This is a genomic window from Haladaptatus pallidirubidus, assembly GCF_020700235.1.
Lineage (GTDB): Archaea > Halobacteriota > Halobacteria > Halobacteriales > Haladaptataceae > Haladaptatus > Haladaptatus pallidirubidus.
On sequence record NZ_CP085301.1, the window covers coordinates 1 to 106737 of the forward strand.

The following is a 106737-nucleotide window of genomic DNA, read 5'->3' on the forward strand; positions in this document are numbered from 1 at the left end:
CGGGAAACCCTGAAGACGGTCGGGCGACGAGTACGCGATATGACCGAAAAACCGACGGTTTCCCTCACCGTCAAGGGCGCGGAAAAGCGAGACGGCGGGCGGGGAATCGCCCGGATTCCGGATACGGCGCGACAGCAACTCGGCGTTCTCAGCGGCGACACAATCGCCCTCGATGGCACCCAGACGACGGTCGTCAAGGTGTGGCCCGCCGCGAGTACGGTTCCCGAAAACACGGTACAAATCGACGCCGAAACCCGCGCCAACGCGGGCGTCAAAATAGGCGACAAAGTATCGGTTCGACCCATCGCCGTCTCCGACGCCGATTCGATTACCGTCGTTCCGAAGGCGAACTTCTCGCTGGACGACGTAGATACGCTCGAATCCGCGACAAAACGTGAACTACTCGACAGACCGGTGAGCGCCGGAGAGCGCGCACGAATCGAACGCTTGGGTGATGCGGGTCTTTTCGTCGTCTCGAAAACCGATCCCGACGGAACCGTCCGCGTGACGACCGACACCGAGGTGAAAGTCTCCCTATCGAAACTCGCGGACTCCGCGATACCGACCACCTCCGGAAAAACGAGCGAAGTGACGGACGCGACGGAGGTGACCGGCGCGACCTACGAGGACATCGGCGGCATGGACGAGGAACTGCGCCGTGTCCGCGAGATGGTCGAACTGCCGCTGTCCAACCCCGCGCTGTTCCGCCGACTGGGTATCGACCCGCCGAAAGGCGTCCTACTCTACGGCCCGCCCGGCACCGGGAAAACCCTTATCGCGAAGGCGGTGGCGAACGAGGTCAACGCGCACTTCGTTTCCGTCTCCGGTCCGGAGGTGATGAGCAAGTACAAGGGCGAGAGCGAAGAACGCCTCCGCGAGATATTCAACGAGGCGAGCGAGAACGCTCCGTCCATCATCTTCTTCGACGAGGTGGACAGCCTCGGCGGAAAGCGAGACGACGAAAGCGACATGGAAAATCGATTGGTCGCCCAGATGCTTTCGCTGATGGACGGCCTCGAATCCCGCGGCGAAATCGTCGTCATCGGCGCGACGAACCGCGTTGACGCCATCGACCCCGCGCTCCGGCGCGGCGGTCGCTTCGACCGCGAAATCGAAATCGGCGCTCCGGACGCGGCGGGCCGCCGCGAAATCCTCGAAGTCCACACTCGCGGGATGCCGCTCACGGACGACGTCTCTATCGACCGACTCGCAGCGACGACCCACGGGTTCGTCGGGGCCGACCTCCACGCGCTCGTTACGGAGGCCGCGATGGCCGCGCTCCGCCGGGCGAGAGACGCGGGTTCGAACGACGAGGAACTCCTCTCGGTCGAAGTCACCCGTGAGGACTTCAACACCGCAATGGCGAGCGTCGAACCCTCGGCGATGCGGGAGTTCGTCGCCGAAGCGCCCGAGATTTCGTTCGAGGACGTGGGAGGATTGGACGACGCGAAACAGACGCTCATCGAAGCGGTCGAATGGCCGCTCTCCTACACCAACCTCTTCGAGGCGACGAAGACGGAACCGCCGAGCGGCGTCCTGCTCTACGGCCCGCCCGGAACCGGGAAAACGCTTCTCGCACGGGCCTTGGCGGGCCAAAGCGACGTAAACTTCGTCTCGGTCGCCGGGCCAGAACTGCTCGATAGATACGTCGGCGAGAGCGAGAAGTCGGTTCGGGAACTGTTCGACCGGGCGAGACAGGCATCTCCGGCTATCGTATTCTTCGACGAAATCGACGCTCTCGCCAGTCAACGCGACGACTCGCACGAAGTCACCGAGCGCGTCGTCTCGCAGTTGCTGACCGAACTCGACGGCCTGACCGATAACCCGAATCTCGTCGTTCTCGCAGCGACCAATCGCCGGGACGCCATCGACCCCGCGCTCCTCCGCCCCGGGCGAATCGAATCACACATCGAAGTTCCCGCGCCGGACGAGGCGGGTCGGCGCAAAATTCTCTCGGTACACGCGGACGACAAACCACTCGGCGACGACGTGGATTTAGACTCTCTCGCCGAAGAATTGGAGGGCTACACGGGTGCAGACCTCGAAGCACTCGTCCGCAGCGCCTCGATGCGCGCCATCCGAGAGGCCGCAGACGAGTGGAGTCCGGAGGAAGCCAACGAGCGGGCGGAGGAAATCGTCATCGAAGCGCGCCACTTCGACGTGGCGCGGGAGTTCGTCCAACCGACGATAATGTGAGGCGTTCTCGTTGGTTTCAACGTCTTCGACGATTACGGTTGCCAGTAGATGTCGGTTGCGCGGTGGCGTTTGTCGTATCCCTCCAGTCCCTCTCCGAGCAACCACCTGAGCCGCAAATCGTCGTACAGCGTGCTGTGCGTGTAGTCCACGAACGTCATCGGGATAACTAACTCACCATCTCGTTTGACCGCGCTAGCGACGCCGGTGTAGACGTGTTTGTGGCGTTCGTCGTACACCTTCGCACCCATCACCGGAACGTCCTGTTCGTGTGCGGGAACCGAATGGAGTGCTTCGACCGACCGCCACGTAAATTCGTAGCAGAACATCCCCGCCGTTTCTCCGGCTTTCATCGCGGAGTATTCCGTCGGTGTTCGAAAATGTTCTCGAAGGTCAACCGACCCGAAGAGGATGTTGTCCTCAACTGATCCCGCGAGATAGCGCGGAATGTCGTAGTACGTGTCGTCCCGAAAGCCGTCCACGAGACCTTCGAGAACCGCTTTCGGTTGTTTCGGGGACTTTCCAGTGAACGATTCGATCACCGACGGTTTGACGTGCTGATACCTATTTCCGCGAAGCGCTTCGACCGTGAACGGCCGTGTTTCTGCGCCGCGAACGCTACGGAAAAATCCTCGTATCCGAGAAATTCGAATCGGTACTCATCGGCCTCAATCGCCGAAAGATCGCCAACTATCTGACCGAGTGGTTGTCCACCGAGTTCCAGTTCGGCATCCAACTGGTCGGCATCCTCCGCGGATGCTGATACTGGAATAGCTTCCCAACCGTCTCCGTCTTTAACCTCGATTTCATCTTCGTCGAAGTGAATTCGATGACCTGAAACGGTCGTTTCGAACGGCGACGGTTCGAGTCGCTCGCCTGCAACCGCCGAAAGGTCTTGGTCGTGTAGGTTCGTGCCGACGAGGACGCCGTAACCAATCAGAACGTTATCCGCCGCTTTCGCACCGCCGAGTACGACGCTACCCCCACCGAATGCGGCAAGTACCTGTCGTCGGGACAGATTTTTCTCGGTAATTGCAGAGAGCGTACTCGTCCAGTCCATACCCCTCGCGTCACGACGAACCGGAATAAGTCTTCTATCTTCGACTAGCTACGGAGAAACATTCCGCCGCAAAAACTACCGTTCTCGTCGTGGTACGACACAAGATACCATAACTGACGAATTCGTTCACATTCGCGCCGAATCGACGTCCGTACTGCACGCCGCGCGCGAAGTCGCCGAAATCGAGGAGGTAACCTCGGCGCACGTCGTCACGGGCGACTACGACGTTATCGCACAAATCGAACTCGACGACCCGGACGACCTGCCCCACGTCGTCGCCGAGAAGGTTCAGAACGCGCCACCCGTCGAACGAACGATGACGAGCGTGGCGTACGAAGCGGAGTAGTCGCTCGTCTGCGATACTCACTCGCCCGCGAGCGTCACTTCGAACGTCCGCCGAATCGCTTCGGTTTGCATCGACAGGGACAGACTCGGTTTCACGGATGCACCCCTGGTTCCATCTCCCTCGCGGGCCTGCTTCGCAGCCATGCCGGGCGTGCAGGGAAGGTGAACGAACCCCATCGGAACGTCTCGTTTTTCGCTCTCTAGATACGCCCGCGTCGAGTAGAGGACGTTGTTGCAGAGGTGGGTTCCGGCGGTGTTCGAGACGCGCGCCGGAATCCCGTTTTCGAGCAGTTCCTCGACCACCGAAACGACGGGGAGCGTGGCGAAGTAGCCCGCGCGGTCGTCGGGGCGGATGCGCTCGTTTCGCGGTTCCGCGTCGGCGTTGTCGGACGTACTCCCGCAGTCGTTGACGTTGATGCCGACGCGCTCGACGCTGATGCCCGCGCGTCCCGCTGCGAGTCCAGTGGCGGCGATTGCGGTCGGGTCGTGCGTTTCGACGAGTGTTTGCATTTCGCCCGCTGTTCGCTCGAACTCGACGGGAAGGACGTGGCCCGTGATTTCGTGCCCGGCGATTTCCTCGCCGTCGAGTCCGCGGGCGACCACCGCGCTCGGGTTTTCGTCGTGGTCGCCGAACGGTTCGTAGCCCGTCAGAAGCAGTGTCATGGGGATTTATTTTTGAGAGGAAGGCTTAGTTGGTTGCATCGCGGAAGAATGGATTTTGTCGTTTAGCGTCGTTCGGGGAAAACGGTGACACAGCAGGCGGTTTCGCTGCTTCGAAAGCCCTCACACGCTCCAGTCCCGCGAACCGCGCTGCGCGCTTCAGTCGCTCCCTACGGTCGCTCTTTGCAGTGCTTGCGGGTTCGGGGTTCCCGGAGCGCGTTCGCCCTTTCAGTCCACCAGGCTCACGAAAGTCCGTCGGCGCGGTTCCGGGCGGTTGGTCGGCCTGCCTAAATCGTTGGTTGGTCGGTCTGCCGAAACCGTCGGATGGGAAATCGTCCCGAGAAAGTTGATAGAAGAACAGAGTGATATCTCGGCTATGCAACCCCTCGTCGGCCCCGGTGGTTCCGAATTTCTGGGCGCGGAAATCGCCCTCGTCGTCGGAATCTGGTTCTGCTGGCGTGTGGTTCGATGGGTGAACAACCGCGTCGGAGACCGAATCTAATCCCAAAACGCCTGCGTTCGGGCGTACTGGCGCTCCTTCGAGAGGATATCCCGATAAAAGTCGTCTTCGTCTTCGCGCAGTTTGGCGATAATTCGCGCGGCGTTCTGCGGGCCGACGCCGCGCGCCGCGAGCGCGATGATTGCCCGCTTACCGTGGCTCTGCACGAGGTTCGCGGACTTGTACGCCCGTCTGGTCATCTTCTCCTGTTCGTCGTCCTTCTCCTCGGCCCGAACCGCTTTGAGCACCTCGTCGGCCCACGGGTTGAGCGCGGCGATTCGCGTCGAACCGCAGTGGATGCATTTGGGTTGGTCGTCGATTTTCTTCACCGTCGTCTTTCGCCGCCAGTCCTGACAGTGCAGGCAGAACAGCAGCATCTCGTCGTTGCGGATTCGCTCCCGCACGGTTTCGATGACGCTGGCGTCGGCGTTTTCGGGTGCGAGCAGTTCCCGGCCGGACGAGCGTCCGCCGCTTCCCACGGGGGTTCGGCCACCCGTGGTGACGACTTCAATGTCTCCCGCCCGAATCTTCCGGAGAATCCTCTGCGCCTGCTCGACTTCGAGGTCGTCGTGGAACACCTCGCGGACCGCTTCGTCGTACATCGGCGTGTCCTCCAGCGCGCCGAGCAAACGGCCCATCGAGAACTGTCCCTGTCCCTCCCAGCGATTTAGGGAGCCGAACTTCGCGGCCACCTGCGCGAGGGTGAACTTCAACGTGTCCGAGCGTTTGAGCGACAGTTCGATGAGCGGGCCGACGTGTTCCGGGTTGGTTTCCTCGAACACCGCGGTGACTTCCCGGCCATCGACGTTGGCCGGAACGTCCAACTCGATTCGGTAGGGGTCGATTTCCATCCCGACCGACGACCCGGTTCGCTGGCCGACGAGGGACGAGAGGACGCGCCCGAGCGTCTCGTTCACTTTGTGGCCGAAGCAGGCGTTGACGACGATTTTTCCGGCGGCGTACTCCACCACGAGCCGGTCGCGCGTCGGTATCGGCGTCTCAGCTTCCGCCTGTCTGTCAATTCCTTCGAGGGCGGATTCGGCGGTGTACAGGTCGGTCGGATAGCGGTTCGTGAACTCCTTCGCGACGCCTTCTCGGGGTGCACCGCGCTCGAACTGCGGGCCGGCGACGGCCCGCAGTTCGCCGACCTCTTGGGCCACCTCGTAGGGTACCGGAATCTCCTCGCCGACCCACGACGGCACTTCCCCGCCGGGGTCTTCGATAGGCGAGACGTTGACGCGACTCTCCTCCTCGTCGATTTCGGCGATACGCCACATCTCGCCGCGCTGGATGAACACCTCTCCCGGCTCGGCGAAGTTGAGAACGAATCGCTCGTCTAAGGTACCGACCTGCGTCCCGCTCGCCATGTCGTACACCTCGAACGTTTCCTCGTCGGGAATCATCGAGAGGTTGGCGTAGAAGTACTGCCAGGTCTTGCCCGATTTCTCGATTCGGTCTTGTTCCTCGTCTAGCCACACCAACCGATTTCCTTTCAGTTCCCGAACCACGTCCTTGAACTCGCCTTCGGAGAGGTTGCGGAACGGATACGCCTGGGTGACGATTTCGTAGGCGCGCCGGGCGTCTATTTCGCCGAAATCCATCACCAGTCCCACGATTTGGTTCGCCACTGTGTCGAGACTCGCGTGGTGGATGTGCGCCGGTTCCACTTCCCCCTCCACGGCTCGCCGTGCAATGGCCATCGACTCCAGCGCGTCGTCGGAGTGCGACGTGATGATGGTGCCTTCTGACACCTCGTCCATTCGGTGTCCTGCACGCCCCACGCGCTGGAGCAGTCGGGCGACTTCGCGCGGACTCTGGTACTGTACGACGTGGTCGATTCGACCTACGTCGATGCCGAGTTCCATAGAGGACGTGCAGAGAAGAGCATCAATCTTGCCAGCTTTGAACCGGTCTTCCACGTCGATTCTGGCCTCCTTCGAAAGGCTCCCGTGGTGTACTTCGATGTTCGCACCCAGTTCTTTGAACCGCGACCCCAACGCCTCTGCGGTCTGGCGCGTGTTGACGAAGACGAGCGTCGAATCGTGTTCGTCTACGATGTCCCGAATCGCCCGAACGTGGCTGGCGATGTCTGGATTGGTCATCAGCTCCCCGGCCAATTTTTCGTCCTCCTCTCGAATCTCGGGTTCGTGGACGCGAAAATCGACCTTGCTCCCCACGTCCACCTCAATTATCTCACAGCCCCGATTTCCGGTGAGGAACTTCCCGACCTCCCTCGGGTCGCCGACGGTCGCCGACAGTCCGATTCGCTGGAAATCACCCGACAACTCTCGCAGGCGCTCTAACCCGATGGTCAACTGCGCGCCGCGTTTCGCACTAGCGAGTTCGTGAACTTCGTCCACGACGACGTGGTGAACGTCTTCCAGCGCGATTCGCAGCTTCGACCCGGTGAGCATCGCTTGAAGGGTTTCGGGCGTCGTCACCAGCACGTCCGGCGGATTGTTCGCCTGTTTCTGGCGCTGATAGTCCGTCGTGTCGCCGTGGCGCACGTCGATGTCGATATCCAGCGTCTGTCCCCACCACTCCAGTCGCTCGCGCATGTCGCGGTTCAGCGCCCGAAGCGGCGTGATGTAGAGCGCGGAGATGCCGAACCGCGGCTCCGCCTGCGCGATGGAATCCAGAACGGGGAGCATCGCCGTTTCGGTCTTGCCAGTTCCGGTCGGTGCGATAACCAATCCATGATTGCCGTCTGCGAGGGGCGGAATCGCGCGCTTTTGCGGTTCGGTGGGCGTCGAAAAGCCGCGTTCCGAGAGCGCCGACCGAACCTCGCTTCCGAGTCGCGCGAAGGCCGCAGAACCCGCGGCCTGCTGGTCGCTCATTCGTGGTTTCGGGGTAGGGGTTCAGACGAATTAAGCGCGTTGCCCACACCAGCGCGTTTGGTTTGGTTCGGTTTCGGTGAAGCTGCTGGCAGACGAGTATTTTCGTAAAATGTGTGGTGTGACTTTGTGGAGGTATTGCTAGCTACTTCCGACTCCAATCAAACCGCAACCGCCCACATCCTCCCCAACCGACTCCCTCGCTACGCTCGTTCGTCCCTCGTGCGGGCGAACCGGAGGTTCGCCGTCACGCACCACCGCGACAGTAAATTCGACCAACCCAGCACATCTACGCCGTCTCAAATTCTGTCGTACCGTCCCAACCGCGCACCATCAAGCAGATACGCTTCCCCGTCCGCCAACCCGTCCGGCAAAAACGGCGCGAGAAATTCCTGTCCTTCGACGTTCACCCACGTCCCGCCAGTCAAGTCGTTGAACGCAGGAAAGACGATCAACTCGCCATCCACGGCCAACTCCCCCACCTGCTCCGCAAAGGGTTCCGGATTCAGTTCCCCGCGCAACCAAATACGCTCCACGCGACTCCCGCCGACGGAATCCTCCAACCGAACGCAGGGATGTTCGTGCCCCACGCAAACCACGTCCGCCGAAAGCGCGTCCCGCGAGGGCCACGTGTGGCCGTGGACGAATCCAACGTTCCCCAACCGCACACCATCGCTCGGCGTCACCTCGCACTCTATCCACGATTCGATAGTCCCGTCGTGGTTGCCCTTGACGAGTGTCACCGGCACGTCGATGGATTCTAGCAGAACCTCGATTTCGCCGCGTTCGGCGCCGCCCGGCCCGGCGATGGATTGCATCAAATCGCCGAGAAAGACGACTCTGTCCGGGTCGGTGCGGTCGAGGAGAGCGTCCATCTGCTCGCGCCGCTCGCTCGCTCTACTGTCGAGGTTGACGCCCTGCTCGTACCGGAGATGGTCTCCGATTCCGGCGTGGAAGTCCGCCACGACGAGTGCTCTCTCCCTACCGAGGTCGGCGGTCGCGGCGGGTTCCCCCGGAATCGGTTCGACCAGCGCCATCAGATGGGTTTCAGGGTGTCGTCGCCGGATTCGTAACAGCGTCCGGCCATCAGCGCGTCCTGTAGGGCGTCTTCAACCTCTGCGGGCGTCACGTCGTAGGCGTTAACCACCGCAGCCAGCAGTCGTTCGCGCTCGACGCCGTCGCCTTCGTTCAACTCCTTCATCTGCTCCATCACTGTGTTTTCGAGGTTTCCGGGCACTTCGGTATCGGAATCAGACTCCTCCGTCGAATCTGACGCGCCGGATTCGGCCTCGGATGCGGCCTCGGCTTCCGGTTCCTCGATTTCGTCCGGCCCCGCTTCGGATTCGGTCGCCTCGGTCTGTTCCGGCTGAGCTGCGTCAGCATCCGGCCCGACCGCTTCCGCGGATTCGGCGGTGTCGAGGTCAGATTCGGATTCCTGCTCTGGCTCAGTTTCCGATTCCGGCGTTGGCGTCTCGATGCCCGCTTCGCCGGACGGCTCGACTTCAGAGCCGGTAGAAAAGTCGGTGCCGAACTCCTCCTCGATTCGTTCGCGTTCGCCCTCTTCGAACTCGTACATCTCGCCGCTCACGTCCTCGCCCATGGGTCGACTGTCGAAGTCGTCGAGTTCGTCGGCTTCGCTGGATTCGGCGGGTTCGTCCGCGGTTTCGGACGTGTCAGAGTCGAAATCGCCGAGACCGTCATCCGATTCGGAATCCGACTCGATCGCACCGAACTCGCCGAGTTCGTCATCCGATTCGAAATCGTCCCGTTCGTCGCTCGCGCTGGTCGATTCGCGCTTCGTTTCATCTTCGGCTGAACCGGTTTCCGATTCCGAGACGGCGGAATCGGTTGCTTCGGGATTGGATGACTCGGAATCGATCGGCTCACCACCCGATTCGGGTTTGCGCGCCTCCGCCGGAGGCGTCGTCGTTTCGGGGTCGGAATCCGGCCCTATTTCCGATTCGGATTCGGTCGCCGATTCAGTTTCTGACCCCATCTCGGATGTCGACTCCGGTTTCGAAACGGGCGCAGCGTCCGTTTTAGGTTCCAATCCGGGCGCGTCGAGCGACGTATCGAGGTCGATAACTGCCTCGCCCGGTTCGTCGGGTTCCGCGTCGAGTGCGCGCACCTCGTCCTTCTCTCCGGCGACGATTTTGGCCGCGTCGAGCGCCACGTCCTGCAACCCCGCGAGGTACGGGGTTGACGTATGATAATGGTCGAGCGCCAGCGGAACGCCCGTCGCGAGGCCGTCATCGACGCCGTTTGCTTCGAGTGCCTGCTGAAGTGCATCTCCTCGTTCGCCGGAATCCAACGCCTGCGCAAACGTTCGAACGCGGGCGAGGGTTTGCTCCGCGGTCTGCACCGACCAACGGTCGCGAGTTTCCGCATCGACCGTGTTGATACTCTCCGGGCGGATGGAGGTGTATACCACGTCCGAATCGTCCGGTTGGAACGTTCGGGCTTTGCCCGTCACGGCGACGAACATCGGCGGAGACGCGCGTTCGAGGAACGCGAGCGCGTCCGGTTGGTACTGTCCCGCGTAGACGACGAACCCGCCGGTCGGGTCGACGATTCGGGCGCGGAGCACTTCGTCGCCAACCTGTTCGATTTCGGTCAGCACGCCGATGACGAACAGCCGATTGATTCGCGCACCGGTCGGCGTGACGACGTAGTTCGGTGCGCGCTCTTCGTCGCTGTCGGAGTGTTCTAACGACGAATCGTTGTACTCCGCCGCGAAGACGCGCCACGCGACTTCGCGTCGTCCCGCGCCGCCTTGGGAACTCATGTGTCCACCTCCGAGAGGAGGGTTTTCGCACGAATTGCCGGATCGTCGTCTGTTTCGGCGAACTCGCTCGCTTCGAGGTTCGCACCGTAGTCGTCCACCGAGAGATTGCCCCGCACCCGGTACTCGTGGCCGACGATTTTCTCGCGGATGGTGTCCGCGACGACTTCTTGGTCCATCGCGTCACGGGCCTGTTCGCGGGCCCGTTCGAGGCCGCCGCCGTACACCTCTGCGGTGAGTTCGTCGTCTAAAATCGCGGTGACGGTTCCGGTTCCGTCGTCCACGATCGCCTTCACGCGCAGGTCGTCTTCACCGTCCACTTGGCCGTGGCTTCGGCACTGACCCTTCTGAACCACGCGACCGCACTCGGGGCAGCGCTGGATGAGTCCCGACCCGTCGCGTACGGCGACGATGTTTCCGACGACCTCCACGTCGAACGCACCGCCGGTTTCGACCGCCTCTCGGACGGACAGTTTGGTCGCAGAGTCGTTCACGTCCACGTCGCGGGCGAGCGGTTCGACCGTCGTGAACTCCGAGAAGTTGATGGATGGAACGCCCCGGAACTCGCGGACGTAGATGTTGCCAGCGCGAATCGTCGCACCCTCCGCGAGTTCGACGCGCGCCTCCCAGTCGGTGAATGGGAGGCGCGCCGTCTCGTCGGCGACGACGCCGCTTTTGATTTCGGTTTCGCCGTCGCGTCCGTCGATGACTTTGTCCTCGACTTCGAGCACTGTCAGTTCGAGCGAGACGCCGCGGTCGCCGGGGCGCACGTCGGCGAGCGACGAGTCGCCGCCGACTTCGTAGGGAACGTCGATGTCGGTTCCCTCTCGCGCGACGTTGGTACTTTCCCCGAGGTTGAGCTCGGGGTTGCCTTCCCACTCGCGCACACCCGCGTTGCCCGCGGTGATGACTTCGCCGGGCGAGAGGCTGAAGTCGGTCCACGCCGTGTAGGAGATTTTTTCGGTTTCGTCGGCGAGTTCGCCCTCGAAGATGACCTGTTCGTTGCCCTGATACCGAATCGAGCGTTTGCCGACGGTGAGCACTTTCGCGGTCACCGTGACGTTGCCCATGTCGGTTGTCACCTCCGCGATGTCGGCGGAGGACGGCTCGGAACTCTCCGTGCTCCCGTCGCCGTACTTCCGGCGAAGGCTCTGTTTCGCTTCGTTTACCGGCACACTGTACTCGATGAGGTTCTGCAGGTCTGCTTTGACCTCCTCTTTATCGACGCCGAGGTCGGAGGCAAGCGCCTCGGCATGTTCGTCCACGTTCATCACTCGAAGTTCGGTCGGGATGGATTAAAAGTGTTCGTCGTCGTTCGTTTCCCGCGACACTCGAATGGGTAGTTTCGTCTCGATTTTCAGGTTCAGCTCTCGGAGTTCGAAGACGCCCCAGACGAGCAGTGCGAGAACCCCGAGAACCGCCGCGACCAGTTCTCCCAGTCCAGCCCACATCGGCAGGACGAACCACATGCCGCTCACGGTCTTTTTCGAAAAGATCGCGTGGACCGAGCGCTCGTAGATGCCGCGGTCGGCGATGGGTTCGGTTGCCGAGCGAAGTTCGGCCTGCGTCGCGCTCGGCCCTCTCGCGCTCTCGTCCCCGGCTCCGAGTCGTTCGACATCGTAGGGGGAGTAAATCGGCAGTTCCCAGATTATCTGCCCCTGGCGATTTACTTCCACCACGCGATTCGCGTTGGTGTCCGCGATGAGCGTGTGACCGTTCGGCAGTCGGTCGGCGTCGCGCGTCCAGACGGTGTCCGAGTCGCTCCACTCCCACGACTGCTTCCACTCGCCGTCTTCGCGCTGGAACTCGACCACGCGGTCGTTCACGGAGTCGGCGACGACGACCGCCGGGCCGCCGCGCGATTCGGGGATGTAATCCGGATTGTGCTGTTCGTACAGCACGCTGAAGTTGTCCTCCCCGCCGAGCGTCCACGACTCCATCAAACCGCTCTCGTTCAAGAAGACGACTTGGTCTTGATTCCGGAGGCTGACCATGTAGCGACCGTCCGGCAGGCGCTCCACGTCGTTCAGGTGCGCCCAATCGACCGGGTACGGCCCGCCCTCCGTTATCGGGAAGTCGTCCTGCGCGTCCCAGCGCCACGACGTGATGTTCGTGGTGGTGTTGACGACGTACACCTGGTCTTGGTGGATGTCGCCGACGAGCAGGTTCTCGTCGTCGATTCTGTCCACGTCGTGCCAGTTTGCGCCCCTGTCCTGCGGGATGACCCGCGAGAAAACGCGCGTTTTTTCGCCGGTCGTGAAGTTCACCCGTTCTACGAACGATAGGGTGCATTTCGCGTCGCACGCCTTTGCTCGGGGGCCGGAAAGCGGCTTTTCCGCGGTGTACTCCACGGTCATCGACTCGTTCGGAATCGGGTCTACGTCGAAATAACCCGTGTAGGCGTCGTCGTGATATAGTACGGTTCCGTTCCGCGCAAAGGCGACGAGGGCGGATTCTTCTCCGTCCATTCCGTGCCCCGCGACGACGGTGATACCCGAGGTTTGCGGTGCGACCGATTCGCGCTGGTCGAGCGGCACGTTCGACTGGTCGTGATACTCGCCGACCGAATTTCGAACCGGGGAAGTGGCGTAGGCGTACCCCACCGTCGCCGAACAGAGGAGGATGAGCGCGGCGAAAAACGCTCGATACATTTTCGGGGAAACCATTATTCCATTCGTTCGAGGGAAAGTGCATAAAGTTCCTGATAGCATCGAAAGTCGTTTTCGCGCGGGCCGCCAATTCGGAGATATGCACGTGGTCGTCAACGCCGCGATGAGCGCCGACGGAAAACTTTCCTCGCGACGACGCGAACAGGTCGCAATCAGCGGGGCAGACGATTTCGACCGGATGGACGACCTTCGAATCGAAAGCGACGCGATCGCCGTCGGCGTCGGAACCGTCCTCGCGGACGACCCATCGCTCACCGCCGACGGCGGGGCGAATCCGCTCCGAATCGTCGCGGATTCACGCGCCCGGACGCCGACGGACGCCCGAGTACTGGACGACCGTGCCGAAACCCTCATCTTCGTTTCTGAGGGGGCACCAAATGAGCGAGTCGAAAATCTCGGAAATGCGGGTGCAGACGTGGTCGTCGCGGGCGACGACCGCGTCTCGCTCGAAGTCGCCTTCTCGGAGCTCGAAAAACGAGGAATCGAACGGGTGATGGTCGAGGGCGGCGGCGAACTCATCTTCTCTCTGTTCGCTGCCGGACTGGTGGACGAACTGCGACTGTACGTCGGGTCGATGATAATCGGCGGGCGCGATGCGCCGACACTGGCGGACGGCGAGGGATTCGTCGCGCGCGAGCAATTTTCAAATCTCGAACTAACGGGCGTTGAGCGAATCGACGACGGAGTTTTGCTCCGCTACTCGGTGTCGTAGTTCGAAAAATGTGAAATTCGGTTTGTTCAGTAGTCGGTATCGATTGGAGTGTCGTTGCCGCCGCGAACGCGGTATGCGATTGCCAGTATCGAAGCGAGGACGAGAACTGTGAGTATTCGTTTCATACGTTTTCCCGGTAAATCCCGGTAGAAAACTCTATTTCCCGGAAATATATAAATCTTCTACTGTTCTGTCACTACCGCCTTCAGACCCACCCCTCGCGAACGAGTAGTTCGCCGTTCAGGAGGCTCGCCCCGGCGGCCCCGCGAATCGTATTGTGAGCCAGACAGTTGTACTGCAGTCCGCTCGGTGTATTCTGTAGACCGCCGACCGCGATTTGCATGCCGCCGCCGAGCGTTCGGTCGAGTCGCGGTTGCGGACGGTCGGGATTCTCGAACACTTCGATGAGGGGGTCGGGCGCGCTCGGAAGGTCGAGCGTCGGCGCGTCCGCGAACGCGCCGCGCGCGTCATCCGTGTCGATATCCTTCCTCGTCTCTGCCCAGACGTTCTCTAAGTGACCGTCGAGGGTAGGTACGCGGTTGCAGGAGGCCGAGACATTCACGTCGTGGTGGTCGATTTCGGTTCCGTCGAACGAGCCGAGGAGTTTCCGCGATTCGGTTTCCATCTTCAACTCCTCCCCGCCGATGTGCGGGATGACGTTGTCGATGATTTCCATCGAGGTGACGCCGTCGTAGCCCGCGCCGGAGACGGCCTGCAGGGTGGAGACGTGAACCGTCTCCAATCCGAATCGGTCGAGCGCGGCCAGCGTCGGTACCATCGTGATGGTCGAACAGTTCGGATTTTTCACGAGCGCGCCGTCCCAGCCTCGTTCGTCCTGCTGAACTTCGAGGAGGTCTAAATGCTCGCCGTTGACCTCCGGGATGACCAGCGGAACGTCGTCCGCCATTCGGGAGTTCGAGGAGTTCGAGGAGACGACGTACCCCGCCTCGGTGAATCGCGGTTCGACGACCTCCGCGACGCCCGACGGAAGCGACGAGAACAGTAAATCCACGTCGTCCGGCACCGCTTGCGGGTCGGTTTCGCGCACTTCGATGTCGCCGACCCAGTCCGGAATCGGAGAATCGACGCGCCACTTCGCGGCTTCGCGGTATGATTTCCCCGCGCTGTCGTCGCTCGCCGTAATCGCTACCAGTTCGAAATCGGAGTGGCCGTCCAGGAGTTGAATGAACCGCTGTCCGACCGCTCCGGTGCCGCCGAGAATTCCAACGTTGACACTCATGTGCGAGTGGGTTGCAAGAGGATTCGCAAGTAGCTTTCGACGGCGTCGGTGCTTGCCGCGGAAACGATTATTCTTTCTTCCGGGTGACGTAGCCAGCGATTCGGTTCCGGACGCCTTTCGAACCGATGTTGGTCAGCTTTTCGACGCTGTCCTTGTTCTGGTCGAAATCCTTCGTGAACGCGTTCGGGTATCGCTCCAACAGGATGGTTCCCGTCTTCTTGACGTAGTCGGGTTTGATTGCCATGCCGAACTGTTGCCGAGGGCGGGTCTTAAAAGCATTCGTTCGCGCCCGCCGAACGTGAATTTCCGTCCGGCGAGCGCATCCCGACTTACCGCCGAATTCGAAAGCCGTCTTCACCTTCCGGGTCGCCGTACTCCACTTCCACGTCGTCCACGTCGGCGGCGGGGCTTCCCGTGTGGCACCATTTCACCATCTCGTTTACGGCCGATTCCGGCCCTTCGAAAACGGCCTCGACGCGCCCGTCCGAGAGGTTTTGTACCCAGCCATCGACGCCCTGCTCCTGTGCCGTGTCGCGGGTGTTCGCTCGGTAGTAGACGCCCTGTACGGTTCCGGAGACGAAGACGTGCGCGCGAGTTCGGTCTGTCATGTGAGTATCCGGTTGTTCTCCTTCACGCGACAAAATTTGTGGGGCCGGTTTTCGGGTCGTTACTCCCCGTCACTGCGTTCGTAGGTTAGATGCGTGACTGCGGTTCGAACTTCGTTTTTCGACAGTCCGAGTTCCCAGTAAACGAACGTTCGGAGGGCGAGTAGCGCGCCGATACTTGACGCGAGGACGAGAGCGAGAAAGCCGAGTCCGAACGCGAGGAGGCCAGTAGCCATGCGTCCCTTCCGGAAGGTGAACGAATATATCTTTCGACAATCTGGCATCTCCGCGAAGATGAACGTTCAGCTTCGCAAGTGATGAAACACGTAGGTTTGTGCGTAGCCCGCGTACTCGCCGCCGAACTGCTCCCGAATCGCACGCGAGGTTTTCGCGTACGACCCTCGCTCGCAGTGCGGATAATGTTCCTCGATGGCGCTCTGAATCCACGTATCGAGCGGAACCGCCTCCAGATAATCCAGCGAAAAGAGCAGAACGCAGTCCGCCACCTTATCGCCGACGCCGACGAACACCTGCACGGCGTCGCGGGCGTCCTCGTACTCTTTCCCTCGAACGTCCTCCGCGGAGGCCGCACCCGAGGCGATGAGTTCCGCCGTCTTTCGGACGTAGGGTGCGCGATAGCCCAAATTCAACCCGCGCAGATCGTCCTCCGTCGCGGTCGCTAACTGCTCGGGCGTCGGGAATTGGTGATAGATTCTTCCGTCGAACTCGATTTCGTCGCCGAACTCGCGCGCGAGCGCGGTCTGCATCCCGTAAATCCGCCCGACGCGCATCTGCGCCGAACAGATGAACGAGATGAGACAGGGAAAAAACGGGTCGCGGACGATTCGCATTCCGCGGTACTCCTCGTAGGCCGATTCGACGAGCGGGTCGTCCGGGGTCGATTCCACGATGGCGTCCAAATCGTCGTCGAGGCGGAGCAGGTCGAACAGCAGCGGTTCGGCGTCGGTCGTCGCCTGCCATTCGATTTGTCCATCCCGTTGGCGGGCGCGGACGACTTCTTCCTCGACGACGGTGTAGTACCACGCCGACTCGCCGTAGGCGTGCGTCGTCTCGTACATTTTTCCATCCTCGCGCCGCCAGAGGTAGCTCTGACCGCTTTCGACGGTCGATTGCAGGTCGAACCCACCCGGCAAGGACGCGACGGGTATCGAACCGGTTTCCATTGCCGAGGGATTAGAGCGAGCAAGAGCAAATCTTTCGATTCGCGGATTGGGTTTTGATGCTGTCTCACCATGTCTCGGCGAGGACACGCCGCCAGTTCTCGCGCGCGACGTTTTCGATATCGCTGTCGCTAAATCCGCGCTCTCGAAGTCGCGTCAAAATTTCGGTGAGCCCGGTTACGTTGCCGATTTCATCCGGAATCCTCGCGCCGTCGAAATCCGAGCCAAACACGACGTGTTCGACGCCGACGAACTCCGCGACGTGTTCGACGTGGTCAACGACGGTTTCCACGGCGACTTCGGCGTTCGGGTCGGGGTCGTCGGCCAGTCCCGGTTCGTGGAACGAGATTCCGACGACACCCCCGGAGTCGGCGACTGCGGCGAGTTGCTCGTCAGTCAGATTCCGCGAATGGGGACAGAGTTCGTGAGCGCCGGAGTGCGAAACGACGAGGGGCGCGTCGGTCGAATCAGCAACGTCCCAGAAGCCCTGTTCGGTCATGTGCGCACAATCAATCACGATTCCCCGCTCTTCACAGGCTCGGACGAGGTCGCGTCCCTCGTCCGTGAGTCCGGAGCCGGTGTCCGGACTCCCGGGATAGCGCGACTGTACGCCCTCACCGAAGGCGTTCGGGCGACTCCAGACCAGGCCGATTGATCGAACCCCCGCAGAGTAGAGAAAATCGAGATTGGCGAGGTCGGGCGCGACTCCCGCCGCACCTTCGAGGTGCGGAATCGCGCCGAGGGTATCCGACTCGAGACAGGAATCGAGGTCGGAAAGCGTGCGAATCACGCGAAAATCATCGACATCGTACGCGAGTCGGGCGAGGAGTTCGAGGGTTCGGTACGTGACCTCCCGCGCGTGGTCGTGGGAAACGGCGTCGGGAAGCGGATGTTCGTAGCCGTCTGCCGTGGAAACGAGGTCGTGTTCCTCATCGCTCAAGACGAACACGGCGAAAAATCCCGCACCGAGTCCCGCTTCGCCTGCGGACGGGCGGTCGATATGGGTGGCCTGGGTTCCGTTTTCGAACGCCGATATCGGCGAGTCCGCGTCGAGCAGTCGCAAAAGCGTGTCGTTGTGGCCGTCGATAATCGGCGCGTCGGTCATTGCAGGAGGTGTGTCCGAGCGTGACATAAGTTGTGGTGTGTCGTCTCAATGTTTCTAAATAGGGCGAAAATTCATACTACTGGCTGTGTAACTGTCTTTGGGATCATGAATTGCAGAGTTGTCGTCGAAGCCGCGATCCCGGTGTACGACGTTTCGACGCCGGACGAGGCGGTGCGAATCGCCATTTCGAAAACTGGCGAGCTGTTGAATCCGGATTTGAACTACGTCGAAATTAACATGGGTGAGCGAACCTCCCCATCCGGTGAGGAACTCCCACCGGCCTTCATCGCCGCGGACGAGGCGCTCGTCGCGTTGGAACTGGAGATGACGGTGTTCAACGTCGAACGGGAAGAACACGCCTCGCGCATCGCTCGCAAGGAAATCGGTCAACGGCTGGAGAACATCCCGCTCACGGTTCTCGATGTCAAAGTCCTCGAAGACGAAGACGACGAGGACGAGGACGAAGCGGAAGCCGAAGCCGAAGCCAGCGACGCCGAAAAGGAGGACGAAAGCGATGAGGACGACGTCCTGCCGGAGTTCGAAGACCTCATCGAATAGGCACGTCGATTCGCACAGGTACACCGGTTTGTAGTCGGATTCGGGACGCCCGCGTCTCCCGAGAGGTTTGTAGGTCGATATTCCGTTTTGCCGGGCGCAGGCCACAGGCGAAAATCGTAGTCAGTACTGTCTCGTAACCGCATCTAAAACGGAGCTTGTATCCAATCTCTACACACCAACATGTCGAATACGACCACAAAAGATGGAACTATTCTCTGTCGCTTTCAGATCCGAAGTTGCAGGGGTCACAAACAATAACCCGGAGGACGACAAACTACCGGGCATGACGGATTACACGACGGTTTCCATTCCGAAGGATCTCGCCGACCGAATCGAGGTGACTATCGAGGGAACGAGTTTTTCCAGCACGAGCGATCTCGTTCGGTTCCTCTTGCGGAGTATCGTCATTCAACATCAGCAACAGGGAAAACTGACGGAATCGGAGTTCACCGAAATCACCGACCAACTGCGCGAATTAGGGTATCTGGAGTAGGAACACGGTTACAGTAGTTCGACGGGCGGTTCGGCATCGACGACGACCAGCTCCTGTTTTCGGCCGGCCCTGTCGAACGCGGCTATCGTGTCGGTCGTCCACGGCGGCACCGCGACCAACATGACTTCGTGTAAATCGTCCGTTCGAGCGACTTTGAGGCGGCCCTGTGGATGCGATGTAAAACGCCCTTGCGTCTGTCTGGCAGGAATGGAGAGATCCATCCCGAAGACGGCCGTTACCGACCCACCTGTATTCGGCGGGTAAAAATGCGTAAAAACGGGCGTCTTCGGTGGAAGGCCGTCTCTACCGCGTAACTCGCTCGCGGACGTTACCGAAAGCGGGACGGTCACCGTTTCTGGTTCGGCGTCTGATGCCAGTTCAAGGAGCGCGTCTCTCAATCCGCGGGTAACGAACACCACGCTCTCGTTTCGTGTCGTGGTAAAATAACACCGTCGCTAGACACTCTCTCACAAATGAAACATATGTCATGAATTCTAAAAAACAATATAATAAAATAATGTCGACAGATGCAGTATATATTCTGAATTTAAAATAGAAAATTTAATATGTTTTCGTATGAAACGGTATTGTATGGCAGAACACGACCTTACCGCGTACCTCGAAGCGAACCCCCGAATGATCGGCGTGCTGTTTACTATCGCGCTCATACTCTCGCAAGCGGGAAGTGTCGCAGGCGCTTACGCAGTCGGAACCAGCGGCCCGTAAAATTCACAATCCGGCAACATCAATATCTACACTCCACATCAACTGACCATCTATACTAACGGGAACGTTTTCCAAGGCAAGATGGTCTTCAAGCTCGTCCGCTGAGAGCGTCATCGTCGGAAGTGACCCAGACGTGAGAAACATTTTGTCCGAGGTTTGGGGCTTGATTATCCCGCCGAGTCCGTCCGCCCCGCCGATGTACGTTTTTCGCTCCAGTTCGAATACGTTCCCTTTCGGCTTGATTTCGAAAAGGAGTGCAACTGCGCTCTCCGTCTGCACCATATCCACACTTCCATCGCCGACGACAATGTACTGCCCGCCGATGAGACTTCGGTCACGTGCGATATCCAGTGCTGCCCAGAGTGGAAAGCCGCGATTCAGCAGTCGCACCATCGCTTTTCCGACCCGAACCGCACCGCTGTTTATCACGTCGTCCAGCGTGACGACGCCACCGACGGCACCCGCGTCGATGAGCGCCATTCCCTGTTCGTACGACTGACAGGCGTTGAGCAAGAACGCTTCGACACCGACCGTATCGAGCGTCCTCGCATCGAGTATTCCGTCGGCGCATTCGAACCCACTCTCGTCGATGTGTCCGATGTAGTGAAGGAACTGCGTCTCCGCTTCGAGAATCGACCGAAGCTCCGTGACGGTGAGGTCGTTATGAACCGTCACGTCAAACGGTAGTTCGTCACGCGACCCGTACACCGAATCAGCGAGGTTACGCTCCTCGTCCATCTGTTCATCGTTACAGACGACCGCGATGTCGATTTCTCCCGCCGGTGCTCGCTCGAGGCGGTTGCGGAACGCCGCTGCCGTCGCCTTGCTCGCACCGACCCGAGCGTCCTCACCGACCCACGCCTGTTCCAGCGAATCCTCGGTCGCTGGTCCGACCAGCGACCGAGGATTCGACGGCATCTCCGTCGTACTTCGGGTGGTGTCCCCGCCTCGGACGAACTCCTTGACCGCCGGAACCTGTACCGCGGATGTTGACACTTCCACCGCTTGCGGCGTTCGGATGACTGCAAGGTCGTCCACGAGGAACGGCAGCATTTCGACGTTCTCGACTGTTGGCGCAACGTGCGTCGTCAGCTGCCAGTCCGGAACGAACCCCTCGATACATTCGAATGGCACCGAGAGGTACGCCTCCAACTGCTCCGCCAGCGAAGCGTGATAGAGCCGTTCGAAGTCGAAATCGACCACGGATTCGACCTGCTGGCGTTCGTGTAAGTCCACGGGATACAGCCCCTCGGTTCGGGTTACACAATCGAGGAAAAACGCCTGTTTCAGTACGCGCTCTACTTCTCCCTCGAAACCGCGCGCGCTTCGAAGCTGATGTTCGAACCCGTCAGCGAGGATTCGCGGAACGTTCCCCGGAACCAACTCCGCGCCGAGGTAGTAGGCCAACGGTGCGACCGGAAAAATAAACTCGTACTCCGGTGGCACTTCGATTTGGATGTCCGCCTCCGCCAGGCGCAAATTGTCCGGTACGTGGAGTTCATCGCCGAGTTCAATCGTCGGTGGGTGACCCCGCAAGGTCGGGAACGACCGTTCCGGACTCGTCGTCTTCAGTGCGGGTCCGAACGCCGAAATCGCGGCCATCATATCGACCGGGTCGCTGGTTGTCGTCACGGTTCCCGCCGGGTGCCGATGGGACGACCGGCCACCGACGAACGTCTCGGTTTCCGACCCGAACTCCAAGACGACGCGGTCGAACGATGCGGTGACGCTCAGCTCTGTTTCGGCGACGACGTACAGTTTGATCGGGGTACAGAGTTCGATGCTGTACGTCCCCGCAGGAAGTTTCTCGCACCCGATTCCCTCCACGCTTGACAGCATCGCTCCGTTTCCATCGCGGACGTACACCGCCGCAGGGGCCGAAAGCGTTAGGCGGTCGGTCGAGATAACGACTGCCTCATCCACCGGGAAACAGCACGAACGAGGGTCGGTTGCGACTGGTCGAACCGCGTTCGGCGTCCGAAGCGTACACGTCCGACGCTCCATCGCGTCGCGTATCACGATTCCCGCCTCGTTCTCACAGGAATCGAACGAAATGGTCACCGGGTAACCTCCAGATTTCGAGAGGTCTGATACCGGCACTCAGAAAGCATATGTGGGGAATATCAATCAAATAGTAAAAAGCTATCGGCAATTCGGAATACTCGCGCAACTATATCGGTGCAAACCGCCGAACCGTCGAAGCCAACAACGACGGATAGCGACGACGGGAACCGTCGAGGGCATCGGCGAGTGTCGCCGCAGCGCTGTCGAACACGCCAGCGCCGTGACCGACGAGGATTCGCTCGGGGGTCAGTCCGCGCAGTTCGTCCGGCGGAAGCAGTCGAACCATCGGGTGAACGCCGAGTCGTTCGCGCTCGGTTCGAAAGTAGTCCACAGTTCCGATTGATTCCGGAACGATGAGAGTACCGGTCGATTCGTCGTACAATCCAGCCTCCTGCCACGCGGGATTGTCGAACAGCTTCAAAACGCGGAACCCCGTATCGGCCAGCGACGTTTCGAACCGCCGAACCGGAATTCCGGTGACGCTCCGTCGAACCCACGTCGGGAGGTAGAGCGGGACACCGTGCCGCCGGGCGATTTTCTCCGCATCGCGCATGTGCCGGCCGAGGAGGACGACGACGCCCGCAACCTCGCCGTATTCGTCGAGCAAGTCGTCGAGGTCGGGCGCATCGATCGGGTCGATAACCCACACGTCGCCGTCTACTGCGATGGCGTGGCTTGCCCTCTGCATCGCCTCGTCGGGATAGGCAATCCACCCGACGCCGCCGTCCCATCTGTCGATTTCTTGGAATCCGTTCGAGGATTGGGTTTCTTTGAGCGGCATGTACTGAAATAGTCCCGCATGCGGCATAAATCGACGGGGCGATAGGTTCGAGGGGAGCGTTCGGGTTGGTTCTGCGAACGGTTGATTCGTGGTGACGATGTCCGTCGTAAACGATTCGCTCGGTACGGTTGCTCGCCGTCGCGGGCGGCCGCTGACGACTGCCAGTGACCGCTAGCGACCGGTGCGACGTTTTAAGCGCCGTCGCTGTGTATTCCGGTGCATGCTTTCGGGTCTTCGCTGGCTTGCGCTGGAAGTGAAATATCTCGACCGTGCGCGGGAGTTTTACGAAACGTTTCTCGACCTCCCGGTTCGGGAGGCAAACGAGCGGGAAGTCGTCTTCGACGCCGGAGAACACACGCTCGTCCTCCGCAGACCGAACGGCGTTCCCCGCGGCGGCGTTCATACCCACTACGCCTTCTCGACGCCGAAAGCTCGATACGACGACTGGTACGATCGGCTTTCACGCGATTTCGACCTCGTGGAACACGATTTCGGGTCGGCGCGCTCGCTGTACTTTTACGACTCTGACGGCAACTGCGTCGAAATCGGTAGCACGGACGAGGACGGCGACCCGATTACGGGCATCTTCGAAATCGTCCTCGAAGTCGAAAATCTCCCGGAGGCGGAGCAGTTCTACGCCGACCTCGGATTCGAAACGTACAATCGCGGCACCAGTCGAAAACGGGTTCGGATGGGCGGTCCCTTCGACCTCGAACTGTGGGAGCCACAGCTCGGTATCGCGGACGCGAGGGGCGGCGTTCACGTCGATATCGGATTCGATGTGGACGATCCGATGGCCGCGAAAGCCGACGTAGAAGGCCGTTCTTCCGCGGTCGAAACCGTCGAACCGGGGATTCGAATCCGCGACCCGGACGGCCACTACCTGACGTTCGTGTCCAGCGATTCGGCGTAAGCAGTGGCGGACTCCGCGTCCTTCCAAATGTACTCAAACAGTTCTGTTCCCCAACAGCGCGCACGTTCCGATTCCGCGACGAACTCGGTTTGCGCGTCGTACGACCCGTCGAGAAGTGGAAGGGAAAATAGGAGACAATCATCCGTCACAGTCAGCGCGAACGCCACGTCCGCCACGCGAGTCCGGAGGTTGTCTCCCCCGTCATTTTCGCCGACGTCCGCGTCCGTGATCAAATCCGCGAAAACGTCTTCTCCTAACACGAGTCGGGGGTTATCACAACCGGCGAGGAACGCATTCGAGTACCGTTCGTTGAAAACCGGAGCGATGACCGACGCCGCGGTCGCCGGTTCGAGTCGTTTTTCGACCTCCCGCACCGCTCGCGAGGGTTGTGTATCGGTCGCGCGGACGATTTCGCCGTCAGCGAGGTCGGCGAGGCAGGAACGGAATGGACGGGGAAGGACGGTAATATCGTGATTCCGCCAGTAATCGATATCCGTACGTAGAACGCGCTCTGTTTCCCGTTGATGCTCGATGAGGTCGGCGACGACTGACCCCGTCCCCGTTACCGCCCACCGTTTCCGTCTCGGGACGTGAATCAGGCCACGGTTCTCCAACTCGGTCAGGGCGTTGTACACTGCTGACTCGCTCGCGAGGTTTCGATTTAACAGCGATTGGGTCGAGTCACTGCCGTCGGCGATGGCCAGCAGTACGTCGGTACGCGCTCCCGAACGAAGCACGTACTCGATGAAGGGCTGTGGGTTCTCCATACCAGCACATACGAATTGTATCGTCTGATTCTTTTCACTATCGTTCCTCGCCAATTTTTCATCACATTCCAAACTATTCGGACTGCTCTTCTAACTGTGTAATATTCTAGAAACTGAAATGGAATTTTTATATACCACGATGCCGCTCACAATAGTTGGGCCACTCTGTGGCCCCCGCTGACGCTTCTCGGGTGCAGTGGACTCACCGTGGCATTCTGGTCGCTGTGCCCGCCCTCAGATGTGCGTTTCTCAGAGTTCGCTCGTATCTATCTCGATATCCGGCGGCGAGATGATGAGAAACTTCCTGAAATGCACCAAGTTCCCGCCGCACTGTTTCACCGCCGGTGCGAGATCCGCGGCGAGTTCGTTCAAATCGCCGTCGATTGCGAGAACCAGCACGTTCCCGTGTTCGATTGCCGCTATTCGCTCTGCGGCGGGAGTGGTTCCGTCGAGGACGCCAAGCATAACTCGTTCTCCGTCGACGAAATCCATCTCCTTCTCGGCCGTTCTCAGGTCGAGGTCGAAACCCGAATTGCTCATGCAAGCCACCTCTCACCCCCCCGAGAAAAATCCTTGCCTTATTTATCGTACTCGCGTTTGAACCCACGGAATTCCGTCCTGTGGGCCTCCTCGTCGGCGAGAATGGTCACACCGAGGTCCTCGGTCACTGGGTCGTCCGCCTCCTCCGCGGCTGATATGATCGACCGATAAGTCTCGATGGCGTCCTCTTCGGCTTCCAGCACACCGTCGATAACCGACAGAACGTCCGTGCTGTCTTCGGGCGGTTGTAGGTTTTCCTGTCGCGCCTCGAAGTCGTAGGACGCCGGTGGTCGTTCGTCCAACTGCTTGAGTCGTTGACCGATCATCTCCGCGTGACCGAGTTCCTCCTGAATGTCTGCTTCGAGGCTCTCTTTGACCTCCTCCGCACTGACTCCCTCGAGGACGATGGAGTTAGTGAGGTAGTTCATCACCGTTTCTATTTCATCGCTGTACGCTTTCCGAAGGAGTTCGGTAACGTCGCTTGTCATGCTTTCTGTGATACGAGGCCGAGCTACCTTACCGTTGTGGCGAACGCATGCGGCAGTACAGTACGTGCGACAAAGGTTGCGACCCTCGTAAGTATTATAACACCTGCGTTACAGAGTAACACAGTACAATGGGACTGGTAGACACTGACTCTCATATAACCCCAGTGAGCGGTGGTGCTGTCGGCGCACGTCTTATTGTAGGGGTCTAACGCCCCTACCCATCCACATCCACGACCTGCTGAACCACATACCAACCGACAGCCGACAGCGTATCAATCCACATTGGCCGAGGACAGAAAACATATGACTGACAACCGACGACCGACAACCGATACCCAGCGAACCGAGAGCGACAACCGACAAAGAACGAACGACGACCAGCAAACGATGGCGGACGTTGACCACACGCCACCGCGCGAGGCACCCGGCGCGAACCGCGTGTTCGAGCGCGGCAACGAAGGCCGACGCTAGCCGCCATCGAATCGGTAAAAGGAGTCGCACTGCGTTTGTTTTCCACCCGTCCCCACACCCCTCCGAAGTTAGCGGAGCGGTTCTCGACCGCCGATAAGCTTGGCCGTGTCCACGTGTTCTGCCCGCGCCCCACCTTTCTTGACCTCCGTGGCGGTCATGCATTCGAGGCATCCGAACACGTCGTTCTCGTTGTTTCCGAACACGCGGGCGAAATCGCGAGTCACGAACGAACCACAGCTTCGGCACCGGTTCTCGGCGACGGTGTCATTTCGACTGGTAAGCCTGCTGTCTGTCGTTGTCATAGTGAACCTCAGCGATACGTGTAACACAAGCGTGGGTACTTTGTTATCCGGTCGCTGTCGGTGCGAAATCAACCCCTTCCACTCGGAAAGACAGGTCTGCGAAAGCAGTAACGGGTGGTTACTCGGACGAACAGCGAAAATCGAGGTCGAATCGCAGCTAAAACGAGCGCGAATTTGGTTCCGTCCAATCCTTTAATGCCTTCGCGGGCGTCGGGACAACCGATGCCCAAGATAGAACTCGACGAGAAAACCGTCTCGCGGCTCGATAATCTTCGCGTCGAAGACGAATCCTACGACGAACTCGTCACCGAACTCATCAACATCTACGAAGCGGAGGAGTTGACGCTGTTCCACGGCGGCGATTATTCGAGTGACTGAAGTAAGAAGAAAGCGGGGAAAAACGATGAAGCGCGACTATTCGTCGGAATTGTGAGCGGCGGATACGGCTAAAACCGTTTCACCCGCGCGGACGCGCTCTCCTTTCGCCACGCCCACGTCCTTCACGTCGAACGATTCGGGAAGGAGGACGTCCGCGCGACTGCCGAACGCGATATGGCCGAGTCGTTGCCCTCGCTCCAGCGTCTCACCGCCTTCAACGTATGGGTGAATCCGGCGCGCGAACGCTCCCGCGATGAGCGTCAACTCGTATTCCGAAAACCGGATGCGGACTTTCTCGTTGTTGTCCGATTCCTTGCTGAAGGCGGGGCGGTGCTTCCCCGGTTCGTGTTCGACCGACTCGACCTGCCCGGATAGCGGCGCGCGGTTGACGTGAACGTCGGTGACGTTCATGAAGACGCCGACGCGGACGCGGTTTCCTTCCTCCCGAATCACGGACACCCGGCCATCGGCGGGCGAGAGAACGCCGTATTTCGGCGATTCGCGCACTGGGTCGCGGAAGAAGAGCAGCGTCGCACCCCCGAAACCGAGCGCGAACAAGGTGGCAATCGGCGACAGCAACCCGATCGGCCCGGCGAGCAGAAACGCCGGGAGCGCGTACCGCCACGCACCGGGTGCAAGCTGCATCACTCCTGTACCGCCGTTCGGACGCGATTCCACTTGTCGTTCGATTCGAGGCGACTCTGGAGTTCGTTGGCGTATTCCTGTGCCAACCCTTCCGCAGCGGCGAGGCGTTCCTCGTCGATTCCATCGCCGCCACCGCCCATTCCGAGGGCGTCTTTGACGGAGCTAAAGATTCCCTTGCTCTCTTTTTTCTGCGGCTTTCCACCCATCGTGTTCATCTGCGATTGGATGTTTTTCATCTCGGGCATCACCTGCCGAACCTTGCTCGTGTCGGCGACGAGTTTCGCCCGCTCGTCATCGCCGGGGTTTTCGATGTCGAACTCGACGGCTGTCATTACCAGACCCCACTCCTGCCGCGAGAAGCGCGAATCGGTGACTCGTTGGGAAAATTCCCTATCGACGGCCATTCTATCTCCCACGATCATGTCCGTCCACTGTTGTCTGGCCATGGTAGAGAATGGTGCGGCGCGAGACTTGTCGTTTTCGTCTTCGAGGGGAGTTTGGATGGATTCAGATTTCGGGTGTGGGAGTTCGACCGGTACGTTACTGAAACCGAAGGGACGACTCACATGACCGTGGTTTCTACGTGTAGATGTACCTTCGAATGTTGATTTTGACGAGATAGAGATGACAACTGCCGACTCCAAGCCACGTGTTCCAGATGTCTCGAAACCCTCTGTGTTTTGACGGTTCGGAAGAGCTTCGCTCTTCTGGTGGCTACGGGCGAGGACGTGGCTTGGGGTCGGAATCTGCAACCAAAATAATCGAAACGCGATATTCTCTAGCCACTCCCGCCAACCACTGCTCACAGACGTGAACGAGCACGCGAGTAGGCGGTGCCTACGGGAGTAACACTCGGTCGTAATCGCTGCTTTCCGAGGAAAATACTACCGGAATCAAACGCACTCGCCAGTAGTTTCTGACACTATTCGTAGGGATAGCGGGACTGGATGCCACAGTCGCAGGTAATGACCACGTGGCCCTCCTGCAATCTGACGCGGGCGTTCTTTCCAGGACGGAGGTACGCGTCACAGGAATCGCAGGTAAATCGCTTGAATTGGTGGGGGAGCGAAAGGCGATTTCGCTCGGCGATTCGTTTGGCAAGCCGGACATACTCCCGTGCGCGCTCGTCGTTGCAGTCGGCGGCGGCGGTGCTCGCAAGTCCTGCGAGTCGCTCTATTCTCTCTTGAGCTACAGTCATTCGGAATGGGGGGGGGTGGGGGGTTTCCGGGGCGAGACAGGACAAGGATAGAAGGTTCCTGTATTGCCCCATTGGCCTCATGTTCCCATGGCAAGAAATACTTTGTGGTCATTTAACGATCCCTTTCCGAAAGCGGTAATGGTCGGCTATTCCATCACTTCGCCAGTGCGTGCACTCAACTACCTCGAACTGGAATCCCAACTCGAACGGAGCGGTATCGGAACCGCCACGAAGCACCAACGAAAGTCTCTCGCGAGGACTGACGTGGATGTCGTCACTTCGCCGTGGCGGGGCGGAACGCCGGTTCATGGCGTCGCTTCCCGGGCGGTAGGACGCGATTTCTTCGCGGATTTCGACGTAGCCCACTGCAACGTCATCGGGCCGGGTTCGGTCACGGTCGCGCGCCACGCGAAGCGCGAAGGGATTCCGCTTGTGCTCCACGCGCACGTCACCAGCGAGGACTTCGCGGAGAGTTTTCGGGGTTCGACGCTCGCTGCGCGACCGCTCCGGCGCTATCTGCGGTGGTTCTACTCGCAAGCCGACATGGTGCTCTGCCCGAGTCAGTACACGAAATCCGTGCTCGAAGCGTACCCCATCGACGCGCCGATCCGACCGATTTCGAACGGCGTGGACGCGGAATCGCTGGAAGGATTCGAATCCCTGCGCGAGGAGTACCGCGACAGATACGACCTCTCCGGGATGGTCGCGTTCACGATGGGCAACGTCTTCGAGCGCAAAGGTCTGACGACGTTCTGCCGACTCGCGCAGCAGACTAATTTCGACTTCGCGTGGTTCGGTCCCTACGACACCGGCCCGCAGGCCAGTTCGACGGTGAAACGATGGGTACAAAATCCACCGGAAAACGTCACGTTCACCGGGTGGATAGACGACAAACGGGGCGCGTTCGCGGCGGGCGACGTGCTTTGTTTCCCGGCGAAGGACGAAAATCAGGGTATCGCCGTCCTCGAAGCGATGGCCTGCGGCAAGGCCGTCGTCCTCCGAGATATTCCGGTGTTCAGGGAGTTTTACACCCACGGCGAGGACTGTTTGCTGTGCGAGACGGAAGCGGAGTTCCAGCGTGCACTGGAACTCCTCGACCGAAATCCCGAACTGCGCGAGAAGCTGGGCGAAAATGCACGAAAAACCGCCGAGGAGCACAGTTTGGAACGACTTGGAGATAAACTTACAAAAACGTACCGCGAACTCGCGTGAAGTCACAAGCCCTTAACACCTCGTCTGCGAATGGCGAATCAATGAGTCGATGGGTCGCCGCGTTCACGGATACGTATCTGCCGACGATAAACGGCGTCACCTACACGATTCGGTCGTGGCGCGACTGCTGGGAGAGAAACGGCGGCCGGATGGACGTGGTGTACCCCCGGTCGGACGAATACGTACCCGAGAAGGGGGAACACCCCATCGGGAGCCTTCCCTTTCCGTTCTACGACGGCTACCGACTCGGGACACCGCGGATTCCGAAAGCCGTCACCGGCGCCGAAATCGTTCACGCGCACACCCCGTTTGCCATCGGACTCGGCGGCCTTCGACTCGCGTGGAGACAGGACAAACCGTTCGTCACTTCCTACCATACTCCGACGGGCGAGTACGCGGATTACCTCGTCTCGAACGAATCCGCCGCAGAGTACGTCGAACGAGCGTCGGTCGCCTACGAACGTTGGTTTTTCGGGCGCTCCGACGCGGTACTCACCCCGAGCGAAGCGACCCGGAAATACGTCGTGGAGACGGTCGGCGTGGATGCCCCCGTTCACGTCGTTCCGAACGGCATCGACATCGAGCGATTCCATCCCGTCGAAACCGCCGACTTCGTGAACAAATACGACCTCGACGGCGACCGGCCGCTCGTCGGCTACACGGGTAGACATGGCTACGAAAAGCGACTCTCGGAACTCATTACCGCCGCCGAGGGAACGGGGTTCACCGTCGTTTTCGGCGGCGACGGCCCCGCCCGAAAGTCGCTGGAAAAACAGGCCAGCGAATCCGACACCGACGTTCGGTTCCTCGGATTTCTTGAGCGGGATGAGATGCCCGCCTTCTACTCCGCGCTGGACGCGTTCGCCTTCCCGAGTCCGGTCGAAACCCAAGGCCTCGTCGCCCTCGAAGCGAACGCCTGCGGGACGCCCGTGATCGGCGCAAACTCTGGCGCACTGTCAAATACTATTATCGAGGGAGAAACGGGGTATCACTTCGAAAGCGGCGACACCGAGGGGTTTCAGGACGCCATTCGACGCGCGCTATCGGAGCGCGACCGTCTCAAAGAATTTTGTCTCGCCCGCCGTTCAGAAGTCAGCGTCGAGCGGGCGATAGACAAATTGGAACGAGTGTACAACAATCTCGCTTAGAGTTCCATTCGCTCGACGATGTTGTCGCTCCCCTCGCGGACGTTCAGGGCGACGATTCGGATGTCGTCTTCCAAGCCGGATTTGTGAAGTTTCGCCTTGAGCAGGTTGTCGACCTGATAGACGCCCGCCGCGTTCATCATCTCGATTTCCACCAGAACCGGGATGGTGTCGCCCTCTCGGAGGCTGACTCTTTTGATGGCCTGACTGGAAACAGTGTTGATGCCACGGCCGCCTTTCTCGTACGGTATGCGCGAGCGACCGTGTTCCATGTCGAGTGCGTCGGCGACGCGAATGACGCCCGCTTCGGTCGTGAGCGGGTCTTCTTCGGTGTGATGACAGAGAATCGCGTGCAGGATTTCACCTTTCATCCGAACCGTATCCGCCGTGTCGTAGAAGTTCGGAAGGATGCGGTCGAGGATATCCGCGGCCAACGGAATCGAATAGTACGTGTGGTCGTCGCGGTGGACGACGTGACCGATATCGTGGAGCGTCGCGGCGAACGCGACGATGACGCTTTCGTCTTCCTCGTCCAGACCCTCGTCCGCAGCACCGTTGAACTCGACGCCGCCGCGCTTTAACAGGTCGTAGAGGAGGAGTGCGCGATTGAGGACGATTTCGATGTGTTTCGAGCCGTGGTCGTTGTACCCCTTTCGAGCCACGGCGTTGACGTTTTGCGCGTCGAGATACGTCTGAATCTCGATGTCATTGTCGATGAATTCGAGAACCTCGTTCAGCTTCTCGTCCGGAAAGGCGTGGTCGGCGTCGGGGTCGTATGAACGCCGTCCGTTTGTGACGGGTTCCGTTTCGGGGTCGTCCATGGCCATACCTTTCCGTCCGGCACAAAAAAGTTCTCGGGCGCGCCGCTCGGTGGAAGACGAGTTAGATGGCTGATCCGAATGTGGAGTACCGTGAACCTGAGTAGAGCAAAAAGCCTATAATTGCCAATGGGTAAGCAACTGGTAGAGGATGTACGAAATGATACCACTATTCGGGCCGGTTCCCGGTGGGATGGAGCTTGCGGTGATTCTGCTCATCGCAGTGCTTCTGTTCGGTGCCAACAAGATTCCGAAACTCGCGCGCTCGACGGGCGAGGCGATGGGAGAGTTCAAAAAAGGGCGACAGGAAGTCGAAGACGAACTCCGCGAGATGCAGGAGTCGGGGTCGTCGTCCAGTTCGCCGTCCGGCGATGCGAGCGAATTTGACGACGAACCGCAGACCCGCACCGAACCCAACACCAACACCGAAACCGAGACCGAATCCGGACAGTAAGCGTATTTCTGTGTCAGTTTGTGCGTTTATATAGGGCGTGTGGCCTAGCGGATAGGGCGAGAGGTTCCTAACCTCTCGACCGCGGGTTCGAATCCCGCCACGCCCGCTTCCTTCGCTACGCTCGGTCAACGAGCGTGGCTGACTCCCACTCGCTTTACTTCGTTCGCTCGCGGGAATCCCGTCACGCCCGCGCAACGAGGAACGGAGTGACGAGTGAACCGAAAGACGCTCGGTTTTGGTCGCTTTTCTAGGGTCGCATGTACGCGTAGCCCTCGTTTTCCAACCGCGTGACTTCGACGGCACCCTCCGGAACGGTTTCGATGCCGTCGATGAGGTCGGATTCGTCGAGGTTCATCACGTCGAGGGTGTTGCTACAGGCTTTGAACGGGACGCCGTCGTCCATCAGCGACTGCACCTGCTCTTCTCGCTCTCCCCCAGCGGTGACGGCTTCGATACCGCCAGCCTGTGCGACGACCGCCACGTCGTCTATCGTGCCACTCTCGTCGTCAAGGAGGTTTCTGGCGATTGCGAGGGCGGTCTTCTGTTCGCTCTCGTCGCCGGAAATCAGGTGAATTACGGATTGCATGCGTTGACGGAGAAAGAGAGCAACGGGCTAATAGTTGCTGGCCTTCGCTCGGCGGATTGGACTCCGACGGAGAACCTACTCGTCGGAGTCGTCCGTCGGTTGGGAGTCGTTACCTTGCAGTTCGTCCGTTTCCTCCTCGGTTGCGGATTGGACTTCGTCCATGTCGATTTCCGAATCGAACTCTTCTTCGTCGATTGCGGATTCGAGCGTTTCCTTGTTGGTTACGGCGTCGATTCCGTCCTCCTCGACCGCCGATTGAATCGTTTTCACGTCGATGGCGGTTCCGGTGTCCTTGCTCTTTGCGACCGATTTGACCGCTCGCTTCACCGCGAGATAGCCGACCGCTCCGGTACCGCCCGCCACGACCGCACCCGGGATCCCGTATCGTTTGTAGCCGAACTTTGCCGCCTTCTTTCCCACCGTAAATGGGCCAATCATCGTATACATTACAGTCTTCGAAGCGGCGTAAGCGTTGGGCCTGCATTCGAAATGAACCTACTCCTGCTGTCCGAAAACGACTTCACTTCAACTCGTGTAGTTCGTGTTCCGAAACGCGTTCTCCGCAGTGCGGACAGGCGTATTTCGTCTCGTGCTGCGATTCCTCCACGAACCCCGAGGCTAAAATCGACGCGAGAAGCGCGAACAGGCCGATTCCGATGACGACGCTCACCAGTTCGAACAGGTAGAACTCGGCTCCATACGCCGAGTGGAGCGGCTCGACCGTTTCGAGGATGACGGTTGCGACGTTCGCAACGATGAGCGCGAGGATAAACGAGTCGACGTACTGCCCGATTCGACCACCTGCACCGACCTGAAAGGGCTGATTTACCCGGTGATGAATCTGCCGATACATTGGGGGGCGTTCAGAGGACGCTGTAATAAATATGCACGACTCCGAAAGTAGTCGTCGGAGCCTTCGTCAACTCGCTACCTCACGAGTGCGTTTGCATCCACTCGGTACACACCTCGACGATGGGAAGGAGCGGAACGTCGTCGTTGTCGAATGCGACGAACAGCGACCCGGAATCGCTGGGGAATTGTAAGACGACGGCCGCGTCGAACGTATAAAGTGCAAAGTTGAGGACTCCGGCACGAAACACGTTTTCCGCGTCTTCTCGCGGTTCGTCAGCGAGCAGTGATTCGTCGTGAATCCGGTTGAAATCGGCGGGCGTGAATCGCCCAGCTATGTCTTTTCGGGTGTACAGCATCTCGTACCCGCCGTTTTGTCTGCTGGCCACCGTTCGGAGCGCGGAACCGAGGTGAGATTGCAGAGCGGCGACGAACGCCTCGTCAGATTCGAACACGGTTGTTACGTTCGTCAAGCGGAACCATCAACGTTTGTGATGGTTCAAAACTGTTGCGTCTTCGGCAGTCGATTTTACGGCTTCTACGATCGATTCGCTCAATCGATTCGCTCGATGTCGGCCGAATCGCAGTACGGACAGTTCAAATCCGGCAGTTCGACGGAGTACGAAAACGTTCGCCCGCAGTAGTGACATCGGTATTCGTTGCCCGTTATCGTGAAAATCTGTCGCACCGAATCGAACAATCCCATTCAAAAACTGTTCATCGCACACGCACTTAACGTTCGTCGGCTACGCGCTACTAAGCAGTCGCATCGCCGCCCCGATGAGGAGAACGAGCAATCCGAGTCCGGACGTTATCGGTTCTGGGATGAAGAACATGACGACGCCAGCCAACATTACGACCGTTGAGATTCGGGCCATACCGTGGTTTGGTCGGTACAGGGTACTACCTGTTGTGCCTGTATTTGCAACCGAAATGCCGCAATAAAATATTTATATATTTATATGAGCTGGGAAATATCGGCGCAGTAGGCGGAGTTCTAAATAATATATTTTCGATATTAGTGCGGACGTTTATTATGAATGACGAAAGAAGTGCCGACATGACACTCCCGTCAACTCGCGCGCAGACTGAGACGTTGGGCGTCGTCCTTCTCCTCATGATAACGCTCGCGGGGACGGGACTCATCGTCGCCCTCGGGTCGTCGGTGCTGGACGACTCGAAGCGTGCAGCCGAACTCGACAGCGCGGAGCACGCGATGACACAACTGGACTCGAAGGCGAGTCTCGTCGGTATCGGCGAGACGGATATTCAGCGAGTGAATCTCGGCGTCGGAAACGACGGCCAACCCCTCACTCGCACACAGGATGGGTGGATGCGCGTCGAGGTTGACCCCGACGACGGAGCGGCGGTGGAGGTGATGAATCAAACGCTCGGTGCGGTCGTTTACCGAAACGACCAAACGACCATCGCCTATCAAGGCGGCGGCGTTTGGCGACGAACCGGCGAGGGTTCGACGATGGTTTCGCCGCCCGAATTTCATTACCGAGAGACAACACTCACGCTTCCGCTGATTATCGTCGGCGGCGATGGGGGGCTCTCCCCGCGTCTCGAAGTTTCGAAAAACGGGAGTGCCGAGTCGAAATTCCCGCTTGCAGAGCCGAAGAAAACGAATCCACTCTCGGAAGCGACGGTCAATATCACCGTCGGAAGTGACTCCTACCGCGCATGGGGTAATTTCTTCGAACAACGAACCGGTGGCGAGGTCGAATACGACCATTCGGCGAACGCCGTGACGCTTACGCTCGTCACGCCGACGAAGGCACCGAAAATCAAACAAGGGTTAGCGTCCACCTCGCCGCAAGAACTCGTCATCGAGGGGGCGGGCGGATCGTCTTTTACCGACAGTTACAACTCATCGATTGGCCCGTACAGCGAAACCGAGGGGTCGAAGGGAACGGTCAACACCGTTGGTGGGGTGTCGCTTAGCGGCGGTGCGGAAATCGAAGGTGACCTCGTGACCGGTGGCGGCATCGTGAAAATGCAGAGCGCCAACACGGCCATCACCGGAAATCTTTCGTACGGCGGAAGCACGTCCCTCCACAAGAAAGCGACCGTCGGCGGATGGACTGCCGACAACGGGTCGGTCGAACAGATAGACCCGATCGGTTCGATGATAAAGAACCAAGCGGAATCCGTCGAGGCAAACAATGACAACGGTAGGTCGGATGCAATCGACGGACGAGGGCTCGACCCGTCGAAATCGGCGTGGACGTTGACGAACGGCAACTACTACGTTGACGACCTCGGTCTCAACTCCGGGGAAACCCTTTCTCTCGACCTGCAAAACGGCGACATTGATGTCGTCGTTGACGACGATGTGATGCTCAACGGCGGCACGATACAGGTACAGAACCCCGACAACGGAACCGCGAACGTCTACGTGCTCGGGGACACGGTGAGCGTGACGAATGGGGCCGATGTTTCGATTCCGGGCGACAAATCGAGAGCGTTCCGGATATACGGGCCGCCGGGAACCAGCGCCACGGTTTCCGGCGACGACACGGAGTTCGTCGGCGTGCTTTACGCCCCGGATTCCAGGAGCCAGTACGGTGACGTTTCGGTTACGTCTCACGGGGAGGTGTACGGCGCTATCGTCGGCGGGAAGACGGTTCTCCGCTCCGGCGGGACGGTTCATTACGACCAAGCGCTCGTCATGACGGAGACACTGCCTGCGGATTTCACTACGGTTCCTCGCGTCACGTACATGCACGTTTCCACCAACCGAGTGAATGTCACGTCGGCGTAACTGTCGGGAACCACCGTCGACATAACGACCGAAATTACCGCTTCAGTTCGAACTCGACGACAGTTTCGGGGATGATGACTCGGTCGGTAACCAACTGATAGGTAACGCTCCCGTCGGCCGCGTCACCGTCGATGGCTGTCAGTCCCTCCTCCTCGAAATACCGCTTCCACGCCGTCGATCGCGGCGATTCGACGGTCACGTTCATCCGCGCGTCGGACGCGGTAGCGGTTCGGAACTGGCCATCGAGACCGGCGGACTGCCGATACGCGACGACGAGCGCGGTCGAATCGCCGGAAAGAGTGCGCTCGTTTCCGCTGGGATAGGTGACGAGGAACGGAACGACCGCCCGTTCGTCGTCGAACACGTATCTCGGTTCGCGTCGCATCGTGCTCGCGCCGCCATCGCTTCGGAACACCGCGCCACCGACGTAGACGAGTTCGCTATCCTCGACGCCGGAGTAAACGAGCGGTCTGGCGTTCATGATGTACGTCGCGTTTTTCGTCGAGACGGTATCGTTGACCTGCACGCGAATCGTCACGGGGTCGCCGTAACCGAGCGTCGCACCGCCCAAACGAAGTTCGGTCGCCCGACTCGGTGTTCCTTCGCGTTGAACGTCCGCGACGTTGTCGGCCAACACGTCGAAGGCGCGTTCGGCGTTGTTCACCTGCTCGAACTGTTGCGCGTCGTGCAGTCCTTCGAGACCCGTCGCGTACACCGCACCGACGGTTGCCGTCACGAGGACGAACCCCACCGTTTCGCTCGCGGCGCGGTCGTTCACGACCGCACCTCCAACTCGCCGCTGTCCGCGCGGACGATGGTCATTGAACCGCCGGAAATCGCCGTCTCTTCGACCGTCGTGGTAGTCACAAAGGAAACGCGAACGGTGACGCGAGGTCTGCTCGTCTCTAACACGAACACGCCCGGTTCGACGGTTACCGAATAGGGAACCCCCGCCACGCGCTCGGGAAGCGACGATTCGATTGCGACCGTCGTACCGCCCGTTTGAACGAGTCTATCGGCGGTTTGAACGTCGGCGGATAGTCGTTGACCGATGACTTGAAGTTCCGTTCGGACCGCATCTCGGCGTTGGTCTTCGACCATACCACCCGTCGCGGTTAACAGGCCCGCGATGAGCAACGTCGCGACGACGAGATTGAGCGCGTAGTTCACCGTCACCGAAACGCCGCGGTCGCGGTTCGTTGCCGCTTCCGTTCGGTCGCGGTTACTCATCGCTTTCACCCGGAGCAACTCTGATGCGTTCGGCGTAGGTCAGTCGCGCCGTCTGGTAGTGCAGGTCGAACGTCGCGCTGTAAACGGCGTGGCTGATGTACGGCGACGCGCTGGAGTCCGGTTCGAAATTCGGGACGTTTACGTTCGCGCCCCCGGACGTGTTCACGGCGACGGAGTAGGTTCCGTTCGCCTTGTTTCCGTACCGGTACTCTACGGAGTACTCGTCGTCCGGTTCACCGGCGAAATCGAGGGAACAGGACTCGCCACCGAGCGTTCGTGCGGTGAGAGAAAACGTGGTTCTCGCGGCCGTCACCGAGCAGACCGGCGTCGGCGACCCGCCCGCCGCTGTGTTCGTGGCGACGACGACTTCGCTCCCCTGTCGATAAACGAACACTCGCCGCACGTCATCGCCGTCGTCCGCCACGATTCGGAACGCCTGCGACGGTGAGGACGCGAGTTGGTCTCGCGAGAGATCGAACCGGAAGCGGCGAAGTTCATTTTCGCCGACGTTCGTCGCCAACGTCCAGTTTTGATCTCCGTCCGCGCTGACGAACGTCCGCGTCGTGTTTTCGTGACGCAGGGTCATCCCCTCGGCGAGGGAGAGGTTCGAAATTTCGGCCACCGTCGAACGCTCCAGGTAACCGCGTTCGAGCAGATCGGCGTACCGACGGATGCCGTAACTGGCGTTTTCGGTCGCGACCTCCGGCGAGGAATGATCCGCGTCGTTCTCGCTATCGATGACCTGTCCGGTGCCGGTCGCCGCGACGGCACGGAACTCGACCGCATCGCGTCCACCTACGTCCGCGCCCCGCGTGGCGAGGTTCTCGGTGTAAATGACCGTGTTGAGGAGGAGGACGAGGGCGACCAGAATGACGGCGATGGCGAGGCCAGTTACGAGGATAAGCTGACCGCGGTCGTCGCCAGAAAGTCGCCGAATCGGTGTCACATCTTCCATACGACGATTCGCACCTCCAAGACGTTGTACAGCCTCGCGTTCGGAGCGGCGTCCGGGGCGTAGAACGAACCGTCAACCGTTCCGCCGCCGGATGACGTGAGTCCGTCCTCGTCGAACAGAGTCACGGTGCGGGTAGCGACGACGGCGTTATCGCTCGGCGACCCCATGTACACCATCGTCTTCCGGCGAGTCTCGTTGTTCGGCAGTCGGTAGCTGACGAACACGTCGTAGGCGATACGGCCATCACTCGACGTGACGTTGCCGAACGTTTCGTTCAGTACCGTTCCAAAGGCGTTCGGCGGACCGCCGTTCGCGTAGATGCCGTCGTCGTTCGAACCGGCGAACTGCTCCTCGGTTTCGTTCCAGTACAGCACGGCTTCGCGGAGTCGGCCGTCGTCCGCAGTGACTGAAAGAAGTCCGTCGGCGGTCGCCTCCTCCTGATTCTCGATGTGCTGGTTCGACGTACTCGCCGTGAGCGGCGTCACGGCGGTCGCCTGCAACGAAAAGACGACCGCACTGACGATTAACAGTGCCGCGGTGAACGATTCCAACGTGTGTGCTTGTGCTCTATCGTGCGTTCGTTTCCTGTCCATGTTACCACGTCCTCACGTACAGTTCGTACTCTTCGCCGTCGATGGAGACGAGGCGCGATGCGACGACGACGGAACCGTTCGTCGGCGTTGTCGGTCCCGCGCTGAGTTGAGTGCCGCCGATGTCACGAATCGCGCCGCTCGACTCGATAGTCACGTTGACGCGCTCGTTCGCCCCGACGCCGAGGGCGGCGTTGAGATTGCTCGGATGGCAGGCACCGGACGTGCCGAAGAACTGTTCCGTACACGTTCCGTTCAACACCCCCGGTCGATTTTGCTGTGCAAGCGTTCCCTCCGTGAGATGGGAGGCGACGCGGTCTGTGCCGAGCAACTCCGAACTGTCGTCGCCCGTGAACGGTGCGAACGTGTTCGGAAGCGTGGCGAACACGAAGGCGACCGTGAGCAGGAAGACGCTCATTCCGACCAGAAAGTCAATGCTCGTTTGTCCTCGCATGGTTAGATGAAGATGAACGTGATGAGAGCGATGGTCGGGAGGACGACGGCGAACTTCACGCCGGAAAGCAGGTCGGCATCTCGGATGTAGCCCGCGATGAATCCCGAAAGAATCGCCTGTATCGTTACGGCGTGGAAGAACAACATCGACAGCATCGTCGTGTCGATGCTGGTTCCAAAGCTCACACCCTGCGGCGACCCCGATTCCGCGCCCGACGACTGCCCCGCGAGTCCGGACATCACGTCAAGGAACTCCACTTTCAAGATGGCCATCACCGCGAGCAAGGTGAGGTAGGTCATGATGATGATGACGACTTGCATCCGCGCACGGGAGCGGCGCTCCCGCGCGATGTCGTCCTGATTCTCGCTCGTCTGTGCCGCGGTCGTGAGAACCGCGGTAATTTGGCTCGACGCCTCCTGTGCCTTGCTGATGAGCGTTATCGTCCGAGCGAGACGCGGCAGATGATAGCGGTTGTTGAACTCGATGAATGCCGTTTTCATGCTCATGCCGTACTGCACCTTGGTGTGAATCCGGTCGAACTCGTCCGCGAGTTTGCCGGAAGAGGTGTCCGCCACGGTTTTGACGGATTCGAGCAACGTCTGGCCGGTGTCGTTCGCGCTCGATAGCTTTCGCAAGTCGTCGGAAAGCTTTCGCAATATCGCCCGCCGCGAGTGAACGTTCCACTCGCGGAAGATTGCGAGTGGAATGCCGTTCACGTACAGCGGAACGTAGACGAAGATGAACGTCGTCCAGATGGGATTTGCCGTCAAACCATCGACCGACGCCGGAGTTGTACCGGTCCACACTGCACTTGCGACGAGTACCATCGACGTCGGAAGTGTAATGCCGAGGACGAACAGCGGATTGTCGCGGAAAAAATAGTGGGGGCGTTTGAGCAGTTCGACGGTAGTGTGGGTTCCTTCCTTGCTCTTGATTCGGTCGAACACGGAAAAATCCCCGACGAACTCCTCGACGAGACCGAGGTGGAGCAGTCCGGCACCGGAGACGGTTTCTAACCGCTGGTTGCCGTCGCCCGTGTCGAGATAGCCACTACCGGGGTCGTCCTGTTTCACCGTCGAAACGAGAACGAGAAAGGCGATGCCTGTAATCGGAAGCAGGACGTACACTGTTCCGTAGAGCATGACCTCCTGTGCTTCCCCGAGCATGCTCATGATGACGAGGATGATGATGAGCAAGAGAGGAAACAGAGAGAGCGTCATGTACATCTCGCCGAACAGTTCCAACGTTTCGAGCGTTAGCTCCTGCTCCTGTTTGGCGGTTCGCATGTGTTTGTCCTTCTTATCGTCCAAAAACTGGCTCATATCTCCACCGCTGTTGACGATAGAGAGCATATCCGTGAGAAACTGCCCCAACTCGTCGCTGGGCGTTTCGACCGCCCGTTTTCTGATTGCGGTTCGGTAATCCGTATCGAAATACTCCGTCTCCTGTACGATGCTTTTGAACTCGTGAGATATCTCGCCGTAGGTGTCGTCGGCTTTCGCTATCGCCTCTAAAATCTCCAGTTGATTCAGGCCGCCGATGGAGAGCGCGTACATGAACGAGATGGCGTCCGGCAGAAGCATGTTGATTTCACGCTTTCGGGCGCTCGCCCGGCTGTAGGGGATGGCGACGACGGTTCCGAACCCAACTGCGAAACCGACCGCTCCGAGAACGATGCCGGTTCCGAGAACCAGCGCAGGAATCTTCAGCGCGTTCAGCACGTCCGCGGTCGTTCCCGAAAGAGGCATTCCGAGCCAGACGCCTTGGCCGACGAATCCTATTGCGACCAGTAAATAGCCGAGAAGGAGACCGACGAGCCACAGCACGACACCGGCGAGCGTTCCGACTCCGAGGCCGCGGGAAAGGTACAGCTCCGCGGTTTCCGGCATTCGCGCCTCGGCGAGCTTCTCTTCGAGACCGGTAGCGAAGTCGCTGTTTTCGGAGAACAGCCGGTCGTACACCGGATAGAAGGCGTCCGCGAGGCGGTCGGCACTCGTTCCGTTTCCGCTCGTCGCGGAACCGTGGCTCATTCGCCGTCCTCCGGAGCTGAACGCGATTTTTCGTCCTCCGCGACCATCGCTTCCTCGAACTCACCGAACGAATCGTCGTCCAGAGCCGACGGCGACTGGTCACCGCGCTGGTCGTCCCGTCGATTCCTCCGTGAGTCGGTGTGGAATTCGGTCGCTGAATCGGAACGAATCGGTTCGTCCGCCGGTTTCGCAGTGTCGGCCAGCGCCACGGCGAGGCTGTCGTCCCCGACCTGCACGTCGCAGTACTGGTCGAACAGCCTGTTTTCCGCCTCTGCGAGGATATCCTTCGACAGTTGGACGATTTCTTCGTCTGGGTCGGGCCGCGGCACCATCTCTTCTTTTTCGGGGTCGATGTCGATGAGGACGCTCTCCATTTCGCGGAGGTTGGCGAGACTGTCCTCCAATTTGTCGTTCGCGACCATCGCGAGGATGGTGTCCGGGTCGTTGATGAACGCCTGGATCGTCGCTGCGACCTGCGTATACTCGTTCAGACCGTTGTCGAGGAGATAGGCGAGGATGGTTCGCCGCATGAGCAGCTCCGATTCGAGTCGCTCCTGCGTCCACCCGCGGTCGAACTTAATCTCTTCTAAGGTGTTCGACCCGGTGAGGCGTTCGTGTTCGTCCGTCTCGGCGCGCCACTGAAACACGTCCTTGACGTTGATTTCGTCGTTTTCCGTGTCGTAGTGATTGATTTCGGTGAGCGATTTCGTTCGCCTAACTTTGCTTCCTTTGACCCGCGTTTGGGTCTGCACCGAAACCAAATCGAGCGCGGTAAACAGCGTCTTCGAGACGTTGATGGGTTCCGTGGTGAATCGCTTCAGCACCTCACCCACTGTGTCGGCGTGGAAGGTCGTGTAGGTCGTGTGCCCGGTGGACATGACCTGAAAGAGGGTGCGACCTTCCTCGCCGCGAATCTCACCCATTACGATGTAGTCGGGACGCTGTCGGAGGGCGGCCTCCAGCAGGTCGAACTCGTCAACGTCACCCCTGTCGTCGTCCGAAAAGGAGGGCCGGGTGACGCTCGCGATCCAGTTACGCTGCGGGAGTTCGACTTCGCGCGTGTCCTCGATGGAGACAATTTTGGTGTTGCTCGGGATGAACAACGACACCGCGTTCAGGCTGGTCGTCTTCCCGGACGCGGTACCTCCAGCGAAGATGAGCGACCGGTGGTTTTCGATTGCCAACCAGAGGAACGCCATCTCCTCCAGCGAGAAGGTGTTCCAGTTGATGAGGTCGAGCGGCGTGAACGGCACGTCCTTGAACTGACGAATGGTGTAGTTCGTCCCGTGGTCGGAGACTTCCCGCCCGAGGGTTAACTGGGCGCGGGAACCGTCCGGAAGCGTCGCGTCCACCTGCGGTTGACGCTTGCTGATACCCTTCCCCGACCGCTGTGCGAGTTTGACGACGAAGTCGTCCAACTCGCTCTCGCCGTGGTGGACGTTCGTGATTATCTGCTCGTAGTCGGAGTGATACACGAACACCGGGGAGTTGTAGCCGTCACAGGAGATGTCCTCCACGTTGATGTCGTGTTTGACGCCGTCGATTCGCTCGTAGCCGATGAAATCCCGTTTCAGCAGGTAGAGCAGCTTTTCGACTTGGTACTCCGTGAGCGTATCCGAATCCTCCGCCAACAGGATTGGTTCGGGCCGAGCCATGATGCCGCCGAGCTCGCCACCTTTCTCGTCCGCTTCGTGTTCCTCGATTCGGGTTCTGACCCCTCGACGCAAACTTTCATCGCCGACGTGTTCCGCGAGCAAGTCGTTCCAGCGGGTGCGGAGGTCGTCGAGGTACTCCGCGACGTCGGCGTTTTCGAGTGATCTCTCGTCGATTTTCGTTGGAAGTTCGGTTGCGGTGTTCGCGGGGAGCGTCGTTTCCGCATCCGTCTGGGGTTCTTCCCTTTCGTTCTCCTTGACGTCACCTTCGGCGGACTCTGGTTCGTCGGCCTCCGTCTCAATCGAATCCGATACGTCGGATTCGATTGAGACGGCGGTCGTCGCTTTTTCTTCCCCTCCGTTTTGCTCCGCATCTCTTCGTGACTCCGATTTGTCTGGTTCGTTGGCCGTTTCCACCTCCACTTTCCGGAATCGATCGAGGTACGGTTCTGCTTCTCCCCGGAGCGTTCGAATCGCCTCGCCAGTTTGTGCTCGCGTTTCGGCGCTGTAGCGGTTCCACGTCTCGCGGGCACCGTCGTACTGGGCGAGTAGTTCGGTCAGCAGTTCGGCGACTTCGTCGTCGCCGAGTTGGTAGAGGTCGTACCGCGAGAGTAGGCGGAGGGTTTCCCGCTCGATTACCGCCTCTCGGTCTTCCTCCTCGGCCTCCACGACCACGTCGTCGCTAGAGTATTTGATGGAACTACGGAGTTTACCGGTGAGGAACTCCCGGAGGTCGTCTTCGATACGCGTCCGGTAGGGTTCGATGAGGTAGTATTTCGTCTCGTTTTCCTTCTCGGAGTGGAAGATGACGACGAACGAATTGGGTTTGTTCACCCAGTAGCGGTCTACTTCGCGGAAGTGCGCTTTTTTCGGGAGGGGAACCGCCTTCTCCAAGTCGTAGCGGTTGACCACCGTGGTGTGACCTTCGACGGTCGAAAAGAAGTCGTCCTCGTCTAACTCCTCGGGTACGTCGAGCGTTCGTTCGTCCTCGACTTCGAGAAGTTCGTTCGCCTTCGCCGAGCCCTCTGTGAGCAAATCCGAAAGGTCGTCTTCCTCGAATCCGAGCCACTCCGATTTGTCGAATTCGATGGTGTTGCCGTCCTCGTCGCGGGGTTTTTCGTGCGGCTTCTCGCGGTCGGGGTCGTAGTAGTATTCGTAGCGAAAATGCTCCCAGAGGTATTCGCCGAGCGAAACCTCGGTTTCTCCGGGGGCGAGAAACGCCTCGAACTGCCCTCCGAGCGCCTTCGCTCGCTTCGCTCCGTCCTCGACGCGCGATTGGGTTTCTTCGGGGTCGAAGCCGAGAAACTCCTCGGCGGGGAACGGGCGCGCTTTTCCACGCCAGTTGGTCGGCGGGACGCCGTCTTCATAGAAGAACTCCTCTTTGAAGTTCTCCCACGTGTACGTATCGAGGGCGACGCTGGGCGATGACCCGTCCCTGAGACGGATTCCATCAGGGCCAGCATCGGGGCCCCCATTCCCGAGCACTTCGGACTCGTCACTAGCCATTGAATATCGCCAAACGCTAATCCATTAAAAATTCTTGTTAAAATTAATATACATTTGATGGATGTCATATTAGTAGATATCGGATTACAGTCTTGCGCTTTCCACCTACCAGAACCAATATTTATCAATATATTTATATTTATTCGAGAGGGGGGAGAACCGGAATCCGACGCGGCAGTTTCTCGAAGTGAGTCCTCCGCGCGGATTCCGTGATGCCTGATTTGGCTTTGAGGCGACGGCTTCGACGCGAAGCCATCGCATTTCTGGCTGGTTGCTGATGGGTAATAAATCTTTTATTTTTGGAAATGATTCAAAGACGATGGAATCGAGCGGTGAAATTCGTTCCCGAAAGTGTATGTTGGAGGTTTCATCCCCGCTGTTAGCACTTCGAGGGGACACCCCGGAGCGAGATTCCTGACGAGCTTGTTCTCGAACTGGCGGAGCTTGCGGATGAGTCTGGGATTGCGAGGTGAGGAATTCCAGTGAGTAGCGTGCAGGCTTGATTTAATTTTTAGGCGCTATTTCGGTGTACTTCCTCAAGAGAACCATCATTCGCTAAACGACAAGCGAATGACCCGGATATACCACCGACTGTGGACAGAGTGGTAAGTGTGGGCTTTCTGAAAGGCTATTCCCAATTCCGCTCTGGACGTTCTATAATCTTGGCGACCGAGAGAATGGCGTTGAACTTAGGAGGGGCTTCGGTAAGTTCCACTACTCTCGTCTCGGGGTCGTATTTGACATATTCTGCTTCTGATGCTCTTGGCAAATCATTGTGAAGTAATTCAACTTCAATCTGGTCGAGTTTGTCCGCTGGAATGGGGGACGATTCTGGGTTAGTTTCCCACTCAGCAACTTGCTTCACGACATCATCGATGGGGACTGGTCCATCTTGTTGTTTAATATAGTATAACGCATACCTTCGTCGTTCTTTACCAAGAAGATTCAGCACACGATCCACTGATGTCATTACCTCCTCTTCCCTATACAGAAAGATAACAATTACGCCCTATTGACAGCCATATTTACATAATGCCGCAACAAATTTTCTGAAATAATATATGCAAATTCTCATGCGGCAAAAATTGCACGCCGGAATTCACATCCATACAGCTACTGGACTCCTGGAGAGTCCTACACTTGGACACGAATGAATCGCGCCATCTCAAGCGGAGAATAGCCTGTGGAAGTGACCGTAGTACAGAGGTATGTGCAGGATTTCCGTTCTGTCCTCCGATCAGAAGACTCACCAACGCCCACCTGTAAGGCGGTCGCTCTGTCGCACAACCTCTGCGATAGAACTCACCAATATAAACTCCTCTCCGCCGTCTACGGAATGTGGAAAATGCGCGAAGCGCATGGACTCGCCGGGATTTGAACCCGGGGCCTCTCCCATGCCAAGGGAGTGATCTACCACTGATCTACGAGCCCGTGTCTGCACTCACACCTTCCGGGTGGCCATTGATAAACCTCTCGAAATTACTGTGACCGCGGTGGGGTGTCGCACGGCGGTCCGAATAGCAATCTTTTAACTGTCTCCGCGATTTTCTGTGGTGTACGGGAACGGCACAGCCGCAAATCCGACTCGTTGCGCGCGTTCGCGGGCCTCCGCCCGCTCTCTTCCGGACAGTTTGTCCCTTTGCGCAACTTGGGATTGCGGACGTGCACCGTGGCACTCGCCACGACTGGCGGAAACCCCGCCAATACACTCTAGCGGCTCGTGCAGTTCCTATCCTCGAACAATGGCACGAATGCACACCCGACGCCGTGGGTCGTCCGGTTCGGACCGACCCGTGGCAGACGAACCACCGGAGTGGAGCGACGTAGAAGCAGACGACGTGGAAGACCGCGTCGTCGAACTCGCGGAAGACGGCTACAGCCCGAGCGAAATCGGCCTGAAGCTCCGCGACGAAGGCGTGACCGGCACGCCCGTTCCGAACGTCAAGCTCGTCACTGGCAAGAAGGTGACCGAAATTCTGGAGGAAAACGACGCGGGACTCGACCTGCCCGAAGACCTCCGCAACCTGATGGAGCGCGCTGTGCGCCTGCGCGAACACGTTGACGAAAACCCGCAGGACAAGCACAACAAGCGCGCTCTGCAGAACACCGAGTCCAAAGTTCGCCGCCTCGTGAACTACTACCGCGGCGACGAAATCGACGAGGACTTCACCTACTCCTACGACGTGGCGAAAGAACTCGTATAAATGGCAACATCCGGTCGAACCGCTTCCGAGGACGCCCCTACCGCGAGCGACGTTGCTGCGACGCTCCGCGACGCCGACTTCGTTCGAATCGTCGCGTATCCAAGCGGCGACGCACTCGCGGCTGGCGGTATCCTCGCCCGTACCTGCGCGACTATCGGAACCCCGTTCCAAGTGAGTACGACGCGATTCCCTGCCCGGCGCGCCGAATCCCGCGACGACGAAGTCGTCATGACGATTGGCGCAGCGGGCGGCGACGTGGCACTTCCGGGATGTCCGGCGAGCCGCACGGCTTTCGAAGCCGGTGAGGAACTCGGCGGAGCCCCCGACGCGGTGCTCGCCCTCGCAGGCGTCGTCGCTTGTGGAACCACACCGGGCGCTGACGAAAGCGCCCGACTGTTGGACGCCGCGGGCGACCGACTGACGCGCAGACCCGGCGTTTCGACGCCCACGGAAGACCTCGCGGATGGATTGGCGCATTCGACGCTGATTCACGCGAACTTCTCGGGCAACCCGGGTGCGGTGCAGGCCGAACTCGCGGAAATCGGTCTGCCCGTCGAACTCGACGATGACGCGCATCGTCGGGTCGCTTCGCTTGTCGCGCTCTCGGTCACTGGACCGGAGAGCGCGACGCCGCGAGCGGGCGAAACCGTGGAAAACGCGCTTCGCCCCTTCGAACTCGAAGACGGGCCGTTTGCGACGCTCGGCGGCTACGCCGACGTTCTTGACGCGGTCGCACGCGAGCAGTCCGGAACGGGAATCGCGCTGGCGCTCGGACACGACGCCCGCGCGCCCGCGCTGGACGCGTGGCGCGACCACGCGAAGCAAGCCCACGCGGCGCTTCGCGAGGCGACGACGGGCCGGTACGACGGTCTGTTCGTCGCTCGCACGGATGACGCGCCCGTCGAGACGGCGGTTCGGCTTCTCGGCGATTTTCGCTCGCCGGAGCCGATTGCCTTGGTCGTCACGGACGACGAGGCCGCCGCAGTCGCGGTACGCGACAGCGGGTTGGGCGCTGCGATGGAAACCGCCGCGACCGAACTCGGCGGCGTCGGAACGGGAAGCGCACGCCGCGGCTACGCACGGTTCGACGCGGACGCAAAGGAGTTCCTTTCGGCATTTCGGGAGGCGCTATGAGACGAGCGACGATTCGCACGCAACTGGACGACGCGGCCGTACTCGCGGCGTCACTCGAACCGGACAACACGCCCGAAATCGAAACGAGCGTGGAAGACGGACAGATAGTGACGCACATCGAACGCGAAACGACCGGCGGACTCCAATCGACCGTGGACGATTACGTCGTCAACCTCTCGGTGGCAGTACAGGCAGTACAGATAGCGAACGATTACAACGACACGAACCATGAGTGAACGATCAGTCTCTAAGAAGTCACAAGAAAAGCGGTGGTACACCGTCCTCGCTCCCGAGCAGTTCGACCGAGAGGAGCTTGGAACGACCCCCGCAGATGAACCGGACAAGGTGCTCGGCCGCACCATCGAAACCACGCTGGGCGAACTGACGAACAACGCCAGCGAGAACAACACGAAGTTAACCTTCAAAATCAACGACGTCGGTAGCGACTCGGCGTACACCGAGTTCGTTCGACACGAACTCACCCGCGACTACCTCCGTAGTCTCGGCCGCCGTGGCGCCTCGAAAATCGAGGCCTACATCACGGTGTTGACCTCGGACGACTATCGACTCCAGATTCAGCCCGTCGCATTCACGACGAAGAAGGCAGACCACAGCCAAGAAAAGGCCATTCGCCGAACCATGATCGACCTCGTGCGGGACGCCGCGAGCGACCGCACGTTCAAAGAGGTCATCGACAGCATCGTCGAAGGTCGCATCTCCAGCGCGATTTACGGCGAGGCGAAAACCATCTACCCGCTCCGTCGGGTCGAAATTCAGAAGGCAACGCTGGAAGCTCACCCCGAAGAGGTCGCCGAAGAAGAGGAGACCTCCGTGGACGTGGACGAAGAAGACGTCGAAGTCTAATCGGCCACCCTGTTTCGCTTTTTCGCGCAGTTGAAACCGAAAACACAGCTTCTCGTGGAATGGCTACAAGACTACTCAGTGACGACAATGGTACCTGACATTCCCCCGGACTCGTGTGGAATACAGAAGTAGGCGTACTCTCCGGGTACTTCGAACGTGTGTTCGTAGGTCGTGTTCGGGTTGATAGTTCCGTTTCCATTTCTCCACGCGTCGCGGGCCGCCTGTTCGGACTCGAAACCGCCGGAGGCGAAATATTCCGCCCCTTCCGGGATTCCCGCTTCGTACGCCGTCACGCTGTGGTTGCGCATGTCGGTGTTCACCCAGACGACGGTTTCCCCGACTTCCACTTCGAACTCCTTCGGATTGAAGGAGACAGACCCCATTCCGATATCGCCGTCCGGGGCGTCTGACCCCGTGTTCAGGATACCCGTACAGCCAGCCAGCGCGGCGGATGCGGACCCGGCGACCCCGGCCAGAAACGCTCGACGGTTCATACGTCGAACTCGGGTCGCTCTCCGTATATGTCTCTCGAAAGTTCTACGATAGTGGGAATTGGTCTGTCGTGAGATGGTTGGTTTTTGATTGTGTGGCGAAACTAGAGTATCGGTTCGAAGGAGACTGCTGGAGTGGTTTGGTCGAACTCCTCCCCGCAACGAGGCGGGGCTTCGCCGCGATGGCTCAGCCCCGCCTCCCGACGCGTCCAGTCAGCAGGACGGTCTGGCGATTCACGGTGAATGATTGACTTACCGAAAGGGTGCGCCAGCGCGTTCGCGTGAGGGGTGAGCGAAGCGAACACCGAGCACACCTCCGCGCTGTCGAGGAGGAGTGGGGAGACTGCGGTGGCGGGCCTTGGTGTTCTCGTGAACGGAGTTCTCGTGAGCGCAGCGAGCGAGAGTACGGAAGAGCTCTGCTCTTCCGGTGTGAGTGAGGGCTCGTCAGAGCTTGTCTCCGACGGTGGATGAAGGGCGAGCGGCCAGCGGGAGCGAGGACCGGGGGAAATCTTCGATTTCCTCGGCCTCGAAAGACGGGACGTCTTCCGGTGGCTTCGTTTGTTGTCGGGACTTCCCAGCGACTCACGAGATAATACTCGAACTACAAGCACTATTCGAAGCAATCGTCGAAGAAATCCGGATTCTCCCCGCCAACTAACTTCTAGGGCCAGTTTCCGCCTTCTTCGTAGGCGTCGATGACGCGCTGGAGGGAGACGACGTAAGCCGCGGTGCGGAAGTTCGGTAGGTCGTGTTCCTCGTAGGCGTTCGTCAGGTCGTCGAACGAGGAGACGATGATGCTTTCGAGTTCGTCGTTGACGCGCTCTTCGTCCCAGTAGAAGCGCTGTCGGTTCTGCACCCACTCGAAGTACGACACCGTCACGCCGCCCGCGTTGGCGAGGATATCGGGGAAGACGTGAACGCCGCGCTCCGTGAGCACGTCGTCGGCGTCCGGCGTGAGCGGACCGTTCGCGGCTTCGACGACGACGTCGGCCTGCACGTCCTGGGCGAGGTCGCCGTCGATCGCGTTCTCCAGCGCGGCGGGAACGAGCAGGTCAACGTCCAGCGTGAGCAGGTCTTCGTTGCTCATCTCTTTGCCGGCACCGGCGTAGTCCGAAACGCTTCCGGTCTCGTTTTTGTGGTCTTTTACATCGACGGCGTGGAGGCCGTCCTCGTTGTAAATCGCGCCGCTGGAGTCCGAAACGGCGACGATTTTCACGCCGAGGTTTTCGAGCAGTTTCGCGGCAATCCAACCGGCGTTTCCGTAGCCCTGTACGGCCACTGTCGCCCCCTCCATCTCCTTGCCGAGGTAGTCGAAGGCTTCCCGAGCGGTGAGCATGGTCGAGCGACCGGTCGCCTCGACGCGACCCTCGCTGCCGCCGGAATCGAGCGCCTTACCGGTTATGACGCCCGGTGCCGTCGTGTTTTCGAGCGTCTCGTAAGTGTCTTTTATCCAGTTCATCTCGCGCTGGCCGGTGTTCACGTCCGGCGCGGGGATGTCTCGGTCTTCGCCGATGATGGGTCGCAGTTCCTTCGCAAAGGAGCGCGTGACTCGTTCCAGTTCCGCCTCGCTGTAGTCGGCGGGGTCGATGATGATGCCACCCTTGCCGCCGCCGTAGGGGATGTCTACGACGGCGGTTTTGTAAACCATCCAGCCGGAGAGGGCTTTCACTTCGTCGCGGCTGACGTTGGGATGATATCGAATACCGCCTTTGTACGGGCCACGGTCGCCGTTAAACTGCGAGCGGAACGCTTTGAACACCTCGATAGAACCATCGTCCATCTCGACGGAGAGGTTCGTTTCGAGCACGCGCTCGGGGTGTTTGAGCCGTTCGAGAACGTCAGGAGAGACGTCGATGTACTCGGCTGCGTCATCGATTTGCTCCTGAAGACTCTCGAACGGATTCGCTTGTTCGGACATCGTTTGTCAATCCCACCCACCCCTTGTTAAGCGTGGCGAATTTGAGATGGGCGCTTATCCGTGAAATTATCCACGGAGAGCGCTACTCGTCCGCCTGCGCGTACGCCAGAATACGTTCCGCCTGCGCGATGAGCGGCGCGTCTATCATCTCCCCATCGACGCGAAAAACCCCGCGCCCGTCGGCGTCGGCCTCCGATTTGGCCGACAGCACCGTTTTCGCCCACTTGACTCGCTCCGGGTCGGGCGTGAACGCGTCGTTGATGGGCGACACCTGCGCCGGGTGAATCGCCATCTTGCCGTCGTAGCCGAGTTGAATGGCGAACTCGGTTTCTTCCCCCAATCCGTCGGTGTCGCCGAAATCGGTGTAAACCGTGTCGATGGCGTCCACGCCCGTCGCGCTCGCGGCCAACACGACGTGCTCGCGGGCGTAGAGTACCTCCGTCCCCTCGTCGGTTCGGGTCGCACCAATGTCCGCCGAGAGGTCTTCGGCACCGAACACGAGCGCGTCGGTCGCGGGTTCCGCGCCGATCTCAGTCGCGTTGAGGACGCCGCGAGCCGTTTCGACGAGCGCGAGAATCGGAACTTCGCAGTCGTGTTCGGAGAGGAGACGGGCGAGCGTTTCCACGTCGTCGGCCGATCCCGTTTTCGGGAGCATGACCGAATCGAGCGCGTCGGTCCCCGCCGCGATTCCTCGCAGGTCATCGTCTGCGGTGACTCCCGTCGGATTGACGCGGACACAGACTTCACAATCGGGTGCGAAACTCGGGTCGGTAAGCACGTCGCGAACCGCTTCGCGCGCTTCGCCCTTCCGCTCGGGTGCGACCGCATCCTCCAAATCGAATACGATTACGTCCGACCCCGCGTCGGGTGCTTTGCGCATCATCTCTGGGCGGTCTCCCGGCGTGAACATGACGCTTCGTCGTGGCATGTGCGAGGCGACGAGGGGATGAGATTTCAACCCACCGGGAACGGTTATGTTACTTCTCATCTCTGGTGTAGTATGGTTCGAACTACCGATGAGAGTGAGAACGGTGACAACGACGACTCGGACAGCGAAAACGGAAAGCAGATGGGCGTGGGTATGGGCCTCGGTCTCGCCCTCGGCGTTGCAATCGGAGCGGCAATGGATAACCTTGCAACCGGAATCGCACTCGGCGTCGTGTTCGGGGTCGCATTCGGTGCAGGTCTGTCGGGACGCGACTGACCGTGATTTTGACGGCGATGTGATTCGGTGACTCTATGGCCAGAGTCCGCGGGCCTGATGCGCTTCCGCGATGCGCGACAGACCGACGATGTAGGCGGCGTCGCGCCACGTCACGTCGCGCTTTTCGACTTCGGTGCGCACGCCGTTCCACGCGTCCAGCATCTCCGATTCGAGCTCCTCGTTCACTCGTTCGAGTGACCACTGTCGTCGGTTGATGTCCTGCAACCATTCGAAGTACGACACCGTCACGCCGCCCGCGTTGGCGAGGATGTCCGGAATGACGTGAATGCCGCGTGTCTCCATGATTTCGTCCGCGGTTGTCGTCGTCGGGCCGTTCGCCCCTTCGACGACGATGTCGGCTTTGACTTCGGGGGCGTTCGATTCGGTGAGGACGTTGCCGATTGCTGCCGGGATGAGAACGTCCACGTCCAGTTCGAGGAGCTCGTCGTTCGAAACGCGCTGTGGCGCGTCGAAGGTCGTCACCGCTTCCGGTTCTTCCTCGTGGGTCGGAATCTCGTCGATGTTCAGCCCGTCGGGGTCGTAAATCGCGCCGTTCACGTCGGAAACGGCGACGACGTTCGCGCCCCATTCGTGGAGGGAAAGGGCCGCGTTCGCGCCGACGCTACCGAATCCTTGGATGGCGACTGTCGTGTCGGAGAGCGGGTAGTCGTAGTATTCACACGCCTCGCGGGTGATGATGGCGACGGAGCGTCCGGGAGACTCTTCGCGTCCGTAGGAACCGCCGATGACCGGCGGCTTGCCCGTAACGACGCCGGGTTGGGTTTCCCCTTCCTGCATCGAGTAGGCGTCCATGAACCACGCCATCGTCTGCGCGTCGGTTCCCATGTCCGGGGCGGGAATGTCGCGCATCGGACCGATGAAGTCGCGCAGTTCCTCGGCGAATCGTCGGGTAAGTCGCTCTTTTTCTTCGCTGCTCAGTTCCTTTGGATTCACGACAACGCCGCCTTTCGCGCCGCCGAACGGGAGGTTCATCACGGCGCATTTCCACGTCATCCACATCGACAGGCCGGTACACTCCTCCTCGGTCACGCCGGGGTGATAGCGCATACCGCCCTTGAACGGGCCGCGCACGCTGTCGTGCTGGGCGCGGTAGCCGGTGAAGATGTCCGTTTCGCCGTCGTCGCGCTTCAACGGAACCGACACGCGGTGGACTTGGTCGGGGTGTTTCAAACGGTCGATGATTCCACGGTCAACGTCCAAGTGCGCCGCGGCGCGTTCGAGTTGTCGCCGCGCTGTCTCTGCCGCCGTCTCCGGTTCCTCTTCTTTCTGTTTCCCAGTTGATGACATGATGTAGCGCCTCCGCGGGTTCTGACCGGCAATTCTTACCCGACCGGGCAAAGACCTTGCCATCCGAAACGGGAGCGACATGCGATACCACGCCATAGAACGCGGAAAAACAGAACAGCACGAACTCCGTACGGAACGTGTACGACGATCCTCGTATCGAGTCGGAACGAAAACGAGGACGGTGTAGGGGGTCGAGAGTTCGGTGAGATTACTGCGGCAGGGCGTACACCGTTCCCGCCACGTCGCCGACGTAGACGCCGTTCCGTCCGACCGCTGGCGGGGCGACGAGCGCCTCCTGTGCTTTGAACTGCCAGCGAACGTGACCGTCGGCGCGGTCGAGCGCGAACACCATGCCGTCGTCGTTGCTGACGTACACCAGTTCGTTGGTAAGGGCGGGCGACCCCCACACACGCGCGCCGGTCTGCACGCGCCACCGAACGGTTCCTTCGCGGGCGTCCAACGCGTAGACATGTCCGTCGGCACATCCGATGTAGATGATACCGCTCACGGCAACCGGGGACGACCAGATTCCCGCATTCGTCCGGAATCGCCACTTGGTTTCGCCGGTTTCGGCGTCGATGGCGTACACGCGGTCACCATCGACGGTTCCGACGTATGCCGTGTCGTTGACGACTTCCGGCGCGCCAGCGACTGCGAGCGACGGGGCGAAGCGGAACTGCTCGCTTCCGTCGGTCACGTCGTGGGCGAAGAGTCCGCCGTCGAGGCCGGTCGCGTACAAGGTGTCGCCCGCGATTCGGAGCGACGTGAACGCTCGCGCGGGACTCCGGAACGAAAGCCGCTCCTCGCCGGTTTCGGAATCGAGCGCGAACACCTGCCCATCTCGAGCGGCGACGTAGAGGTCGTCGCCGAGGAGTTGCGGGGCGACTTCGAGTCCGGCGTCCGTTTCGAATCGCCATTCGCGCGCGCCGCTCGCCGAATCGAGCGCGAACAGATTTCCACTGCGGTCGCCGATGTAAGCGAAGCCGTTTCCGACGCCGGGGGTTCCGACCGCGTTGGACGCCTGAAACAGCCAGTTGCTCACGCCGTCGCGGTGGTCGATGTCGCAGACGAATCCGTTTTCGGTGCCGACGTAGACCGACCCGTCGCGGACGACGGGCGTGGTTTCGACCGGCCCGCCGACCTGTGCGTACCAACGGGCGCGGACAGCGTCCGCGCCCGCGTCCAATGCAGTCCTCGACGAATTCCTCATCGGCGAATCGGTATCGGACGAGTCGTCCGCGAGTTCGGCTCTGGTTTTCGGCTCCGCTCCGCTCTCGGGCCTCGCCGGTGCCGCCCCCGTCTCGAACGAACTGTCGTGGTCGTCCACGCCGCCGTCGAGTGCCATTCGTCTCGATTTCGAATCTGATTCCGACTCGAAACCGCCGTCGGAGACGAATCGCTTTACGTTCTCGCGGTCGGTGGCGCGTTCGTCGTTCGCCGGTTCGAGTTCCTCGTCCGATTCGGCAACGTCACCGCTCGTTTCGGAACGCTCGAACGTCCATTCGACGCTCCGCGAAACCGTGGTGTCCCCGCGCGTGACCACTTGGTCGAACTGGAACTCGCCGGTCGCACTCACGTCGATACCGTCCGATTCGTCCTCGTCGTGAGGGTAACCTGTCGCATCGAGTTCGCGTCGATTCGTCGGATGTCGCGTGTTTTCGTCCTTCATGTTTTTCTCCCGACCTGAATATGGTCTGACTGTCTCACTATTCGGATACTATCTACTTTGTTATGGACCGATTACACCCTCTTCGCGCCGATGCAACAGTTGAAACGGTCGGAACAATCGGTCCGAGACCGATAGGATTTTTCCGACACACGATGCAGATTCTCCCATGACTGGGCTTTACTACGAGGAGTTCGAGGTCGGTGAAACTATCACCCACGAGAAACGGCGCACCGTGAGCGAGAGCGACAACCAGCGGTTCTGCGATATGACGATGAACCAGCAGCCGCTCCATTTGGACGCCGAGTTTGCTGGCGAGACGCAGTTCGGCAACCGACTGGTCAACGGACTCTACACGATGAGCCTCGCGGTCGGCGTCTCGATTCCGGACACCACGGAGGGAACCATCGTCGCCAACCTCTCCTACGACAACGTCTCGCACCCGAATCCTGTTTTCCACGGCGACACGATTCGCGCCCAATCGACCGTAACGGACAAGCGCGAGACGAGCGACGGCGAGCGCGGCGTCGTCACCATGCACGTCGAAGTGTTCAAAACTGACGGCGAGGACGAGACGCTAGTCTGCGAGTTCGACCGAACCGCGCTGTCGCTAAAGATGGAGAACGCCGAGTAGACTGCGACCTGAAGAGGTGAGAAGGAGGAGCTACACCAACAACGAGAGGTTGACGAACACCGCAATCGTCCACGGAAGCGCGAGTCCCGCAGGGATGAGCGCGACGTACTCTCGCGGGAGGAGGGGGCGACATGCGAACCCGACCGCCAGCGAGAACGCTTTCAGTCCGAGAAGCGCCGCGAATCCGAACTCTGCGAGCGCGCCCCGTGCAATGGGGTTCGATTCGGTCAAACCGGTACGTAACCCGATGTAGGTCGTCAGCAGGTCGCCGACGAGAGCGAGCACGACGACGAACCAGAGGATGCGCTCCAACGTGCCGAAGTTGGGCCGTGCCACGCCGTAAATTCGGGCGGATAACCGCTGGTGGTTCATGGTGGTGTGGCGGAGTGTCCGCGTTATACCGACCAACTCCGGAGACGGGCTTTATTATACAGTTCCTTAACGAGTAGATTTGACGGTAATGATGTGCATAAAATATCGGCTAATCTACCATTCAACGTCACCGACGATATACAAATTGCCGTCCGCCGTCCCGGCGACGAGGAACCGCCCGCGACCGGTGAACGAGCCGACCTACAGAATCGTCCCGTGTTTCTTATCCGGCAGGCTCTTTTCTAACCCCGCGTAGAATTCGAAGCGATTTTCCAGTTCCTCGCGCAGGGTGCTCGGCGGGACGATGTCATCGATGACCATCTCGCTGGCCATGCGGTGCGCGTCGATGTCTTGTCGGTACTCCTCGCGGAGTTCTTGTTCGCGCTGCGCGCGCTCGTCCTCGTCCTCGATGGCGTTCAGTTTGTTCGCGTACACCGCGTTGATTGCGGCCTCGGGACCCATAATTCCGATTTCACCCGACGGGAGCGCGATGACGCTCTGTGGATCGTAGGCGGGGCCGGACATGGCGTAGATGCCCGCGCCGTAGGCCTTCCGGACGACGACGGACTGCTTCGGCACCGTCGCGGAAGAGGTGGCGTAAATCATCTTCTTTCCTTTCTCCAGAATCGAGTCCTTTTCGACCTGCGACCCGGCCATGAATCCCGGCGTGTCACAGAGGTAGAGCAGCGGCACTTCGAAGGCGTCACACTTCCAGATGAACTCCGCGGCTTTTTCGGCGGCGTCGGGGAAAATCGCGCCCGAGCGATGTGCCGGTTGGTTGGCAACGATGCCGACCGGTCGCCCGTCGATTCGGGCGAAGGCGGTGATGATTTCCTCGCCGTAGTTTGGCCGGAGTTCGAAGTACGAATCCGCGTCCACGACGCGCTCTATCAGATCGGTCATGTCGTAGGCCCGGTTCGGGCTCTGCGGGATGACCTCATCGATGCCGTTCGGGGACAGTTTCGGTGCCTTCGGTTCGCTCCGCGGCGGTTTCTCGTGCGCTTTGTTCGGCAAGTACGTGATGAGGTCGGCGACGAGTTCGCGAGCGTGTTCCTCGTCGCCCGCGACGAGGTCGGCACTCCCCGAGTGTTCGGCGTGCATCTGCGCCCCGCCGAGATCTTGCATGCTGATGTCCTCGCCCGTCACCATCTGCACCATCCGCGGGGAGGCGATGGCCATCGCGGACATCTCCTCGACCATGATTGTGAAGTCGGCGAAAACCGGGGTGTACGCCGCTCCTGCGATACACGGCCCATACAGGACACAAATCTGCGGCACGCGCCCGGAGAGCATCGAATGGTTGTAGTAGTACTTCCCGATACCCTCGCGGTTGGCGAAAAAGCCGGTCTGTTGGTCGATCCGCCCGCCGGAAGAGTCCATCAGGTAGAGAACGGGATTGCCGCTCTGGAGTGCGCGCTGTTGCATCCGGAGGAACTTCTCAACGCCCTTCGCAGCCATGCTCCCGGCTTTGACCGTAAAGTCGTTCGCCATGAAGTGGACGTCCCGGCCTTCGAACTCGGCCGCCCCCGTGAGCAGGCCGTCCGCCGGAAGTTTGTCCTCCGCGTCGAACTCGGCGAATCGGCCGTCTTCGAACTTCAAGCCGTCGTCGCCGAACCAGAGGTCGAGTCGGTCTCGAACGAACAGCTTTCCCTTCTCGGCGAGACGTTCTTTGTACTTTTCGGGGCCGCCAGCCTCGATTTCTTCGATTTCTTCCCAGAGCTTTTCCTCGCGCTCCGTCGGCCCCAAATCGTCTTCTGGCGGTTCTTCCGATTCGCTCCACGTGACGGTGGGTTTGTCTGCGTCCCCGACGTACACGTTCACCTCGCTCCCGACGTGCTGGGCGAGTGCGCTGGCGATAGCTGAAGCTTCCTCCTCGGTTGCCCCCGCGCCGATGCGGACTTTCATGTCTCCGTGTCCGTGGGGTGATTTCAAACCGTTTTCCCTTTCGCACGCGGCAAAAATTTCGACTGGCAAAAAAAGCGGTCGCAGAAAGCGAATCTGAAGGCGGGAGTTTGCGGAGGGAGGTGTTTAGAAGCGTCTTTGGGGTCGGTGCGGAACGGAGCGCGATAAACGACTACCGTTCTGGCAGTTCCATTGCGGCGACGTGTTCCGCGTACTCTTCGAGGACGGGTTGTCCCCAGTAGCGGACGGATTCGCTCCGCGCATCGTAGTCGATGATGTTCGCGTCATCGAGTTTCGGCAGGTGTGTGTGTGATGGAGTGATGCTTCGACGCGCCTTTGGTAATCGTCCGGAACGTCCCCGGTCGACGTTTCGGTTTCCCACGCGGCGACCTGCTCGACGAGGTCGGAAAGCGTTGCCACGCCCTCCGGCGTTGCCGAGAGATGGTGAATAGCGTATCGACGTCGCTTCTCCGACAGCAGTTTAAAGATGTCGTCGAACGACGGCCTGCTCACTGCCGGTTCAGCACGAAGTACGTGGGGTGGATCTGTAGACGGTCGTTTCCCCGAGTCGTCCCGGTATGGTGACTCATTGCTCATGCGACGCTCATCTCCAGTTGATGACCCTCCATAAAGAATGGTGAATCTAGGTACCTAGAAAGCTGGCAGTCGAACTGAAACCATCGACGCGTATGGTTTTGTTTCTAATAGCTGTATCACCGAATATATTTGGGTGATGAGTTCCATCGAATTGTGGCCAGCGAAACGACGATTACCTCATGAGTTCGGTTCGATTGCCGATAGTGCTCGAAGATAACCTCCACGTGCAGCGTCGGCAACGGGTCGATGGATTTCAAGAACGGAATTAACAGTGTCGAAGGTTGAAACCGGAATCGACCGTCAGTTACGTGATTATGAGGCGATTTATCCGAACGACGCTCGTGTTCGTTTTCATCCTGACGCTCGTGAATACTGGTTTCGTTTCGGTGGTGCAACCGACAGCACAGTCGCCGACGGAACCATCCGAATCGGTGGACGTCTCCGCGTCAGTAGACGCGCAGGCGGCGACGAACGCACCGGACGTGCTGTCGCCGAGCGCACGAGTGAGCGACCAAACCGACGGTTCCCTTTCGGGCGATGTCCTTCAGCGAGTATCCGTTCGACAACGCCAGCTTTCAGACCGCGAGCGGGCCGCCGTTCGCGGTGCGTTGCAGGGCGCGTCGCTGGCACAGCGGCAAGGCGTTTCGATCAGTCAGCAACAACGACAGGCGGTGGCACAAGGTGCCGCGCAAGCGGTTTCTCAGCGCCAGCAAGCGAGCGTTTCGCAAGTGCAGGCAGCGGCCCGCGGTGCGGCGCACGGAACGCTCCTCCAGAGTCAAACCGTGGATATTCGCCAAATTCAGGTTGCGACCACTGGAGCAACCGCCGGGGTGACGAAACAAGTGCAGCGCGCAAACGCGTCCCAAGTCCAAGCCGCGGCGTTTGGCGCTGGCCACGGCGCGGTCGCGCAGAGTCAGCGAGCGACCGTCGAACAGATACAAATCGCGGCGCGAGGGGCCGGAACGGGTGCCGTGAAAGGCGCGGTTCAGAACCAGCAGGCGAGCATTTCGCAGGTTCAAGAAGCCGCACAGGGTGCCGCCTTCGGCGCGCTTGCCCAGCGCCAGCGAGTCGAAATCAAGCAGGTGCAGTTCGCGGCGCAGGGCGCGGCGACGGGGGCACTACAGACGCAACGCGCGAACGTGAAACAGGTTCAAGTCGCCGCACTGGGCGCAGCAAACGGAGGGGTAACGCAGGTTCAGCGAGTCGATATTCGACAAGTGCAGGCCGCGACGCGTGGTGCCGCGGCGGGTGCGATTTCCCAGCACCAACGAGCCAACATCGTCCAGATTCAGATCGCCGCACAGGGCGCGGCGAAAGGTGGAATCACGCAAATTCAACGGGCAACCGTCAAACAGGTGCAGTCGGCCTGCCGAGGCGCGGCGGCGGGCGCGTTGAGCATCGTCCAGATTCAAACGATAAACATCGTGCAGATTCAGGTCGTCGCGCAGGGGGCGACGCAGGGAGCCATTCAGGGCGCCGTCCAGAAACAGGTCGTTGAGGTGCAACAGATACAGGCCGCCGCGAGGGGTGCGGCGCGCGGCGGTATCACGCAGGTGCAAACCGTTCGAATCCAACAGATTCAGGCCGCGTGCCTTGGCGCGGCGGCGGGCGCAGTGACGCAGAGCCAGCAAGCGAGCATCACGCAAGTACAGGCCGCCGCACAAGGCTCCGCGACGGGCGGCGTTTCGGCGAGCCAACGCCAGCAAGTCGATGTCCGGCAGGTGCAAGCCGCCACGCGGGGCGGTGCGAGCGGCGCGATTTCCCAGAGTCAGCGGGCGAGCATCACGCAGATTCAAGCCGCCGCGCTGGGTTCGGCGAGCGGTAGTATCACGCAGGTTCAGGGAGCTACCGTCGAACAGATGCAGGCCGCGTCCGCGGGTGCCGCGGCAGGGTCGGCGAATGCTGCCGCCCAGCAGAACGTGAACGACGCGAGCCAGATTCGGCAAGCCGCAAGCGCGGGGGCGGCACGAGCGGCTGACCAAATCGCCGAGGGGGAGAACGTGCAACCGCAAACGGTTCGGTCGCTCGCGCAGGACGAGGCGAGTCAGATTTCGGCTGTCACGACGACACTGCCACCAACAGCGACGACAACGACTACGCAGAACACCGAGACGACGCAACCGCCACAACCCACCCAGGCAACACCGAACGAAACGACGCCACGGACGACTCCGGCGGCTCCGCCGACTCCCGCAACGCAGGCACCCACCGCCACGCCGACTGCCGACGTGACTACCACGGCAAACGGTACGACTACTACGCCGAATGTCACGACGACGACCACAACTACGACTCCGACCGCCGAACCGCTCGCGGTTGACCTGAACTGCACCGAAATCACGGCGAACACGACACAGCCCCGAGACCTGCAATTGGTCGCGGTATTGGTCGATGTGTCGAATCCGGAATCGGGCGTGCAGGTCACGCAGAACGTCTCGGCGAACAATTTCGAGCAAGCGCCGGACGGCAATTACACGTGGACGAACACGACGACGGACCTCGATGTCGAAGGTTTCGTCTTCCTCAACGCGACGTTGTTCGACACGAACGGGCAGGAAGTCGCGTCTATCGAACAGGACGACGTGCAGGCGTGCATCGAACAGGAACGAGGCGCGCAAACGTCCGTTCCGGGGACGCCCGGAGCGACGACTACCGAGACGGCACAACAGGGGACACAAACCGTGACCACTCGACAGACCACGGTTGGTCAGGGGACGACAACGAATCCGACGACCGCACAGCAACCGACCACGACGGTGTAGTGTCGGCTCCACAGCCACGTCGAGGAACGAACCGACTTTCGAAAAAACGAGGCGGCTACAGCGCCGATTCGAGTCGATCGATGAGTCCCTCGTTGCCGAGGTGCACCGGAACCCGCTGGTGAAGTTCGTCGGGTTCGATGTCCAACAGCGACCGGTCGCCGTCGGACGACCGGCCGCCCGCGGATTCGACGATGTACGCGATTGGATTTCCTTCGAACTGCAACCGGAGTTTCCCCTCGGGGCGCGATTGCAGCCCGGGATAGGCGAACACGCCGCCGTAGGTCAACACCTGATTCACGTCGCCTATCATCGAACCACCGTATCGAAGTTTGAGTTCAGTTTCGATTTCGCGAGCGAAGTCGGTGAACTCCTCGAACCAGTCCGGAACGCGCCCGCCGAAGCCGTACACCACGGGGTCGTCGGGGAGCGTCAGGTCTTCTTTGACCGTTCTGCGGTCGCCGTCTTCGATGACGTACTCCGTCACGGTTCCCTCGCGAGCGACCATCATCGTCGTAATCGGACCGAATAGGACGTAGGCTGCCATGACGAGGTTTCGGCCGGACGCTGGCAGGGGGGCGTCGTACACGCCGACGATGGTGCCCATCGAGTTGTTCGATTTGATGTTCGACGAACCATCGAGCGGGTCGATTGCGACCGAGAGGCCGTCGCCGCAGTCGATGACGCCCTCGCGCTCCTCGCTGGCGAACTCGCCGACGCCGTCGATAGCCGTCAGTTCGGCTTCGAGGTACTCGTCGGCCCACACGTCCGCCGCCATCTGGGTTTCGCCGCTGGGGTTTTCCTCGTCGGCCTTTCTGCGACGGCCGGTGAGTCCGCTTCGAACGACGGGCGCGGAGGTCGAAACGACCTCGATGATTGTGTCGAGTGTCTCCATTATTCGAGCGTTTCGTCAGCGGTCGCGTCCTCGAAGATGACCTTTTCGAGCGCGTCGAGGATGGCCTCGGGGTCGTCGCGCTGCCAGACGTTGCGACCGACTGCGAGTCCCGCACCGCCCGCGTCCATCACGGCTTCGACGCTGGAGAGGAAGTCGTAGTCGCTGGTTTTCGAGCCACCGCTCATGACGACCGGCATGTCGGCGGCGGATTTAACGGCCCACTCCATGGATTCGCGGGAGCCGGGGTATTTGACCTTCGCCATGTCTGCGCCGATTTCGAGCGCGATTCGGGTCGCGTAGGCGATGGTACTTTCCTTAGTATCGTTTTTGAGCCCCTGTCCGCGGGGGTACGACCACATGACGACGGGCATATCGTATTCGCGGTGTGCCCGTTCTTGCACGTCGCGGAAGTCCTCGTACATCTTCGTCTCGTGGTTCGAACCGGAGTAGACGGTGTACCCGACCGCGTCCGCGCCGAGTTCGGCGGCGTAATCGACCGTCCAGTTTTTCGGCGAGTACGGTTCGCCCATCCAGAGGTTGCTCGTGCCGTTGAGTTTGGCGAGCAGGTTCACGTCGTCGTCGTAGGAGGGGTAGTACGTCTCCGCGACACCTTTCTGCACTGCGAGGCATGTCACTGCGTCGTGGGTCGCGGTTTCGAAGATTTTCTCGGGGTTGAGCGTGTCCGGAACGGAGCTGAAGTCGGCCGAAGGGCCGTGCTCCAGACCGTGGTCCATCGCCAGAATAAGTGCTTTGCCGTCTCGCGTGACTTGCGAGTCAGTCAGCGGAATCATCGTTCCGAACTGAGCCGACGAAATATATGAGTCTACTGGTAGCGTCCGAGCTGAAAACCCCCGTTTTCGTAGCCCTCGATATGTTTACAGTCCATTCTAGGAACTACAATTGTAGTAAACTTACAGCAAGTCGCGGGCGGCGTTCCGCCAGTTTGCGACTCGCTCACAGTCGAAGGATAGCGAGTCGGCCACTCGTTCGGGGTCGGCGATGGCCATACTACGAACCGACGTGATGCCCGCTTCCGCGAGTTCGTTCGCCAGTCGGTCATCTATTCCCGGCACGTCGGTCACCGGGTCGGGACTGCTCCGGTCGCGCCACGCCGCTTCCTCCGCCTCGGCGTCGCCGCTCCCGTCGGTCGTGGCGGTTTCGGGCGATTGCTGTTCCCAATCGCCGGAACTGGCGGCAATCCACGCTCGTTCGTCGTCCTTCAGGCCGCGAATTTTGTTCGATCTCCCCGTGAGGTCACTGCCGGATTCGAACGACCACGAGAGGGAATGTTCCTTGCGCAGACGACCAGCGACCCCCGGATTGATGCCCGCTTCGCGTAACATCTCGTAAGAAACGGTTCGGTTCTGAATATCCTTCGCGTCAAATTCGGCGCTCTCGATGACCTCTGCCGTCGCTGGCCCGACGAAATGTACGTTCGTCGGACGGACGGCCTCGGTCTCTCTCCCAGTAATATCGTTTTCGGTCACAACCCTCACCGATTCGTTTTGGCCTCCCACTCACTCACCTTGAATGTTTCGCCACTAGACTTGTCTGTTTTATTTCTACCTACGAATATCGATATTTCCGACATAGTTACGAATATTTTCCGTTCGCGTTCCGCTATCCTTACAACCGTTCCCGAAGCAGTCACGGCCATGCGCTCGCTTTCCGACATCGACAGCATCGGCGTCATCGGCGCAGGCACTATGGGTAGCGGCATCGCGCAAGTGGTCGCCACGAGCGGCTACGACGTGGTCATGCGCGACATCAAAGAGGAGTTCGTAGAGAACGGCTTCGACACCGTCGAAACCAGCCTCGACCGCTTCGTCACCAAGGACAAGATGAGCCAAGAAGAGGCGGACGAAGTCGTCTCCCGAATCACGGGAACGACGGACTTAGACGACCTCGCGGACTGCGATTTGGTCGTCGAGGCCGCCGTCGAGAACATGGACATCAAGCAGGACATTTTCGCCGAGTTGGACGAGGTGCTCCCCGAGGACGTGGTGCTCGCCACGAACACCAGCACGCTCTCGATTACGACCATCGCCAGCGTGACCGACCGCGAGGAACTCGTTGTCGGTCTGCACTTCATGAACCCGGTTCCAATCATGAAGGGCGTCGAACTCGTCGTCGGCGAGAAAACCGACGACGAGGTCGTCACACTCGCCCACGACCTCGCGGAAGACCTCGGCAAGGAGACGTGGGAATCCGACGACAAACCCGGATTCGTCACCAATCGCATCCTCATGCCGTGGATTAACGAGGGCATCCGGGCCTACGATGAAGGCGTCGCCAGCAAAGAGGACATCGATAAGGGAATGACCCTCGGTACGAACGTTCCGATGGGACCGCTCACGCTCGCCGATCACATCGGACTGGATATCTGTCTCGACGCCAGCGAGACGCTGTTCGAGGAGCTAGGCGACCGGTACAAACCCGCCTACCTGCTCAAGCGTAAGGTCGATGCTGGCGATTTAGGGAAGAAGACCGGAAACGGTTTCTACGAGTACTGAACTGGGCTTTCGTTTTTTCGTGGTTCGGTGTGCGTTTCGCGGTTGTGTGACCGAATCGGGGTTCTTATCAGTTCTCTATCCGATCCTAAATCATGGTTTCCGACCCGAAACGAGTCCTCCTCCTCGTCGCTGTTGTCGGCATTGTCATCGTCGGAAGTAGTCCGAACGGAGTCAACGCGCTCCCGCTGTTTTCGAATCACACCGGCCCGACAGAGGTAACGGTCACCGATTTCGAGCGATTGGATTCCGACTGTGCCGATGAGATGCGACGGTATGCGGGTTCTTCGATGGGTGGTGGCAAAATAACCAAAACGACGACGATACGGACGAACAGTGCCGACGCCGACATTTCGGTTTGGGCGGAGCGAACGTCTCCGAAAGGGGCAGACATGAGCACGTTCCGGGTGCACGTCGATTCCGAGTCCAAGGGGTCGTCGGACGACGTCTGCCAAACTGCCGTTCGATACACGGTCGTACTCGAATTTTCGGGTGGGTCGCCGGAAGGAACCCTGCCTGACGCACACGGACTTCGAATCCTGTGGCTGGAAAACGGAAAGTACGCTGGGTGTTCCAGTTCGGTCACGAGTCCGCTCAGGTCAGAATGTGGCCGCTTCACGCCGGGTTCTCAGCCGGAACGAACGTGGGAAAATGCGACGGCGTGATAGTTCGAGATGAGAATCAGTCTGGTCAGCCTCGATGGAACGGTCGCTCCGCAATCGTCCGGCGCAGTTCGCCGAGCATGTCGCGGTCGACGCCACCAGAGAGCGACGCGATGAGCGCGTGGACTTCCTCTCGCGACACCTTGATTCCGGCGCGTCGGAGGGCGTCTTCGGGACGCTTGCGAACCTCGCGGAGGGTACCGACCGCGAGGAGGTACGGAATGGTCCACGCGACGAGGCGATTGCCCTGCGTTTGGGGCATGCTCTCCAAGTAGGTCTGGGCGTCGTCGGCGAAGCCGTCGGCATGCTCCGCGGTGCGGGCGACGACGTCCGCGACATCGTCGTGGTGTTCCGGCTCGCAGAGGGCGTCCTGCGGGACGCCCTCGTCGTCGAGCCACGTCTCCGGGAGGTAGACGTTGTTCTCGTCGTGGTAATCCACGTACACGTCCTTCGAAACGTTGACCAACTGGAGGAGGAGGGCGAACGACTCCGAATTTTCCCGCAGGCGGTCGGCCTGGTCGTCGTCCGCCCCGCGACAGACGAGGTTCGTGATGAGTTCGCCGACCGTCCCCGCAACGTAGTAACAGTACTCTTCGAGTTCCGGAAGCGTCCGAATGCGGAGGCCGCCGGTGTCGTCGTAGCGCTCCACGAACATCGCCATCCCGCCGACGAGTTCCCGAACCGGCGGTCTGACCGCCTGTCGGACGGATTTCGGGCATGTTGCGAACGTTTCCACGACTCGGGGGGCGTGTTCGACGACAGCCCAGTCGTTGCCCCCGTCGTCCGGAATCCACTGCTCCGCGCTGGCGTGAAACTCGTCCACCGTCGTCGGGTCGTCGGGGTCGAGTACGTCGTTGTACTGTTGGAGGAGACGCGTCTGTTCGTCCGGTGGGATGTGACCTGCATCCTCAATCGTATCCGCGACGCGACAGAGTAGATAGCCGACGCAGATGGCGTCCGCCATCGGTTCGTCGAGGAGGTCGATAGTGATGGCGAACGTGCGGGAAACCCCTTGAACCGCTTGGTGACACCAATCGAGGTCGGCTCGGGTTGGCTGGTCGGAACTCGCGGGAGTCGGTGGATGGCTGTCCATTCTGTTACTGAACCTTTTGGTCCCTTAGTTTTGAAACGGCAAAACCCCTTGGGCTTACGTATCATGTTGGGTTCGAAAGGCAAATCCTTTCCGAATCATGAAAACAAGCAAATAAAGAAGTACGAACGGAGAGTCGCAAGCACCAAGTCTCGCGCTGTCCGACAGTCGAACGATGTACGAAAGCGTCCACGCCGTTCCCGACGGGGACGGCACCGTCGCACGCTTCGCAGCCACGGCCGCGGGGTACGAATTCGACGGTATCGTCGTCCGGAATCACGCCGATTCGCGGGGAGAATTCGACGCCGAGCGAGTGCGCGACGAATACGACGTGGACGTGGTGGACGGCCTCGAAATCCGGGCGGACAACCCTTCTCAGGCCAGCGGGCACGTCGGCAACTTCCGACCGAAAGTGACGATTCTCCTGTTCCACGGCGGAACGTCGAAACTCAACCGATTCGCGGTCGAAGAGGAACGAATCGACGTTCTCGCCCATCCCATGCAAGGCCGCGGCGATTTCAATCACGTGCTGGCGAAAGCCGCCGCGGAAAACGGTGTCAGAGTCGAGTTCAACTTCTCGCGCATCCTCCGCGCCGACGGCGGCAAGCGGGTACAGGCAATCAAAGACTTGCGGAAACTGCGCGAAATCGTCACGAAGTACGACGCTCCGTTCGTCGTCAGCGCGGACGCCCGCTCACATCTTCAACTGCGCGCCCCCCGCGAGTTGGCGGCAGTCGGCGAAACGATCGGATTCTCCGCCGACCAAGTCGAAACGGGACTTCGAGAGTGGGGTAACCTCGCCGAGCGAAACCGAACGATTCGCTCCGACGATTTCATAGCGCCGGGCGTGAAACGTGGTCGGTATGAAGAAGACGATTGAGGAACACGCAGACCGCTTCTCGGACATCGCCGGCGACTACGACGACGAACAGGACAGCGACGAGTACCGCGCCTGCGTCAGCCTCGTGGTCGAACACGCCAACCCGAGCGAAGACGACGCGATTCTCGATTTGGGTACTGGAACCGGCGCAATCGTGCTCGCGTTGGCTCCCGACGCGAAGCGCGTCATCGCCCGTGACATCAGCGAGGGGATGATGGACGAAGGGCGGAAGAAGGCGGAAGCGAACGGACTGGACAACGTCGAATTTGGCGAAGGCCGATTCCGAGCGCCGAATGTGGACGGCGAGAAAATCGATATCGTCGTGTCCAACTTCACCATGCACCACCTCTCGGACGAGGAAAAGCGCGAGGCAATCGAAGCGATTGCCGACCTCGGGCCGCGGAAGTTCGTTTTGGGCGACGTGATGTTCTTCGGCACTCCAGACCCCGACGAACCGTTTTACAGCCCCGAAGTCGATGACCCCTCCACGGTCGGGCATCTGGCTGACGTGCTGACGGATAACGGCTTTTCGCTGACTTCCGTGGAGCGCGTTCACGAGCAAGTTGGCGTTTTGGTTGCGGAACGATACGGGGAATAGTTGCGAGTTCGTGGTTAGCGAGTTGGATTTTGTTCAGTCGGTTACTCTCGTTTCAGGGTTGTTTCTGCGTGGTTAGGGATTGGCGACTACTGCTCTTTGTTTTGAATTTAGTAACTAGCAGTTGTCGACTCCAAACGAACCGCCACTGCAGTCCGCACGCCTCCCCAACCGATTCCCGACACTCACTGCGTTCGTTCTGGTCATCCCTCGTGTGATAATTGGCAGGCCTTTGGTGAACCTCAGGCCTGCCAATGCACGCGCCACAGAATGTATGTGGATTCATGCGACGATTCACGTATCACATGGTGCTCGATGGTGTGACTTTGAGGATATTGTCGTCCGAGAAGTCACGGTGAAGTCGCGCGAGGGATGACTGAGCGACTGGAAGGAGCGAAGGAATCGGTTGGGGAGGGCGTGGCTGTTGCGGTGGCGGTTTGATTGTTGCCTGCAATACCTAGCGACTCACTTGTCCTGATTTCTTCTGTTACTCACTCCAATTCGATTTTCATCACCCTCCAACTCTAACACACTCATCACATCATCGCCGCTAGAACACACGATTCAAATCCGTCGAAAGCCAAACCCCAAATCAGACTCTCGAATGAAACACCTGCCCAAACATATCCGCCCGCACTGGCGCTACCTCGCGGTCAGTCTCGAAGGATGGCCCGACGCGGACATCGACCGCCGAGCGTTCCAGCGAAACCTCTGGTTTTCCGCGCAGAACCTGCTTGGCGACGCCGGAAGCGCGGATGCGGACCTCACCGTGTTCAACTTCGAGTTCGAAGGCGGCGAGGGCGAGGCGCTCGTCCGAGTTCGGCGCGGGCACACCGACGAGGCGCGGGCGGCGCTGGCATGCATCAACGAGGTGCACGGCGACCCAGTCGGCGTTTTCGTCCGCGGTATAAGCGGGACGGTGCGGGGTTGTGAAGAAAAGTATTTAGGTCGCCGCAGGGAACTTTCGGGGGAGAGAAGCGTCGTGTTTGCGGACGCGAAACGACCGGCCGTCGTTCGGGACGGAATGTTTGACGTACAGGTCGATAACGCGTTCGTCGGCGCGACGGAACTCGATTTCGAGTGATACTATGCAGGGACAAGCCCAACAGCAGGCGTACGACCGCGGGATTACGATTTTCTCCCCGGATGGCCGCCTCTACCAAGTCGAATACGCACGGGAGGCCGTCAAACGAGGGAGCGCCAGCATCGGCGTCCGAACCGAGGGCGGCGTCGTCCTCGCCGTCGATAAGCACACACGCTCGCCGCTCATGGAGCGCACGAGCGTCGAGAAACTCCACAAGTCCGACGACCATATCGGTATCGCCAGTGCGGGCCACGTCGCCGACGCCCGCCAGCTAATCGACTTCGCGCGCCGCCAGTCGCAGATCAACCGCCTGCGCTACGGCGAACCCATCGGCGTCGAGACGTTGACGAAGGAAGTCACCGACCACATCCAACAGTACACGCAGGTCGGCGGTGCGCGCCCGTTCGGCGTCGCGCTCATCATCGGCGGTATCGAAGACGGCGAGCCGCGCCTGTACGAGACCGACCCATCGGGTACCCCGTACGAGTGGAAGGCGCTCGCAGTCGGCGCGGACCGCGGCGAGATTCAGGACTACCTCGAAACGAACTACAGCGAGGGGATGGACCTCGATGGCGGTATCGACCTCGCGCTGAGCGCCCTCGGCGCGGTCAACGACGACCAACTCTCGCCGACGGGCGTCGGCCTCGCCACGGTTGACGTGGAAACCGAACAATTCCGCATGCTGGACGACGACGAAGTCGAGGGCTACCTCGACGAACTCGACATCCTCGAAGACGAGGACGGCGACGAGCAAGAAGAGTAAATTCGACGTTTTCGTCGGGAAACATCTTTTAGGTACGCGCGTTTACCTCCGGGTATGATTTCACTCGAAGAGGCGGTGACGGCGCGTCTGGAATCACACGGCGCGCGGTTTGAAGTGTTAGTAGACCCCGACGCGGCGCTCGCCATCAAACGCGGCGAGTTCGAGGGCGAAATTGAGGACGTCATCGCCGCGGAAGACGTGTTCGAGAACGCGAGCCGGGGCGACCGACCCGCTGAGGAGGATTTGGAGACGGTGTTCGAGACGACCGACCCGCTGAAAATCATCCCCGAAGTTATCGAACGGGGGGAGATTCAGATTACGGCGGAGCAGCGCAAGGAGATGCAGGAGCAAAAGCACAAGCAGTTGGTCAACCGCATCACGCGCAACGCGGTCAACCCGCAGATGGACAACGCCCCGCACCCGCCGGAACGCATCGAAAACGCGCTGGAAGAGGCGGGATTCACCGTTGACCCGATGGAACCCGTCGGTCCGCAGGTTGACGACGCGCTCGATGCGCTTCGTCCGGTGATTCCGATTCGGTTCGACGAGGTGACTATCGCGGTCCAAGTGCCCGCAGACTACGCCGGAAGCGCGCAAGCTCGGATTCGACAGTTCGGCGATTTGGAGCGCGAAGAGTGGCAAAACGACGGCTCGTGGGTCGGCGTCATGACGTTCCCGGCAGGGATGCAAAACGAGTTCTACGATCTCGTGAACGAACACACGAGCGGCGAGGCCGAGACGCAAATCATCAAGGACGAAGACGACCTGCAGACGCGGTAGACGTAGCCGAACGAATCGGTTCGCCGGAATCTATTCGGCTTCTTCTTTTGGCGGGACGAACGGCCCGACCGACACCGTGTAGCGAGCGATAGTCGCAACGCGGAGGATGTAGGAGATGAGCACCGCGAGCGGACTGACGATGACCCCGAAACCGAGGATGACGACGATTGAGAGGTCGGGTTGGCCGATATACGCGCCCGAACTCGATTTGTAGAGGAGTGTGAGACAGATGGTGGTTACGAACGCCGCGAGACCGGAGTAAGCGACGAACCGCGAGAGACGGGCGAGGTCCTGCTGGATGGCCAGCGTTTTGAAATACTGCCGGGCGATAGCGATGGCTTTGAGCAGTTCGAAGGTGTCCTCCACTCCCGACTGCGCGGAGTCCGAAAGTTCGTCACCGAACTCGTTACGAACGTGCCGAGTCGCCGCCATGAACTCGGCGTACTCGGGGCCGATGATTTCCGAAAGCACCCCCACTATGTTGTCTTGATTCTGGACTCGGTTACCGAGGTCCTCCGAGTACGAGGCGAGTGCAGACTGATACTCCGCCACCTCGTCATCTATCGAAGAGAGTTCGGCGTCCGTGATTCGGTCGTGAATCGTCTCGAAAACGAGCGCGAGAAAATCCGTCGGGTCGGTCGGACTGGACGACAACCCGGCGATTTCCTCGACGGTTCGGCGAAATTCGAGCGTTCCACTCAGCCTGTCCGCGAGTTCGTCCGGCGACCCGAACACACGCGAGAGGATGAGTTGGTTGATGGACAGCGCGACCGTGATGAGCGTGAGCAACCCGGAGGTGATGCCGCTCGACAGCAGGGTTCGAACCGAACTTGTGAAACCGACCGAGATGGCACCGATTGCGGTCAACGCCGTGAGAACCGCGACGACCGCAGCGCAGATTCCTGCCGTGAGAACGAACCGATTGCCGGAAAGCAGAACCCACTCTCCGACTCCCCCATCGTCGTCCGGAGTTACGACGGATTCATCTAACATCTTTCCATACTATCGTCCATCCGGTAAAAAAGCGAATGGCCGGAGAAATGGTACTATCATCGATCTACGCAAGCAGGAAATTTTTGTCGACAGGTCGTTGACACACTCACGATGCAACTTCCCGAAAATCGGTCACGCGTCGGTTGGTGGATACTAGCAGTCGTGCTACTGGCGAGTCTGCTGTTCGTCGCCTACTCGATTGTCGGCACGCTCGTCCTCGGCCTGTTCATCTACTACGGGTCACGCCCCATCTATCGCCGAGTGTCGGAGCACGTTTCGTCCGGAAGTATCTCGGCGGGAGCGACGCTCCTACTGGTATCACTGCCTGCACTGCTGTTGGTCGGCTATACGTTCGCGGTCGGACTACGAGAACTCAGCGCGTTCACCGGCACGGGAATCGAAACCTACTACGCCCAACTCGTTCCGGGTTCGACCAACGTTCCCAACGTTCTCTCCAATCCCCGTCAACTGCTCGGGTCGAACCTCGGCCAGTTCAGCGACGAGTTCACGACCGCCGTGGAGTCGCTCGGGGCAGTCGCCCGCGGTCTGCTGCATTTCTTTTTGGCCATCACACTCGCGTTCTTCGCGCTTCGAGACGACGACCGTCTCGCGGATTGGTTCCGCAACGAGGTGGGAGAAGACAGCGCACTCGTCGCGTACCTCTCGGCGGTCGATAGCGACCTCGCCACGGTGTACTTCGGCAACGTCCTCACTGTCCTGCTCGTCGGCGTCGTGGCGACGATCGTGTACAACGGATTCTCGTCTGTCGCACCCTCGGGAATCTCGCTTCCCATTCCGACCCTTCTCGCACTGTTGACGGGACTCGCAACATTCGTCCCCATCGTCGTCGGCAAACTCGTCTACGTTCCCCTGACGGCGTATCTGGGCTGGCAGGTGTTCCAGACCAACCCGCGACTGTTCTGGTTTCCGTTGGCGTTTTTCCTCGTCTCGCTCGTCGTTCTCGATTTGCTTCCGCAGATGGTCGTCCGCCCCTATATCTCGGGTCGGACGACGCACACCGGACTGGTGATGTTCGCCTACGTTCTCGGCGGTATCCTCTTTGGCTGGTACGGCATCTTTCTCGGCCCGCTCGTGCTCGTCCTCGTCACGCAGTTCGCCGGAATCGCGTTCGGAGATTTGGTTCGCGGGGAGCGAGTCACCGCGCAGTCGTCGCTCTCGATTGGTTCCGACCCGTCGAAAAAACAGTAGCGCAGTTGCCGTCCGCCGCGATTATGCGGCGGACGGCGTGACAATTGGAACCTTGGGCGAACGAGCCTACTGGCTCAATCGAACTTCGTCATCCGTGATGGAGTCCACCATTTCCTCTTGCAGTGGATAGGTATCCTCGCCCGTGTCGCCCCACCCGAGTTTCGACTTCACTTTATCAGTGATGCCCGGACTCGGGTCGACGTGCGCCGTCCCGTGTCGGACTTCCGAAACGATGCCAACTTCGTCGCCGGTTTGATCTACTACCTTCTTCCCCTCGTCGTCGTCGGTGATTTGGGTTGTTGCCATCGCAGTCGTAATTCGATATCGCTATCGGTAGTCGCCATGGTTGCCAGTGCAGGTCGCTTATACGATGGAAAATCGCGGTGGAATCCGCCTCAGCCCTTCCCCGGAAGCAGTGGATGGTCGTCGGGTGCCTCGGCGAGTTTACGCTGTAGCTCGTCCCACTCCTCGAAGTAGCCGTAGTCGGTCATCGTAGTCATTCCGGCGATCGCGGCACGAAGGCTAAGGCCAACCAGCGGAATATCCGCGACGGTGATGACCACGTCTGCCTGTATGATCGCACCGTCCCGAAGAAGCACGTCGAGCAGGTCTACGACGGCGTGGTCGTCTTTCGTCGGTTTCATGCGTCCAACTCCGGCACGAACGAGTAGGGTGGCCACGGCCCGGTAAATCGCACTTCGACGCCCGGGTCGTCAGCGATGTCATCGAGGACGCCACCGATGTCGGTTTCGCGTTCCTCGTCCGCGAGGAACGCGATCTGTACCACTTCGTCGGACGTGCCGCCGTCCAGGACTCCGCTGCCGGAATCTAACACGTCGAACTCCCGCACCAGCGGGTCGAGGCCGTCACGAAGGCGGTTCGTCAACCCCTCTTTGCGCGACTGCCGAAGGTCGCGGATTCGATTGTCGTACTGCTTTTCGAGGAGGAAGGCGGTTCCCTCTTCCGACGCCTCGATTTGTTCGCGCAGGTCGGCTAACTCCTCGTCCTCCGATTCGAGTTCCTCGCGGACGCGCTCTTCGTCCCACGCCACGCCGACGCGGTACTCCCAGTGACCCTCGAACTCCGAAAGATGGCGTTCGAGCGTCTCCTTCTGGTCGGCAATCCACGTTCGAACGCGCTCGTCGTCGCCCTTCAGAATCGTATCGAAGCGGAACGGAAGCGGCGTTCCGAAGGTCTGCCCGGCGGTGTCTACGACCTCCTGATGGGTTAGCAACCAGTCGCGCACGGTTTCGAGGTCGTCCGTGTCGTATGGGGATTCGCACCCCTGAACGACCGCTCCGACGCCGTTTTCCGCGAGTACCGAGACGGGTTCCCCGTCGATTCCCGATATGGAAAGTGAATCGTCGTCCGGGCTCTCTTCGTCTACTGCGACCACGCAGTAGAGATAGCGCCCCACCTCGAACTCCTCGGCCTGCTCAGTCACCGAATCCCTCCAGTCCGGGTTCGCGGTTCGCGACATCGACCAGCGCGTCCGTCAGCAGGTCGTCTAAGTCGCCTCGAAGGTTTTCTACCTCGCGCTCAATGTTTTCCGACTCTTTGAGGCGCTCGATTTCGGATTCCAGTGCGAGCAACTGCGACCCGAGTCGTTCGATTTCCTCCGGAGAGAGGTCGTCGTACTCCATCCGCCGAACCGCCTCGCGCTCCAGCGCATCGACCAGCAGTTCGACCACCGTGACGACCAGCGAGATGAGTCCCTTTCCGGCGTCGTCCTCGTCTATTTCAATCGCCGTCATGCTCCGCCTCCGCTGTCTGCGTAATTTCCTCTTCGTTTTCGGTGTCGTCGGCGTCCTCGTCGTTTTCCGCGTCTTCGGCTTCCGCGCTCTCCGCGTCTCCCGACCTCTGTTCGTCTTCTCCCTCTAATTCGCCGGAATCGTCACTGCTCGCTTCGACGGAGACGGTTTCAGTTTCGGCGAGTTCCTCCACGCCCGCGACTTCGTTGACGCGCTCCATGTCGGTGCCCTCCGGAAACTCGAGTCCGTACTGCGCCGCCGTCTCGAACGACGCGATGGCGGCTCGGAGTTTCACGCCGAGCAGTTCGGTTTCGCCGACCGTCACGACGATGTCGGCGTTGATGACGACGCCCTTGTCCAACAGCAGTTCGAGCATCTCCGCGAGGTCGGACTGGCTACGCGTCGGTCCGGTTTCACGCATCGTCTTCCTCCTCGAACCAAGTTCCGTAGATTCGTTTCGAGTTCGGGGCCGAGGAGTATCGCGTCTCCTTCGGCACGGTCGAAAAGTGCGTGGATTTTCCCATGTCAGGACGCGAACCCCCCATCGTGGAGACCGCCGTCGGGTTGCGGGAGTTGGGTTGTCCGACGTTCCCCTTCGACTCGTTTTCCGCCTTGATTGTGGCGAGTTCGTTGCGCGTTTCCAGTAGTTTCTCGCGGAACGATTCGACGCTGTCGTGGAGTTCCGACTGTATTTTCGACTGGTACAGTTCGGAGTCCATCTCGGTGTCAATGCCGGGGCCGCCCACATCCGCATCGATGCCGGCGTCCATCCCCGACAACATCCCGTCGTCGGCGTCACCGTCGTCCGAATCGCCCGTGAAATCGGAAACGGCGTCATCGAACTCGCGCGCTTCCCGCCAGAGTTTCCGCATATCCGTCGAACTCCACAGTTCGCGGAGTTCGATCGCTCTGATGAGTCCTACGGTGTCGATGGCCTCCTTCGGGTCGCCCTTCGAAATCGCATCGGGTAGGTCTTCTACGTCGATGGCCTTCGACACGTCTCCCGCATCGACGATGTCCGGCAGGTTGGTCAAATCGAGTTCGTCGAGTACGTCTTCGCCTTCGTCCAGTAGCTCCCAGAGATTCGTCGCTTCCACCGACACCTCTTCGAACGAGTCCGACGACTCGAACGTCGATTCGAGACGGCTAACTCCGTTTTGTACGTCCTTCGTAAATGATTCGAGTCGGTTTCTATCCATCTCGGGTGTCCCCCCCGATCCGTAATTCGAGTATCTGGTTGTTGTACGTCGCTTTCTCGATGACGGCGTCTTCCCATTCCAATCCGAGGCGCTTTATCGGTCGTTCCGCGTCTCGGATCACCACCATGTTCGTCCCGTCGTCGAACGTGACCGAGAGGTCGTCTTCCGACACTCCCGGAAGGTCGATTGCGGCGACGACGAGGTCGTCTTCTTCTTCCCGAACGTTCGTCAGGTATTTCGGGCGGTGCGTCTGCTGGCGCGGAGGCTTCGACTCTGTCGGGCCGAGCGATACCGCATAGCTGATTCGCCCGCCGGTGCCGCCGATTTCTCCAGTGTGCGTTCTCGTCGTGCTGTCCTCGGATAGCGCGTTCGCCAATCGAGCCAGTCGGTTGATGAGTCCCATTATCGTTTTACCTCGACTTTCCCGCTCCGCAGTCGTTCGAGGGCTTCCTCCGCTATTTCGAGTCGTTCTTCGAGGTTCGCTTTCTGCTGTTCGTATTCCTCGTGCGACAACTCGCCGAGTTCGTACAGCAGGTGCGTCTCCTTGAGTTCGTCCTGTACCCCCTCTACGTCGTACATCTCGTCTACCGCCAGCGAGTGTAACACGTCGGCGATGGACACGAGCGGCCTGAACAGCAAGTCGTCGACGAGAATCATCGCTGTGCCCCGATATGGATGTCCACGAAGTTGTACGGTGCCCACGGACCCGTGTACTGAACGGTGAGGTCGTCGTACTCCTCGCGCACCTCGTCGACCGTATCATCGAACGCTTCGCGATCGTCCATCGCGACGAGATACGAGCGATTCAAGACGAGTCGGTCGCTGAACAGGTCGTCTTCCGTCTCGCTTTCCGCGAGGGTCGAGAGCCGTTCTCCCACGTCTTCACGGACGTCGTCTCGCGAGAACTCTGCATCTTCGTCGGCGACGAGTTTGACGCCGAGTTCGACGTGTCCGTCAACCTCGCGGAGGGCTTTTCTGAACGCCCGCATCGCACTTCGGAGGACGCTTTTCAGCGTACGACTGTCCTTGAACGCCATGCCGAACTGCATCGGGACGACAGCGCCGACGTCGTCGCGTTCGAGCACTTGTCGAAGAACTTCGTCGTGGGCTTTGCTGTCCTCGTCGGTTCGTTCGGGGTCGGTAGTGTCGATGTCCGAGACGACCGCGGAAAGCGACCGGTAATCCACAGTGTACACTCGGTCTGCGCCAGCGACGGCATCGGCATCGAATTCGAAGTCGCTCTTTTCGACAACTCCGTAGACGTATCGGTTCGAACTCATCGTTAGTGGTAGGGTCCGCTTTCCCTTGCTGTGACGTGACGTCGCGTGCGTTAATAAGTCGTGTGGCGGAAACTGCAAGCATGCGCCTCGTTGGCCGCAAATCGTCGGATTCCAGTGTGAGATACACCGCCCTCCGGTAGCCTCAACGTTCAGGTGGATTCGTCTCGTAGGGCGTGTGCGGGGTGGTGGACAATGACAAGAGAGGAACCGAACACCTCGAACTTGGCGGAGGTACTGGACAGAATCCTCGACAAAGGAATCGTCATCGACCTGTGGGCGCGTATCGCTGTCGTCGGACTCGAACTGATAACCGTCGAAGCGCGCGTCGTCGTCGCATCGATAGACACGTTCCTGCACTACTGTGCGGAAATCGGTGCCATCCAAGCCGGAGAAATCGAGGCCGAAGATGTTCCAACCGATGCTCCGCGTCGGGGGGCCGCGGTCTCCGCCTAACGTCCGATCGAATCACTACGCCGCTTTTCTTCGTTCGAGTTCGTCGAGCAGGTCGCTCGCCAACGACAGCAGGTCGTCGTCGGAGAGGTCGTTTACATCGGATCGTCCGCTAGACTCGTTTTCGGCGTCGGCTTCGTCATCGGTCTCTTTCCCGCTTCCTTCCGATTTGACTGCTTCCTCCGTAGCCTCGCCTCCCGGTTGTTCCCCTTCGTTTTCGGCGTCCGTTCGATCGCGTGCTTCGACTCCTTCGCTTTCGTCGTCGCCGCGGCTGTTCGTAGTGGCGACGATTTGTTTTGCCTCCTCCGCACTCACCTCTAACGCGTCTTGGACGCGCTTTCGAAGGCGTTTCTCGTGCGACGGCTCCGATTTCTCTCTTTCGCGTCGGCCTTCGAGCCGCGTTTCCAGCGATTTTCCGAGTTTGCTCCCGACGAGCATTCCGAGCCCACACCCGACCGCCCCTCCGAGATTGCGACCGAGTGACCGGTCGTTCGCTCTGTCGTCCGACCGGTCGTCGTTTACCCCCTCCCGTACGGCTTTTTCGAGTAGCTCCGACACCGTCTGCGCGTTTTCGCGTTCGTTCTCGGTCACGGTTGCCCCCATCAGCCCTCATCGGCGACGATAACGTCGCGTTGGTGGTCGAAGCGCCCGCGCCGGTATCGTCCAGCCCGACCGTACCCCTCGACGTTCCCCGTCGCGTCGAGGCTGATGACGTACCTTCCGAGGATGTCCTGCGTGTCCGGAATCGAACTTCGCTCGACGACCTCCGCGACGACGCGCCACCCCTCCTCATCGAGGTGTTCGACTTCCACGACGCCATCGAGTGGCGAATCGGTCAACTCCCCTGCGACGGTTCGTCCCACGTCCCTCGCACCGCGAACGTCCAATTCTCCGTTCGACGGGGTCCCTTCCGCATCATCGTTCGTTTTAGACGCCTGGTTCGTTTCGTCGCGTTCCGTGGACTCGCCGGTCTGCGACTCCTCGACGGCCGTTTCGAGGCGAGAAAGCACGTCGTCGAACTCGTCGTTTTCTTTGTTTGCTTGTTCGCTCATCGTTTGCCCCCGGAAACGAGTCGGGACGGAGAATGATAATTCGTGCGCCTCTTTCGCCGTTCGGTCGGCGGTCGAGTTCCGAAATGGTGATTTCGACCGCTTTCGGCGTTCACTGTCCGAATATCGGCTCTCTCGCTTTGACTTGCCTTAAATAGCCCTTGCAACGGCGGCCCCAACCGTGATATATGGTTCTGCACGACTACGTACCATCGGGAGCAAACTCCCGTCGATAACCAATGGTACAAGCAGGACCTGACACCTCCAGTCTCGCAGACGTTTTGGATCGCATCCTCGACAAAGGCGTCGTCATCGACGTTTGGGCACGCATCTCCGTCGTCGGTATCGAAGTGCTGACGGTCGAAGCGCGTGTCGTCGTCGCATCCGTCGACACCTTCCTGCACTACGCGAAGGAAATGTCGAGGATAGAGCAAGCAACGGCATCCGACGATGTCAGCCTCGAAGAAGTCGAGGTCGCACCGTCATAATCACGTCGTCGCCATGTCGGAAGCAGAGCAGTGCCGGGCACTCACTGAGGACGGCGAGCGATGCTCTCGTCCGGCACAAGACGACGGTTTTTGTCACCAACACGATTCGAGCGACGAGACGATAGACGAAGGTTCGGAAAGCGACGGCGGCCAGAATGACGATAACCAGAGCGATGGTGGCGAACACGAGGAAAGTGACGTGAGCCAAGAAACTGAACAGAGTGAACAAGAGGCGGAATCAGACGACGCAAACGCGACGGAAGAAACAGCAGACGGTAGCGCAGATCAAAACGGCGAGTTCGACGTGATGGCCGTCAGAGGGGCGATAGAGGACGTTGCCAGCGACCTCGTCGGTCACCCGCTCGACGGAATCATCGAGATAGCCGAAGACGACGACGGTTGGCAAGTCGTCGTCGAGATGGTCGAGCGAAGTTCGATTCCGGACACGCAGGACATCCTCGGACAGTACGCGGTGTCGCTGGACGAGTCCGGGGACGTAACCGGCTATCGACTGCGGGAACGGTATCGACGAGGAGACGACCGGGAACAGTAAACTAACTATCCTTTTCTGAAGCCGAGCATGAACCCGCCGACGAATCCGGCGCTCACGGAGAGCGTCGAGAGGAGGGTCGTGACCCACGATGGCGGCGCGCCGCTCTGTGCGGTCTCGGTCGATTTGAGCATTCCAGCCGAGAGTTTATCCCAATCGACAGACATTATCCCGCGTGATTCGAGGAACTTGAACAGGGCGAGCTCGAGGCCGACGATGACGGCGACGAGTTTGGCGACCTTCTTCGCGGCGAAACCGATGATGCCGCCGATGAAGGCACCGCCTCCGAACTCCAGTCCGAGTTGTTGTGGCTCTATCCCGAATTGCATCGTCCGATTCAGGATAGCGACACGTTAAGAATTTTGTGGTTTATGTATATCGATAAGTCGGCACTCGGCAACATCCATTTCGGAGACGTATCGCCAATCAACGGGCGCTAACGTGTATTCCGAATCGTGTCATGTTTTGGTCAAATAGAGTCGAATCGTATCGATACGACTCGTCGCCTTCGACTTCGGCGGGAGATTGAATAACAAGCGCGGCTTACGGGCGACTGTGTACGGAAACGTGGCACGAATCGGAGTGAAGGCCCGGCACGGTTGACGTGGTCGGCATCGACATCAGCGGCCGTCACGAAGAGGACGGCGAATACCTGATGGTAGCCGCCGCCGTCCACGCGACCGTCGGTACGACGCGCGTTCATTACATTCGAGGGATTGGCTTCGCTGTTAGTCGCGAGCGACCGACGCTTTCGGCCATCACGGAACTCGTCGCTGACGCGGTCGGTGACCTCCCGAACCCGCCTGCTTGCCCGGTCGTCGCCGAGCGCGGCGAGTTTTACGAGGAGCCCGAGTGGATAGTCGAACAGCACTTCGAACCTGAATTTAAGTACGTCGAGAGCATAGCTGAACGTGAAACCGTGCAGGCCGCACACCACGCCGCGTACGCCGCTCGCAAACTACTCCTATGAAAGCGATACTGGCAAAACGAGTAGAAACAGGAACTGCCCACACAGACGAACTTCGGGACTTGACCCGCGCCGCCGGCTACGATGTCGCTGGCGAACTCACGCAGTCGCGCGAGGAGGACGCCGCGCTCCAGTTCGGCGAGGGAAAGGTCGCGGAACTCGTCGAGACCGTAACTGCGACGGATGCTGAGTTGGTCGTCTTCGATAACCAACTCGGCCCGTATCAGACCTACAACCTCGGCCAACGACTGCCCGAGGGAACCCGGGTAATCGACCGATTCCGACTCATCCTCGAAATCTTCGGCCAGCGCGCGCAGACGCGCAAGGCGCAGTTACAGGTCGAACTGGCGGAACTGCGGTACGAACTCCCGCGAGTCGAGGCGAAAACGAGTCTCGCGAAGCGCGACGAGCGACCCGGATTCATGGGTCTCGGCGAGTACGACGAGAGCCACGAACAGGACATCAAAGACCAGATAAGCCGAATCAAGGACGAACTCGACGCCATCGCGGACAAGGAAGCAGACCGTAGGCAGAAGCGCCGGGAGTCCGGGTTCGACCTGGTGGCGCTCGCCGGCTACACCAACGCCGGGAAATCTACCCTGCTCCAGCAGGTCGCCGAGGAGCTAGAAATCGGGGCGAACGACGACCTCCACCCGGATTTAGATCCGACCGCGGAGTCCGAAGACCGGCTGTTCACCACCCTCGGGACGACCACGCGAAAGGCGGCAATCGACCGGCGAGACGTACTCGTCACGGATACGGTCGGCTTTATCAGCGACCTGCCGCACTGGCTGGTCGAATCGTTCAAATCGACGCTGGATGCGGTGTACTACGCCGACCTCGTCCTGCTCGTCGTGGACGTGAGCGAGCCGATAGACGAAATCCGTGAGAAACTCGTCACCTGCCACGATACGCTGTACGAGCGAAATCAGGCGCCCATCGTCACGGTACTGAACAAAATCGACGCCGTGAGCGACGAGGAACTCGAAGAAAAACGCAAGGCTCTGTCCGCACTCGCGCCGAATCCGGTGGCTATCAGCGGACGAGGGGGAACGAACATCAACGAACTGAAGCGGCGCATCGACATCGAACTTCCCGATTGGCAGTTTGAACGGTTGGTTATGCCGATGACCGACGAAACAATGAGCGTCGTTTCGTGGGTTCACGACCACGGTCGCGTCGAGGACGTGACGTACACCGACGACGAGGTGGTCGTCGAATTCGAGGCTCGACCGTCCATCGTCCAACAATCGCGGGCAAAAGCGAGCGATTTGACGGCGGTTCCGTCCGCCTAAATCATCGAGGAAAGCGCTACGGCCCCGTTCGAGCGAATCCACGCGGTGTTGTTTTTCCGGTCGTAGATTAACACCGCGTCGTCTTGGACTTCCAGTTCGGCGTATCGGTCGTCGTCCCGACCTTCTCGGGTGTCGTCTGCTTCGTGTGTGCTCGGGGTCATACTAGTGAGTAGCGTGTCGTTATCGACTTACCCTACGGTAGTAGGTAGCAACCAGGTAGTGATAAGTGTTACCAATTGTCAAACTTCGACGGTATTCGATAGGGGGCGGTCGGATTATAAGCTTTCGGTGGAAACTATCTTCCGTCTATTCCTGCCGTCGCGTTTTCCGTATCGTCGATTTCGCCTTCGAAGAAACTACAATCGACGTCCGTTTCCGGAGAAATCGATGAGGCTAATTACGTATCGTAAGTCGGTTTCGAAACGTAACTTTTTGCCGGTCGAGTTCCTCGATTATCCCATGAGCGACGAACCGGAACAGTTGGAGATGTGGTGTGCTGGCGAAGATTGGTGTCCCATTACCACGACGGCGAACCTCGTCGGAAAGAAGTGGCATCCCGTCATCGTCCACCGACTGCTACAGAACGGCCCATCGGGATTCAACGCACTCAAAGAGGAGGTGGACGGTGTTTCGAGCAAAGTGCTCTCGGACAGCCTGAGCGATTTGGAACAAAAACGGCTCGTCAATCGCGACATCGTGAGCGAGAAACCGGTTCGCGTCGAATATTCGCTGACCCGTATCGGAAAATCACTGCGACCGGTTATCTTCGCCATGCGTGACTGGGGGGCGGAGTATCTCGCGCCAGCAGAAGACGAGCGTTCGTCCGTCGCGTGAGCTTCGTCGCGCTCCTTTATTTCGAATCCGACCGTTTTTCCTTCTCCACAACTCGAACGTTTCGAATCGCGGTGTCGGGATAGTTCCCGTCCGCGTTTTTTTCCGCGGCTTTCACCATATCCCAGACGACGTTCAATCCGGTCGTGACGCCCTCCAACGCCTCCATCTCACAGCCGGTTTTTCCGGTCGTCTCGACGGCGACCGTGAGCACCGCGCGGTCGGCGTGCACGGAGAAATCGGTGTCCACGTTCGTAATCGGTATTTGGTGACACATCGGAATCGTCTCCCACGTGTGTTTGACCGCCTGCACCGCACCGATTCGCGCGGTTGCCAGCACGTCGCCCTTTTTTACGTCGTTGTCCCGAATCGCCTCGACTGTTGACTGCTGAAGGTGAATCTCACCTTCTGCGACCGCTCGTCTGGCGGTGTCCGGTTTCTCGCCCACGTTCACCATCTGAACGTCGCCGTTATCGTCTGTGTGGGTCAGCTTTTCGTCCGTCGAGCGCCCGTCGTCCTCGTTCCTATCCGTCGCGTTCTTACACATCGTCATCACCCCAAATTGCGCGCGGTACCGCCTCCAACATATCGGAAGCGAGCAAACCCTCACCGTACTCACCGTACAGCAGGTCGCCCGCCCGCCCGTTGACGTAGGAACCGACGCAGGCCGAATCGAAGGCGTCGGCGGTTCCGAACAGTCCGGCGACGATTCCGGCCAGCACGTCGCCGGTTCCGCCGACTTTCATCCCGGTGTTGCCCGTTCGGACGACTCGCGTCCGCTCGCCGTCCGAAATCACGTCCGTCGCGCCCTTCGCCAGCACGACGTGACCGAGTTCGTCCGCGAGCGCCTCGATTTCGTCGGTCACCTCGCGCAGGTCGTCCGCCTCCGGGCCACCCAGTTCCGCGAGCTCCTTGCGGTTCGGCGTGCAGACCAACGTCGCGTCCGTATCGAGGTCAGGAACCGCGGGAAGTGCATCGGCATCGACGACCGCTCGCCCCGAAAACGATTCGAGGAACTGCACCGCCGCCTCGATCGTTTCGTCTGCGTTCCCCAGTCCCGGCCCGAGGACGACCGTGTCGTCGTACGACTCCGCCGTTTCGAGCAGGTCGGTGACCTTTTCTGGCGACAGTCGGTTGCCCTCGTAGGGTTGCACGATGAGGTCTTCCGCGTAGCCCTGAATTTCGCCCGCCACGGTGTCGGGTGCGGCGACGAACGAGAGATCTGCCCCCGCACGCAATGCCGACTGTCCAGCGAGCGCTGGCGCGCCCGTGTACGGCCCGCCGCCGACGACGAACACGCGACCGCCCACGTCGCCGCGAACGCTGTGGAGGTCGCCCAGGCCAACGAATTTCTCCGCGCCGGACGGGATCCCGATGTCCGCGACGGTCACGTCGCCGTCCAAATCCGCGAGTCCGGGTTTCGTGTCGTGGAAGGTGACGACCCGATCTGCTTCGACCGACGTGCCCTCCGCGTCTCCGGTATCCGCGTTGATTCCCGACGGCACGTCCGCCGCGAGAACAGTCGCATTGGATTCGTTGATTTTCTCGGCGACGGTCGCCTCCGGTTCGCGGAGCGCGCCGGTCACGCCGGTTCCGAGCATGGCGTCCACGATGAGGTCGCAATCGGGCAAATCGATGTTTTGAGAGTCGGTCACCTCCGTCGTGTCGTACTCCGACTGCTGGAGCGCCTCCCAGTTCTCGCGGGCGATGTCCGTCCCGATGGTTTCGGCCCGCCCGAGCAGATGTACCGATACGTCGTACTCGTCTAGAAACCGAACTGCGGCGAAGGCGTCCCCGCCGTTGTTCCCGCGTCCTGCGACGATAACTATTTTCTCACCCGGTTCGACGACTTTCCCTGCTTCGCGGGCAATTGCGTTGCCGCTCGACTCCATTAACTGCTTGCGCGGGACGCCGAGCGCCTCGGCGTTTCGGTCTACCACGGCCATCCTGTCTGCGGTAATCATACGCGCGGGTGTTCGCCCGGATTCGGGGTTAACGTTGTGGGTGTCAGCCGTTTTCCTCGCCCGACGACAGACCGTGTCCAACGCGTCAGGGGGTGACGTAAAGCCCCAGTGCATCGAACCGGTGGGTATGCGAGTACTCATCGTCGGCGGCAGTGGTTTCGTCGGAACGGCCCTCACGAAAGAACTCGACGCGCGCCAGCACGACGTGACCGTACTCGCGCGCTCGCCGGACAAGGCAGACCTCCCTGCTGGCGTCGAGACAGTTTCGGGTGACGTGACCGACTACGAATCAATCGACGGGGCGTTCGCGGAACAGGATGCCGTAGTTAACCTCGTCGCGCTCTCCCCGTTGTTTCAGCCTTCCGGCCCGGGCCACGAGGAGATTCATCTCGGCGGGACGAAACACGTCGTCCGGGCCTGCGAGGAACGCGGCGTGCAGAAACTCGTCCAGATGAGCGCCCTCGACGCGGATTCGAACGGGCAAACCGCCTACATTCGGGCGAAAGGAAACGCCGAGCAAGTCGTGCGGGATTCGTCGCTCGACTGGGTTCTCGTTCGTCCCTCGGTCGTGTTCGGCGACGGCGGCGAGTTCCTCTCGTTCACGAAGGTACTGACCACGCCCTACGTGACCGGACTTCCGGGCGGCGGTAAGACGCGTTTCCAACCCGTCTGGGTCGGCGACCTCGCGCCGATACTGGCCGACTGCGTGCAAGACGAATCGCACATCGGGGAGACGGTCGAGTTGGGCGGACCGGAAGTTCTCACCCTCGCCGACGTGGCGAAACTCGCCTATCGCGCCGAGGGGAAATCGGTCGTCATCCTTCCGATTCCGATGCCGCTCGCCGGAATCGGCTTGCGCCTCGCTGGCCCAATCCCGTTCATCCCGATGGGTGCTGACCAGTATCGGTCCCTAAAATTCGACAACACGGTCGCGGAGAACGACGTACAGTCGTTCGACCGCGACCCGAGCGACCTGCGAACCCTCGCGGAGTATCTCGGTATCGAGGAGTCTTCGAGCAGAGGTACGGCGGGAGATGAAACGCCGAGAACCGCGTAGCTGTTGTCGGTCATCCGTCATCCAACGCTCCCGCACATCTTTTGACCGTTCCAACCATCCCCCCGAACATGTACGAGGTCGAAGTGAAGGTTCGCGCCGACCACGAGCAGGTTCGGAACCGACTGAACGAACTCAGTGCGAATCCGCTCGGCATGGTCACGCAAGAGGACTCCTACTACGACGCGCCACACCGCGATTTCGCGGAGACGGACGAAGCCCTCCGGGTCCGCCGGGAGGCGGGGAACGACGAAACTGTCGAGGTCGTGACTTACAAAGGGCCGCTGGTTGAAGAAGAGTCGAAGACGCGCAAGGAACACGAAACCGTCGTCGGCGATGGCAACACAGTGGACGCACTGTTGTCCGCACTGGGATTCGACGCGACCGAAACCGTCCACAAGGAGCGCGAACGATTCGAAATAGACGGTTACGTCGTCACGCTCGATTCGGTGACGGGACTCGGCGAGTTCGTGGAGGTCGAAGCCGAGGCGAAGGAGAACGACGTGGAGTCGGTTCGTGACGGGGTCTACGATGTGCTCGAAGAATTGAACCTCGACCCGGAGGAACAGATTCGGACATCGTACCTCGGTCTCTTGCTCGGTGATACGGGAGAGTAATACTGGCACGCCGGAGCGTTTCCGCAAGTTATAGAATCCGTGACTGAGAACCTGAGATGATGACAGAGCGGAACATTCAGGTAGAGCCGATTGACCGCCGGGCAGTCGAAGACCAGGACATCGAAATCGTCGAGCGAAAGGGAATCGGCCACCCCGACTCTATCTGCGACGGTATCGCGGAGGCAGTTTCTAGCGCTCTCTCGCAGGCGTATCTCGACCGCGTCGGCAAGGTGCTTCACTACAATACGGACGAAACGCAACTCGTCGCGGGCAGTTCGAACCCGCAGTTCGGCGGCGGTGAAATGGTCGAACCCATCTACATCCTCCTCACCGGCCGCGCGACCAAGGAGTACGAAGGCACCAAAATTCCGACCGACACTATAGCACTGAAAGCGGCCCGCGACTATCTGAACGAGAATATTCCCGAGCTCGACGTCGGCACGGACGTCATTCTCGACGTTAAACTCGGTGAGGGGAGTGGCGACCTCCAGAGTGTTTTCTCCGAGAACGGCGCAACGGTTCCGATGGCGAACGACACGAGTTTCGGCGTCGGCCACGCGCCGCTCAGCGAAACCGAACAAATCGTCTTGAACGCCGAAGACCGACTCAACGACGAGTTCGTCGCGGAATATCCCGCGCTCGGCCCGGACGTGAAAATCATGGGCAAACGGGAGCGAGATTCCATCGACGTAACCGTCGCCGCCGCGATGGTGGACTCGTACATCGACAATCGCGACGAGTACGACGAGATGGTGGAGAACGTCCGCGACTACGTTCACGGCGTCGCAGAAGAGTACACCGACCGGGAAGTGAGCGTCCACGTCAACACCGCCGACGCCGAGGACAGCATCTACCTCACCACGACCGGCACGAGCGCCGAGATGGGCGACGACGGTTCCGTCGGGCGCGGTAACCGCGCGAACGGTCTCATCACGCCGAATCGCTCGATGAGCATGGAAGCGACGAGCGGGAAAAACCCGGTCAACCACATCGGGAAGATTTACAACCTGCTTAGCACCAACATCGCTGAAACGGTTGTCGCGGAGGTCGACGGCATCCGCGACATGCGGGTTCGCCTGCTGTCCCAAATCGGCCGCCCAATCGACGAACCGCACGTTGCGGACGCGAAGGTCGTCACCGAGCCGGGCGTCACCCTCGCCGACATCGAAGACGACATCGTCGCCATCGTGGACGAAGAACTGGCGAACGTGACGAACATCACGGAGCGCGCCGTGAACGGCGACCTGCGAACGTTCTAATCGACTTCGAAATCGCTACCCACCTTCGACACTCGTTTATTGCGGCCGCTGTTATGCCCGTCTATGCACCCGTCGGGAGCCGACACCGTCCTCGTTCGGCACGGGGACGTGGGCGTGAAAAGCAGGAAAGTGCAGACCGAGATGGAGCGACGGCTCCGCGACAACATGGCCGCGATTCTCGAAGACAGGGACATCGACGCCGAAGTCGAACGGCGCTGGTCGCGCCTCCTCGTCCACACGGACGAAACATCCGTTGAAGATGCGACGACCGCAGCGGCGGACACCTTCGGCGTTCAGTCCGCCAGTCCGACAGTCGTCGTCTCGCCCGAGCAAGCAATCATCGAGGAGACGCTCGCCGACGCCGCACGGGAACATTACGACGGCGGAACCTTCGCCGTGCGCGCCCGGCGCTCCGCGAAAGACCACCCCTTCACCAGCGCGGAACTCGAACGCGAGGGCGGCACCGCCGTCTGGGAAGCGGTCGAAAACCCGGAGGTTGATTTGGACAATCCGGACATCACCTTTTCCGTCGAAGTTCGCGAGACCGAAGCCTTCGTCTTCATCGAAAAGCGCGACGGCCCGGGCGGTCTGCCGCTCGGAACCCAAACGAAACTCGTCTCGCTCGTCAGCGGGGGCATCGACTCGCCCGTTTCGACGTGGGAGGTGATGAAGCGCGGCAGTCCGGTGATTCCGGTGTACCTCGAACTCGGCGACTTTGGCGGTCCCGACCACGAAGCCCGCGCAATCGAGACGGTTCGAAAACTCAAACAATACGCCCCGAACCACGACATGCGGGTTCGGAAAGTGCCCGCTGGCGAGGCGATGAACCGCCTCGCGGACGAAGTCGGTCCGGCCCGGATGCTGTCGTTTCGGCGATTCATGTACCGCGTCGCGGAACGCGTCGCCCGCGAGGAATCCGCCCACGGCATCGTCACGGGCGAGGCAATCGGACAGAAATCCAGTCAAACCGCGCGCAACCTCGGCGTCGTCAGCGCGGCAACGACCATGCCGATTCACCGACCTCTGCTCACGATGGACAAAAGCGACATCGTCGCCCGCGCTCGCAAAATCGGCACTTTCACCGACTCCACGATTCCGGCGGGCTGTAACCGTATCGCGCCGGATTATCCCGAGACGAACGCCACCCTCGAAATCGCACGGAACGCCGACCCAGACGGGATTTTCGAACTGGCGGAAGAGGTCGCCGAGAACGTCGAAATCGTCGAATTCTGAGATTCTGTTGCCCGATGAATCAGGATATCAAGGGGTCAGTTACCGGAGGAAAACAACAATAGTCCTTGGTACCGTTCGTAGTTGCATGAGCACCGACCGAACCCGAGTCGAAGAAATGATGTCGACACCGCTAAAGACGATTTCACCGGAGGCAACGGTCACGGAGGCCGCCGAAGTGATGCGTAAAAATGAGATTAGTGCGCTGGTCGTGACGACCACTCCGCGGTCAATAATCAGCAGTTCCGACGTACTTGACGCCGCTGCCAACGGTCTAAATCCCACCGAGTTACAGGTTTCGGACGTGATGACGACGGACGTCGAGACCGTTACTCCCGACCTCTATATGGAGGAGGTCGCAGCGATGATGACCACCTTCGGTATCAAACATCTTCCCGTCGTCGACGGCGATTACGTCGGGATGGTCTCTTCGACTGACGTCACCGCCCTCCTCTCCTAACGACGCACAATCCCTGCGTCCGACGGCCCGTCCCAGCGCGCGCCAACATCCCCGAAGAGTTCAACCGAGAGGTTGTTTGGAGTCTCGCGAGCCTTCGTGAGCGACGCGAACGGGAACAGGGAAGAGCGTGTCTCTTCCTGTGCGAGCGAATGAGCGAATCGGTTGGAGGGGGCGCGACCTGCGGCGGTTGCGATTTCATTGGGGTCGGCTGCTGCCGAAAACATTCCCAAAAAGAGATGAGATAGCACGCAGAGTGACCCTTCGAGTCGGGAACTGCGAAAATTCAACTCAAACTCCTCGGCTACTGCGCCAATGACTTCGAGTAACCGAGGCGAAAACGGCTCAATCTGATCCTTACGATTTGACAGCGAGGTACACGACCGCCAACTCGTGAAGTGATGGATTCGGAATTGCGTGCGGTCGTGCACCTTGAACGGCCGCAAGTGCATCGTGGAACGTTTTGTTTTCCTCTGCGGCGAGTGCGGTTGCGATGAGCGTGCTACTCCGCGAGATTCCTGCCTTGCAGTGAACGAGCAGAGTATCGTCTTTTCGGTAGAGCGTCCGAACCGTATCGACAGCCGATTCGAAGGCTGACCACTCGTTGCCGGAACCATCGACGAGCGGATGGTGATGTGTGGTGAGTGGATGTTTCTCACTACTGGCCGAGACGACGCTCTCGAATTGCTGACAGTGGTACTCCGGATGTGCTGCGAATTTGTTTCCGATGTACAAGTTTCGCTCACCGATACGTCGAATGACCGGTTCCGGTTCGACGTAACCGAACGGTCGAACGAAAATCTCGGATTCAACTTCCTTACAGCCTTCATCTGTTTTCCCGTCAGAATCCATCGTAGCAATCATTCTCTAACAAATGAAGTATTTTCTGATTATTCACGCAACACCACGGTAGTTCACCGACCACGCATTCCGAAGACGAAATCGCTTTAGCCCGCCGCTCCAACCCGAAAACTGTGACCCGCGTCCTGTTCGTCGGTTCGGAGGAGGTCGATTTACGCGCCGAACTGCTCTCCCGGGAGACGGCGCGCGACGCCCTCGTAACCTACCAACTCCGCGAACCGTACCGAAACTGCCTCGAACTGGAAACCATCAGCGTCGGTTCGGCCACCTCGCTGTTGAACGACCTGAATTGGTACCTCGTCCGGTTCGTAGACGAGGCGCTGATTCTCGAACCGAGCATCAGCGAGGAAGAGTGGCTCTCTCGAAAACTCGCGGCGCAGGTACGGGACGGCGACCTCAATCCGGCGGAAACCGACCCGCTGCTCAAGATGTACGGTGTGGAAAAAGACGAGTTCGGCAAGGAACTCGTGGAACCGATGTACGTCGCTCGAACCGTGGACGGAGTTCCGGAGTACGACCTGCGCGACGTTGACGAAACGCTCGTGGCTCGCGTCACCGAGTCCGAATTTCGGTCGTAGATGCACGAACGCCGTTCGCGTCGCTTTCGTCGGGACGACGATGTCGACGGCCAGAATTTACGTTTCGACGGTTCAAATTCGTAGTTCGACGCAATCCTTTTCCTCGTTCTCGGCGACAAGAACGTATGGTGGGGGTAATCAGCGAAGAGCAGGTCGTCGCGTGGCTCGACGGAAAGGTCGTTCAAGACGTTCAACACGTGACCGACGACGAGACCGAGTTCAACATCAAACTTCGGCTCGCACGACTGCCGCTTCACGTCATCAAGGAAGACGCTCGTGGACCGATTCGGTTGGTCAGCAACACCGCGTTCGATACGGAGCGAACGCGGAAAGTGATGGAGAACGACGAGGACAGAAGCGAACTGCTGGCTCGAATCGGACCGGTGCTGGCAGTGACGCCCGGCTTTTACACGTTCCTCGACGAGGACGGTACGTCGTGCGAATTTGCGGACGCCTACTCGATTCAACTCGAACATCGAATTTACCCGGATGGCGCGAGCAGACAGGCGACGATGGAAGGACTGATGAATCTCGCGACAGCCATGCGGTATCTGCAAAACACGGTTGCGGTGTTACTCGATTCGCGAGGGTAGGGGTGGTGGGAGTGGGTCGAGCGTCAGTGGGTTGTCAATGGATGGGTTGGGTCGTACTCGAACCCATCTGAGGAGAGAGCGGGCCGAGTTAAAACACCAGTTCATCGTTCCCAGTGATTGAAAACGGTCGTGTCGGTACTCGTTCCGCACTACCGCGGAACCGGTGTCTTCGTCCAGTGTTGCTACGCTTCTGTTGAACTGAGTTGCGGTTCCCGATACTGCATCCGGCATCGCGCCAGCTTTCGATAGAGAACGACGAAGAAGAATCCGATGTAGATGACGATGAACGGAAGGGTGATGAGAATGTTTTTCGGAATAACCGAAACGGCCGTATCGTACGTCCCGTGGATGAGTGATGCGATGAGCAACCCCTTCACGATTATCGGCCCTCGATTTTCGGGATCGAGTTTCGCCAGACCGAGATAGTACCCGGAAAACCCCGCGTAGACGACGTGGCCGAGACCGGCGAACGAACGGGCCACCGCTTCGACGCCCGTCACGGCAAAAACTGTTAGTAACGCGCTGTACTGATTCTGTGCGACGTGAAACGAATTCACGACGTAGATGAGATTTTGACCGTCGCAAACCCAAGACCGGCGAATGCACCGAACACGGCACCGTCGATGGCCGTGTTGAGATACGTCGTCCGAAAACTGTAGATTCTTACCGCGAGCCACTTCGAGGTTTCCTCAGCCGCTGCGACGATGAGATAGTAAAAAAGCACCGTGCCAACGAGCGGAACGAGCTGGAATGCGGGTTGGAGCGCGGTCTCCACGAGTCGAGCGAAGATTGTCAACACCAGCCCTAACGAGAACATGATTGCGAGCGGCGTTTTTGGAACAGTTTGGAAGGAATCTGTGTGTCTGATGAACATCGCGAGGAGAAACGCCGGAACCACCGAGGCGAGGACGAAGATTCCCACCACCGGTTGGGATAACAGGCCCGCCCAAACACCGAGAAACAACGGGGTGAGAAACAACAGCACGGCGAGCACCATGAGCAACTGATGCCAATCACCCTCCAGTAACCGGTAAATCGCCGTCGTGAATCGATCGAGGCGCGTCCGTTCGTCCCACGGCAGTCTCCGAACCAGCTATTTATCTCCCCTCGTCGTTCCTTAGACAATGAGCAACGTCGATTCGAAATTTGCCGACTGCGATGGTGTTCAAGTCCACTATCTAAGTTCGGGGAACCCCGAAAACCCACCAGTCGTCCTGCTTCACGGCGGCGGGCTCGATTCGGCGGGCCTCTCGTGGAAACACGCGATTCCGGCCCTCACCGACGATTTTCGTGTCATCGCACCAGACTTGCCGGGATACGGACGGAGCGACGACCCGGACGCGACAGTTTCGATGGAGTACTACGTCGCTGTCCTTGAACAGTTTCTCGACGCGCTGTCGCTCGATACGACCGCTCTCGTCGGCATCTCGATGGGCGGCGGAGTTGCCCTCGGATTCGCGCTGGAGAATCAAGACCGCGTTTCTCGACTCGTGTTGGTCGATAGCTACGGATTGGGAGGGGAAATTCCGGGCGGGCCGCTTAGCTACGTTTTCACGCGACTCGGAGGGACGGGATTCGCGTTTTCGCTTCTCGCTCGCAGTCGATGGATGACTGCTCTCGCCCTTCGGAGCGTCGTCTCCGGAAAACCGGACGACGAATTGGTCTCCGAAGCATTCGCGGAAGTTCGACGCCACGGCGGAACCGCGTGGGAGGGATTTCAGCGAAGCGAAGTAGAACCCAGCGGTCTTCGAACGAACTACGTCGGACGTCTGCCAGACCTTACGGTTCCGACTTTGTTGATTCACGGCGAACGCGACCCAATCGTGCCGGTTTCGTGGGCGGTGCGGGCCGGAAGCCTGATTCCGGATGCGGAGGTTCGAATCGTGCCGACCTGTGGTCACATGCCACCACGCGAAAAACCGGACGAGTTCCAAAAAATCGTACAGGCGTTCTTTTAATCGAACATCCCGGTCGAAAGGTATCGTTCCCCGCTGTCGGGGAAGACGGTGATGACGAGCGGGCAGTCGTCGTAGCCCTGCTCCACTCCGCCGTCGGACGTCACCGGGGATTGCTGGTTCCCCTCACCGTTTTCCATCATCTCGCTCCACTCCTCGGGCGTCTCCGGACAGTTGAGCTCCGGTTGCGCGAGGCGCTCTGCCACGCGGTAGGACGCGATGCTCGCCGCGCCGCTCGACTGCCCGACGAGGATTCCCTCCTCTCGGGCGAGCCTTCGACACTCCGCCTCTGCATCCTCCAGCGAAACGGTTTCGATCGCATCCAGCAGATCGGTGTCGAGCAGCTCGCTGACGAATCCTGGCCCCATCCCTTGATACTCGTCCTCGCCGGGGTCGCCGGTCGAAAGCACCGCGTTTCGTTCGGGTTCGACGGCGACGACTTCCATGTCCGGAAACTCCTCCAACAGTCGCGTGGCGGTTCCCGTAATCGTTCCCCCCGTGCCGACCCCCGCGACGAGGGCGTCGATTTCCCGCCCCTCGACCTGTTCGATGATTTCCGTCGCCGTCGTCCGGTAATGTGCGTCCGCGTTCGCTGGGTTTTCGAACTGACCGAGTCGAATCGCAGCTCCCGATTCGGTCAGTTCGTCCGCCCGAGCACGGGCAGACTCCATGTTTCCACCGACCAACTCGAGGTCAGCGCCGTAGGCTTTGAGCAGTCGCCGACGCTCGGGAGATTTCGACGCGGGCATGACGATGGTCAAATCGTAGCCCCTAGCCGCGCAAACGACCGCCAAACCGATGCCCGTGTTTCCGCTGGTCGGTTCGACGATTCGGTCGCCCGGTTGCAGTTTGCCCGCACGTTCGGCGGCCTCAACCATCGCCAGCGCCGGACGGTCTTTGGCCGACCCGCCGGGGTTGAACGACTCGATTTTCGCGGCGACGGTCGCACCCTCGGGCGAACGAACGTGGACGAGCGGCGACCCCACGGTGTCGAGGATGGACGATTTCATACCCGACGTGTACGGTTTCCACACCTAAACCCCTACTGGACACCGGCAGGAGATGCCGGAAGAAACGGTGGTTTATCACGTTCCGGACCAAGCAAAACGTATGGAATCAACCGAACCAAACCCGACGTGGGACGCGAGCGCGCACAGTGAAACCGTCGGTGCAATCGAAGCTGGCGTCGGCGAAGTCACCTATCGGGTGTGGGGCGCAGACTGGTGCGGCGACTGCCGGAGCGCGCTTCCGGATTTCTTCGCCGCACTAGACGCCGCGGGCGTCCCCGACGACGAGATGCGCGTGTACGAGGTAGACCGCGACAAGAACGGCGAACTCACCGAAGAGTACGACGTGACGCTCATTCCGACGATCGTCGCGGAGCGCGGCGACGAGGAAATCGCGCGATTCGAGGAGAGCGAATCGCGCCCCGCCGCGGAGTTCGTCGCCGAAAAACTGCTCGAAAGCGACGTGTCGGCCTAGTTCTATCCTATTCGGGCGCGAGGTCGGCGGCCCACTCCAACCCGGCGTCGATATCCGTCACCGGCGGCGAGCAGGTAAACGACCGGCAGACGTACAGGGTGGGTTCGTCCTCCGCTTCCGACTCTCGGTTCGCCCAAATCGGTGGCACCTCGTCCAACTCCAGTTTTTCACACCATTCCGCCAGACCGTCCTCCGTCGGCGGTCGGTGCGCCAGTATCCGTGTCGGAAGGAACGTTTCGGCGAGTCGCTCGCGCCACTCTGCGGGCAGTTCGTCGGCCGCAACGGTCAGTTCCAGCGACCCCGTCGCGTGGCGGTCCGCGGCGAGCGCGAGGGTCGCGTACTGGAAGGGGTTCGACTCGATGGTTTTCGAGTGCGTTTCGAGAACCGATTCGGCGACGTCGCTGAATCGGTCGTGGGGCGCGAACTCCGAAAGGACGAGCAGAACGTCGGTCGCGACCCCGAGACTCGACGGCGTGGATTGATCGGCCAACTCCTGCGGGCGAGCGACCAGCCGCTCGCCGCTCTCGGGCGTGAAATAGAGCGTTCCGCGCTCGTCGTCCCAGAACTCTCGCTCGATTGCCCGCGCGAGGTTGAGCGCGAATCCGAGGTGGTCAGGGTCGCCGGTCGCCTGAAACAGGTCGAACGCCCCGCGCGCGAGGAAGGCGTAATCTTCGAGATAGCCGTCGATTCCCACAGCTCCACCGTGAGACTGCGTCTCACGAGCTTCCGAGTCGCACTCGGAAGCGCCTTTGAACCGCCGCGAGAGCGTTTGTTCGTCCCCGTCCCAGTGATTCTCTCGAACGAAATCGAGCGCCGATTCGGCGAGTTCCGCGTACTCCGACTCAAGCATCAACCCGCCCTCCGCGAGCGCGGAAATCAGCAGCCCGTTCCATCCGGCGAGAATTTTCTCGTCGCGGGGCGGGCGTTCGCGTTCTTCGCGTGCTTCGAACACCTGTCGCCGAGCGTCGTCCAGCAGTTCCCGAACCTCGCTTTCGTGTAGGTCGTACTCCTCGGCCAACTCCGGAACGCTTCCGTTCAGCGTGAGTACCGTCTTGCCTTCGAAGTTACCCGATTTCGTGATTCCGTAGCGGTCACAGAACAGATCCGCGGCGGTTTCGACTTCCACCGCGTCGTGAATTTCCTCGGGCGTCCAGACGTAGAACGTTCCTTCTTCGCTTTCGCCTTCCTGGTCCTCGCTCCGGGCGTCCAAGGTGCTGTAGAATCCGCCCTCAGGATGGCGCATCTCCCGGTCGAGGAAAGCGAACGTTTCGCGGACGACGTTCGCGTAGCGTTCGTTTCCGGTCACTTGGTAGCCCGCGAGATACGCCCGGGACAGTTCCGCGTTGTCGTACAGCATCTTCTCGAAGTGGGGTACCGTCCACTGCCGGTCGGTAGCGTAGCGGTGGAAGCCCCCGCCGACGTGGTCGTACAGGCCGCCGTTCGCCATCGCGTCGAGCGTTTCGACGGCGACGTCGGCGAACTGGTTCGCCCCGGTTCGGTCGAGCGCCCGAAAGAGAACGTCGAGTTGCGCAGGTTGCGGGAATTTCGGCCCCTGCTGTCCGAATCCGCCGAAATCGCGGTCGGCGCTCCGGACGATTTGCGATGCGGCGTTTCGGAGCAACTCCGCGTCCGGCGCGTCGCCCGCTTCCGGCGTCGATTCCAATTCGCCTTCGATGGCGTTCGTCCACTGTTCGGCCCGGTTTTCCATCTCGTCACGGTCGGTTCGCCACGAACCGCTGATATTTTCGAGCAGATCGATGAATCCGGGTCGTCCCTGCCGAGAGTGTTTCGGGAAGTAGGTGCCGACGTAAAACGGCTTTCCGTCGGGCGTGAGCCACGCCGAGAGGGGCCATCCCCCGCCGCCGGTGACCTGCTGGCAGATGCTCATATAGATGGTGTCGATGTCCGGCCGTTCTTCCCGGTCAACTTTGATGGGGACGAAGTTCTCGTTCAGCAGTTCCGCCACCTCCTCGTCCTCGAAGCTCTCTTCCTCCATGACGTGACACCAGTGGCAGGCGGAGTAGCCGATGGAGAGAAAGATGGGCGCGTCGCGTTCGTGCGCCGCTTCGAGGGCGTCCTCGTCCCACGGTTGCCAGTGAACCGGATTGTCCGCGTGCTGGCGAAGATACGGACTCTCCTCTTCGTCCAATCGGTTTTGTCGCGTCGGGTCGCTCATGGTAGAGGTTTGGCCGCCGAATCACGTAAAGACCCGTACTACCGCACGACTGATGGTACCCGATGACGTACTCTGTTCTCACGTCTGAAACAAGCATATCCGACGAATTCGCGATCGAAATCGCCACGACTTGTCGGACGGGGATTGGGGATACGCTTCGGGGCGTCATCCACTTCACGCCGAGCGAGTCGGAACTGCTCTCCCTCTGGAACGACACCTCTACAGGGGCGACAAGGAGCGGGCGATGGAGATGAAAACGGTGTTCATCAACAACGAACGACTCGAATTCGGCACGCACGAAACGTACAACAGAATCAGAGAGGATGGTGCGGAATCGGACATCGGCGACTACGAACTCACCATTCGGGCCATCTCGGACGGGTTCATCAGTCGCGGTATCGTCGGTGACCACGGCGTTCTACTGACAAGTGACAGCCTCCACATCGTCAACTGCGAGGAAGTGGCGGTGTCGCTGCGGAAGATGCTAGCCGAGCATACGTAATCACATACGTGGATACTTCCGAAGTGCCCAAGGACAACCTTTACACCACTGTGCCTATATCCTCCCGGTATGAGCGAAACCGTACTGCTGGTCGGTGGCGGCGGTCGCGAACACGCTATCGCCCGGTCGCTGGCCGACAGTGATGCCTCCCTGTACGCCTGCGCGGGCAACCGAAACCCCGGTATAGTGGGCCTCGCCGACGGCTTCGAAACGCTCGATGCGACGAACACGACGGCGGTCGTCTCCTACGCGGAGGACGTGGGCGCGACTCTCGCCGTCGTCGGGCCCGAGGGACCGCTCGCGGCGGGTGTTGCCGACGCGTTGGAAGACGCAGGAATCTACGCATTCGGACCGATGCAGGCCGAAGCACGAATCGAGACGGACAAGGCGTTCCAGCGGCGGTTCATGCAGGAACACGACATTCCGGGATGCCCCGACTTCGAGACGTTCGACAACACCGAGGAAGCCTGCGAGTACATCGACGAGTACGACGGCGACCTCGCGGTGAAGCCCGCGGGGCTGACGGGCGGCAAGGGCGTCAAAGTCATCGGCGACCAGGTGACGCCCGAGGAGGCAAAGGAGTACCTCCGCGACAGCGACTACGACCGAGTTGTTTTGGAAGAACGACTCGTCGGCGAGGAGTTCACGGTGCAGGCGCTCGTCGCAAACGGACAACTCCGGGTTACGCCCGCCATCCAAGACCACAAACGCGCCTACGAGGGCGATGAAGGCCCGAACACGGGCGGAATGGGTAGTTACAGCGACTCGGGTCTCGAACTGCCGTTCATGTCCGAGGACGACTACCACGAAGCGGTTGACGTGCTGAAAGCGACCGTCGATGCGTTGGACGACTATCGAGGCGTTCTCTACGGACAGTTCATGCTCACCGCGGACGGCGTGAAAGTCATCGAGTTCAACGCCCGGTTCGGCGACCCGGAGGCGATGAACAGTCTACCGGTACTTACCACCGATTTCCTCGACGTGCTCGTCTCGGCGCGCGAAGGAAACGACCTGCCGAAACTCACCTTCGCGCCGAAAGCCACAGTCTGTAAGTACGGCGTGCCTACGGGCTATCCGACCGACCCTGAAGCCGGTTCGAAGATACAAATCGACGAGGAAAGCGTGGGCGACGCGCTCCTCTTTTACGCCAGCGTGGACGAGCGCGACGACGGCATCTACACGACGACGTCCCGTTCCTTTGCAGTCGTGGGAGTCGGCGGCACCATTTCGGAAGCGGAGGAAATCGCCGAAGACGCACTGACCGTCGCGGGTGAAGCGGGCCTGCATATACGCCACGATATCGGAACCGAGTCGCTCATTCAGCGCCGAATCGACCACGTTGAGGAACTTCGTAACTAACCGTAGCAACCCCCTACCGCAAACGACAATCGAACTATAACCAAGGTATTTCCGCATGATGGATTCACCATGGACGAACTGACGACGGACGAAATTTTCGACGTGCTCGGGCACAGCCATCGACGGCACGCGCTTTCCGCCTTGATGAACTGCAACGGAAAAGCGACGGTGACGGAACTGGTCGAGAAAACGAGCTACCGAATCGAAACCCCTCCCGAGCGAGTGGAAGTCGGACTTCATCACTCGCATCTCCCTCGACTCGAAGGGCTGGGCGTGGTCGAGTACGATTCCGAAACGAACGTCGTGGAACTGACCGACACCGCGAGCGATTTGGAACCGTTCGTGAAACTGGTGGACGAGTAAGTTCAAGCTATCGGAGCACAAATCTCGGCGCGTGAGCGACGATACGACCCGCCGCCACGACCGAATTACGCATCATTCGACGCCCGGCGGCTCGAACTCCTTGCAGTACTGGACGAGGGCCCGGAGTCCGCTCCGAGTCGCCGTACAGTATCTCGTTATCTGGCTCGTGCGAATCAATCCGAGCCTGCGGCTGAAAAGCTGGCTCCTCCGACGAATCGGCGTCACAGTCGGAACGGGGGTTTCGTGGGGTCTCGAATCGACGCCCGACGTGTTCTGGCCCGATCTCATCACGGTGGAAGACCACGCCATCATCGGCTACGACGCGACGATTCTCTGCCACGAGTTCCTGCAAGACGAGTACCGAACCGGCGAAGTGAGAATCGGCGAGCGAGCGATGATTGGCGCGGGCGCCGTCATCCTGCCGGGCGTCGAAATCGGTGCTGGCGCGCAAGTGGCCGCGAACTCGCTGGTGACGCGGGACGTACCGCCGGGGGAGACGGTTGCGGGCGTTCCGGCGAAAGCGATGTCGAGCGATAGTTTGGATTCGGAGTAGTTCGAGTGACGGTGACGATCACTCGACTACGTTGTGAGTCTCGATATTCGTAAATTCGAATCGTGCACCGCCGGTGTTGCTCTCCGTCACCGTACACTTCCATCCGTACACGTTCGTCAGTTCCTTGACGAACGCCAGCCCTAATCCCATTCCGCCGTGACTGGACGCCGTCGTGTATCCCGTTTCGAAGATGGTTTCTCGGTCGTCCGCCGGTATGCCGACCCCGTTGTCGGCCACGTAGAATCCAACCGGTAGTTCGCCGACTGTGATGGTAACGTCGTTTCCATCGTGTTCCACAGCGTTCTCGAAGAGGTTTCTGAACAGATGTTGAACGTACGTCTCGTCGGCCTGTATCGTGTCGTCTACCCGTACCTCCAGCGTCGCGTCAGGGGCGTCCGCTTTGATCCACGCATCGTGCGCTACGTCAGCGAGTTCCACCGGACTGCTCTCGAGAACCGCCTCGTAACCCTGCGTTATCACCAACATCACGTCGATGATGTCCTCGATGCGGTCGAACGCTTCCACGATGTAGTCAACCGCAATTGGGTTCGCATCCGCCGGGAGTTCGCGGCAGTACATCTGACCGATCATGAGCGGATTCCGGAGTTCGTGGGCCACCATGCTCGCGAAGCTATCCAGTCGCTTGTTCTGCTGTTCGAGTTGTCGCTCGCGCTCGTTTCGCTCGGTAACGTCACGGACGACACCGACGTGGTCGTGTTCGGCACCCTCCTTATCCGGGAGTCCTGCAACAGTCGCTTCGGCTTCGATTCGTTTCCCGGACGCTGTTTCCAACACTGCCTCGTACGTTTTCGCCTCGGTGTCGTCCGTGGTGAGGTCTCGTTGAATCTCGTCGATTACGGTCTTCGTCTCGTTCTCGATGACGTGCGAGATATGAGAGCCGAGGAGTTCTTCCTGGTCGTAGCCGACCATCTCGGCGTACGCCTCGTTCACCAACGTGAAGTGGCTGTTCTCGTCGACGGCCAAAATCCCCTCGTTGACAGTTTCAACGATACTCTCGTAGCGTCTGAGTTCCTGACCGTAGCGTTCAGCTTCCTGTCGCCGCTCTTCGGCGTTGAGTGCCCGCGTTTTGGCCCGTGCATCGTGGAAACCCATCCCGAGACCGGCGACGCTGGCGAGGGCCGTGAGGATGAGGGTGTTGACGACCACGCTGGTAATATCGGCAGCGAGCGCGATGAACAGAAGAACCCCGAGCATAACCCCGATGCTACCGAGACACCACTTAGCGATGGTTTGGAAGAATACGGGACGGACTTCGGTTCGGGGCAGTCGATAGCCACCATACAGAAGTACGAAACCGGGAACGCCGATCAGAGTAGAGATTGTCAGGGATTGGTTGAGCAGTACATTCTCCGCTATCGACATGAATCGCCAACCGATGGCGGCCGCGACGTACAGTCCACCGAGAGCGAATACGATACGTCGCCCGTCATATTCGGTGAATTCCCATGACTTATTCTCCATCATCCATCAATATCAGCGTATATTAATGATATTTATGGTTCTCTGTTCTCGCAGACCTGTGCCGGATTTTCTATCGAATACCGACGTCGTAAACGAGGCGGATTGAACGCGGCTGTCGTTTCGGATTCCATACTGAACGCAGAAAAGATAGATAAAATGAGGATTCTGTGGCCGTTTTTCGATTCAGTTTCGCAGTCGAACCGCGCCCTTCCGCATGACGAGGTGGTTCGGCAGGATGAACTCCTCGCCGTCGTTTTCGATGTGGGTGACGAACATATCGACCTCTTGAACGATTCCCTGGTTGCCAGCGACGCGAATCTCGTCGCCAATGCCGTAGGGTTGGTTAAGCAGGAGATAGATTCCCGCCGCGGACGACCGGAGCAGGTCCCAGAACGCTACCGCCCCGAAGACGATGACGGCGAGGACGTAGGCCGCGAACAGGACGATGAGAGTGAGCGTGGCGACGTTCACCTGACTCAATGCGATGAGCGACGCGATGTAGACGATACTGTATTTGACCATTCGCGGGAGGACGCTCACTTCGGGGAGCTTGACGCTCCGCAGTCGTTCACTGACCAGCAATTCCGCCTTGTCGGCTACGACGAATCCGATGATGAACACCAGCGCCGCGACGAACAGCTGCGGGGTAAAGAGGATGATTTGCCAGAACAACTGCGTGCTCAGGGGTAGTTCGGCGGTGTTGAGCGCGAGCAAAATCGCGACGCCGTAGATGAACCAGGAGGTGAGGCGGGCGATGAGTGACACCGTCGTCGTTCCGAGACTTCGAGCGGTACGCTCGAACGGGGTTCCCTCCACCACTTCGTGGACGCCCGCGGCCCGGAGGATGCGCCGATTCAATCGGCCGAGGAGATAGCCCGCGATACCACCAGCGACGAGAATGAGAATGGCGAGAACGATTCGGTACTCCTCGTAGAGGAGTACTCGCCACTCGGGTTGCATCTAATATCCCTCCGGATCCAGTTCGAGAATCAGCTCGCCGCCCTTGAACGACCGAACGAGGCCGTCGCTCTCGGAGAGGACGATGGCCGTAGCATTCGTATCGCGGGTAATCGCTCCTGCCGCCATGTGGCGTGCGCCGAGACCTTTCGGGATGTCAACTCCCTCGGCGGACGGTTCGAGATAGCGATAGGCGGAGACGATTTTCCCCGAGTCCGAGATGACGAACGCACCGTCCAGTCGGGAGAATTCCTTCAACATAACGTTCACGATAGGGTCGCCGACGTGAACGTGCGATTTCTCGAACGGATTGTACGAGAGCGGACGCGACTTGTTCATCACTTTACCAGCGTCGCCGACGACGAACAGCGCGCCGACCGGTTTGCCTTTCTGTCCCTTCTTCCCGAGTTCGATGGCGACTTCGAACACGTCGCGGATGACGCCGGGGTCGGCTCTCGAATTAGCAAAAAGGTCGTAGATTCCAGAATGAGACTCCTCGTTCGCTCTGGTTCGGGTGACGGTGTCGATTCCGTCGCCGAACATGCTGGCGATACAGGTGAGTTCGTCGCCGTCCTCCGCGAGTCCGTGGTCGATTGCACCCTCGATGCCGAACCGGATTCGGTCTTTGACATTGTCGAATTCCAACGGAAGTTCGACGAAATCGCTCGCACCGACGTTGTTGTCCGGTGCAACGACCACCACGTCGGAACCGTTCAGGTCGGAGAATCGCTCGTAGTACGACCCGCTCGGAGAGAAAAGGAACACCGCGTCAACGCCACTGACGAGGTTTTCGAGAAGTTCGGTCAGGTCAGTCATTACAGAAGGTCACTCAATCACCGGAGAAAAGGTTTGCGGGGGTATATGTCACCCGACATTTTCTTTTATGAAGGCGACGCCCCTCTTGGATTGGAGAGGTTTTCGTAATCCGTTGCGTCCACCGCTCTCGAAACTTACATACCCATGTCCGCGGCGGGGTCGGGAATCGGCAGGTCGTTCGGTCGGACGCCGAGCAGTTCCGCCGCGTGATCGAGTGCCATGTCGAAGCCGTAGTATCGCTCGATTTCTGGACTCTCCGGCGTGTCGCGAACTTTGAGCATGCCGTATCCGTCGAGGTTTTGCGCCACCGCTGCGGTTCGTCCGTCGCGGGATAGTTCGAGGACGCGCTCGTGGTCGGTTTCGAAATAGGTCGCGGATATTCCGTTTTCCGAAATCGTGGTCATGGACGGCGGTTCGAAGGGAACACAGTCGAAGGTATCGGTTCCGACGCGAACAGGCGGAAAACGAGAGAAAAAAGAGAACGGAGGGAGCGAAACAGAAAGGCACGTGTCCCGTGAGCGTTTCATTCGAACCATGACGCGATGGCACCAGAGCGGTACCCGGCGGGACATGTGTATCCTCCTCGCCGAGGCCGGGGAACTCCGCGGCCAGCGGCTCAAATCCCGCCTCGAATCGCATTACGACGAACAACTCGATCCGAAGCGATTTTACGGTACGTTGACTAGTCTCGTCGAATCCGGGCATGTTAAAAAGCGAATCGAGGGACTGTACGACGTTTACTTTTTGACCGATATCGGAGAACAGCGATTGCGCGACCAATTTCAGTGGATGCGAGAAAAGGTTGAAAATACGACGCAGAATTGATACTAATCCCAGTGGCGCGTGCGACAACTTCTCCGAGGACTCTTCGTTCGAGGGACAGATTGGATTCGCGCGAGGGATGACCGAGTGAAACGAGGGGGTCGGTTGAGGGGGATTGTGGTGCAGTGGCGGTACCTCGGCGGATGGAGGGGCGGAGCGAAGTTCTCGTTCGCGTCGCTCACGAAGACCTCGCACGCTGTCTGCACAGGTCTTCGGAAGTGAACGCCTCGGACCGGTGCCAGTGCGCGCCGCTGTGGAAAATTGTCATCTATTTTCGAAAAGCTAGCAATCCATCGGAAAGGCTCGATTCGTCCTCTCAGTCCAGCATCTGCGCGGCGATGGTGTTTCGCAGAACCTCGCTCGTTCCCTCGTAGATTTCGTTCAGTTTGGCGTCGCGGTAGTAGCGTTCCGCGTCGAAATCCGTCGTATAGCCGTAACCGCCGTGAATCTGGATGCCTTCGTTCGCGACCTCGCGGGAGATTTCGCTTGCGAACAATTTGGCCTGCGCGGCCTGCTTAATGTAATCCTCGCCGCGAATCTTGCGGTCTGCGGCCTGGTGCATCAGGAGTTTCGCGGCGCTGATTTTCGTGTCCATGTCCGCTAGTTTGTGCTGGATGGTCTGGAAATCGCTGATGGGGCGGTCGAACTGCTCGCGCTGTTGGGCGTACTCTAGCGCGTCGTCCTTCGCGGCGCGGGCCAGTCCGATACTACGCGCCGCGATGGTGATTCGGCCGCCGTTCAGCGTTTTCAAAGCGTGGACGAAGCCGCGGCCTTCCTCCCCGAGCAAGCGGTCTGCGGGAATTCGCATGTCGTCGAATCGGAGTTCCGCGGTCGGACAGCCCTTGTCGCCGAGTTTGTGCTCCGTTCCTTCGACGTGGAAGCCGTCGTCCTCCTCGGGTCGGACGACGAACGAGGAGATGCCCTTGTTGCCCGCGTCGGGGTCGGTTTTGGCGAAGACGGTGACCGTTTCCGCGACCGAACCGTTCGAAATCCAGAGTTTGCCGCCGTTCAGGACGTACTCGTCGCCGTTCTTTTCGGCGGTGGTGTCCATCGCCGGAACGTCGCTCCCGGCGCCGGGTTCCGAGAGTGCGAAGGCACCGATATCGGTGCCTTCGTTGAGCGGCGTCAAATACTCCTGTTTTTGTTCCTCGTTACCGAACTCGTAGAGCATGTTGCCCGCGAGGCTGGTGTGGGCCGCGACGATGGTTCCGAGGCCGCCCGACCCCCGCGAAATTTCTTCGAGCCCGATTGCGTAGGAGTGGTAGTCGAGTCCGGCCCCACCGTACTCCTCGGGGAAGGGCATTCCCATCAGGTCGAGGTCGGCCATCTCGCTGACGAGGTCGGCGGGGTACTCGTCGGTTTCGTCGATTTCGGCGGCGCGAGGCTTGATTTCCTCGTCAACGAACTCCGCGACCATGTCCCGAATCTGTTTCTGCTCTGCGGAGAGACTGAAGTCCATACCCGAAAATGCGGGCAGTCAATCCTTTACTTTTCCCATCGCCGTCCGGCCTGCACCCGCTGACAAACTGAGCAGCCAGGTGTTACTCTACCTCCCTTCGAAATCGGTGTTATTTGAATCGCTTTCGAATATTGTCCGCCGTGACCACGCCCTGTACGAGGTACGACAGCTTTCGATTCTTCGGCGCTATAGTCGCCGCACCGATTAAAATAGCGCCTTTCATCGGTTCTCCCTTCCGGAAGGCGTTCCCGGCCTGCACGAGCAGGGTGATGACGTTCAGCTTATCCAAGGAATTGTTTCCGGCGGGGGTGGTAGGAGTAGTGGAGGCCAACAGTCGAATCCCGGATTTGACGACGCGGAAGAGGGTTTGAAGCATGGACAGATACCAACATCCACAGCATCGTAAAGATGTCGGGCGCATTCGAAAGTGGTTGAAAAGTTACATATTGAGCCGTCCACTCCCGTCCCGCGTCCGAAACCGATTACCGGGACGAACCCAACTATCCAATCATGTACGGCGTGGTGACGCGAAATCCGGAGGAACTCGATTGGCCCGAGTTCGAATGGGGCTTCTACGAGATGAAAGACGTAACAGGGCGCGCGACCGAACCGGTCGAGTCGGGCGTGAACATGATTTCCTGTTTCGGCGACAGCGCCGCCGCCGAGAGCAACCCCTCACTGGTTCCGGTGAGCGACGAGGGCGAACTGGCGACCCGCGAGCAACCGTACTTCGACTGGGGCTACATCTGTCCGACCCGCGAATCGTACCGCGAAGGATTGTTAGAAATGATTTCGGACGCGGCAGAGGCGAACCCAGACGTTCGGTTGGACGATATCGGATTCCCGCGCGCGGAGTACTGCCACTGCGACCAGTGCGAGTCCGAATTCGAAGAAAGCGACTACGACGACTGGCAAGAATGGCGGGCCAACGTCATCACGGAGTTCGTCACAGAGGCAACCGATCGAATCCCCGGTAAAACCTATCTCACCCTCTACCCTGACCCCTATCCCGGCCACCTTTACGACCGCGCCGGACTGGATTTGGACGCCCTTTCGGAGTACGTTGACGAGTTCGTCGTCCCGCTGTACGACATGGCCTACTCGACGACCTACTGGTTGGAGGTCATCGCAACCGGATTCGAAGACGCCCTCGATATTCCGTTCAGTGTCGAACTGTACGCCGTGGACATAGACATCGACAACCTCATCCACGCCACGGAAGTCGCGGACGCCTACGCGAACGACGTGTTTTTCGGCTACGAATCGAGCAACGCCCGCGGCGCGATTCGGCGGATGGACGCCGACTCGCGGGAGGGCGTCTCGCACGGGAACTAAGAACCAACACCACACTTTTCTACGGCGTCACG

At 59.9% G+C, this 106737-nt stretch carries 131 protein-coding genes and 2 tRNA genes; 51 read left to right on the forward strand and 82 right to left on the reverse strand.

Annotated elements, in window-relative coordinates; genetic code table 11:
* Positions 1–39 precede the first annotated feature (39 nt).
* Complete coding sequence (locus LIX15_RS00005; protein ID WP_227775471.1) at positions 40–2196, forward strand: CDC48 family AAA ATPase; 2157 nt, start codon at positions 40–42, stop codon at positions 2194–2196.
* Between the two features lie 32 nt (positions 2197–2228).
* On the opposite strand, the gene LIX15_RS00010 is transcribed toward LIX15_RS00005, so the two are convergent.
* Both LIX15_RS00010 and LIX15_RS00015 read right to left on the reverse strand, forming a co-directional pair.
* Positions 2229–2735, reverse strand: coding sequence for a hypothetical protein (locus LIX15_RS00010; RefSeq protein ID WP_227775472.1), 507 nt, complete (start codon positions 2733–2735; stop codon positions 2229–2231).
* A complete protein-coding gene (locus LIX15_RS00015) occupies positions 2732–3253 on the reverse strand; it encodes a hypothetical protein (RefSeq protein WP_227775473.1) in 522 nt (173 codons plus the stop codon). Before LIX15_RS00015 ends, LIX15_RS00010 begins: the two co-directional genes overlap by 4 nt.
* A 181-nt stretch (positions 3254–3434) precedes the next feature.
* Here LIX15_RS00015 and LIX15_RS33110 point away from each other — a divergent pair, with 181 nt between their 5' ends.
* On the forward strand, positions 3435–3599 hold the full coding sequence (locus LIX15_RS33110) for an Lrp/AsnC ligand binding domain-containing protein (protein ID WP_368410698.1): 165 nt from the start codon (positions 3435–3437) through the stop codon (positions 3597–3599).
* Between the two features lie 17 nt (positions 3600–3616).
* Here the strand turns inward: LIX15_RS33110 and LIX15_RS00025 are convergent, their stop codons facing one another.
* The 7 genes from LIX15_RS00025 to LIX15_RS00055 form a co-directional block, all read right to left on the reverse strand.
* A complete protein-coding gene (locus LIX15_RS00025; protein WP_227775474.1) occupies positions 3617–4261 on the reverse strand; it encodes a pyroglutamyl-peptidase I in 645 nt (214 codons plus the stop codon).
* A 25-nt stretch (positions 4262–4286) separates the two neighbouring features.
* Complete coding sequence (locus tag LIX15_RS00030; protein ID WP_227775475.1) at positions 4287–4766, reverse strand: hypothetical protein; 480 nt, start codon at positions 4764–4766, stop codon at positions 4287–4289.
* On the reverse strand, positions 4757–7594 hold the full coding sequence (locus LIX15_RS00035; protein ID WP_227775476.1) for a DEAD/DEAH box helicase: 2838 nt from the start codon (positions 7592–7594) through the stop codon (positions 4757–4759). The genes LIX15_RS00030 and LIX15_RS00035 overlap by 10 nt, the downstream gene beginning before the upstream one ends.
* A gap of 296 nt (positions 7595–7890) precedes the next feature.
* Positions 7891–8628, reverse strand: coding sequence for a metallophosphoesterase (locus LIX15_RS00040; protein ID WP_227775477.1), 738 nt, complete (start codon positions 8626–8628; stop codon positions 7891–7893).
* On the reverse strand, positions 8628–10376 hold the full coding sequence (locus tag LIX15_RS00045) for a hypothetical protein (protein ID WP_227775478.1): 1749 nt from the start codon (positions 10374–10376) through the stop codon (positions 8628–8630). The genes LIX15_RS00040 and LIX15_RS00045 overlap by 1 nt, the downstream gene beginning before the upstream one ends.
* Positions 10373–11644, reverse strand: a complete 1272-nt coding sequence (locus tag LIX15_RS00050) for a Single-stranded DNA binding protein (RefSeq protein ID WP_227775479.1) — start codon at positions 11642–11644, stop codon at positions 10373–10375. The genes LIX15_RS00045 and LIX15_RS00050 overlap by 4 nt, the downstream gene beginning before the upstream one ends.
* 24 nt (positions 11645–11668) lie before the next feature.
* Positions 11669–13039: an arylsulfotransferase family protein gene (locus LIX15_RS00055; RefSeq protein ID WP_227775480.1), complete on the reverse strand. Its 1371-nt coding sequence runs from the start codon at positions 13037–13039 to the stop codon at positions 11669–11671.
* Positions 13040–13121: 82 nt separating this feature from the next.
* Between LIX15_RS00055 and LIX15_RS00060 the strand changes: the two genes are divergently transcribed.
* Positions 13122–13754, forward strand: a complete 633-nt coding sequence (locus LIX15_RS00060) for a 2,5-diamino-6-(ribosylamino)-4(3H)-pyrimidinone 5'-phosphate reductase (RefSeq protein ID WP_227775481.1) — start codon at positions 13122–13124, stop codon at positions 13752–13754.
* 205 nt (positions 13755–13959) lie between these two features.
* On the opposite strand, the gene asd is transcribed toward LIX15_RS00060, so the two are convergent.
* The 6 genes from asd to LIX15_RS00090 all read right to left on the reverse strand — a co-directional run bounded on the left by asd (position 13960) and on the right by LIX15_RS00090 (position 17885).
* A complete protein-coding gene (gene asd, locus LIX15_RS00065) occupies positions 13960–14994 on the reverse strand; it encodes an aspartate-semialdehyde dehydrogenase (RefSeq protein WP_227775482.1) in 1035 nt (344 codons plus the stop codon).
* A gap of 67 nt (positions 14995–15061) precedes the next feature.
* Positions 15062–15238, reverse strand: coding sequence for a 30S ribosomal protein S17e (locus LIX15_RS00070; protein WP_227775483.1), 177 nt, complete (start codon positions 15236–15238; stop codon positions 15062–15064).
* A gap of 85 nt (positions 15239–15323) precedes the next feature.
* A complete protein-coding gene (locus tag LIX15_RS00075) occupies positions 15324–15602 on the reverse strand; it encodes an acylphosphatase (RefSeq protein ID WP_227775484.1) in 279 nt (92 codons plus the stop codon).
* Between the two features lie 59 nt (positions 15603–15661).
* The gene (locus tag LIX15_RS00080; RefSeq protein ID WP_227775485.1) at positions 15662–15835 is read right to left on the reverse strand and encodes a hypothetical protein; all 174 of its coding nucleotides are present in this window, start codon (positions 15833–15835) and stop codon (positions 15662–15664) included.
* A 66-nt stretch (positions 15836–15901) separates the two neighbouring features.
* Positions 15902–16783 (reverse strand): DNA-3-methyladenine glycosylase family protein, encoded by an 882-nt coding sequence (locus LIX15_RS00085; RefSeq protein ID WP_227775486.1) that lies wholly within the window; start codon positions 16781–16783, stop codon positions 15902–15904.
* Positions 16784–16847: 64 nt separating this feature from the next.
* Positions 16848–17885, reverse strand: coding sequence for a dipeptidase (locus LIX15_RS00090; RefSeq protein WP_227775487.1), 1038 nt, complete (start codon positions 17883–17885; stop codon positions 16848–16850).
* Positions 17886–17990: 105 nt separating this feature from the next.
* On the opposite strand from LIX15_RS00090, the gene LIX15_RS00095 reads away from it, so the two are divergent.
* On the forward strand, positions 17991–18443 hold the full coding sequence (locus LIX15_RS00095; protein WP_227775488.1) for a DUF555 domain-containing protein: 453 nt from the start codon (positions 17991–17993) through the stop codon (positions 18441–18443).
* A gap of 283 nt (positions 18444–18726) precedes the next feature.
* On the forward strand, positions 18727–18936 hold the full coding sequence (locus LIX15_RS00100; protein WP_049970475.1) for a ribbon-helix-helix domain-containing protein: 210 nt from the start codon (positions 18727–18729) through the stop codon (positions 18934–18936).
* A gap of 8 nt (positions 18937–18944) precedes the next feature.
* Here the strand turns inward: LIX15_RS00100 and LIX15_RS00105 are convergent, their stop codons facing one another.
* Positions 18945–19355 (reverse strand): JAB/MPN domain protein-containing protein, encoded by a 411-nt coding sequence (locus LIX15_RS00105; protein ID WP_227775489.1) that lies wholly within the window; start codon positions 19353–19355, stop codon positions 18945–18947.
* Positions 19356–19527: 172 nt separating this feature from the next.
* Between LIX15_RS00105 and LIX15_RS32655 the strand changes: the two genes are divergently transcribed.
* A complete protein-coding gene (locus LIX15_RS32655) occupies positions 19528–19662 on the forward strand; it encodes a DUF7503 family protein (protein WP_265338394.1) in 135 nt (44 codons plus the stop codon).
* A 3-nt stretch (positions 19663–19665) separates the two neighbouring features.
* On the opposite strand, the gene LIX15_RS00110 is transcribed toward LIX15_RS32655, so the two are convergent.
* Both LIX15_RS00110 and LIX15_RS00115 read right to left on the reverse strand, forming a co-directional pair.
* Positions 19666–21723: a hypothetical protein gene (locus LIX15_RS00110; protein ID WP_227775490.1), complete on the reverse strand. Its 2058-nt coding sequence runs from the start codon at positions 21721–21723 to the stop codon at positions 19666–19668.
* 109 nt (positions 21724–21832) lie between these two features.
* Positions 21833–22507, reverse strand: coding sequence for a hypothetical protein (locus LIX15_RS00115; RefSeq protein WP_227775491.1), 675 nt, complete (start codon positions 22505–22507; stop codon positions 21833–21835).
* Between the two features lie 220 nt (positions 22508–22727).
* On the opposite strand from LIX15_RS00115, the gene LIX15_RS00120 reads away from it, so the two are divergent.
* Positions 22728–23420 carry a VOC family protein gene (locus LIX15_RS00120; protein ID WP_227775492.1) on the forward strand — a complete coding sequence of 231 codons (693 nt, stop codon included), beginning with the start codon at positions 22728–22730 and terminating at the stop codon, positions 23418–23420.
* Here the strand turns inward: LIX15_RS00120 and LIX15_RS00125 are convergent.
* The 3 genes from LIX15_RS00125 to LIX15_RS00135 all read right to left on the reverse strand — a co-directional run bounded on the left by LIX15_RS00125 (position 23387) and on the right by LIX15_RS00135 (position 25215).
* A complete protein-coding gene (locus tag LIX15_RS00125) occupies positions 23387–24187 on the reverse strand; it encodes a helix-turn-helix transcriptional regulator (RefSeq protein WP_227775493.1) in 801 nt (266 codons plus the stop codon). The two genes, LIX15_RS00120 and LIX15_RS00125, sit on opposite strands and share 34 nt — an antisense overlap.
* Positions 24188–24436: 249 nt before the next feature.
* Entirely contained in the window at positions 24437–24727 is a 291-nt protein-coding gene (locus LIX15_RS00130; protein WP_227775494.1) for a DUF5779 family protein, read from the reverse strand.
* Positions 24728–24765: 38 nt separating this feature from the next.
* Positions 24766–25215, reverse strand: a complete 450-nt coding sequence (locus LIX15_RS00135) for a ferritin-like domain-containing protein (RefSeq protein WP_227775495.1) — start codon at positions 25213–25215, stop codon at positions 24766–24768.
* A 303-nt stretch (positions 25216–25518) separates the two neighbouring features.
* Here LIX15_RS00135 and LIX15_RS00140 point away from each other — a divergent pair, with 303 nt between their 5' ends.
* Positions 25519–25686 carry a DUF7989 family protein gene (locus LIX15_RS00140; protein WP_227775496.1) on the forward strand — a complete coding sequence of 56 codons (168 nt, stop codon included), beginning with the start codon at positions 25519–25521 and terminating at the stop codon, positions 25684–25686.
* A gap of 68 nt (positions 25687–25754) precedes the next feature.
* On the opposite strand, the gene LIX15_RS00145 is transcribed toward LIX15_RS00140, so the two are convergent.
* A complete protein-coding gene (locus tag LIX15_RS00145; protein WP_227775497.1) occupies positions 25755–25988 on the reverse strand; it encodes a DUF7563 family protein in 234 nt (77 codons plus the stop codon).
* A 222-nt stretch (positions 25989–26210) separates the two neighbouring features.
* On the opposite strand from LIX15_RS00145, the gene LIX15_RS00150 reads away from it, so the two are divergent.
* On the forward strand, positions 26211–26366 hold the full coding sequence (locus tag LIX15_RS00150) for a DUF7557 family protein (protein WP_227775498.1): 156 nt from the start codon (positions 26211–26213) through the stop codon (positions 26364–26366).
* 36 nt (positions 26367–26402) lie between these two features.
* On the opposite strand, the gene LIX15_RS00155 is transcribed toward LIX15_RS00150, so the two are convergent.
* The 3 genes from LIX15_RS00155 to LIX15_RS00165 all read right to left on the reverse strand — a co-directional run bounded on the left by LIX15_RS00155 (position 26403) and on the right by LIX15_RS00165 (position 28209).
* Positions 26403–27011 carry a protein sorting system archaetidylserine decarboxylase gene (locus LIX15_RS00155; RefSeq protein WP_227775499.1) on the reverse strand — a complete coding sequence of 203 codons (609 nt, stop codon included), beginning with the start codon at positions 27009–27011 and terminating at the stop codon, positions 26403–26405.
* Positions 27011–27457: a DUF5799 family protein gene (locus LIX15_RS00160; protein ID WP_227775500.1), complete on the reverse strand. Its 447-nt coding sequence runs from the start codon at positions 27455–27457 to the stop codon at positions 27011–27013. Before LIX15_RS00160 ends, LIX15_RS00155 begins: the two co-directional genes overlap by 1 nt.
* Before the next feature lie 476 nt (positions 27458–27933).
* Positions 27934–28209, reverse strand: a complete 276-nt coding sequence (locus tag LIX15_RS00165) for a ribonuclease P protein component 4 (protein WP_227775501.1) — start codon at positions 28207–28209, stop codon at positions 27934–27936.
* A gap of 165 nt (positions 28210–28374) precedes the next feature.
* Here LIX15_RS00165 and LIX15_RS00170 point away from each other — a divergent pair, with 165 nt between their 5' ends.
* The gene (locus LIX15_RS00170) at positions 28375–29421 is read left to right on the forward strand and encodes a glycosyltransferase family 4 protein (RefSeq protein ID WP_227776942.1); all 1047 of its coding nucleotides are present in this window, start codon (positions 28375–28377) and stop codon (positions 29419–29421) included.
* A gap of 41 nt (positions 29422–29462) precedes the next feature.
* Positions 29463–30569: a glycosyltransferase gene (locus LIX15_RS00175; RefSeq protein WP_227775502.1), complete on the forward strand. Its 1107-nt coding sequence runs from the start codon at positions 29463–29465 to the stop codon at positions 30567–30569.
* On the opposite strand, the gene LIX15_RS00180 is transcribed toward LIX15_RS00175, so the two are convergent.
* A complete protein-coding gene (locus LIX15_RS00180; RefSeq protein WP_227776943.1) occupies positions 30566–31387 on the reverse strand; it encodes an HD domain-containing protein in 822 nt (273 codons plus the stop codon). The genes LIX15_RS00175 and LIX15_RS00180 overlap by 4 nt on opposite strands.
* Positions 31388–31544: 157 nt before the next feature.
* Between LIX15_RS00180 and LIX15_RS00185 the strand changes: the two genes are divergently transcribed.
* Together LIX15_RS00185 and LIX15_RS00190 are read left to right on the forward strand one after the other, a co-directional pair.
* A complete protein-coding gene (locus LIX15_RS00185; RefSeq protein ID WP_345409719.1) occupies positions 31545–31838 on the forward strand; it encodes a twin-arginine translocase TatA/TatE family subunit in 294 nt (97 codons plus the stop codon).
* Positions 31839–31871: 33 nt separating this feature from the next.
* Positions 31872–31944 (forward strand) — tRNA-Arg (locus tag LIX15_RS00190).
* 141 nt (positions 31945–32085) lie between these two features.
* Here LIX15_RS00190 and LIX15_RS00195 read toward each other — a convergent pair.
* The 6 genes from LIX15_RS00195 to LIX15_RS00220 all read right to left on the reverse strand — a co-directional run bounded on the left by LIX15_RS00195 (position 32086) and on the right by LIX15_RS00220 (position 34151).
* Positions 32086–32424: a DsrE family protein gene (locus LIX15_RS00195; protein ID WP_227775504.1), complete on the reverse strand. Its 339-nt coding sequence runs from the start codon at positions 32422–32424 to the stop codon at positions 32086–32088.
* Positions 32425–32499: 75 nt separating this feature from the next.
* Positions 32500–32862, reverse strand: coding sequence for a hypothetical protein (locus tag LIX15_RS00200; protein WP_227775505.1), 363 nt, complete (start codon positions 32860–32862; stop codon positions 32500–32502).
* 82 nt (positions 32863–32944) lie between these two features.
* Positions 32945–33277, reverse strand: a complete 333-nt coding sequence (locus LIX15_RS00205; RefSeq protein ID WP_227775506.1) for a hypothetical protein — start codon at positions 33275–33277, stop codon at positions 32945–32947.
* Between the two features lie 79 nt (positions 33278–33356).
* A complete protein-coding gene (locus tag LIX15_RS00210) occupies positions 33357–33746 on the reverse strand; it encodes a DUF7522 family protein (RefSeq protein WP_227775507.1) in 390 nt (129 codons plus the stop codon).
* 80 nt (positions 33747–33826) lie between these two features.
* Positions 33827–33979, reverse strand: a complete 153-nt coding sequence (locus tag LIX15_RS00215) for a hypothetical protein (RefSeq protein WP_227775508.1) — start codon at positions 33977–33979, stop codon at positions 33827–33829.
* Between the two features lie 40 nt (positions 33980–34019).
* Complete coding sequence (locus LIX15_RS00220; protein ID WP_227775509.1) at positions 34020–34151, reverse strand: transporter; 132 nt, start codon at positions 34149–34151, stop codon at positions 34020–34022.
* A 158-nt stretch (positions 34152–34309) separates the two neighbouring features.
* Between LIX15_RS00220 and LIX15_RS00225 the strand changes: the two genes are divergently transcribed.
* Positions 34310–36040 carry a DUF7289 family protein gene (locus LIX15_RS00225; protein ID WP_227775510.1) on the forward strand — a complete coding sequence of 577 codons (1731 nt, stop codon included), beginning with the start codon at positions 34310–34312 and terminating at the stop codon, positions 36038–36040.
* 34 nt (positions 36041–36074) lie between these two features.
* On the opposite strand, the gene LIX15_RS00230 is transcribed toward LIX15_RS00225, so the two are convergent.
* From LIX15_RS00230 to LIX15_RS00270, 9 genes are all read right to left on the reverse strand, one after another.
* Positions 36075–36818 carry a DUF7289 family protein gene (locus tag LIX15_RS00230; RefSeq protein WP_227775511.1) on the reverse strand — a complete coding sequence of 248 codons (744 nt, stop codon included), beginning with the start codon at positions 36816–36818 and terminating at the stop codon, positions 36075–36077.
* Positions 36815–37270 carry a DUF7266 family protein gene (locus LIX15_RS00235; RefSeq protein WP_227775512.1) on the reverse strand — a complete coding sequence of 152 codons (456 nt, stop codon included), beginning with the start codon at positions 37268–37270 and terminating at the stop codon, positions 36815–36817. Before LIX15_RS00235 ends, LIX15_RS00230 begins: the two co-directional genes overlap by 4 nt.
* Positions 37263–38225, reverse strand: a complete 963-nt coding sequence (locus LIX15_RS00240) for a DUF7261 family protein (RefSeq protein WP_227775513.1) — start codon at positions 38223–38225, stop codon at positions 37263–37265. The genes LIX15_RS00235 and LIX15_RS00240 overlap by 8 nt, the downstream gene beginning before the upstream one ends.
* Entirely contained in the window at positions 38213–38818 is a 606-nt protein-coding gene (locus LIX15_RS00245; RefSeq protein ID WP_227775514.1) for a DUF7288 family protein, read from the reverse strand. The genes LIX15_RS00240 and LIX15_RS00245 overlap by 13 nt, the downstream gene beginning before the upstream one ends.
* A 1-nt stretch (position 38819) precedes the next feature.
* Positions 38820–39269: a DUF7287 family protein gene (locus LIX15_RS00250; RefSeq protein WP_227775515.1), complete on the reverse strand. Its 450-nt coding sequence runs from the start codon at positions 39267–39269 to the stop codon at positions 38820–38822.
* A gap of 2 nt (positions 39270–39271) precedes the next feature.
* Complete coding sequence (locus tag LIX15_RS00255; RefSeq protein ID WP_227775516.1) at positions 39272–41299, reverse strand: type II secretion system F family protein; 2028 nt, start codon at positions 41297–41299, stop codon at positions 39272–39274.
* Positions 41296–44457, reverse strand: coding sequence for an ATPase, T2SS/T4P/T4SS family (locus LIX15_RS00260; RefSeq protein ID WP_227775517.1), 3162 nt, complete (start codon positions 44455–44457; stop codon positions 41296–41298). Before LIX15_RS00260 ends, LIX15_RS00255 begins: the two co-directional genes overlap by 4 nt.
* A gap of 628 nt (positions 44458–45085) precedes the next feature.
* Positions 45086–45427, reverse strand: coding sequence for a DUF7344 domain-containing protein (locus LIX15_RS00265; RefSeq protein WP_227775518.1), 342 nt, complete (start codon positions 45425–45427; stop codon positions 45086–45088).
* Positions 45428–45816: 389 nt separating this feature from the next.
* A tRNA-Ala gene (locus LIX15_RS00270) sits at positions 45817–45888 on the reverse strand.
* Between the two features lie 311 nt (positions 45889–46199).
* Here LIX15_RS00270 and LIX15_RS00275 point away from each other — a divergent pair.
* The 4 genes from LIX15_RS00275 to LIX15_RS00290 are packed head-to-tail and all read left to right on the forward strand — an operon-like array spanning position 46200 to position 48659.
* Positions 46200–46661, forward strand: a complete 462-nt coding sequence (locus LIX15_RS00275) for a 30S ribosomal protein S15 (RefSeq protein WP_227775519.1) — start codon at positions 46200–46202, stop codon at positions 46659–46661.
* The gene (locus LIX15_RS00280; RefSeq protein ID WP_227775520.1) at positions 46662–47795 is read left to right on the forward strand and encodes an exonuclease RecJ; all 1134 of its coding nucleotides are present in this window, start codon (positions 46662–46664) and stop codon (positions 47793–47795) included. It begins immediately after the preceding gene.
* Positions 47792–48031 (forward strand): KEOPS complex subunit Pcc1, encoded by a 240-nt coding sequence (locus tag LIX15_RS00285; RefSeq protein ID WP_227775521.1) that lies wholly within the window; start codon positions 47792–47794, stop codon positions 48029–48031. Before LIX15_RS00280 ends, LIX15_RS00285 begins: the two co-directional genes overlap by 4 nt.
* Positions 48024–48659 carry a 30S ribosomal protein S3ae gene (locus LIX15_RS00290; RefSeq protein WP_227775522.1) on the forward strand — a complete coding sequence of 212 codons (636 nt, stop codon included), beginning with the start codon at positions 48024–48026 and terminating at the stop codon, positions 48657–48659. Before LIX15_RS00285 ends, LIX15_RS00290 begins: the two co-directional genes overlap by 8 nt.
* Before the next feature lie 71 nt (positions 48660–48730).
* Here the strand turns inward: LIX15_RS00290 and LIX15_RS00295 are convergent, their stop codons facing one another.
* Both LIX15_RS00295 and LIX15_RS00300 read right to left on the reverse strand, forming a co-directional pair.
* Positions 48731–49153 (reverse strand): plastocyanin/azurin family copper-binding protein, encoded by a 423-nt coding sequence (locus LIX15_RS00295; protein ID WP_227775523.1) that lies wholly within the window; start codon positions 49151–49153, stop codon positions 48731–48733.
* A gap of 101 nt (positions 49154–49254) precedes the next feature.
* Entirely contained in the window at positions 49255–49455 is a 201-nt protein-coding gene (locus LIX15_RS00300; protein ID WP_227775524.1) for a hypothetical protein, read from the reverse strand.
* Between the two features lie 146 nt (positions 49456–49601).
* Between LIX15_RS00300 and LIX15_RS00305 the strand changes: the two genes are divergently transcribed.
* On the forward strand, positions 49602–49808 hold the full coding sequence (locus tag LIX15_RS00305) for a hypothetical protein (RefSeq protein WP_227775525.1): 207 nt from the start codon (positions 49602–49604) through the stop codon (positions 49806–49808).
* Between the two features lie 3 nt (positions 49809–49811).
* On the opposite strand, the gene LIX15_RS00310 is transcribed toward LIX15_RS00305, so the two are convergent.
* A complete protein-coding gene (locus tag LIX15_RS00310; protein WP_227775526.1) occupies positions 49812–51068 on the reverse strand; it encodes a Glu/Leu/Phe/Val family dehydrogenase in 1257 nt (418 codons plus the stop codon).
* An 82-nt stretch (positions 51069–51150) separates the two neighbouring features.
* Positions 51151–51996: an HpcH/HpaI aldolase/citrate lyase family protein gene (locus LIX15_RS00315; protein ID WP_227775527.1), complete on the reverse strand. Its 846-nt coding sequence runs from the start codon at positions 51994–51996 to the stop codon at positions 51151–51153.
* A 72-nt stretch (positions 51997–52068) separates the two neighbouring features.
* Between LIX15_RS00315 and LIX15_RS00320 the strand changes: the two genes are divergently transcribed.
* The gene (locus tag LIX15_RS00320) at positions 52069–52272 is read left to right on the forward strand and encodes a glycine zipper domain-containing protein (RefSeq protein WP_227775528.1); all 204 of its coding nucleotides are present in this window, start codon (positions 52069–52071) and stop codon (positions 52270–52272) included.
* A 33-nt stretch (positions 52273–52305) separates the two neighbouring features.
* On the opposite strand, the gene gdhB is transcribed toward LIX15_RS00320, so the two are convergent.
* Together gdhB and LIX15_RS00330 are read right to left on the reverse strand one after the other, a co-directional pair.
* The gene (gene gdhB / locus LIX15_RS00325) at positions 52306–53580 is read right to left on the reverse strand and encodes a glutamate dehydrogenase GdhB (protein WP_227775529.1); all 1275 of its coding nucleotides are present in this window, start codon (positions 53578–53580) and stop codon (positions 52306–52308) included.
* Positions 53581–53788: 208 nt separating this feature from the next.
* Complete coding sequence (locus LIX15_RS00330; protein ID WP_227775530.1) at positions 53789–55249, reverse strand: outer membrane protein assembly factor BamB family protein; 1461 nt, start codon at positions 55247–55249, stop codon at positions 53789–53791.
* A 166-nt stretch (positions 55250–55415) separates the two neighbouring features.
* Between LIX15_RS00330 and LIX15_RS00335 the strand changes: the two genes are divergently transcribed.
* The gene (locus LIX15_RS00335) at positions 55416–55880 is read left to right on the forward strand and encodes a MaoC family dehydratase (RefSeq protein ID WP_227775531.1); all 465 of its coding nucleotides are present in this window, start codon (positions 55416–55418) and stop codon (positions 55878–55880) included.
* A gap of 30 nt (positions 55881–55910) precedes the next feature.
* On the opposite strand, the gene LIX15_RS00340 is transcribed toward LIX15_RS00335, so the two are convergent.
* The 3 genes from LIX15_RS00340 to LIX15_RS00350 all read right to left on the reverse strand — a co-directional run bounded on the left by LIX15_RS00340 (position 55911) and on the right by LIX15_RS00350 (position 58751).
* Entirely contained in the window at positions 55911–56252 is a 342-nt protein-coding gene (locus LIX15_RS00340) for a DUF5658 family protein (protein WP_227775532.1), read from the reverse strand.
* Between the two features lie 201 nt (positions 56253–56453).
* Positions 56454–58157, reverse strand: coding sequence for an acyl-CoA carboxylase subunit beta (locus LIX15_RS00345; RefSeq protein ID WP_227775533.1), 1704 nt, complete (start codon positions 58155–58157; stop codon positions 56454–56456).
* A gap of 123 nt (positions 58158–58280) precedes the next feature.
* On the reverse strand, positions 58281–58751 hold the full coding sequence (locus LIX15_RS00350) for a DUF7344 domain-containing protein (RefSeq protein WP_227775534.1): 471 nt from the start codon (positions 58749–58751) through the stop codon (positions 58281–58283).
* Positions 58752–59065: 314 nt separating this feature from the next.
* Between LIX15_RS00350 and LIX15_RS00355 the strand changes: the two genes are divergently transcribed.
* Positions 59066–61513 carry a hypothetical protein gene (locus LIX15_RS00355; RefSeq protein WP_227775535.1) on the forward strand — a complete coding sequence of 816 codons (2448 nt, stop codon included), beginning with the start codon at positions 59066–59068 and terminating at the stop codon, positions 61511–61513.
* A 55-nt stretch (positions 61514–61568) separates the two neighbouring features.
* Here the strand turns inward: LIX15_RS00355 and LIX15_RS00360 are convergent, their stop codons facing one another.
* From LIX15_RS00360 to LIX15_RS00370, 3 genes are all read right to left on the reverse strand, one after another.
* Complete coding sequence (locus LIX15_RS00360; RefSeq protein ID WP_227775536.1) at positions 61569–62405, reverse strand: class 1 fructose-bisphosphatase; 837 nt, start codon at positions 62403–62405, stop codon at positions 61569–61571.
* The gene (locus tag LIX15_RS00365) at positions 62405–63196 is read right to left on the reverse strand and encodes a class I fructose-bisphosphate aldolase (protein ID WP_227775537.1); all 792 of its coding nucleotides are present in this window, start codon (positions 63194–63196) and stop codon (positions 62405–62407) included. Before LIX15_RS00365 ends, LIX15_RS00360 begins: the two co-directional genes overlap by 1 nt.
* 120 nt (positions 63197–63316) lie before the next feature.
* Positions 63317–63901 carry a DUF7409 domain-containing protein gene (locus LIX15_RS00370; protein WP_227775538.1) on the reverse strand — a complete coding sequence of 195 codons (585 nt, stop codon included), beginning with the start codon at positions 63899–63901 and terminating at the stop codon, positions 63317–63319.
* 159 nt (positions 63902–64060) lie between these two features.
* Here LIX15_RS00370 and LIX15_RS00375 point away from each other — a divergent pair, with 159 nt between their 5' ends.
* A complete protein-coding gene (locus LIX15_RS00375) occupies positions 64061–64918 on the forward strand; it encodes a 3-hydroxyacyl-CoA dehydrogenase family protein (protein ID WP_227775539.1) in 858 nt (285 codons plus the stop codon).
* A 92-nt stretch (positions 64919–65010) separates the two neighbouring features.
* Entirely contained in the window at positions 65011–65580 is a 570-nt protein-coding gene (locus LIX15_RS00380) for a hypothetical protein (RefSeq protein ID WP_227775540.1), read from the forward strand.
* Positions 65581–65605: 25 nt separating this feature from the next.
* Here LIX15_RS00380 and LIX15_RS00385 read toward each other — a convergent pair whose 3' ends face one another.
* The gene (locus LIX15_RS00385; RefSeq protein WP_227775541.1) at positions 65606–66670 is read right to left on the reverse strand and encodes a phytoene/squalene synthase family protein; all 1065 of its coding nucleotides are present in this window, start codon (positions 66668–66670) and stop codon (positions 65606–65608) included.
* Positions 66671–66842: 172 nt separating this feature from the next.
* On the opposite strand from LIX15_RS00385, the gene LIX15_RS00390 reads away from it, so the two are divergent.
* The 5 genes from LIX15_RS00390 (at position 66843) to LIX15_RS00410 (ending at position 70769) form a co-directional block, all read left to right on the forward strand.
* Complete coding sequence (locus LIX15_RS00390; protein ID WP_227775542.1) at positions 66843–67547, forward strand: RNase P subunit p30 family protein; 705 nt, start codon at positions 66843–66845, stop codon at positions 67545–67547.
* Positions 67531–68145: a class I SAM-dependent methyltransferase gene (locus LIX15_RS00395; protein WP_227775543.1), complete on the forward strand. Its 615-nt coding sequence runs from the start codon at positions 67531–67533 to the stop codon at positions 68143–68145. The genes LIX15_RS00390 and LIX15_RS00395 overlap by 17 nt, the downstream gene beginning before the upstream one ends.
* A 601-nt stretch (positions 68146–68746) precedes the next feature.
* The gene (locus tag LIX15_RS00400) at positions 68747–69226 is read left to right on the forward strand and encodes an Rpp14/Pop5 family protein (RefSeq protein WP_227775544.1); all 480 of its coding nucleotides are present in this window, start codon (positions 68747–68749) and stop codon (positions 69224–69226) included.
* Between the two features lie 4 nt (positions 69227–69230).
* Positions 69231–69989, forward strand: a complete 759-nt coding sequence (psmA, locus tag LIX15_RS00405) for an archaeal proteasome endopeptidase complex subunit alpha (RefSeq protein WP_227775545.1) — start codon at positions 69231–69233, stop codon at positions 69987–69989.
* Positions 69990–70043: 54 nt separating this feature from the next.
* A complete protein-coding gene (locus tag LIX15_RS00410) occupies positions 70044–70769 on the forward strand; it encodes a ribosome assembly factor SBDS (RefSeq protein ID WP_227775546.1) in 726 nt (241 codons plus the stop codon).
* A gap of 30 nt (positions 70770–70799) precedes the next feature.
* On the opposite strand, the gene LIX15_RS00415 is transcribed toward LIX15_RS00410, so the two are convergent.
* A complete protein-coding gene (locus LIX15_RS00415) occupies positions 70800–71762 on the reverse strand; it encodes a DUF7972 family membrane protein (protein ID WP_227775547.1) in 963 nt (320 codons plus the stop codon).
* Positions 71763–71873: 111 nt separating this feature from the next.
* Here LIX15_RS00415 and LIX15_RS00420 point away from each other — a divergent pair, with 111 nt between their 5' ends.
* On the forward strand, positions 71874–72971 hold the full coding sequence (locus LIX15_RS00420) for an AI-2E family transporter (RefSeq protein ID WP_227775548.1): 1098 nt from the start codon (positions 71874–71876) through the stop codon (positions 72969–72971).
* A gap of 66 nt (positions 72972–73037) precedes the next feature.
* Here the strand turns inward: LIX15_RS00420 and LIX15_RS00425 are convergent, their stop codons facing one another.
* From LIX15_RS00425 to LIX15_RS00465, 9 genes are all read right to left on the reverse strand, one after another.
* The gene (locus LIX15_RS00425; protein ID WP_227775549.1) at positions 73038–73277 is read right to left on the reverse strand and encodes a DUF8593 domain-containing protein; all 240 of its coding nucleotides are present in this window, start codon (positions 73275–73277) and stop codon (positions 73038–73040) included.
* Positions 73278–73366: 89 nt separating this feature from the next.
* Entirely contained in the window at positions 73367–73615 is a 249-nt protein-coding gene (gene gvpM / locus LIX15_RS00430; RefSeq protein WP_227775550.1) for a gas vesicle protein GvpM, read from the reverse strand.
* Positions 73612–74451 carry a gas vesicle protein GvpL gene (gene gvpL / locus LIX15_RS00435; protein WP_227775551.1) on the reverse strand — a complete coding sequence of 280 codons (840 nt, stop codon included), beginning with the start codon at positions 74449–74451 and terminating at the stop codon, positions 73612–73614. The genes gvpM and gvpL overlap by 4 nt, the downstream gene beginning before the upstream one ends.
* Positions 74408–74725 carry a gas vesicle protein GvpK gene (gene gvpK / locus LIX15_RS00440; RefSeq protein ID WP_227775552.1) on the reverse strand — a complete coding sequence of 106 codons (318 nt, stop codon included), beginning with the start codon at positions 74723–74725 and terminating at the stop codon, positions 74408–74410. The genes gvpL and gvpK overlap by 44 nt, the downstream gene beginning before the upstream one ends.
* Positions 74712–75143: a gas vesicle protein GvpJ gene (gvpJ, locus tag LIX15_RS00445; RefSeq protein WP_227775553.1), complete on the reverse strand. Its 432-nt coding sequence runs from the start codon at positions 75141–75143 to the stop codon at positions 74712–74714. The genes gvpK and gvpJ overlap by 14 nt, the downstream gene beginning before the upstream one ends.
* Positions 75136–75921, reverse strand: a complete 786-nt coding sequence (locus LIX15_RS00450; protein ID WP_227775554.1) for a hypothetical protein — start codon at positions 75919–75921, stop codon at positions 75136–75138. The genes gvpJ and LIX15_RS00450 overlap by 8 nt, the downstream gene beginning before the upstream one ends.
* A complete protein-coding gene (gene gvpH / locus LIX15_RS00455) occupies positions 75914–76324 on the reverse strand; it encodes a gas vesicle protein GvpH (RefSeq protein WP_227775555.1) in 411 nt (136 codons plus the stop codon). The genes LIX15_RS00450 and gvpH overlap by 8 nt, the downstream gene beginning before the upstream one ends.
* Entirely contained in the window at positions 76324–76578 is a 255-nt protein-coding gene (gene gvpG / locus LIX15_RS00460) for a gas vesicle protein GvpG (RefSeq protein WP_227775556.1), read from the reverse strand. Before gvpG ends, gvpH begins: the two co-directional genes overlap by 1 nt.
* Positions 76575–77201, reverse strand: a complete 627-nt coding sequence (locus tag LIX15_RS00465; protein WP_227775557.1) for a GvpL/GvpF family gas vesicle protein — start codon at positions 77199–77201, stop codon at positions 76575–76577. The genes gvpG and LIX15_RS00465 overlap by 4 nt, the downstream gene beginning before the upstream one ends.
* Positions 77202–77393: 192 nt before the next feature.
* Between LIX15_RS00465 and gvpA (LIX15_RS00470) the strand changes: the two genes are divergently transcribed.
* Positions 77394–77654, forward strand: coding sequence for a gas vesicle protein GvpA (gvpA, locus tag LIX15_RS00470; protein WP_227775558.1), 261 nt, complete (start codon positions 77394–77396; stop codon positions 77652–77654).
* A gap of 15 nt (positions 77655–77669) precedes the next feature.
* Here the strand turns inward: gvpA (LIX15_RS00470) and LIX15_RS00475 are convergent, their stop codons facing one another.
* Together LIX15_RS00475 and gvpO (LIX15_RS00480) are read right to left on the reverse strand one after the other, a co-directional pair.
* Positions 77670–78254: a hypothetical protein gene (locus LIX15_RS00475; protein WP_227775559.1), complete on the reverse strand. Its 585-nt coding sequence runs from the start codon at positions 78252–78254 to the stop codon at positions 77670–77672.
* Positions 78254–78703, reverse strand: coding sequence for a gas vesicle protein GvpO (gene gvpO / locus LIX15_RS00480; RefSeq protein WP_227775560.1), 450 nt, complete (start codon positions 78701–78703; stop codon positions 78254–78256). The genes LIX15_RS00475 and gvpO (LIX15_RS00480) overlap by 1 nt, the downstream gene beginning before the upstream one ends.
* Positions 78704–78939: 236 nt before the next feature.
* Here gvpO (LIX15_RS00480) and gvpA (LIX15_RS00485) point away from each other — a divergent pair, with 236 nt between their 5' ends.
* Complete coding sequence (gene gvpA, locus LIX15_RS00485) at positions 78940–79188, forward strand: gas vesicle protein GvpA (protein ID WP_049970405.1); 249 nt, start codon at positions 78940–78942, stop codon at positions 79186–79188.
* Positions 79189–79201: 13 nt separating this feature from the next.
* Positions 79202–79741 carry a gas vesicle protein GvpO, halophile-type gene (gvpO, locus tag LIX15_RS00490; RefSeq protein ID WP_227775561.1) on the forward strand — a complete coding sequence of 180 codons (540 nt, stop codon included), beginning with the start codon at positions 79202–79204 and terminating at the stop codon, positions 79739–79741.
* Between the two features lie 5 nt (positions 79742–79746).
* On the opposite strand, the gene LIX15_RS00495 is transcribed toward gvpO (LIX15_RS00490), so the two are convergent.
* A complete protein-coding gene (locus LIX15_RS00495; protein ID WP_227775562.1) occupies positions 79747–80067 on the reverse strand; it encodes an FUN14 domain-containing protein in 321 nt (106 codons plus the stop codon).
* A 284-nt stretch (positions 80068–80351) separates the two neighbouring features.
* Between LIX15_RS00495 and LIX15_RS00500 the strand changes: the two genes are divergently transcribed.
* Together LIX15_RS00500 and hflX are read left to right on the forward strand one after the other, a co-directional pair.
* Positions 80352–80708: a DUF2209 family protein gene (locus tag LIX15_RS00500; RefSeq protein ID WP_345410668.1), complete on the forward strand. Its 357-nt coding sequence runs from the start codon at positions 80352–80354 to the stop codon at positions 80706–80708.
* Positions 80705–82000 (forward strand): GTPase HflX, encoded by a 1296-nt coding sequence (gene hflX, locus LIX15_RS00505; protein WP_227775564.1) that lies wholly within the window; start codon positions 80705–80707, stop codon positions 81998–82000. The genes LIX15_RS00500 and hflX overlap by 4 nt, the downstream gene beginning before the upstream one ends.
* Here the strand turns inward: hflX and LIX15_RS00510 are convergent.
* Positions 81997–82161, reverse strand: coding sequence for a DUF7331 family protein (locus LIX15_RS00510; RefSeq protein WP_227775565.1), 165 nt, complete (start codon positions 82159–82161; stop codon positions 81997–81999). The genes hflX and LIX15_RS00510 overlap by 4 nt on opposite strands.
* 298 nt (positions 82162–82459) lie before the next feature.
* On the opposite strand from LIX15_RS00510, the gene LIX15_RS00515 reads away from it, so the two are divergent.
* Entirely contained in the window at positions 82460–82834 is a 375-nt protein-coding gene (locus LIX15_RS00515) for a winged helix-turn-helix transcriptional regulator (protein ID WP_227775566.1), read from the forward strand.
* 16 nt (positions 82835–82850) lie between these two features.
* On the opposite strand, the gene moaC is transcribed toward LIX15_RS00515, so the two are convergent.
* Together moaC and LIX15_RS00525 are read right to left on the reverse strand one after the other, a co-directional pair.
* On the reverse strand, positions 82851–83378 hold the full coding sequence (gene moaC / locus LIX15_RS00520) for a cyclic pyranopterin monophosphate synthase MoaC (protein WP_227775567.1): 528 nt from the start codon (positions 83376–83378) through the stop codon (positions 82851–82853).
* Positions 83371–84795, reverse strand: a complete 1425-nt coding sequence (locus LIX15_RS00525) for an NAD(P)H-hydrate dehydratase (protein ID WP_227775568.1) — start codon at positions 84793–84795, stop codon at positions 83371–83373. Before LIX15_RS00525 ends, moaC begins: the two co-directional genes overlap by 8 nt.
* A 127-nt stretch (positions 84796–84922) precedes the next feature.
* Between LIX15_RS00525 and LIX15_RS00530 the strand changes: the two genes are divergently transcribed.
* The 5 genes from LIX15_RS00530 (at position 84923) to LIX15_RS00550 (ending at position 89415) form a co-directional block, all read left to right on the forward strand.
* A complete protein-coding gene (locus tag LIX15_RS00530) occupies positions 84923–85852 on the forward strand; it encodes a complex I NDUFA9 subunit family protein (RefSeq protein WP_227776944.1) in 930 nt (309 codons plus the stop codon).
* A 68-nt stretch (positions 85853–85920) separates the two neighbouring features.
* On the forward strand, positions 85921–86466 hold the full coding sequence (gene cyaB / locus LIX15_RS00535; protein ID WP_227775569.1) for a class IV adenylate cyclase: 546 nt from the start codon (positions 85921–85923) through the stop codon (positions 86464–86466).
* Between the two features lie 59 nt (positions 86467–86525).
* Positions 86526–87725, forward strand: a complete 1200-nt coding sequence (locus LIX15_RS00540; protein ID WP_227776945.1) for a methionine adenosyltransferase — start codon at positions 86526–86528, stop codon at positions 87723–87725.
* 63 nt (positions 87726–87788) lie between these two features.
* Positions 87789–88958: a tRNA uracil 4-sulfurtransferase ThiI gene (gene thiI, locus LIX15_RS00545; RefSeq protein WP_227775570.1), complete on the forward strand. Its 1170-nt coding sequence runs from the start codon at positions 87789–87791 to the stop codon at positions 88956–88958.
* Between the two features lie 85 nt (positions 88959–89043).
* Positions 89044–89415, forward strand: a complete 372-nt coding sequence (locus LIX15_RS00550; protein ID WP_227775571.1) for a CBS domain-containing protein — start codon at positions 89044–89046, stop codon at positions 89413–89415.
* Here the strand turns inward: LIX15_RS00550 and LIX15_RS00555 are convergent.
* Positions 89412–89702 (reverse strand): hypothetical protein, encoded by a 291-nt coding sequence (locus tag LIX15_RS00555; protein ID WP_227775572.1) that lies wholly within the window; start codon positions 89700–89702, stop codon positions 89412–89414. The genes LIX15_RS00550 and LIX15_RS00555 overlap by 4 nt on opposite strands.
* A gap of 67 nt (positions 89703–89769) precedes the next feature.
* Positions 89770–90264 carry a protein-tyrosine phosphatase family protein gene (locus LIX15_RS00560; protein ID WP_227775573.1) on the reverse strand — a complete coding sequence of 165 codons (495 nt, stop codon included), beginning with the start codon at positions 90262–90264 and terminating at the stop codon, positions 89770–89772.
* Between the two features lie 122 nt (positions 90265–90386).
* On the opposite strand from LIX15_RS00560, the gene LIX15_RS00565 reads away from it, so the two are divergent.
* Positions 90387–90851 (forward strand): DUF5804 family protein, encoded by a 465-nt coding sequence (locus tag LIX15_RS00565; protein WP_227775574.1) that lies wholly within the window; start codon positions 90387–90389, stop codon positions 90849–90851.
* A 125-nt stretch (positions 90852–90976) separates the two neighbouring features.
* The gene (locus LIX15_RS00570; RefSeq protein WP_227775575.1) at positions 90977–91444 is read left to right on the forward strand and encodes a DUF2299 family protein; all 468 of its coding nucleotides are present in this window, start codon (positions 90977–90979) and stop codon (positions 91442–91444) included.
* Positions 91445–91626: 182 nt separating this feature from the next.
* On the opposite strand, the gene LIX15_RS32660 is transcribed toward LIX15_RS00570, so the two are convergent.
* Both LIX15_RS32660 and LIX15_RS32665 read right to left on the reverse strand, forming a co-directional pair.
* The gene (locus tag LIX15_RS32660; RefSeq protein ID WP_265338395.1) at positions 91627–92001 is read right to left on the reverse strand and encodes a PrsW family glutamic-type intramembrane protease; all 375 of its coding nucleotides are present in this window, start codon (positions 91999–92001) and stop codon (positions 91627–91629) included.
* Positions 91998–92441, reverse strand: a complete 444-nt coding sequence (locus tag LIX15_RS32665) for a PrsW family glutamic-type intramembrane protease (RefSeq protein ID WP_265338396.1) — start codon at positions 92439–92441, stop codon at positions 91998–92000. The genes LIX15_RS32660 and LIX15_RS32665 overlap by 4 nt, the downstream gene beginning before the upstream one ends.
* 127 nt (positions 92442–92568) lie before the next feature.
* Between LIX15_RS32665 and LIX15_RS00580 the strand changes: the two genes are divergently transcribed.
* On the forward strand, positions 92569–93402 hold the full coding sequence (locus LIX15_RS00580) for an alpha/beta fold hydrolase (protein WP_227775576.1): 834 nt from the start codon (positions 92569–92571) through the stop codon (positions 93400–93402).
* Here LIX15_RS00580 and LIX15_RS00585 read toward each other — a convergent pair.
* Entirely contained in the window at positions 93399–94409 is a 1011-nt protein-coding gene (locus LIX15_RS00585; RefSeq protein WP_227775577.1) for a PLP-dependent cysteine synthase family protein, read from the reverse strand. The two genes, LIX15_RS00580 and LIX15_RS00585, sit on opposite strands and share 4 nt — an antisense overlap.
* 100 nt (positions 94410–94509) lie before the next feature.
* Here LIX15_RS00585 and LIX15_RS00590 point away from each other — a divergent pair, with 100 nt between their 5' ends.
* Entirely contained in the window at positions 94510–94881 is a 372-nt protein-coding gene (locus tag LIX15_RS00590; protein ID WP_227775578.1) for a thioredoxin family protein, read from the forward strand.
* Positions 94882–94888: 7 nt separating this feature from the next.
* Here LIX15_RS00590 and LIX15_RS00595 read toward each other — a convergent pair whose 3' ends face one another.
* Positions 94889–97057: a thioredoxin domain-containing protein gene (locus tag LIX15_RS00595; protein ID WP_227775579.1), complete on the reverse strand. Its 2169-nt coding sequence runs from the start codon at positions 97055–97057 to the stop codon at positions 94889–94891.
* Between the two features lie 130 nt (positions 97058–97187).
* Here LIX15_RS00595 and LIX15_RS00600 point away from each other — a divergent pair, with 130 nt between their 5' ends.
* The 4 genes from LIX15_RS00600 to LIX15_RS00615 all read left to right on the forward strand — a co-directional run bounded on the left by LIX15_RS00600 (position 97188) and on the right by LIX15_RS00615 (position 99834).
* A complete protein-coding gene (locus tag LIX15_RS00600) occupies positions 97188–97559 on the forward strand; it encodes a DUF7522 family protein (RefSeq protein WP_227775580.1) in 372 nt (123 codons plus the stop codon).
* Positions 97560–97628: 69 nt separating this feature from the next.
* Positions 97629–98918, forward strand: a complete 1290-nt coding sequence (gene purD / locus LIX15_RS00605) for a phosphoribosylamine--glycine ligase (protein ID WP_227775581.1) — start codon at positions 97629–97631, stop codon at positions 98916–98918.
* A 69-nt stretch (positions 98919–98987) separates the two neighbouring features.
* Positions 98988–99281: a DUF7344 domain-containing protein gene (locus tag LIX15_RS00610; protein ID WP_227775582.1), complete on the forward strand. Its 294-nt coding sequence runs from the start codon at positions 98988–98990 to the stop codon at positions 99279–99281.
* A 31-nt stretch (positions 99282–99312) separates the two neighbouring features.
* A complete protein-coding gene (locus LIX15_RS00615; RefSeq protein WP_227775583.1) occupies positions 99313–99834 on the forward strand; it encodes an acyltransferase in 522 nt (173 codons plus the stop codon).
* 18 nt (positions 99835–99852) lie between these two features.
* Here LIX15_RS00615 and LIX15_RS00620 read toward each other — a convergent pair whose 3' ends face one another.
* The 4 genes from LIX15_RS00620 to LIX15_RS00635 form a co-directional block, all read right to left on the reverse strand.
* Positions 99853–101319 (reverse strand): PAS domain S-box protein, encoded by a 1467-nt coding sequence (locus tag LIX15_RS00620; protein WP_227775584.1) that lies wholly within the window; start codon positions 101317–101319, stop codon positions 99853–99855.
* Positions 101320–101499: 180 nt separating this feature from the next.
* The gene (locus LIX15_RS00625) at positions 101500–102276 is read right to left on the reverse strand and encodes a mechanosensitive ion channel domain-containing protein (protein WP_227775585.1); all 777 of its coding nucleotides are present in this window, start codon (positions 102274–102276) and stop codon (positions 101500–101502) included.
* Positions 102277–103089 (reverse strand): diadenylate cyclase DacZ, encoded by an 813-nt coding sequence (gene dacZ / locus LIX15_RS00630; RefSeq protein WP_227775586.1) that lies wholly within the window; start codon positions 103087–103089, stop codon positions 102277–102279.
* Positions 103090–103223: 134 nt separating this feature from the next.
* Positions 103224–103493 carry a DUF7111 family protein gene (locus LIX15_RS00635; RefSeq protein WP_227775587.1) on the reverse strand — a complete coding sequence of 90 codons (270 nt, stop codon included), beginning with the start codon at positions 103491–103493 and terminating at the stop codon, positions 103224–103226.
* A gap of 130 nt (positions 103494–103623) precedes the next feature.
* Between LIX15_RS00635 and LIX15_RS00640 the strand changes: the two genes are divergently transcribed.
* Positions 103624–103914: a PadR family transcriptional regulator gene (locus LIX15_RS00640; RefSeq protein WP_227775588.1), complete on the forward strand. Its 291-nt coding sequence runs from the start codon at positions 103624–103626 to the stop codon at positions 103912–103914.
* Positions 103915–104227: 313 nt separating this feature from the next.
* Here the strand turns inward: LIX15_RS00640 and LIX15_RS00645 are convergent, their stop codons facing one another.
* Positions 104228–105370: an acyl-CoA dehydrogenase gene (locus LIX15_RS00645; protein WP_227775589.1), complete on the reverse strand. Its 1143-nt coding sequence runs from the start codon at positions 105368–105370 to the stop codon at positions 104228–104230.
* Positions 105371–105479: 109 nt separating this feature from the next.
* Positions 105480–105746 carry a hypothetical protein gene (locus LIX15_RS00650; RefSeq protein WP_227775590.1) on the reverse strand — a complete coding sequence of 89 codons (267 nt, stop codon included), beginning with the start codon at positions 105744–105746 and terminating at the stop codon, positions 105480–105482.
* Between the two features lie 134 nt (positions 105747–105880).
* Here LIX15_RS00650 and LIX15_RS00655 point away from each other — a divergent pair, with 134 nt between their 5' ends.
* The gene (locus LIX15_RS00655; protein ID WP_227775591.1) at positions 105881–106705 is read left to right on the forward strand and encodes a hypothetical protein; all 825 of its coding nucleotides are present in this window, start codon (positions 105881–105883) and stop codon (positions 106703–106705) included.
* Positions 106706–106737 lie beyond the last annotated feature (32 nt).

Coding starts and splice junctions, on each gene's coding strand:
- LIX15_RS00265 (WP_227775518.1), bottom strand. CDS start 45,427: ATGACATCAGTGGATCGTGTGCTGAATCTTCTTGGTAAAGAACGACGA.
- LIX15_RS00155 (WP_227775499.1), bottom strand. CDS start 27,011: ATGCAGCTTGCACCCGGTGCGTGGCGGTACGCGCTCCCGGCGTTTCTG.
- LIX15_RS00195 (WP_227775504.1), bottom strand. CDS start 32,424: ATGCAATCCGTAATTCACCTGATTTCCGGCGACGAGAGCGAACAGAAG.
- gdhB (WP_227775529.1), bottom strand. CDS start 53,580: ATGTCATCAACTGGGAAACAGAAAGAAGAGGAACCGGAGACGGCGGCA.
- LIX15_RS00205 (WP_227775506.1), bottom strand. CDS start 33,277: ATGTATCGGCAGATTCATCACCGGGTAAATCAGCCCTTTCAGGTCGGT.
- LIX15_RS00145 (WP_227775497.1), bottom strand. CDS start 25,988: ATGACAACGACAGACAGCAGGCTTACCAGTCGAAATGACACCGTCGCC.
- LIX15_RS00420 (WP_227775548.1), top strand. CDS start 71,874: ATGCAACTTCCCGAAAATCGGTCACGCGTCGGTTGGTGGATACTAGCA.
- LIX15_RS00075 (WP_227775484.1), bottom strand. CDS start 15,602: ATGACAGACCGAACTCGCGCGCACGTCTTCGTCTCCGGAACCGTACAG.
- LIX15_RS00385 (WP_227775541.1), bottom strand. CDS start 66,670: ATGGACAGCCATCCACCGACTCCCGCGAGTTCCGACCAGCCAACCCGA.
- LIX15_RS32655 (WP_265338394.1), top strand. CDS start 19,528: ATGGCAGAACACGACCTTACCGCGTACCTCGAAGCGAACCCCCGAATG.
- LIX15_RS00400 (WP_227775544.1), top strand. CDS start 68,747: ATGAAACACCTGCCCAAACATATCCGCCCGCACTGGCGCTACCTCGCG.
- LIX15_RS00290 (WP_227775522.1), top strand. CDS start 48,024: ATGAGTGAACGATCAGTCTCTAAGAAGTCACAAGAAAAGCGGTGGTAC.
- LIX15_RS00450 (WP_227775554.1), bottom strand. CDS start 75,921: ATGGATAGAAACCGACTCGAATCATTTACGAAGGACGTACAAAACGGA.
- LIX15_RS00085 (WP_227775486.1), bottom strand. CDS start 16,783: ATGGAAACCGGTTCGATACCCGTCGCGTCCTTGCCGGGTGGGTTCGAC.
- LIX15_RS00250 (WP_227775515.1), bottom strand. CDS start 39,269: ATGCGAGGACAAACGAGCATTGACTTTCTGGTCGGAATGAGCGTCTTC.
- LIX15_RS00560 (WP_227775573.1), bottom strand. CDS start 90,264: ATGGATTCTGACGGGAAAACAGATGAAGGCTGTAAGGAAGTTGAATCC.
- LIX15_RS00245 (WP_227775514.1), bottom strand. CDS start 38,818: ATGGACAGGAAACGAACGCACGATAGAGCACAAGCACACACGTTGGAA.
- LIX15_RS00645 (WP_227775589.1), bottom strand. CDS start 105,370: ATGGACTTCAGTCTCTCCGCAGAGCAGAAACAGATTCGGGACATGGTC.
- LIX15_RS00635 (WP_227775587.1), bottom strand. CDS start 103,493: ATGACCACGATTTCGGAAAACGGAATATCCGCGACCTATTTCGAAACC.
- LIX15_RS00330 (WP_227775530.1), bottom strand. CDS start 55,249: ATGAAGGACGAAAACACGCGACATCCGACGAATCGACGCGAACTCGAT.
- LIX15_RS00410 (WP_227775546.1), top strand. CDS start 70,044: ATGATTTCACTCGAAGAGGCGGTGACGGCGCGTCTGGAATCACACGGC.
- LIX15_RS00240 (WP_227775513.1), bottom strand. CDS start 38,225: ATGGAAGATGTGACACCGATTCGGCGACTTTCTGGCGACGACCGCGGT.
- LIX15_RS00570 (WP_227775575.1), top strand. CDS start 90,977: ATGGTGGGGGTAATCAGCGAAGAGCAGGTCGTCGCGTGGCTCGACGGA.
- LIX15_RS00235 (WP_227775512.1), bottom strand. CDS start 37,270: ATGAGTAACCGCGACCGAACGGAAGCGGCAACGAACCGCGACCGCGGC.
- LIX15_RS00160 (WP_227775500.1), bottom strand. CDS start 27,457: ATGGCCAGACAACAGTGGACGGACATGATCGTGGGAGATAGAATGGCC.
- LIX15_RS00590 (WP_227775578.1), top strand. CDS start 94,510: ATGGAATCAACCGAACCAAACCCGACGTGGGACGCGAGCGCGCACAGT.
- LIX15_RS00530 (WP_227776944.1), top strand. CDS start 84,923: ATGCGAGTACTCATCGTCGGCGGCAGTGGTTTCGTCGGAACGGCCCTC.
- LIX15_RS00650 (WP_227775590.1), bottom strand. CDS start 105,746: ATGCTTCAAACCCTCTTCCGCGTCGTCAAATCCGGGATTCGACTGTTG.
- LIX15_RS00140 (WP_227775496.1), top strand. CDS start 25,519: ATGACTGACAACCGACGACCGACAACCGATACCCAGCGAACCGAGAGC.
- LIX15_RS00215 (WP_227775508.1), bottom strand. CDS start 33,979: ATGGGATTGTTCGATTCGGTGCGACAGATTTTCACGATAACGGGCAAC.
- gvpK (WP_227775552.1), bottom strand. CDS start 74,725: ATGACGGCGATTGAAATAGACGAGGACGACGCCGGAAAGGGACTCATC.
- LIX15_RS00255 (WP_227775516.1), bottom strand. CDS start 41,299: ATGAGCCACGGTTCCGCGACGAGCGGAAACGGAACGAGTGCCGACCGC.
- LIX15_RS00315 (WP_227775527.1), bottom strand. CDS start 51,996: ATGCCACGACGAAGCGTCATGTTCACGCCGGGAGACCGCCCAGAGATG.
- LIX15_RS00415 (WP_227775547.1), bottom strand. CDS start 71,762: ATGTTAGATGAATCCGTCGTAACTCCGGACGACGATGGGGGAGTCGGA.
- LIX15_RS00005 (WP_227775471.1), top strand. CDS start 40: ATGACCGAAAAACCGACGGTTTCCCTCACCGTCAAGGGCGCGGAAAAG.
- LIX15_RS00130 (WP_227775494.1), bottom strand. CDS start 24,727: ATGAGCAATTCGGGTTTCGACCTCGACCTGAGAACGGCCGAGAAGGAG.
- LIX15_RS00125 (WP_227775493.1), bottom strand. CDS start 24,187: ATGGAGAACCCACAGCCCTTCATCGAGTACGTGCTTCGTTCGGGAGCG.
- LIX15_RS00625 (WP_227775585.1), bottom strand. CDS start 102,276: ATGCAACCCGAGTGGCGAGTACTCCTCTACGAGGAGTACCGAATCGTT.
- LIX15_RS00390 (WP_227775542.1), top strand. CDS start 66,843: ATGTACGAAAGCGTCCACGCCGTTCCCGACGGGGACGGCACCGTCGCA.
- gvpL (WP_227775551.1), bottom strand. CDS start 74,451: ATGTCGCGAACCGCGAACCCGGACTGGAGGGATTCGGTGACTGAGCAG.
- psmA (WP_227775545.1), top strand. CDS start 69,231: ATGCAGGGACAAGCCCAACAGCAGGCGTACGACCGCGGGATTACGATT.
- gvpM (WP_227775550.1), bottom strand. CDS start 73,615: ATGAAACCGACGAAAGACGACCACGCCGTCGTAGACCTGCTCGACGTG.
- LIX15_RS00095 (WP_227775488.1), top strand. CDS start 17,991: ATGAATTGCAGAGTTGTCGTCGAAGCCGCGATCCCGGTGTACGACGTT.
- gvpH (WP_227775555.1), bottom strand. CDS start 76,324: ATGGGACTCATCAACCGACTGGCTCGATTGGCGAACGCGCTATCCGAG.
- LIX15_RS00375 (WP_227775539.1), top strand. CDS start 64,061: ATGCGCTCGCTTTCCGACATCGACAGCATCGGCGTCATCGGCGCAGGC.
- LIX15_RS00055 (WP_227775480.1), bottom strand. CDS start 13,039: ATGGTTTCCCCGAAAATGTATCGAGCGTTTTTCGCCGCGCTCATCCTC.
- gvpG (WP_227775556.1), bottom strand. CDS start 76,578: ATGATTCTCGTCGACGACTTGCTGTTCAGGCCGCTCGTGTCCATCGCC.
- LIX15_RS00060 (WP_227775481.1), top strand. CDS start 13,122: ATGCACGTGGTCGTCAACGCCGCGATGAGCGCCGACGGAAAACTTTCC.
- LIX15_RS00465 (WP_227775557.1), bottom strand. CDS start 77,201: ATGAGTTCGAACCGATACGTCTACGGAGTTGTCGAAAAGAGCGACTTC.
- LIX15_RS00175 (WP_227775502.1), top strand. CDS start 29,463: ATGAGTCGATGGGTCGCCGCGTTCACGGATACGTATCTGCCGACGATA.
- LIX15_RS00135 (WP_227775495.1), bottom strand. CDS start 25,215: ATGACAAGCGACGTTACCGAACTCCTTCGGAAAGCGTACAGCGATGAA.
- LIX15_RS00100 (WP_049970475.1), top strand. CDS start 18,727: ATGACGGATTACACGACGGTTTCCATTCCGAAGGATCTCGCCGACCGA.
- LIX15_RS00640 (WP_227775588.1), top strand. CDS start 103,624: ATGACGCGATGGCACCAGAGCGGTACCCGGCGGGACATGTGTATCCTC.
- cyaB (WP_227775569.1), top strand. CDS start 85,921: ATGTACGAGGTCGAAGTGAAGGTTCGCGCCGACCACGAGCAGGTTCGG.
- dacZ (WP_227775586.1), bottom strand. CDS start 103,089: ATGACTGACCTGACCGAACTTCTCGAAAACCTCGTCAGTGGCGTTGAC.
- LIX15_RS00475 (WP_227775559.1), bottom strand. CDS start 78,254: ATGGGGGCAACCGTGACCGAGAACGAACGCGAAAACGCGCAGACGGTG.
- LIX15_RS00525 (WP_227775568.1), bottom strand. CDS start 84,795: ATGATTACCGCAGACAGGATGGCCGTGGTAGACCGAAACGCCGAGGCG.
- gvpO (WP_227775561.1), top strand. CDS start 79,202: ATGTCGGAAGCAGAGCAGTGCCGGGCACTCACTGAGGACGGCGAGCGA.
- LIX15_RS00165 (WP_227775501.1), bottom strand. CDS start 28,209: ATGACTGTAGCTCAAGAGAGAATAGAGCGACTCGCAGGACTTGCGAGC.
- gvpO (WP_227775560.1), bottom strand. CDS start 78,703: ATGAGCGAACAAGCAAACAAAGAAAACGACGAGTTCGACGACGTGCTT.
- asd (WP_227775482.1), bottom strand. CDS start 14,994: ATGAGTGTCAACGTTGGAATTCTCGGCGGCACCGGAGCGGTCGGACAG.
- LIX15_RS00585 (WP_227775577.1), bottom strand. CDS start 94,409: ATGAAATCGTCCATCCTCGACACCGTGGGGTCGCCGCTCGTCCACGTT.
- moaC (WP_227775567.1), bottom strand. CDS start 83,378: ATGTGTAAGAACGCGACGGATAGGAACGAGGACGACGGGCGCTCGACG.
- LIX15_RS00345 (WP_227775533.1), bottom strand. CDS start 58,157: ATGAAAGTCCGCATCGGCGCGGGGGCAACCGAGGAGGAAGCTTCAGCT.
- LIX15_RS00185 (WP_345409719.1), top strand. CDS start 31,545: ATGATACCACTATTCGGGCCGGTTCCCGGTGGGATGGAGCTTGCGGTG.
- LIX15_RS00295 (WP_227775523.1), bottom strand. CDS start 49,153: ATGAACCGTCGAGCGTTTCTGGCCGGGGTCGCCGGGTCCGCATCCGCC.
- LIX15_RS00050 (WP_227775479.1), bottom strand. CDS start 11,644: ATGAACGTGGACGAACATGCCGAGGCGCTTGCCTCCGACCTCGGCGTC.
- LIX15_RS00595 (WP_227775579.1), bottom strand. CDS start 97,057: ATGAGCGACCCGACGCGACAAAACCGATTGGACGAAGAGGAGAGTCCG.
- LIX15_RS00380 (WP_227775540.1), top strand. CDS start 65,011: ATGGTTTCCGACCCGAAACGAGTCCTCCTCCTCGTCGCTGTTGTCGGC.
- LIX15_RS00080 (WP_227775485.1), bottom strand. CDS start 15,835: ATGGCTACTGGCCTCCTCGCGTTCGGACTCGGCTTTCTCGCTCTCGTC.
- LIX15_RS00340 (WP_227775532.1), bottom strand. CDS start 56,252: ATGAACCACCAGCGGTTATCCGCCCGAATTTACGGCGTGGCACGGCCC.
- gvpA (WP_227775558.1), top strand. CDS start 77,394: ATGACAAGAGAGGAACCGAACACCTCGAACTTGGCGGAGGTACTGGAC.
- LIX15_RS00150 (WP_227775498.1), top strand. CDS start 26,211: ATGCCCAAGATAGAACTCGACGAGAAAACCGTCTCGCGGCTCGATAAT.
- LIX15_RS00350 (WP_227775534.1), bottom strand. CDS start 58,751: ATGAGCAATGAGTCACCATACCGGGACGACTCGGGGAAACGACCGTCT.
- LIX15_RS00285 (WP_227775521.1), top strand. CDS start 47,792: ATGAGACGAGCGACGATTCGCACGCAACTGGACGACGCGGCCGTACTC.
- LIX15_RS00225 (WP_227775510.1), top strand. CDS start 34,310: ATGAATGACGAAAGAAGTGCCGACATGACACTCCCGTCAACTCGCGCG.
- LIX15_RS00310 (WP_227775526.1), bottom strand. CDS start 51,068: ATGTCCGAACAAGCGAATCCGTTCGAGAGTCTTCAGGAGCAAATCGAT.
- LIX15_RS00180 (WP_227776943.1), bottom strand. CDS start 31,387: ATGGACGACCCCGAAACGGAACCCGTCACAAACGGACGGCGTTCATAC.
- LIX15_RS00280 (WP_227775520.1), top strand. CDS start 46,662: ATGGCAACATCCGGTCGAACCGCTTCCGAGGACGCCCCTACCGCGAGC.
- LIX15_RS32665 (WP_265338396.1), bottom strand. CDS start 92,441: ATGGTGCTCGCCGTGCTGTTGTTTCTCACCCCGTTGTTTCTCGGTGTT.
- LIX15_RS00035 (WP_227775476.1), bottom strand. CDS start 7,594: ATGAGCGACCAGCAGGCCGCGGGTTCTGCGGCCTTCGCGCGACTCGGA.
- LIX15_RS00070 (WP_227775483.1), bottom strand. CDS start 15,238: ATGGCAATCAAACCCGACTACGTCAAGAAGACGGGAACCATCCTGTTG.
- LIX15_RS00620 (WP_227775584.1), bottom strand. CDS start 101,319: ATGATGGAGAATAAGTCATGGGAATTCACCGAATATGACGGGCGACGT.
- LIX15_RS00220 (WP_227775509.1), bottom strand. CDS start 34,151: ATGGCCCGAATCTCAACGGTCGTAATGTTGGCTGGCGTCGTCATGTTC.
- LIX15_RS00025 (WP_227775474.1), bottom strand. CDS start 4,261: ATGACACTGCTTCTGACGGGCTACGAACCGTTCGGCGACCACGACGAA.
- LIX15_RS00015 (WP_227775473.1), bottom strand. CDS start 3,253: ATGGACTGGACGAGTACGCTCTCTGCAATTACCGAGAAAAATCTGTCC.
- LIX15_RS00540 (WP_227776945.1), top strand. CDS start 86,526: ATGACAGAGCGGAACATTCAGGTAGAGCCGATTGACCGCCGGGCAGTC.
- LIX15_RS00320 (WP_227775528.1), top strand. CDS start 52,069: ATGGTTCGAACTACCGATGAGAGTGAGAACGGTGACAACGACGACTCG.
- purD (WP_227775581.1), top strand. CDS start 97,629: ATGAGCGAAACCGTACTGCTGGTCGGTGGCGGCGGTCGCGAACACGCT.
- LIX15_RS00515 (WP_227775566.1), top strand. CDS start 82,460: ATGAGCGACGAACCGGAACAGTTGGAGATGTGGTGTGCTGGCGAAGAT.
- LIX15_RS00260 (WP_227775517.1), bottom strand. CDS start 44,457: ATGGCTAGTGACGAGTCCGAAGTGCTCGGGAATGGGGGCCCCGATGCT.
- LIX15_RS00335 (WP_227775531.1), top strand. CDS start 55,416: ATGACTGGGCTTTACTACGAGGAGTTCGAGGTCGGTGAAACTATCACC.
- gvpA (WP_049970405.1), top strand. CDS start 78,940: ATGGTACAAGCAGGACCTGACACCTCCAGTCTCGCAGACGTTTTGGAT.
- LIX15_RS00655 (WP_227775591.1), top strand. CDS start 105,881: ATGTACGGCGTGGTGACGCGAAATCCGGAGGAACTCGATTGGCCCGAG.
- LIX15_RS00090 (WP_227775487.1), bottom strand. CDS start 17,885: ATGACCGACGCGCCGATTATCGACGGCCACAACGACACGCTTTTGCGA.
- LIX15_RS00040 (WP_227775477.1), bottom strand. CDS start 8,628: ATGGCGCTGGTCGAACCGATTCCGGGGGAACCCGCCGCGACCGCCGAC.
- LIX15_RS00365 (WP_227775537.1), bottom strand. CDS start 63,196: ATGATTCCGCTGACTGACTCGCAAGTCACGCGAGACGGCAAAGCACTT.
- LIX15_RS00610 (WP_227775582.1), top strand. CDS start 98,988: ATGGACGAACTGACGACGGACGAAATTTTCGACGTGCTCGGGCACAGC.
- LIX15_RS00045 (WP_227775478.1), bottom strand. CDS start 10,376: ATGAGTTCCCAAGGCGGCGCGGGACGACGCGAAGTCGCGTGGCGCGTC.
- hflX (WP_227775564.1), top strand. CDS start 80,705: ATGAAAGCGATACTGGCAAAACGAGTAGAAACAGGAACTGCCCACACA.
- thiI (WP_227775570.1), top strand. CDS start 87,789: ATGCACCCGTCGGGAGCCGACACCGTCCTCGTTCGGCACGGGGACGTG.
- gvpJ (WP_227775553.1), bottom strand. CDS start 75,143: ATGCGTGAAACCGGACCGACGCGTAGCCAGTCCGACCTCGCGGAGATG.
- LIX15_RS00510 (WP_227775565.1), bottom strand. CDS start 82,161: ATGACCCCGAGCACACACGAAGCAGACGACACCCGAGAAGGTCGGGAC.
- LIX15_RS00425 (WP_227775549.1), bottom strand. CDS start 73,277: ATGGCAACAACCCAAATCACCGACGACGACGAGGGGAAGAAGGTAGTA.
- LIX15_RS00120 (WP_227775492.1), top strand. CDS start 22,728: ATGCTTTCGGGTCTTCGCTGGCTTGCGCTGGAAGTGAAATATCTCGAC.
- LIX15_RS00200 (WP_227775505.1), bottom strand. CDS start 32,862: ATGATTGGCCCATTTACGGTGGGAAAGAAGGCGGCAAAGTTCGGCTAC.
- LIX15_RS00550 (WP_227775571.1), top strand. CDS start 89,044: ATGAGCACCGACCGAACCCGAGTCGAAGAAATGATGTCGACACCGCTA.
- LIX15_RS00395 (WP_227775543.1), top strand. CDS start 67,531: ATGAAGAAGACGATTGAGGAACACGCAGACCGCTTCTCGGACATCGCC.
- LIX15_RS00115 (WP_227775491.1), bottom strand. CDS start 22,507: ATGCCGCTCAAAGAAACCCAATCCTCGAACGGATTCCAAGAAATCGAC.
- LIX15_RS00275 (WP_227775519.1), top strand. CDS start 46,200: ATGGCACGAATGCACACCCGACGCCGTGGGTCGTCCGGTTCGGACCGA.
- LIX15_RS00355 (WP_227775535.1), top strand. CDS start 59,066: ATGAGGCGATTTATCCGAACGACGCTCGTGTTCGTTTTCATCCTGACG.
- LIX15_RS00580 (WP_227775576.1), top strand. CDS start 92,569: ATGAGCAACGTCGATTCGAAATTTGCCGACTGCGATGGTGTTCAAGTC.
- LIX15_RS00360 (WP_227775536.1), bottom strand. CDS start 62,405: ATGGAGACACTCGACACAATCATCGAGGTCGTTTCGACCTCCGCGCCC.
- LIX15_RS00495 (WP_227775562.1), bottom strand. CDS start 80,067: ATGCAATTCGGGATAGAGCCACAACAACTCGGACTGGAGTTCGGAGGC.